Source organism: Mycolicibacterium pallens (genome assembly GCF_019456675.1).
GTDB classification, from domain to species: domain Bacteria; phylum Actinomycetota; class Actinomycetes; order Mycobacteriales; family Mycobacteriaceae; genus Mycobacterium; species Mycobacterium crocinum.
This window is the reverse complement of the sequence record NZ_CP080333.1, coordinates 857,396-972,219: the sequence shown is the minus strand read 5'-3', so window position 1 is coordinate 972,219 and position 114,824 is coordinate 857,396. Positions and strand designations below refer to the sequence as shown.

Annotated in this window: 106 protein-coding genes, 1 tRNA gene and 1 pseudogene (2 of these 108 running past the window's edge); 52 read left to right on the top strand and 56 right to left on the bottom strand. The window is 64.5% G+C overall.

What is annotated here, in order from left to right; translation table 11 throughout:
* The 3 genes from K0O64_RS30135 to K0O64_RS04595 all read right to left on the bottom strand — a co-directional run.
* Positions 1–2,550 carry the 5' portion of an IniB N-terminal domain-containing protein gene (locus K0O64_RS30135; protein WP_220046140.1) on the bottom strand. Its footprint begins 159 nt before the window's first position, so 2,550 of the gene's 2,709 nt are visible here — the first part of the coding sequence; its start codon is at positions 2,548–2,550; its stop codon lies off the left edge, out of view.
* Between the two features lie 414 nt (positions 2,551–2,964).
* Positions 2,965–3,273: a protein UsfY gene (gene usfY / locus K0O64_RS04600; RefSeq protein ID WP_096310066.1), complete on the bottom strand. Its 309-nt coding sequence runs from the start codon at positions 3,271–3,273 to the stop codon at positions 2,965–2,967.
* 173 nt (positions 3,274–3,446) lie between these two features.
* A complete protein-coding gene (locus tag K0O64_RS04595) occupies positions 3,447–3,824 on the bottom strand; it encodes a hypothetical protein (RefSeq protein WP_220046139.1) in 378 nt (125 codons plus the stop codon).
* Between the two features lie 360 nt (positions 3,825–4,184).
* On the opposite strand from K0O64_RS04595, the gene K0O64_RS04590 reads away from it, so the two are divergent.
* Positions 4,185–4,847 carry a hypothetical protein gene (locus tag K0O64_RS04590; protein WP_220046138.1) on the top strand — a complete coding sequence of 221 codons (663 nt, stop codon included), beginning with the start codon at positions 4,185–4,187 and terminating at the stop codon, positions 4,845–4,847.
* On the top strand, positions 4,840–5,541 hold the full coding sequence (locus K0O64_RS04585; protein WP_220046137.1) for a hypothetical protein: 702 nt from the start codon (positions 4,840–4,842) through the stop codon (positions 5,539–5,541). The genes K0O64_RS04590 and K0O64_RS04585 overlap by 8 nt, the downstream gene beginning before the upstream one ends.
* Positions 5,542–5,545: 4 nt before the next feature.
* Here K0O64_RS04585 and K0O64_RS04580 read toward each other — a convergent pair whose 3' ends face one another.
* Positions 5,546–6,814 carry a L,D-transpeptidase gene (locus K0O64_RS04580; protein WP_220046136.1) on the bottom strand — a complete coding sequence of 423 codons (1,269 nt, stop codon included), beginning with the start codon at positions 6,812–6,814 and terminating at the stop codon, positions 5,546–5,548.
* 237 nt (positions 6,815–7,051) lie between these two features.
* On the opposite strand from K0O64_RS04580, the gene K0O64_RS04575 reads away from it, so the two are divergent.
* Positions 7,052–7,936 (top strand): alpha/beta hydrolase family protein, encoded by an 885-nt coding sequence (locus K0O64_RS04575; RefSeq protein WP_220046135.1) that lies wholly within the window; start codon positions 7,052–7,054, stop codon positions 7,934–7,936.
* Here K0O64_RS04575 and K0O64_RS04570 read toward each other — a convergent pair.
* The gene (locus K0O64_RS04570) at positions 7,876–9,132 is read right to left on the bottom strand and encodes a L,D-transpeptidase (protein ID WP_096310054.1); all 1,257 of its coding nucleotides are present in this window, start codon (positions 9,130–9,132) and stop codon (positions 7,876–7,878) included. The two genes, K0O64_RS04575 and K0O64_RS04570, sit on opposite strands and share 61 nt — an antisense overlap.
* A gap of 148 nt (positions 9,133–9,280) precedes the next feature.
* Here K0O64_RS04570 and K0O64_RS04565 point away from each other — a divergent pair, with 148 nt between their 5' ends.
* Positions 9,281–10,129 carry an NYN domain-containing protein gene (locus tag K0O64_RS04565; protein WP_220046134.1) on the top strand — a complete coding sequence of 283 codons (849 nt, stop codon included), beginning with the start codon at positions 9,281–9,283 and terminating at the stop codon, positions 10,127–10,129.
* Here K0O64_RS04565 and K0O64_RS04560 read toward each other — a convergent pair.
* Both K0O64_RS04560 and K0O64_RS04555 read right to left on the bottom strand, forming a co-directional pair.
* A complete protein-coding gene (locus tag K0O64_RS04560; RefSeq protein WP_220046133.1) occupies positions 10,126–10,833 on the bottom strand; it encodes a hypothetical protein in 708 nt (235 codons plus the stop codon). The two genes, K0O64_RS04565 and K0O64_RS04560, sit on opposite strands and share 4 nt — an antisense overlap.
* Positions 10,830–11,378 (bottom strand): class I SAM-dependent methyltransferase, encoded by a 549-nt coding sequence (locus K0O64_RS04555; RefSeq protein WP_220046132.1) that lies wholly within the window; start codon positions 11,376–11,378, stop codon positions 10,830–10,832. The genes K0O64_RS04560 and K0O64_RS04555 overlap by 4 nt, the downstream gene beginning before the upstream one ends.
* Positions 11,379–11,480: 102 nt before the next feature.
* Here K0O64_RS04555 and K0O64_RS04550 point away from each other — a divergent pair, with 102 nt between their 5' ends.
* Together K0O64_RS04550 and K0O64_RS04545 are read left to right on the top strand one after the other, a co-directional pair.
* A complete protein-coding gene (locus tag K0O64_RS04550) occupies positions 11,481–12,416 on the top strand; it encodes a cyclopropane mycolic acid synthase family methyltransferase (RefSeq protein ID WP_425574746.1) in 936 nt (311 codons plus the stop codon).
* A gap of 60 nt (positions 12,417–12,476) precedes the next feature.
* Positions 12,477–13,361: a cyclopropane mycolic acid synthase family methyltransferase gene (locus K0O64_RS04545; protein WP_071947577.1), complete on the top strand. Its 885-nt coding sequence runs from the start codon at positions 12,477–12,479 to the stop codon at positions 13,359–13,361.
* Here K0O64_RS04545 and K0O64_RS04540 read toward each other — a convergent pair whose 3' ends face one another.
* Positions 13,362–14,612, bottom strand: a complete 1,251-nt coding sequence (locus K0O64_RS04540) for a KasA/KasB family beta-ketoacyl-ACP synthase (RefSeq protein WP_220046131.1) — start codon at positions 14,610–14,612, stop codon at positions 13,362–13,364.
* Positions 14,613–14,876: 264 nt separating this feature from the next.
* Here K0O64_RS04540 and K0O64_RS04535 point away from each other — a divergent pair, with 264 nt between their 5' ends.
* Positions 14,877–16,259 carry a DEAD/DEAH box helicase gene (locus K0O64_RS04535; protein ID WP_220046130.1) on the top strand — a complete coding sequence of 461 codons (1,383 nt, stop codon included), beginning with the start codon at positions 14,877–14,879 and terminating at the stop codon, positions 16,257–16,259.
* A gap of 76 nt (positions 16,260–16,335) precedes the next feature.
* Positions 16,336–16,539, top strand: coding sequence for a cold-shock protein (locus K0O64_RS04530; RefSeq protein ID WP_071947580.1), 204 nt, complete (start codon positions 16,336–16,338; stop codon positions 16,537–16,539).
* Positions 16,540–16,602: 63 nt separating this feature from the next.
* Here the strand turns inward: K0O64_RS04530 and K0O64_RS04525 are convergent, their stop codons facing one another.
* Complete coding sequence (locus tag K0O64_RS04525; RefSeq protein ID WP_220046129.1) at positions 16,603–17,205, bottom strand: TetR/AcrR family transcriptional regulator; 603 nt, start codon at positions 17,203–17,205, stop codon at positions 16,603–16,605.
* A 155-nt stretch (positions 17,206–17,360) separates the two neighbouring features.
* Between K0O64_RS04525 and K0O64_RS04520 the strand changes: the two genes are divergently transcribed.
* The 3 genes from K0O64_RS04520 to K0O64_RS04510 all read left to right on the top strand — a co-directional run bounded on the left by K0O64_RS04520 (position 17,361) and on the right by K0O64_RS04510 (position 19,994).
* The gene (locus tag K0O64_RS04520; RefSeq protein ID WP_220046128.1) at positions 17,361–17,540 is read left to right on the top strand and encodes a hypothetical protein; all 180 of its coding nucleotides are present in this window, start codon (positions 17,361–17,363) and stop codon (positions 17,538–17,540) included.
* A 127-nt stretch (positions 17,541–17,667) separates the two neighbouring features.
* A complete protein-coding gene (locus K0O64_RS04515; RefSeq protein ID WP_220046127.1) occupies positions 17,668–18,525 on the top strand; it encodes a type IV toxin-antitoxin system AbiEi family antitoxin in 858 nt (285 codons plus the stop codon).
* 164 nt (positions 18,526–18,689) lie between these two features.
* On the top strand, positions 18,690–19,994 hold the full coding sequence (locus tag K0O64_RS04510) for an MFS transporter (RefSeq protein ID WP_225933720.1): 1,305 nt from the start codon (positions 18,690–18,692) through the stop codon (positions 19,992–19,994).
* Here K0O64_RS04510 and K0O64_RS04505 read toward each other — a convergent pair.
* The 3 genes from K0O64_RS04505 to K0O64_RS04495 are packed head-to-tail and all read right to left on the bottom strand — an operon-like array spanning position 19,991 to position 22,225.
* Positions 19,991–21,190, bottom strand: coding sequence for an NADH-ubiquinone oxidoreductase-F iron-sulfur binding region domain-containing protein (locus tag K0O64_RS04505; RefSeq protein WP_225933626.1), 1,200 nt, complete (start codon positions 21,188–21,190; stop codon positions 19,991–19,993). The two genes, K0O64_RS04510 and K0O64_RS04505, sit on opposite strands and share 4 nt — an antisense overlap.
* Positions 21,183–21,725: a ferric reductase-like transmembrane domain-containing protein gene (locus K0O64_RS04500; RefSeq protein ID WP_071947585.1), complete on the bottom strand. Its 543-nt coding sequence runs from the start codon at positions 21,723–21,725 to the stop codon at positions 21,183–21,185. Before K0O64_RS04500 ends, K0O64_RS04505 begins: the two co-directional genes overlap by 8 nt.
* A complete protein-coding gene (locus K0O64_RS04495) occupies positions 21,722–22,225 on the bottom strand; it encodes a superantigen-like protein SSL4 (protein WP_071947586.1) in 504 nt (167 codons plus the stop codon). The genes K0O64_RS04500 and K0O64_RS04495 overlap by 4 nt, the downstream gene beginning before the upstream one ends.
* Positions 22,226–22,359: 134 nt before the next feature.
* On the opposite strand from K0O64_RS04495, the gene K0O64_RS04490 reads away from it, so the two are divergent.
* A complete protein-coding gene (locus K0O64_RS04490) occupies positions 22,360–22,803 on the top strand; it encodes a DUF5709 domain-containing protein (protein WP_071947587.1) in 444 nt (147 codons plus the stop codon).
* Here K0O64_RS04490 and K0O64_RS04485 read toward each other — a convergent pair.
* A complete protein-coding gene (locus K0O64_RS04485) occupies positions 22,800–24,809 on the bottom strand; it encodes a cadherin-like domain-containing protein (RefSeq protein WP_225933625.1) in 2,010 nt (669 codons plus the stop codon). The genes K0O64_RS04490 and K0O64_RS04485 overlap by 4 nt on opposite strands.
* On the opposite strand from K0O64_RS04485, the gene K0O64_RS04480 reads away from it, so the two are divergent.
* Both K0O64_RS04480 and K0O64_RS04475 read left to right on the top strand, forming a co-directional pair.
* Entirely contained in the window at positions 24,802–25,152 is a 351-nt protein-coding gene (locus K0O64_RS04480; protein ID WP_220046124.1) for a hypothetical protein, read from the top strand. The two genes, K0O64_RS04485 and K0O64_RS04480, sit on opposite strands and share 8 nt — an antisense overlap.
* Positions 25,153–25,364: 212 nt before the next feature.
* Positions 25,365–26,564, top strand: a complete 1,200-nt coding sequence (locus K0O64_RS04475) for an ROK family transcriptional regulator (protein WP_225933624.1) — start codon at positions 25,365–25,367, stop codon at positions 26,562–26,564.
* Between the two features lie 29 nt (positions 26,565–26,593).
* On the opposite strand, the gene K0O64_RS04470 is transcribed toward K0O64_RS04475, so the two are convergent.
* Positions 26,594–28,438: an Ig-like domain-containing protein gene (locus K0O64_RS04470; RefSeq protein WP_220046123.1), complete on the bottom strand. Its 1,845-nt coding sequence runs from the start codon at positions 28,436–28,438 to the stop codon at positions 26,594–26,596.
* A 19-nt stretch (positions 28,439–28,457) separates the two neighbouring features.
* Between K0O64_RS04470 and K0O64_RS04465 the strand changes: the two genes are divergently transcribed.
* A complete protein-coding gene (locus K0O64_RS04465; protein WP_220046122.1) occupies positions 28,458–29,015 on the top strand; it encodes a hypothetical protein in 558 nt (185 codons plus the stop codon).
* Between the two features lie 348 nt (positions 29,016–29,363).
* On the opposite strand, the gene stpK7 is transcribed toward K0O64_RS04465, so the two are convergent.
* Positions 29,364–31,163, bottom strand: coding sequence for a serine/threonine protein kinase StpK7 (gene stpK7, locus K0O64_RS04460; RefSeq protein ID WP_220046121.1), 1,800 nt, complete (start codon positions 31,161–31,163; stop codon positions 29,364–29,366).
* A gap of 207 nt (positions 31,164–31,370) precedes the next feature.
* On the opposite strand from stpK7, the gene K0O64_RS04455 reads away from it, so the two are divergent.
* From K0O64_RS04455 to K0O64_RS04405, 11 genes are all read left to right on the top strand, one after another.
* On the top strand, positions 31,371–32,843 hold the full coding sequence (locus tag K0O64_RS04455) for a hypothetical protein (protein WP_225933623.1): 1,473 nt from the start codon (positions 31,371–31,373) through the stop codon (positions 32,841–32,843).
* A gap of 414 nt (positions 32,844–33,257) precedes the next feature.
* Entirely contained in the window at positions 33,258–34,124 is an 867-nt protein-coding gene (locus K0O64_RS04450; RefSeq protein WP_225933622.1) for an MlaE family ABC transporter permease, read from the top strand.
* Positions 34,121–34,975 carry an ABC transporter permease gene (locus K0O64_RS04445; protein WP_425574745.1) on the top strand — a complete coding sequence of 285 codons (855 nt, stop codon included), beginning with the start codon at positions 34,121–34,123 and terminating at the stop codon, positions 34,973–34,975. Before K0O64_RS04450 ends, K0O64_RS04445 begins: the two co-directional genes overlap by 4 nt.
* Positions 34,976–36,352, top strand: coding sequence for an MlaD family protein (locus K0O64_RS04440; protein WP_220046119.1), 1,377 nt, complete (start codon positions 34,976–34,978; stop codon positions 36,350–36,352).
* A complete protein-coding gene (locus tag K0O64_RS04435; RefSeq protein ID WP_220046118.1) occupies positions 36,349–37,404 on the top strand; it encodes an MCE family protein in 1,056 nt (351 codons plus the stop codon). The genes K0O64_RS04440 and K0O64_RS04435 overlap by 4 nt, the downstream gene beginning before the upstream one ends.
* Positions 37,397–38,416 (top strand): MCE family protein, encoded by a 1,020-nt coding sequence (locus tag K0O64_RS04430; protein ID WP_220046117.1) that lies wholly within the window; start codon positions 37,397–37,399, stop codon positions 38,414–38,416. The genes K0O64_RS04435 and K0O64_RS04430 overlap by 8 nt, the downstream gene beginning before the upstream one ends.
* Complete coding sequence (locus K0O64_RS04425) at positions 38,413–39,528, top strand: MCE family protein (protein WP_220046116.1); 1,116 nt, start codon at positions 38,413–38,415, stop codon at positions 39,526–39,528. The genes K0O64_RS04430 and K0O64_RS04425 overlap by 4 nt, the downstream gene beginning before the upstream one ends.
* Complete coding sequence (locus tag K0O64_RS04420; RefSeq protein WP_220046115.1) at positions 39,525–40,718, top strand: MlaD family protein; 1,194 nt, start codon at positions 39,525–39,527, stop codon at positions 40,716–40,718. The genes K0O64_RS04425 and K0O64_RS04420 overlap by 4 nt, the downstream gene beginning before the upstream one ends.
* Positions 40,715–41,965, top strand: a complete 1,251-nt coding sequence (locus K0O64_RS04415; RefSeq protein ID WP_220046114.1) for an MlaD family protein — start codon at positions 40,715–40,717, stop codon at positions 41,963–41,965. Before K0O64_RS04420 ends, K0O64_RS04415 begins: the two co-directional genes overlap by 4 nt.
* 4 nt (positions 41,966–41,969) lie before the next feature.
* Positions 41,970–42,551, top strand: a complete 582-nt coding sequence (locus K0O64_RS04410) for an Rv1363c family protein (protein WP_220046474.1) — start codon at positions 41,970–41,972, stop codon at positions 42,549–42,551.
* A 5-nt stretch (positions 42,552–42,556) separates the two neighbouring features.
* Positions 42,557–43,342 carry a mannan-binding lectin gene (locus K0O64_RS04405; protein ID WP_220046113.1) on the top strand — a complete coding sequence of 262 codons (786 nt, stop codon included), beginning with the start codon at positions 42,557–42,559 and terminating at the stop codon, positions 43,340–43,342.
* A gap of 5 nt (positions 43,343–43,347) precedes the next feature.
* Here the strand turns inward: K0O64_RS04405 and K0O64_RS04400 are convergent, their stop codons facing one another.
* Positions 43,348–44,226, bottom strand: coding sequence for an oxygenase MpaB family protein (locus K0O64_RS04400; RefSeq protein WP_220046112.1), 879 nt, complete (start codon positions 44,224–44,226; stop codon positions 43,348–43,350).
* Positions 44,227–44,352: 126 nt separating this feature from the next.
* Here K0O64_RS04400 and K0O64_RS04395 point away from each other — a divergent pair, with 126 nt between their 5' ends.
* Positions 44,353–45,579, top strand: coding sequence for a TetR/AcrR family transcriptional regulator (locus K0O64_RS04395; protein WP_220046111.1), 1,227 nt, complete (start codon positions 44,353–44,355; stop codon positions 45,577–45,579).
* 75 nt (positions 45,580–45,654) lie between these two features.
* Here the strand turns inward: K0O64_RS04395 and K0O64_RS04390 are convergent, their stop codons facing one another.
* Together K0O64_RS04390 and K0O64_RS04385 are read right to left on the bottom strand one after the other, a co-directional pair.
* The gene (locus K0O64_RS04390; protein WP_225933620.1) at positions 45,655–45,861 is read right to left on the bottom strand and encodes a hypothetical protein; all 207 of its coding nucleotides are present in this window, start codon (positions 45,859–45,861) and stop codon (positions 45,655–45,657) included.
* Between the two features lie 9 nt (positions 45,862–45,870).
* Positions 45,871–46,692: a glycoside hydrolase family 16 protein gene (locus K0O64_RS04385; RefSeq protein WP_225933619.1), complete on the bottom strand. Its 822-nt coding sequence runs from the start codon at positions 46,690–46,692 to the stop codon at positions 45,871–45,873.
* A 100-nt stretch (positions 46,693–46,792) separates the two neighbouring features.
* Between K0O64_RS04385 and K0O64_RS04380 the strand changes: the two genes are divergently transcribed.
* A complete protein-coding gene (locus K0O64_RS04380) occupies positions 46,793–47,275 on the top strand; it encodes a hypothetical protein (RefSeq protein WP_164520017.1) in 483 nt (160 codons plus the stop codon).
* Between the two features lie 10 nt (positions 47,276–47,285).
* Here the strand turns inward: K0O64_RS04380 and K0O64_RS04375 are convergent, their stop codons facing one another.
* The 7 genes from K0O64_RS04375 to K0O64_RS04345 all read right to left on the bottom strand — a co-directional run bounded on the left by K0O64_RS04375 (position 47,286) and on the right by K0O64_RS04345 (position 51,910).
* On the bottom strand, positions 47,286–48,944 hold the full coding sequence (locus K0O64_RS04375) for an SWIM zinc finger family protein (RefSeq protein ID WP_125477387.1): 1,659 nt from the start codon (positions 48,942–48,944) through the stop codon (positions 47,286–47,288).
* 41 nt (positions 48,945–48,985) lie between these two features.
* Positions 48,986–49,384 (bottom strand): type II toxin-antitoxin system VapC family toxin, encoded by a 399-nt coding sequence (locus K0O64_RS04370; protein ID WP_096309973.1) that lies wholly within the window; start codon positions 49,382–49,384, stop codon positions 48,986–48,988.
* On the bottom strand, positions 49,381–49,644 hold the full coding sequence (locus K0O64_RS04365; protein ID WP_096309971.1) for a type II toxin-antitoxin system VapB family antitoxin: 264 nt from the start codon (positions 49,642–49,644) through the stop codon (positions 49,381–49,383). Before K0O64_RS04365 ends, K0O64_RS04370 begins: the two co-directional genes overlap by 4 nt.
* Before the next feature lie 62 nt (positions 49,645–49,706).
* Positions 49,707–50,618, bottom strand: coding sequence for a hypothetical protein (locus K0O64_RS04360; protein WP_220046109.1), 912 nt, complete (start codon positions 50,616–50,618; stop codon positions 49,707–49,709).
* A gap of 56 nt (positions 50,619–50,674) precedes the next feature.
* Positions 50,675–51,253, bottom strand: a complete 579-nt coding sequence (locus tag K0O64_RS04355; RefSeq protein ID WP_220046108.1) for a hypothetical protein — start codon at positions 51,251–51,253, stop codon at positions 50,675–50,677.
* Between the two features lie 79 nt (positions 51,254–51,332).
* Complete coding sequence (locus tag K0O64_RS04350) at positions 51,333–51,716, bottom strand: type II toxin-antitoxin system death-on-curing family toxin (RefSeq protein ID WP_071947609.1); 384 nt, start codon at positions 51,714–51,716, stop codon at positions 51,333–51,335.
* The gene (locus tag K0O64_RS04345) at positions 51,713–51,910 is read right to left on the bottom strand and encodes an antitoxin Phd (RefSeq protein WP_096312685.1); all 198 of its coding nucleotides are present in this window, start codon (positions 51,908–51,910) and stop codon (positions 51,713–51,715) included. Before K0O64_RS04345 ends, K0O64_RS04350 begins: the two co-directional genes overlap by 4 nt.
* A 132-nt stretch (positions 51,911–52,042) precedes the next feature.
* Here K0O64_RS04345 and K0O64_RS04340 point away from each other — a divergent pair, with 132 nt between their 5' ends.
* Together K0O64_RS04340 and K0O64_RS04335 are read left to right on the top strand one after the other, a co-directional pair.
* A complete protein-coding gene (locus tag K0O64_RS04340; protein WP_220046107.1) occupies positions 52,043–52,291 on the top strand; it encodes a type II toxin-antitoxin system Phd/YefM family antitoxin in 249 nt (82 codons plus the stop codon).
* Positions 52,292–52,687, top strand: coding sequence for a type II toxin-antitoxin system VapC family toxin (locus K0O64_RS04335; RefSeq protein ID WP_220046106.1), 396 nt, complete (start codon positions 52,292–52,294; stop codon positions 52,685–52,687).
* Between the two features lie 85 nt (positions 52,688–52,772).
* On the opposite strand, the gene K0O64_RS04330 is transcribed toward K0O64_RS04335, so the two are convergent.
* The 3 genes from K0O64_RS04330 to K0O64_RS04320 all read right to left on the bottom strand — a co-directional run bounded on the left by K0O64_RS04330 (position 52,773) and on the right by K0O64_RS04320 (position 55,236).
* A complete protein-coding gene (locus K0O64_RS04330; protein ID WP_220046105.1) occupies positions 52,773–53,198 on the bottom strand; it encodes a cupin domain-containing protein in 426 nt (141 codons plus the stop codon).
* Between the two features lie 64 nt (positions 53,199–53,262).
* A complete protein-coding gene (locus tag K0O64_RS04325; RefSeq protein WP_220046104.1) occupies positions 53,263–54,513 on the bottom strand; it encodes a cytochrome P450 in 1,251 nt (416 codons plus the stop codon).
* A gap of 78 nt (positions 54,514–54,591) precedes the next feature.
* Positions 54,592–55,236 carry an NUDIX hydrolase gene (locus K0O64_RS04320; protein WP_220046103.1) on the bottom strand — a complete coding sequence of 215 codons (645 nt, stop codon included), beginning with the start codon at positions 55,234–55,236 and terminating at the stop codon, positions 54,592–54,594.
* A 91-nt stretch (positions 55,237–55,327) separates the two neighbouring features.
* On the opposite strand from K0O64_RS04320, the gene K0O64_RS04315 reads away from it, so the two are divergent.
* Genes K0O64_RS04315 through K0O64_RS04305 form a run of 3 tightly spaced genes read left to right on the top strand, consistent with a single transcriptional unit; the run spans position 55,328 to position 58,124 of the window.
* Positions 55,328–56,362, top strand: coding sequence for a hypothetical protein (locus K0O64_RS04315; RefSeq protein ID WP_225933618.1), 1,035 nt, complete (start codon positions 55,328–55,330; stop codon positions 56,360–56,362).
* Positions 56,359–57,009: a nicotinamide riboside transporter PnuC gene (gene pnuC, locus K0O64_RS04310; protein WP_220046102.1), complete on the top strand. Its 651-nt coding sequence runs from the start codon at positions 56,359–56,361 to the stop codon at positions 57,007–57,009. The genes K0O64_RS04315 and pnuC overlap by 4 nt, the downstream gene beginning before the upstream one ends.
* Entirely contained in the window at positions 57,006–58,124 is a 1,119-nt protein-coding gene (locus K0O64_RS04305; protein ID WP_220046101.1) for an AAA family ATPase, read from the top strand. The genes pnuC and K0O64_RS04305 overlap by 4 nt, the downstream gene beginning before the upstream one ends.
* Here the strand turns inward: K0O64_RS04305 and K0O64_RS30265 are convergent.
* The 12 genes and pseudogenes from K0O64_RS30265 to K0O64_RS04245 all read right to left on the bottom strand — a co-directional run.
* Positions 58,117–58,188 (bottom strand): annotated as a pseudogene (locus K0O64_RS30265) (DUF2510 domain-containing protein); the annotation flags it as partial. The gene K0O64_RS04305 and the pseudogene K0O64_RS30265 sit on opposite strands and share 8 nt — an antisense overlap.
* A 391-nt stretch (positions 58,189–58,579) precedes the next feature.
* Positions 58,580–58,906 carry a Swt1 family HEPN domain-containing protein gene (locus tag K0O64_RS04295; RefSeq protein WP_220046100.1) on the bottom strand — a complete coding sequence of 109 codons (327 nt, stop codon included), beginning with the start codon at positions 58,904–58,906 and terminating at the stop codon, positions 58,580–58,582.
* A gap of 339 nt (positions 58,907–59,245) precedes the next feature.
* Positions 59,246–59,620: a hypothetical protein gene (locus K0O64_RS04290; protein ID WP_220046099.1), complete on the bottom strand. Its 375-nt coding sequence runs from the start codon at positions 59,618–59,620 to the stop codon at positions 59,246–59,248.
* The gene (locus K0O64_RS04285) at positions 59,617–62,070 is read right to left on the bottom strand and encodes an AAA family ATPase (protein WP_220046098.1); all 2,454 of its coding nucleotides are present in this window, start codon (positions 62,068–62,070) and stop codon (positions 59,617–59,619) included. Before K0O64_RS04285 ends, K0O64_RS04290 begins: the two co-directional genes overlap by 4 nt.
* Positions 62,067–63,125: a C-terminal helicase domain-containing protein gene (locus tag K0O64_RS29810; protein ID WP_225933718.1), complete on the bottom strand. Its 1,059-nt coding sequence runs from the start codon at positions 63,123–63,125 to the stop codon at positions 62,067–62,069. Before K0O64_RS29810 ends, K0O64_RS04285 begins: the two co-directional genes overlap by 4 nt.
* Before the next feature lie 2,070 nt (positions 63,126–65,195).
* Entirely contained in the window at positions 65,196–67,034 is a 1,839-nt protein-coding gene (locus K0O64_RS04275) for a phospholipase D family protein (RefSeq protein ID WP_220046097.1), read from the bottom strand.
* The gene (locus tag K0O64_RS04270; RefSeq protein ID WP_220046096.1) at positions 67,027–68,265 is read right to left on the bottom strand and encodes a DUF6361 family protein; all 1,239 of its coding nucleotides are present in this window, start codon (positions 68,263–68,265) and stop codon (positions 67,027–67,029) included. The genes K0O64_RS04275 and K0O64_RS04270 overlap by 8 nt, the downstream gene beginning before the upstream one ends.
* A gap of 37 nt (positions 68,266–68,302) precedes the next feature.
* Complete coding sequence (locus K0O64_RS04265) at positions 68,303–69,406, bottom strand: EcsC family protein (protein ID WP_220046095.1); 1,104 nt, start codon at positions 69,404–69,406, stop codon at positions 68,303–68,305.
* Between the two features lie 258 nt (positions 69,407–69,664).
* Positions 69,665–71,728 carry an AIPR family protein gene (locus K0O64_RS04260; RefSeq protein ID WP_220046094.1) on the bottom strand — a complete coding sequence of 688 codons (2,064 nt, stop codon included), beginning with the start codon at positions 71,726–71,728 and terminating at the stop codon, positions 69,665–69,667.
* An 18-nt stretch (positions 71,729–71,746) separates the two neighbouring features.
* Positions 71,747–72,721 carry a PD-(D/E)XK motif protein gene (locus K0O64_RS04255; protein ID WP_220046093.1) on the bottom strand — a complete coding sequence of 325 codons (975 nt, stop codon included), beginning with the start codon at positions 72,719–72,721 and terminating at the stop codon, positions 71,747–71,749.
* Positions 72,714–75,467, bottom strand: a complete 2,754-nt coding sequence (locus K0O64_RS04250; RefSeq protein ID WP_220046092.1) for a Z1 domain-containing protein — start codon at positions 75,465–75,467, stop codon at positions 72,714–72,716. Before K0O64_RS04250 ends, K0O64_RS04255 begins: the two co-directional genes overlap by 8 nt.
* Complete coding sequence (locus K0O64_RS04245; RefSeq protein ID WP_220046091.1) at positions 75,457–76,920, bottom strand: ATP-binding protein; 1,464 nt, start codon at positions 76,918–76,920, stop codon at positions 75,457–75,459. The genes K0O64_RS04250 and K0O64_RS04245 overlap by 11 nt, the downstream gene beginning before the upstream one ends.
* Before the next feature lie 467 nt (positions 76,921–77,387).
* On the opposite strand from K0O64_RS04245, the gene K0O64_RS04240 reads away from it, so the two are divergent.
* Positions 77,388–78,677 (top strand): ATP-binding protein, encoded by a 1,290-nt coding sequence (locus tag K0O64_RS04240; RefSeq protein WP_220046090.1) that lies wholly within the window; start codon positions 77,388–77,390, stop codon positions 78,675–78,677.
* Here K0O64_RS04240 and K0O64_RS04235 read toward each other — a convergent pair.
* Positions 78,674–80,620, bottom strand: coding sequence for a DNA cytosine methyltransferase (locus K0O64_RS04235; RefSeq protein WP_220046089.1), 1,947 nt, complete (start codon positions 80,618–80,620; stop codon positions 78,674–78,676). The genes K0O64_RS04240 and K0O64_RS04235 overlap by 4 nt on opposite strands.
* A gap of 133 nt (positions 80,621–80,753) precedes the next feature.
* Here K0O64_RS04235 and K0O64_RS04230 point away from each other — a divergent pair, with 133 nt between their 5' ends.
* Positions 80,754–81,137, top strand: a complete 384-nt coding sequence (locus K0O64_RS04230) for a very short patch repair endonuclease (RefSeq protein WP_220046088.1) — start codon at positions 80,754–80,756, stop codon at positions 81,135–81,137.
* A gap of 15 nt (positions 81,138–81,152) precedes the next feature.
* Here the strand turns inward: K0O64_RS04230 and K0O64_RS04225 are convergent, their stop codons facing one another.
* Positions 81,153–81,572: a hypothetical protein gene (locus tag K0O64_RS04225; protein ID WP_125477385.1), complete on the bottom strand. Its 420-nt coding sequence runs from the start codon at positions 81,570–81,572 to the stop codon at positions 81,153–81,155.
* Positions 81,573–81,729: 157 nt separating this feature from the next.
* On the opposite strand from K0O64_RS04225, the gene K0O64_RS30215 reads away from it, so the two are divergent.
* The 6 genes from K0O64_RS30215 (at position 81,730) to K0O64_RS04195 (ending at position 87,385) form a co-directional block, all read left to right on the top strand.
* Positions 81,730–83,352: a helix-turn-helix transcriptional regulator gene (locus K0O64_RS30215; protein ID WP_275085015.1), complete on the top strand. Its 1,623-nt coding sequence runs from the start codon at positions 81,730–81,732 to the stop codon at positions 83,350–83,352.
* A gap of 66 nt (positions 83,353–83,418) precedes the next feature.
* On the top strand, positions 83,419–83,730 hold the full coding sequence (locus K0O64_RS04215; RefSeq protein ID WP_225933617.1) for a hypothetical protein: 312 nt from the start codon (positions 83,419–83,421) through the stop codon (positions 83,728–83,730).
* Between the two features lie 3 nt (positions 83,731–83,733).
* The gene (locus tag K0O64_RS04210) at positions 83,734–85,170 is read left to right on the top strand and encodes an MFS transporter (protein ID WP_220046087.1); all 1,437 of its coding nucleotides are present in this window, start codon (positions 83,734–83,736) and stop codon (positions 85,168–85,170) included.
* A complete protein-coding gene (locus K0O64_RS04205) occupies positions 85,167–86,612 on the top strand; it encodes an APC family permease (protein ID WP_220046086.1) in 1,446 nt (481 codons plus the stop codon). Before K0O64_RS04210 ends, K0O64_RS04205 begins: the two co-directional genes overlap by 4 nt.
* 78 nt (positions 86,613–86,690) lie before the next feature.
* A complete protein-coding gene (locus tag K0O64_RS04200) occupies positions 86,691–86,999 on the top strand; it encodes a hypothetical protein (RefSeq protein ID WP_220046085.1) in 309 nt (102 codons plus the stop codon).
* Positions 87,000–87,031: 32 nt separating this feature from the next.
* The gene (locus K0O64_RS04195) at positions 87,032–87,385 is read left to right on the top strand and encodes a heme-binding protein (RefSeq protein ID WP_071947625.1); all 354 of its coding nucleotides are present in this window, start codon (positions 87,032–87,034) and stop codon (positions 87,383–87,385) included.
* A gap of 14 nt (positions 87,386–87,399) precedes the next feature.
* Here the strand turns inward: K0O64_RS04195 and K0O64_RS04190 are convergent, their stop codons facing one another.
* Positions 87,400–88,839, bottom strand: coding sequence for a beta strand repeat-containing protein (locus tag K0O64_RS04190; RefSeq protein ID WP_071947626.1), 1,440 nt, complete (start codon positions 88,837–88,839; stop codon positions 87,400–87,402).
* Positions 88,840–88,905: 66 nt separating this feature from the next.
* A complete protein-coding gene (locus K0O64_RS04185) occupies positions 88,906–91,101 on the bottom strand; it encodes a hypothetical protein (protein WP_220046084.1) in 2,196 nt (731 codons plus the stop codon).
* A gap of 148 nt (positions 91,102–91,249) precedes the next feature.
* Here K0O64_RS04185 and K0O64_RS04180 point away from each other — a divergent pair, with 148 nt between their 5' ends.
* Complete coding sequence (locus K0O64_RS04180; RefSeq protein WP_071947628.1) at positions 91,250–92,242, top strand: GGDEF domain-containing protein; 993 nt, start codon at positions 91,250–91,252, stop codon at positions 92,240–92,242.
* Positions 92,243–92,283: 41 nt separating this feature from the next.
* On the opposite strand, the gene K0O64_RS04175 is transcribed toward K0O64_RS04180, so the two are convergent.
* Together K0O64_RS04175 and K0O64_RS04170 are read right to left on the bottom strand one after the other, a co-directional pair.
* Positions 92,284–93,396: a hypothetical protein gene (locus tag K0O64_RS04175; RefSeq protein WP_220046083.1), complete on the bottom strand. Its 1,113-nt coding sequence runs from the start codon at positions 93,394–93,396 to the stop codon at positions 92,284–92,286.
* A 3-nt stretch (positions 93,397–93,399) separates the two neighbouring features.
* A complete protein-coding gene (locus K0O64_RS04170) occupies positions 93,400–94,053 on the bottom strand; it encodes a hypothetical protein (protein WP_220046082.1) in 654 nt (217 codons plus the stop codon).
* Between the two features lie 469 nt (positions 94,054–94,522).
* On the opposite strand from K0O64_RS04170, the gene K0O64_RS04165 reads away from it, so the two are divergent.
* The gene (locus K0O64_RS04165) at positions 94,523–94,984 is read left to right on the top strand and encodes a hypothetical protein (RefSeq protein ID WP_125477383.1); all 462 of its coding nucleotides are present in this window, start codon (positions 94,523–94,525) and stop codon (positions 94,982–94,984) included.
* Between the two features lie 63 nt (positions 94,985–95,047).
* Here the strand turns inward: K0O64_RS04165 and K0O64_RS04160 are convergent, their stop codons facing one another.
* Positions 95,048–97,156, bottom strand: coding sequence for a catalase (locus K0O64_RS04160; protein WP_071950094.1), 2,109 nt, complete (start codon positions 97,154–97,156; stop codon positions 95,048–95,050).
* A gap of 265 nt (positions 97,157–97,421) precedes the next feature.
* Between K0O64_RS04160 and K0O64_RS04155 the strand changes: the two genes are divergently transcribed.
* Positions 97,422–98,516: a DUF2855 family protein gene (locus K0O64_RS04155; protein WP_225933616.1), complete on the top strand. Its 1,095-nt coding sequence runs from the start codon at positions 97,422–97,424 to the stop codon at positions 98,514–98,516.
* A gap of 5 nt (positions 98,517–98,521) precedes the next feature.
* Here the strand turns inward: K0O64_RS04155 and K0O64_RS04150 are convergent, their stop codons facing one another.
* The 3 genes from K0O64_RS04150 to K0O64_RS04140 all read right to left on the bottom strand — a co-directional run bounded on the left by K0O64_RS04150 (position 98,522) and on the right by K0O64_RS04140 (position 100,420).
* Positions 98,522–99,598 carry a GGDEF domain-containing protein gene (locus K0O64_RS04150; RefSeq protein WP_220046081.1) on the bottom strand — a complete coding sequence of 359 codons (1,077 nt, stop codon included), beginning with the start codon at positions 99,596–99,598 and terminating at the stop codon, positions 98,522–98,524.
* Between the two features lie 115 nt (positions 99,599–99,713).
* Positions 99,714–100,211, bottom strand: a complete 498-nt coding sequence (locus tag K0O64_RS04145; RefSeq protein WP_220046080.1) for a hypothetical protein — start codon at positions 100,209–100,211, stop codon at positions 99,714–99,716.
* 123 nt (positions 100,212–100,334) lie between these two features.
* Positions 100,335–100,420 (bottom strand) — tRNA-Tyr (locus K0O64_RS04140).
* A 100-nt stretch (positions 100,421–100,520) separates the two neighbouring features.
* On the opposite strand from K0O64_RS04140, the gene K0O64_RS04135 reads away from it, so the two are divergent.
* The 3 genes from K0O64_RS04135 (at position 100,521) to K0O64_RS04125 (ending at position 103,689) form a co-directional block, all read left to right on the top strand.
* Entirely contained in the window at positions 100,521–101,012 is a 492-nt protein-coding gene (locus tag K0O64_RS04135) for a YajQ family cyclic di-GMP-binding protein (RefSeq protein ID WP_071947634.1), read from the top strand.
* Positions 101,013–101,090: 78 nt separating this feature from the next.
* Positions 101,091–102,605 (top strand): flavin-containing monooxygenase, encoded by a 1,515-nt coding sequence (locus tag K0O64_RS04130; RefSeq protein ID WP_220046079.1) that lies wholly within the window; start codon positions 101,091–101,093, stop codon positions 102,603–102,605.
* 58 nt (positions 102,606–102,663) lie between these two features.
* Entirely contained in the window at positions 102,664–103,689 is a 1,026-nt protein-coding gene (locus K0O64_RS04125) for an NAD(P)H-dependent glycerol-3-phosphate dehydrogenase (RefSeq protein WP_220046078.1), read from the top strand.
* Here the strand turns inward: K0O64_RS04125 and K0O64_RS04120 are convergent.
* Positions 103,686–104,237, bottom strand: a complete 552-nt coding sequence (locus tag K0O64_RS04120; RefSeq protein WP_083542961.1) for a hypothetical protein — start codon at positions 104,235–104,237, stop codon at positions 103,686–103,688. The two genes, K0O64_RS04125 and K0O64_RS04120, sit on opposite strands and share 4 nt — an antisense overlap.
* A 165-nt stretch (positions 104,238–104,402) precedes the next feature.
* Here K0O64_RS04120 and K0O64_RS04115 point away from each other — a divergent pair, with 165 nt between their 5' ends.
* Together K0O64_RS04115 and K0O64_RS04110 are read left to right on the top strand one after the other, a co-directional pair.
* Positions 104,403–105,389: a hypothetical protein gene (locus tag K0O64_RS04115; RefSeq protein ID WP_220046077.1), complete on the top strand. Its 987-nt coding sequence runs from the start codon at positions 104,403–104,405 to the stop codon at positions 105,387–105,389.
* 107 nt (positions 105,390–105,496) lie between these two features.
* Positions 105,497–106,405 carry a mechanosensitive ion channel family protein gene (locus tag K0O64_RS04110; protein WP_220046076.1) on the top strand — a complete coding sequence of 303 codons (909 nt, stop codon included), beginning with the start codon at positions 105,497–105,499 and terminating at the stop codon, positions 106,403–106,405.
* Between the two features lie 14 nt (positions 106,406–106,419).
* Here the strand turns inward: K0O64_RS04110 and htpX are convergent, their stop codons facing one another.
* The gene (gene htpX / locus K0O64_RS04105; RefSeq protein WP_220046075.1) at positions 106,420–107,286 is read right to left on the bottom strand and encodes a zinc metalloprotease HtpX; all 867 of its coding nucleotides are present in this window, start codon (positions 107,284–107,286) and stop codon (positions 106,420–106,422) included.
* Positions 107,287–107,363: 77 nt separating this feature from the next.
* Complete coding sequence (gene grcC1, locus K0O64_RS04100) at positions 107,364–108,371, bottom strand: nonaprenyl/(2E,6E)-farnesyl/geranylgeranyl diphosphat synthase (protein ID WP_174714104.1); 1,008 nt, start codon at positions 108,369–108,371, stop codon at positions 107,364–107,366.
* A 20-nt stretch (positions 108,372–108,391) separates the two neighbouring features.
* Here grcC1 and menJ point away from each other — a divergent pair, with 20 nt between their 5' ends.
* Positions 108,392–109,612 (top strand): menaquinone reductase MenJ, encoded by a 1,221-nt coding sequence (gene menJ, locus K0O64_RS04095; RefSeq protein ID WP_220046074.1) that lies wholly within the window; start codon positions 108,392–108,394, stop codon positions 109,610–109,612.
* Between the two features lie 129 nt (positions 109,613–109,741).
* Positions 109,742–111,307, top strand: a complete 1,566-nt coding sequence (locus tag K0O64_RS04090; protein WP_096309932.1) for a phytoene desaturase family protein — start codon at positions 109,742–109,744, stop codon at positions 111,305–111,307.
* Between the two features lie 45 nt (positions 111,308–111,352).
* On the opposite strand, the gene K0O64_RS04085 is transcribed toward K0O64_RS04090, so the two are convergent.
* Both K0O64_RS04085 and K0O64_RS04080 read right to left on the bottom strand, forming a co-directional pair.
* Positions 111,353–111,970, bottom strand: a complete 618-nt coding sequence (locus tag K0O64_RS04085) for a haloacid dehalogenase type II (RefSeq protein ID WP_220046073.1) — start codon at positions 111,968–111,970, stop codon at positions 111,353–111,355.
* Positions 111,971–111,976: 6 nt separating this feature from the next.
* Positions 111,977–112,666, bottom strand: coding sequence for a demethylmenaquinone methyltransferase (locus tag K0O64_RS04080; protein ID WP_164520012.1), 690 nt, complete (start codon positions 112,664–112,666; stop codon positions 111,977–111,979).
* A 93-nt stretch (positions 112,667–112,759) separates the two neighbouring features.
* Between K0O64_RS04080 and K0O64_RS04075 the strand changes: the two genes are divergently transcribed.
* Positions 112,760–113,584 (top strand): SDR family oxidoreductase, encoded by an 825-nt coding sequence (locus K0O64_RS04075; protein ID WP_071947645.1) that lies wholly within the window; start codon positions 112,760–112,762, stop codon positions 113,582–113,584.
* Between the two features lie 310 nt (positions 113,585–113,894).
* Here K0O64_RS04075 and K0O64_RS04070 read toward each other — a convergent pair whose 3' ends face one another.
* Positions 113,895–114,824, bottom strand: partial view of a glycosyltransferase family 4 protein gene (locus K0O64_RS04070; RefSeq protein ID WP_071947646.1) — the 3' portion only. The gene runs 201 nt beyond the window's last position; the window shows 930 of its 1,131 coding nt (coding positions 202–1,131); its start codon lies off the right edge, out of view; its stop codon occupies positions 113,895–113,897.

Sequence of the window (114,824 nt, the reverse complement as noted above, 5' to 3'; positions counted from 1 at the left end):
CGGAGTCGCCGCGGCGTGGCTCGACGCGTCGAAGGCCGAGTGCTGGTCGACGGTCGCCGAGCTGTGGCTGTTGTCCACCGCGCTCGAGCCGCCGGCATGGGCACCGCCCTGCGACGTGGTGATCACCGAGCCGCCATTGGAGCCGGCCGCGACCTGCCCACCACCCGTGGCCGAGCCACCGGTGTGGATGACGCTGCTGCCCTGCGACGGGGTGGTCGCAGCCGAGCCCTGAGTCGTCGTCGACGCGGAGCCGCTGGCACCGGTGTTGACGGAGCCGTGGCCGCCGAGCGCCGCGGTGTCGTGGCCCAGGATGCTGCCCTGTCCGCCAAAGGCGTTCTGGAACGAGGTGTTTCCGCCCGCCGAGACATGATCGGCCGCTGCGGACCCGCTCGTCGAACCGCCGGCCTGAACCGAGTTGTGCAGATTCAGGTTTGCGGCCTCGTGGTTGAGGAAGCTCGCGCTGCCGCCACCGGAGGCATTGGCGCCGCCGGTGATGCTGGAGCCACCGCTGATCCCAGTCTGGCCACTCGCGTGGGCCGCAGAGGTTTCCGACGCCGCGACATGAGTCTGCCCGCCGAAGGCGCCACCGAGGTTGGACTGGCCGCTGACCACGCCACCCAGGTTGGTCTGGCCACCGAAGCCGGCGGCGACGTTGGTCTGCCCGCCCAGAGCCGCACCATCGTTGTGCAGGAAGCTCGCCGCCGCGGTGTTGCTGGCCGCCACTTGCGTGCCGGCAGTCACGCCGCCCAGCGGGCTGGTGAATGCGGCTGCGGTCGTGCTGCTCGCGGCAGTGTTGCCGGCTGCGGTCAAACCGCCGCCACCCAGGCCGATCGATCCGCCACCAGCCGCAGCGGTCTGGCTGCCGGCGCTGATGCCGCCAAGCGGGCTGCTGAAGCCGACATTGGACGTGTTGTTGAAGCTGGCGTTCTCCTGCGCGCTGAGGCCGGAGCCGACATTGGCCGAACCGCTTGCGCTGCCACCGGCACTCGTGCTGGTGCTGCCGCTGAGCGTGGTTCGACGGTCGGCATCGACCTCATTGCCGGTCGCGATGACGCCGGCGCGATCGTTGATCTGCGCACCACCGGCGAGCTGGCTGCTGCCACCGGCGGCGAAGTTGCTGCCAGCCTGCGCGCCGCCACCGAACTGGCCACCGACCTGACCACCAAAACCGCTCTGCGCGTTGATGTTAGCGCCGCCACCGAGGCCAGCCGCGGCACCTGCGCCAGCGGCTGCGGCGCCGCCGAGTTCAGCGCCACCCTGGACGCCACCCCCGAGTTCGGCGCCAGCGTTGAAACCGGTGTTCACCCCAAACCCGCTCTGGCCACCAAGCTCAACGCCACTCTCGAACTGCGTGCTGCCACCGGCACCAAACTCGGTACCAAAGCCCGTGCCCAAACCGCCACCGAGATTGCCACCCAACTCAGCACCACTCTGGAAACCACCACCAAGCTCAGCGCCACCGTTGAAACCGGTGTTCACCCCAAACCCGCTCTGACCACCAAGCTCAACACCACTCTCGAACTGAGTGCTGCCACCGGCACCAAACTCGGTACCAAAGCCCGTGCCCAAACCGCCACCGACATTGCCACCCAACTCAGCACCACTCTGGAAACCACCACCAAGCTCAGCGCCACCGTTGAAACCGGTGTTCACCCCAAACCCGCTCTGGCCACCAAGCTCAGCGCCGCTCTCGAAGCCGCCGCCCAACTCGGCACCGGTGTGGAAACCGCCACCGAGTTCCGCGCCACTCTCGAATCCACCGTTGGCACCGAATCCGGTACCGAAGCCCGTGCCCAGACCAACCCCAGTCTGGCCACCGAGCTCCGCACCGCCGCCAACTTCCAGACCGGAGTTGAAGCCGGCCCCGATTTCAGTACCAAAGCCGGAGTGGAATCCACCGCCGAGCTCGGCGCCGCCACCGGCACCGAAGCCGGTGCCAAAGCCGCTGCCCAGACCAACCCCAGTCTGGCCACCGATGGCAGAGCCACCGCCAACCTCAGCACCCAGTCCGGCGTTGAAGCCCGCCTCGACCTCGACGCTCATACCGGCCTGGAAGCCGGCACCGATTCCGGCGCCCAGCCCTCCGCCGGTATTGAATCCGCCGCCGAGGCCGGTACCGAGTCCGGCACCAAGGCCGAGTCCGGTCTCCACGCCACCGCCGAGCGCTGCGCCGAGTCCGGCGCCGAGGCTTTCGCCCAGTCCCAGGCCGATGCCGTCACCGACCGCGGCGGCCAGGTTCGACCCACCATCCACGCCGAGATTGAGCGCCTGGTCGGCGACCACGCCGGCGGCCGCACCCGGGGCGGAAAGGAGTCCTTCCACCGGCGCGAAGCCGAACTGGTTCGACACAGCCTGCGCAAGGCCCGACACCGGGTCCGCACCGACGAGGTCGAGCCCCGGGATTGCGGAGGCAGCGACCGACTGAATCTGCTCAGGACTGACATTGGCCAGACCTGCGTTCGCCAGCGCCGCATTCGGGTCGGCGACGAACGTCTGCGCAGCAGACTCGTTGTTGAACAGGTCAAGGATGAATTGGAGCAGGGAGTCCATTGGACGTTCCTTCCTAGTCTCTCGGAAAGCTCGATCGCCGGCCCCGTCCGGTGATTACTAGCCACGGTATGGAGATGACGCGCACCCCGAAATGGGGCGCGGTCCCCTACCCGATACGGGTAGTACCGGGATATCCCAGCAATCCCCGTTAGGGGATTAGGGGATCGCTAGGGTGTCCACGCTGGCTTCGCAGAACACTGTCAGTCGGATCGGTATAGATACTGTTCACAGCCCCATTCATGGGCAAGTGCAGTGTGTGAACTGATTCACAACCGTTACCGATTTATTGACGTCCAGGCAATTATCAGCAAACGGCAAAGAGGTAAATCCCCACGTAAAGCGCCGTCTTGGATAGACGCGACAACTGTCTACGCCCGGGCACCCTCGGGGTGCCGGGAACCTCAGACGGCCCGTCTACACCGCGTGGTGATGCGGGTGGCTGGGGTGGTCATCCAGCCAACGCCGCTCTACCCGCACGACCCGGTGATGCTCGGCCATGATCAGCAGCGCGCCGACAATCAGCAGTCCGGCCGCGACCGAGCCAAGCATCAGCAGCAGCTCGTGATGGTTGTAGGCCAGCGCCGCGATAACGCCCACCAGTCCCACGACACCTAGGGCGATCAGGAACAGGCCGGGAAGCCACAGCGTGTCGATGAACGATTCGCCGGCGTGCGGTTGTGTTGTTCGGGAGTGATCCACCGGATCGCGAAATGCGCCCTTCATCGCGTCTCCTTTCCTACAGAGACGCTTCCAACGCTACGCCTGTGTGACCCACGGCACACCTGAGCTCACGCTGATAAATACCTGATATTGACCTTAACGTCAGCTAGTCTGATCGCTCGACGGATCGCCGGGGGGTATCGCGTGACTCGAACACTTCGCCTCTACAGGTCCACTCATCGCCTCGCCGCCATTGCCACCGCCGGCATCGTTGCGGCCAGCGCGCTGTCAGCGCCGATCGCAGCAGACGTTGCAGTGCCGCGGCATCCTCCGGCGATCCAGGTGCACTCGTTTGCTGTCGACCTCACCGCTGTGGCACACACCACGGGAGTCAGCGCTTCGTCCCACCGCAGTGCCGCCGCGGTTCCGCAACTGAACTTTGCGCCCCCCACTCCGCAGCAGGTGGTGGCGACCATCGGGGTGGTCGCTGTCGCAGCGGCTTGGTACGCAACGTTCCCGGTCACATTGCCGCTGAGCGTCGGTGTCGGAGTGTTGTTGAACGTCTTGGTCAAGGGCGTCAGCATGCAGCCGATCACCATCGACCCGGTCTTCATCGTCGGAGCGAGTCTGGCGAGCTTTGTACTAGCTCCCTATTTCTTGGCGTCTCCACTGATTGCGCTAACTGCGCAATCGAAGACGACTTCCGCTTCGGCACAGGCGAATTCAACTCCTGTGGTTCAACCTTCCAGCACATCACCGTCTTCCCGTCGAGATCATGGCCGGTCCGGTAGCGGCGGCTCGCGACGGAACGCGAATTCCGATCGGGTGCCATCGGCGCATCGGGCAGCCAAGGACACGGCCACGTCCCTGAACAAGCACGCTAAATCCGCCAGGCCAGCCAGCGGTACGAGCAGGAGAACTCATCCATGAGGATCACTCCTATAGCCGCCGCAGCAATCGTCGCCGCGGGCCTCGTGACCGCGCCGGATACGACCGACGTCGCGATCTCCCGGCATACTCCAACTATTCAGATTCATTCCCTCGCAGTCGATCTCACCTCGACGGTCCTATCCACCGTCTCCGAGAACGCGACTGCCGACCACACCGCCTCGGCGGCTCCACAGGCCAGCCTTTCAGTCTCGCAGGAGCTCAAGAGTGCGGTCACCTACGCGACGGTCACGGCCGCCCTCATTGCCTTGACGCCCGTTTGGTACGCGACTTTCCCGGTCACGATCCCCGTCAGCCTCGCGGTCGCCGGCTACGTTGTCGCGGCGTTAAGCATCCTCAGTGGCGGCCTCAAGCAGTCGTATATCCCGCTCGCGCTCGGGCTGGGCCTGGGAGGGTGGGCCGTCGGCCCGCTGTATCTCGTCGACCAGGCCGCGAAAACGACGGGCCGGTACATCAAATCTCTTGTCGACCCTGCCCCCACCCAAACGACTGCGTCGTCAAGCGCTTCGCAGACCCTGCGCGAAGCTCGCCAAACCAAGAGAGGCCAGGCCGGCTCGCGACGGAACGCGAACTCCAACCGGACACCATCGGCGCATCGGGCAGCCAAGGACACTACCCCGCCCACCAACGGGAAGCGCACGGGAACCGCAGGAACCGGCCGGAGCGTCAGCAAGGGTGGCCATGAATGAATCAACCCGACAGGGTGGCAACACATCTCGCGTCGCTGCGGTGGCCGTTGCGGCGACCATCGCTCTAGGTCTGCTTTCCGCACCCGTCCCTGCCGACACGGCCGTCACCCGTCAGGCACTGGCGATCCACACACAGACAATCGCCGTCGACCTCACCGCCGTGGCCGCGCAGATCAGCCCTGTCACCGCAGCAGCCGCCACTCCCAAAGCCAACGCGGCCGGCCTAGATCTCAACAGTGTGGCAAGAGTCGCCGCTCTGATCGCACTAACGCCCGTTTGGTACGCGGCCTTCCCGGTCACCCTGACCGCCACTGTTGGCGTCCTGTATTTTGCGATGGTTGCGATCTCCTGCATCAGCGCATGCGGTGTGGGGCTTGATCCCGCGAACGCTCTCAAGCTCGGCATCGAGACCTGGGCGCTCGGCCCTGTCAACCTGATCCAGTCAGAGCTGAAAGGCATTGTCCCGCACTCAAGCTCCGCGACAGCGACACCAAGTGCAGCACGAACCGCAAGTCTGCCGACACCACCGCAAACGGCGCGTCATGCGCGCGGAGCCAAACCGGGCCTCGCCGATTCCCTACCAAAGGCCAAGTCGGGCCGCACGCCATCAGCAGAGGCGAAGGCCAAGCGCCCACCAACATCCAGTGACAAGAAGCGCACGGCCGGCTCGGGCCGCGACACCGACAAGCACTGAGCCCCTACGGCTTCGGTGTCAGCGCGCTGCCCTTCAACCACTCGCCCCACGGCAGCGACCAGTCGCCGTTCTGCCAGATCTCCAGCTTGGGACCGCCGGTGTTCTTGACCTCCACCACATCACCGGGCTGGGAGAAATCGAAGAACCACGACGCATTCGACCCGTTGAGGTTCAGGCAGCCGTGCGAGACGTTGGTGTTGCCCTGCGCCCACGTCGTGTCGTTGAGCTGGTGCAGATAGATGCCGTCGGTACTGATTCGGGTGGCGTAGGGAATCTTGACCTTGTAGCCCATCGACGAGGCCACCGGCAGACCATAGGTCGACGAGTCCATCGTCACCGACTCGGCCTTGTCGATCACCGTGTACACCCCGGGTGGGGTCCAGAACGAAAACGTCCGTCCCGCAATGGTTTGGTAGCCGCCCTGCCCCATCGATGTGGGCATCGCCCGAACCAGTTTGCCGTTGTCGAAGACGCTGACGGTCTTGGTGGTGTCGTCGGCGATGGAGACGTGCGCGTCGCCAATGGTGAAGGTGGCCTTCTCGTTTTCCTCGCCGTACATCCCGTCGCCGACGCGCACGCCGAAGATGTTGGCGGCCACCGACACCGTCGTACCCGGCGCGTAATACTTGGCTGGGCGCCAATGCGCGGTCCTGTCGGCCACCCAGTACCACGATCCCTGCACCGGTGGATTGGTCGTCACCACCAGGTTGCGTTCGGCGGCTGCCTTGTCAGCGATGTCTTCGTCGAAGCGCGCGGCAATGATGGTGCCGATGCCGTAGCGCGTCTCCTCATGAATCGGCAGGCCGCCCGGCGTCTCCAGATACACATGGGTGAGGTAATCGGGCGAGGCGGTCGAGAACTTCGTCGTGCGCGCCAGCGGCACACCGCTGGCACCCTGGCTGTCCACCTTCATCGTGTACGTGCGCCCGTACTTGAGCGGCTGCGCCGGCTGCCACGACGCCCGGTCCGGCGACAGCGTGCCCGTCAGGGTGTTGCCGTAGTCGTCGACCAGCGAGACGTTGGTCAGGCTGCCGCCGACCACTTGAGCAGTGACCCGGCTCAGCGGGCTGAGGTCGGTCGAGCCGTTGGCCGGGGTGATGCCGAGCAGCGGCGGCTTCGGTGGCGCGGGCGGCAACTGCACCTGGGCGGTCGCGGTGGCGGTCTTGCACACGCCTCGGCAGCCCGGCAGCCCGGCGACGTCACTCACCAGAACACCGAGGAGCAGCACGGCCACCACGAGGCCAGCCGTGCGTGCACGACGGGAAAAGACCACCGAAAATCACTCCAGAGCAGGTCGACGATGAGTTGCGGCGTCACCTTTGACGCCTGAGATCATAGACGTCCCGGGGCCCCTGATGTCACCTGACGAGGCTCGCCTCTTCCTCCACCTGCAGCAAACATCCATTCATGAGCGAAATCTAACTTTTGATCCCTCGGCGGGGCTAGCGTAGCGGGGAAGATCGGGCAGTTCTCCGATCCGACACTGCACGCTGCGACGGGGGTCGACGAGTTGAGCAAGCGCACGCGCCGCGTCGGCGAAAGCCTGATCGCCGCGACCGCGGTGGTGGCCATCGGCGTGTCGGCCACGGTGCCCGATACCCCGGCTTCGACCCGCTCCGCGACCTCGACGATCAAGCTCGCGGCGGTCGTGACACCCGGCACCGCCACCAACCCGGACGCGACGGGCATCGACAAGTTCTACGGCGTCGATTGGAACGCCGCCTACGGACCGACCGTCGTCGCGACATTCCACCTGCTGCGCGACCAGATCCAGGTCGACGCCATCGACGAGGCACTCAAGACCAATCCCGAGCCGAACGTCGTGCTGACATCCGGGCGCGGCGCAGGCAACGCCAGCGCGCTCATCAGCTCCTACGTCCGCGACGACGATCCGACGCTGTATCGCACTGATTGGATGCTGGACAACAACATCGACCGCCCCAATGGCGGGTACGCCACCCGGCTGCCGTTCTTCGCCATGGTGGGCGTGAACCCGTGCCCCACCCCGACGACCACCGGGGCCGACATCATCGACGTCGGCTACGCGTACGCCTGGAATTCCGATGTCCCCCTCTACACCACCAACGTGCTGGCGCTGCTGAACTCGATCACCGAGTACGCCTACCGCTACCGCAAGCAAGACTCCGTCGTCCTGCCCCACGCCCTGCTCAATCCCGACGGCTCAGTGAATTGCCGAACGACTACCCGCTGCCATCCAGCAGGGCATCGCCGCGGCCAGAGCCGACATCTCACATCGCCCCAAGGCCGCTCTTGCCGCCGTGAAGCATGCACCCGTCAAGACGACCGGCGGCACGGGGCACTCCAGGCGGTAACTCAGTGCAGCGCACTGCCTTTGAGCCACTCGCTCCACGGCAGCGTCCAATCGCCGTTCTGAGTCAGCTGCAGGGGCGGGCCGCCGGTGTTCTTGACTTCGACGACGTCCCCGGGCACCGAAAAGTCGTAGAACCAGGCGGCGTTCTCGCCGCTGAGGTTCAGGCAGCCGTGGGAGACGTTGGTGTTGCCCTGCGCCCACACCGTCGCATTCAGTTGGTGTAGGTAGATCCCGTCCGGGCTGATCCGGGTGGCGTACGGAATGGTCTCGCGGTATCCCAACCGCGAGTTGATGGGCAGACCGTAGGTGGACGAGTCCATGATCACCGGGTTGGCCTTGTCCATCACGGTGTAGACGCCCGGTGGCGTCCAGAACGTCAGCGTCTGCCCGCCGATCGTCTCGCTGCCACCCCTGCCCATCGAGGTCGGCATGGTGCGCACCAACTTGCCGTTGTCGAACACGCTGACCTGCTTGGTGGTGTCGTCGGCGACCGAGACGTGCGCATCCCCGATGGTGAACGTCGCGGAGGAATCCTGCTCGCCATACAGACCGTCACCGAGCGGCACCCCATAGACGTTCGCCCGCACGGTCACCGAAGTGCCTGGGGCATAATACTTTTCGGGACGCCAATGCGCAGTCTGGTCGTCCATCCAGTACCACGATCCCTGCACCGGCGGGTTCGTGGTGACCGAGAGGTGCCGCTCGGCGGCGGCCCGGTCGCTGATGGGCTCGCCGAAGTGCGCGACGACGACGGTGCCGATCCCCATCCGGGCACCGTCGAGCAGCTGCCAGCCCGGCGTCGTGAAGGTCACCTGGGTCTGATCGCTGGGCACCAGTGTCTGGAAGGTCGACGACATCGTCGACGGCACCCCGCCGGGGCCGCGGGCGTCGACGGTGAGCGTGTAGGAACGCCCGTAGCCCAACGGCACGGTCGGCTTCCAGGTTTTGAAGTCCGGGGTGACGATGCCCGGGATGGGCTTGTCGGCGTCATTGACCATCGTGACGCGGGTCAGCACGCCGGTCTTGGCCACCACGCTGATACCGCCGAGCGGGTCGACGTCGGTCGCGCCGTCGGCCGGTGTGAGGGCGACGGCAGCCGGATCTTTCGACGGCGCCGGCTGCGGGGTGAGCGCCGCCGCCTCGGTCCGGCAGTGCTCGGGGCAGCGCGGCGCGGAGGAGACGACGACTCCGCCGAGCACGGCAAGCACCGCCAGAACCACCCCGAGGCACGCTCCCCGGGCACGACGACTCAAGGTCAACTTGTTTACTCCATGCGAATTCACGAGGTTGGCCACTGTTGGCGGGATACCCAAATCTGCCGGGCCCCTGAAGCATAGACGCAGTGGGAGGGCGTCGCGTTCGGGCAAAGACACGTGCCGCGTCACAACATGGACAAGACTTGAGCACATGACCGAACCCGGTGCTGCACGCGTTGCGGTGTACCTCGACTTCGACAACATCGTGATCTCCCGCTACGACCAGGTCAACGGCCGCAACTCTTTTCAACGCGATAAGGCGAAAGGTCTGGAGGCGCCCAAGCTGACCCGCGCGCGCGTTGATGTGGGCGCGATCTTGGATTTCGCGTCGTCGTTCGGGACGGTGGTATTGACGCGCGCGTATGCCGACTGGTCTGCCGACGTCAACGCCGAATATCAGCAGCAGCTCGTCGGCCGCGCCGTGGATCTGGTGCAGCTATTCCCGGCCGCGGCCTATGGCAAGAACGCCGCCGACATCCGGCTGGCGGTGGATGCCGTCGAGGACATGTTCCGCCTGCCCGACCTCACCCATGTGGTGATTGTGGCCGGCGACTCCGACTACATCCCGCTCGCGCAGCGCTGCAAGCGGTTGGGCCGCTACGTCGTCGGCATCGGCGTGGCCGGTTCGTCGAGCCGCGCGCTCGCGGCGGCCTGCGACGACTTCGTCATCTACGACTCGCTGCCCGGCGTCCCGGTGTTCGAGCCGGCCGCGAGCGAGGAACCCCCGAAGCGGACCAAGCGCACAAAAGCCGACAAGGAGCCGCCCGACCCGCAGACAGTGGCCACCGCGCTGCTGCAGCGCGCGCTGCAGATCGGTCTGGGCAAGGACGACGCCGACTGGCTGCACAACTCGGCGGTCAAGGCACAGATGAAGCGGATGGACCCGTCGTTCTCGGAGAAGTCGTTGGGGTTCAAGTCGTTCAGCGACTTCCTGCGGTCGCGCACCGATGTCGTCGAACTCGACGAGAGCTCCACGACCCGGATGGTCAAGCTTCGCTAAGCGGTCACGTCGATCCACACCGCGCGGGCAGCGGCCAACAATTCGCCGCCGGCGGTGTACAGCGCGGAGTTCGCGCCGATCTTGCGTCCGTCCCGCCAGTCCGACGCCGCGACCACCACGCATACCTCGCCCACCCGCGGGCACCGGTCGATGCGGGTGGTCATCCGGCCCAGCACCGCGACACCTCCCGGGATGCGGTTGAGCACCGCCCACCCGCCGGGGCAGTCCAGCGCCGCCCAGACGATCTCGGGCCGCACGACGCCGTCGTCGTCGCCCAGCGATTCGTCCGGGATCCATCGGTCGGCCAACACCGACTGCCCGGGTATGCGCCTCACGAAAATCCGCAGCCCGTCACCGGATTCGCGGTCCGGACCGCAGGTGAAGCAGCTGCGGAACGGATGGCTCTCGTCCTGAACCGCGATCGGTGCCTCGGCCGGGATGTCCAGCACCGGCGGCACCGCATCAACCGGGTCGGCGGCGGGTTTGGCCACAGCGACGACGTCCCCGCCGGCGGGACGCACCTCGTAGACCGGACCGCGTTCCTCGACCAGCAGGGCGGCGTCCAGCGGCGGCGGCGACACCAGCGTCACCTCGACAACATCGGCGGGCACCTGCGCGGCGATCACGCCGCAGGCGTAGCCACCGTTGGCGCTTCCGGGCGGACCGTTAAATCGTCCGGCCAACAGCAGTGACGGTTCGGTCATGACCGTTCTCCCTTCGACGCCACCAGCCACGCTTGGCCGTCACTCTCCCCCGCGCCCAGTATCTGCAGAGCGGCGAAGGCGTTCTCGAGTTCCCCGGCGCCGGCACGAAACGGGCCCGGCTCGGCACCGACGTCGCTGAGCACGCTGATCGCCAACACACCGCCGGCTGCCAACCTGTCGATGATCGCCGGATACAGGCTGGGATCCCGGAACCGATGGCACAGGATCAGGCTGGCCGGCGGGCCCGGCGGCAGGCCGTCGTCAAGGTCGACGACTGAGAACCGGCACCGGTCGGTGACTCCGTGGCGCGCCGCCAAGTCCTGCGCCTGCTCGACGGCGACCGTCGACACGTCGACGCCCAACACGGAGAGGCCGCGCTCGGCCAGCCACACCGACGCCGCCCCGAACCCGCACGCTACGTCCAGCGCCTCACCCGAGGTCGGCAGCTCATCCGCGTACGGCGCGAACACCTCGGGCAGCCGCGGCGGCCCCGCGAACCGGCCCGCGTATTTGCCGTCCCAACGGACTCGGTCAGCCTCGGACACACCGCTCACCGTAACGGCCGGAAATCCCTCGTAGGCCGATGTTTGGGATCAGGCTTAGCGGGTAGACCGCGTCGGATCGATACCCCACGCCCTGAGGACGGAATGCCTGTGACGAACCCATCCAGTACCTCGTCTCCCCAGTCACAGTGGCTGTCGAAGTCGGCTTCACAGACTCGCGGGTCGGACAAGAAAGAAGTCCAGTTCCACTACGACATCTCGAACGACTTCTTCAAGCTGTGGCAGGACCCCACTCAAACCTACAGCTGCGCCTACTTCGAGCGCGACGACATGACGCTCGAAGAAGCACAGATGGCCAAAGTCGACCTCGCACTGGGCAAGCTCGGTCTGCAGCCCGGCATGACGCTGCTGGACATCGGCTGCGGCTGGGGCTCGACGATTCAGCGCGCGGTGGAGAAGTACGACGTCAACGTCATCGGCCTGACGCTCTCGGAAAACCAGAAGCAGCACATCGAACAGAACCGATTCCCCAGCATCGACACCGACCGCAGCATGGAGGTCCGGCTGCAGCCGTGGGAGGAGTTCGACGGAAAGGTCGACCGGATCGTGTCGATCGGCGCCTTCGAGCATTTCGGCTTCAACAAGTACGACGACTACTTCAAGAAGACCTTCAGCTGGTTGCCCGACGACGGCGTGATGTTGCTACACACGATCATCATTCCGGAGGACGAGGAGATCAAAGCCAAGGGTCTTCCGCTGACGATGTCGCGGGTGCGCTTCATCAAATTCATCATGGATGAGATCTATCCCGGCGGCCGACTGCCGCTGGCCTCGATGGTTCGCAAGCATGCGGTGGACGTCGGCTACAACGTCACCCGCGAGCAGCACCTGCAGCCGCACTACGCGCGCACGCTGGACACCTGGGCGTCGAACTTGGAAGCCAAGAAGGAGGAGGCGATCGCGATCACCTCCGAAGAGATCTACGAGCGCTTCGACAAATACCTGACTGGATGCGCCGACCTCTTCCGTAACGGCTACACCGACGTATGCCAGTTCACGTGTGAAAAGGCAATCAGTTAGCCTCTTTCATAGTCGGCGTCATCATGACGTAAGAACTCAAGAAGAGGGGGTCTGCCGACGATGACGGAAAGTGGTTCGGGTTCAACGCAGCTCCGTCCAGCCTATGAGGATGTCCAGGCGCACTACGATCTCTCGAACGAATTCTTCGCGCTGTTCCAGGATCCGTCGCGCACCTACAGCTGCGCCTACTTCGAGCGCGAGGACATGACGCTCGAAGAGGCGCAACTCGCGAAAATTGATCTGGCGCTGGACAAGTTGGACTTGCAGCCCGGGATGACCCTGCTCGACGTCGGTTGCGGCTGGGGCTCCGTGATGAAGCGAGCAGCGCAAAGATTCGACGTGAACACACTCGGCTTGACGTTGAGCCGTAATCAACGCGCACTGGGGCAAGAGGTGCTCGACGCGGTCGAAACCAAGCGGTCTCGGCAAATTCAGCTGCGCGGCTGGGAAGAGTTCGACGAACCGGTCGATCGGATCGTGAGTATCGAAGCGTTCGAAGCGTTTCCGAAGGATCGTTACGCCGCGTTCTTCGACACCTGCCACCGCGTGATGCCCGATGACGGACGCATGGTGTTGCAGACGATCATGGGCCATCCGTTGAAGCGCTGGCCGGAGCTCGGCATCCCGATCGTGATGTCCGACCTGAAGTTCATGCGGTTCATCGCCAAGGAGATCTTCCCGGGCGGGGCGGTGCCGTGCGACGAGGACGTCGTCGAGTTCTCCGAAAAGGCCGGGTTTTCAGTCGCTGATCTTCAGTACCTCACGCCGCATTACGTGCGCACCCTCGACATCTGGTCGGAACGGTTGGAGGCCGCGCGCGATCAGGCGATCGAGGTCACCTCAGTCGAGGTCTACGACCGGTACATGCGGTATCTCGTCGGCTGCTCGGACTTCTTCAGCCGCGGGGTGTCCGAGGTCGGCCAGTTCACCTTGGTGAAGCGCTGATCAAGCGCTGCCGAACGCCAGCACCACGTTGTAGCCGCCAAGGCCCATCGAGTTGCTGACCGCATACCGGTAGTCACCCCGGCGCGGCCGATCGACCACCACATCGAGGTCGATGTCGGGATCGAGATCCTTCACATTGCGGGTGGCGGGTACGACGCCGTCGCGCAGCGCCTGCACCGTGAGCACCGCCTCGACCGCACCCGCGGCGCCCAGGGAGTGCCCGAGCGCGGCCTTCGGTGCGTACACCGCCGGATTGTGACCGCCGAAGGCATGCCGGATCGCGCGAGCCTCCGCGAGATCGCCGGACTTGGTTCCCGTCGCGTGCGCGTTGACGTGATCGATGTCGGACGGCCGCAGCCCGGCCAGGTCGATCGCATGGGCGATCGCGGCGCCGGCGATCTCACCGGACGGATCCGGTTCGACGTCGTCGTAGGCGTCGGAATTCGTCGAGGCACCCATGAGGCGGGCCAGGATCGGCGCGCCCCGGGCCTTGGCGTGCTCCTCGGTCTCGATGAGCAACATCGCGCCACCCTCACCGAGCACCATCCCGTCCCGGTGCCGGTCGAAGGGGCGGCACGCTCCCGCCGGGTCGTCGTTGTTCGTGGACAGCAGGCCCAGCTCGTGGAAAGCCCCGACGGGCACCGCCTCGACCCAGGTCTCGACGGCACCGCAGATCGCGATGTCGGCCTCACCCAGAACAATGTGCCGCCAGGCCTGCGCAATGGCGCCCGCACCGGAGGCGTCGGCCATGATCGGGGCGATGACACCCGCCTTGGCCTGGCGTTCCAGTCCGACCGTCGCGGCCGGGGCATTCGGCATGTACATCTGCACTGCCAATGGCGACATGGCCTTCAATCCGCGGGCCTGCCAGTCGACCGCGCCCTCTGCGATCTCCTCGGTGTTGGCCAGCGCCGTGCCGATCGAGACCAGCAAGCGATTCGTGTCGACCTCGGGTGAACCGGCGGCCGACCACAGCCGCCGACCCAGCACCAGGGCCATCTTTCCGAGATAGGACAGGCGACGAAGCTCCACGCGGTTGAGGTGTTCGTCGAAACTCTCCCGCAGCGCCCCACCGATGCGCACCGGCGACTCGTATTCGTGAACGAACCACTTGTCGAGTTCACGAATACCGCTGGCGCCCTCCAGAAGTTGCTGCCAAGTCTCCTCGGCGTCGGATGCGAGCGCATTCGTCGACGCCACCGCCGTGACCACCACATCGGGCAGTCCTTCGCCGGTCCGCAACTTCGTCATACCCGCTGACCCCCTCGGTCGCGTCTATTGACGCGAGGGGTACCCGCCACCGCCGGAAGTTATGCCTCGGTATTGCTGATATGCTTGTGACAACGTTGGCTGCTCGTCAGAACCGCCAACACGTCGTGGAACACCTTCACTTCACCGGCACTTCCCGCCCCGCGGGAGCCGAGTTCAGCTGATCAGTGCGCCAAGCACACAGTCTCGCGGCGATCGATTTTGCCCACCGGCAATCTCGCCACATCTCCACGCCCGAAAGGCTTCATGAAAACCGAATCAACGTTCGCCGATCTCGGCGTGCGCCCCTCATTGGTGCGCGCACTGTCCGACAACGGCATCACCCATCCCTTCCCGATCCAGATCTCGACCCTGCCGGACACCCTGGCCGGTCGCGACGTGCTGGGCCGAGGGAAGACCGGCAGCGGCAAGACGCTGGCGTTCTCCATTCCCCTGGTCAGCCGGCTGGCCGACACCACCCGCCGGGCCTCCCGGCCCTCGGGTCTGGTGCTGGCGCCGACGCGTGAGCTGGCCACCCAGATCACCGCGACGCTGCAGCCGCTGGCTGACGCGGCCGGCCTGAAGGTCACCACCATCTTCGGTGGCGTGCCGCAGAACAAGCAGGTCAAGGCGCTGCAGGCCGGCGTCGACATCGTGGTCGCCTGCCCGGGCCGCCTCGAGGACCTGATGCGCCAGCGCCTGATCACCCTCGACGCCGTCGAGATCACCGTGATCGATGAGGCGGACCACATGGCCGACCTGGGCTTCCTGCCCGGCGTCACGCGGATCCTGGCGGCCACCCCGGCCGGCGGTCAGCGGCTGCTGTTCTCGGCGACGCTGGACAACGGCGTGGACAAGCTGGTCAGCCGGTTCCTGCGCGACGAGGTGTCGCACGCTGTCGACTCCGACCAGTCGCCGGTGGACGCGATGACCCATCACGTGTTCCACGTGGCTGGCGCCGACGCCAAGAAGGACCTGGTGCACGCGTTGGCCTCCGGCACCGGGCGTCGAATTTTGTTCATGCGCACCAAGCATCACGCGCGCAAGCTGGCCAAGCAGCTCACCCAGGCCGGTATCCCGTCAGTTGACTTGCACGGCAACCTTTCTCAGCCGGCTCGCGACCGCAACCTGGCGGCGTTCACCGCTGGGACGGCCCGGGTGCTGGTGGCCACCGACATCGCCGCGCGCGGTGTGCACGTCGACGACGTCGAACTAGTCGTGCACATCGATCCGCCGGCCGAGCACAAGGCATACCTGCATCGCTCCGGTCGTACCGCGCGAGCGGGGCGGACCGGTGACGTGGTGACTGTGGTGCTGCCCGAGCAGCGTCGCGACACCCAGGCTTTGCTGCGCAAGGCCGGCATCAAGGCTACGCCGCAACAGGTTTCGGCCGATTCCGAATCCGTGCAGGCACTCGTCGGCGAGGTCGCTCCGTATCAGGCTCCGGCGCCCGTCGTGGCGCCCGCGCCGCCGCGCCGCTCCCCCGCGCAGGGTCGCGGCCGCGGTGGGCAGTCCCGCGGTGGGCAGTCCGGCGGCCAGTCGCGCGGTGGACAATCGCGCGGTGGGCAGCCTCGCGGTGACCAGCACGGTGGTGGCCAGCCCGGCCGGCGCCGCTCCCGTCGGCCGCGTCCGGCGGTTGGCGCCCAATAGATTTCGTTCCGGCGGGCCCGCCGGAGCGAGCAAGGGATGCCGTAGGCATCCAACTGAATGAGAGAAGAATAAATAGATGGCACAGGGAACTGTGAAATGGTTCAACGGCGAAAAGGGCTTTGGCTTCATCGCCCCTGACAGTGGCGAGCAGGATCTGTTCGTGCACTACTCGGAAATCCAGGGCAGCGGCTACAAGTCGCTCGAGGAGAACCAGCGAGTCCAGTTCGAAGTTGGACAGGGACCCAAGGGCCCCCAGGCCACGCGGGTTTCCGCGGTCTGACTCGGACCTCAAACCTCCAGCAAGGGCTGGTACGGCAATGCCGTACCAGCCCTTCGCTTTTGGTTAGTCGTGCGGTTCGATGACTTCCTTGATCATGCCGCAGACCGTCGCGAGGGTGTGCTCGTCGCGCGTGGACAGGGTCAGCACGAACGAACCCTGGATCAGGGCGAGCACGACGTCGGCGAGATCCTCGGCGGTGCGGTCCAGTCGGACGTCGCCGCGCTCCTGGCCGGCCTCGAATAGCGCTGAGAGCCGCGTCTTCCACCCGTCGATCTGTCCCGCCAACTGCGGACGGAAGACGTCGGAGGTGGCTGCGACCTCGGTGGAGAACTTTCCGATGAGGCACGACGTCTGGAAACCGGACTTCACGAATATCTGCGACATGTCCCGGTAGTAGCCGATCACCTGCTCGGCGGTGGACAGGTCGGTTCTGGCGATCCATTTCGCGACCAGTTCACCCTGGAACCCGACGTACCGCTTGAGCACGGCCTGGCCGAACGCATCCTTGGACCCGAAGTGGTGATAGAACGAGCCCTTCGGCACGCCCGCCTCCGCGAGGACGGCGTCGATCGTGGTGCCGTGGAACCCGTTTTCGTAGAACAACTTCGCGCCAGCGCGAAACAGTCGCTCCTTGTGCGAGAGCGCCGCTTCTTGCTGCGTCGTCATTCAAACCGCCTTCGAACCATGGATGAACTGGGCTTTTCCCACTATAGATTGCTTTCGTCCACCGTTAGACGATGTGGCCTAGACTACATCGTCTAGACCTACCAGTCTAGACGATCTAGTCTAGCGCGAAGGGGTCGATTGAATGGAGGACCGTGATGGTCGCAATCGGAGCCGGCGGACTGTCGCCGGGACGCTTCCTCAGCCGGATCGCCACATGGCTGCGGGCTACTGAAACCATCGAGCCCGAACCACGGGGCAAGAAACCGCACTACCCGCCGCAGCGCGCCAGCTTCGTCGAGCAGGCCACGATGTCACGGGAGATGTACCGGCTCTAGGGTTTTCGATTCGCCGAGACTGCAGTTGTTCGCACCTCTACTCGCGGTATGCGTACAACTTCTGCAGTGTGGGCGCTATCCACAGCCGTGAATAGCGGGTCACGCCAACCTGGCCCACCCTGTCCACGTGGCGCAGCTGATCATGGCGGACGAAGCCCTCGCTGCGGGGACGGTGACACGGCGCGAGCTGGTCAGACGTTTCGTCAAGGTCCACCGCAATGTGTACACGCCGCGCGGAACTGAACTGACCGCCATGGATCGAGCCATTGCCGCGTGGATGTGGTCGGGTCGGACCGCCACTCTCGCCGGCATATCGGCGGCGGCTTTGTTTGGAGTTCGTTGGTTGCCCGACGACAGTCCGGCCGAGCTCGTGCGAACACAGCCTCGATCCCCGTCCGGCATCGTCGTGCATTCGGGTGCCGTCGATGACGACGACGTGTGCCAGGTGCGAGGGATCAACTGCACCACGCCTGCGCGGACCGCGTACGACCTCGGCCGCTACAACCCGTTCACTGTTGGGGTGATTCGCGTCGACTCCGTGCTGGCAGCCACCGGCGTCGCAGTGGATGAGATCGCGGAGATTGCGCGGCGCAACCCGGGCGCCCGAAACATTCGGCGATTACGTCGTGTCCTAGCGGTCGCAGACGGCGGCGCGGAATCGCCACAAGAGACCAGGCTCAGGTTATTGCTTGTGCGAGCGGGCTTTCCGCGGCCCGTCACACAGATCCCAATTCGCAATGCATATGGTCGGGTTGTCAGGCGAATCGATCTGGGCTGGCCGCAGTGGAAGGTCGGTATCGAGTATGACGGCGCACAACATTGGACCGACCCAGCGCAGCACGCCGGCGACATCGACCGACTTGAGTTCTTCGCCGACCTCGGCTGGCGGATGGTTCGCGTCAGCGCGAATCACCTCAAGTTCAATCACGAAGGCATTATTCGTCGCGCGTGGACGGCGCTGACCGACGCAGGCTTCGCCTGCTGACAGTCGCCGAGACTGCAGTTGTTCGCACCTCTACTCGCGATATGCGTACAACAAGTGCAGTGTGGGCGGGGCGCTGTGTCCACCAATCGGTGGACAAAAGATCACCTGCCCAGCGGATACCTGTGGCCGGCGCCACAACAGACGATTGCGGCATGGAATCACGCATCCGCAAGGTGGCACTGGGCAGCTACGTCGGCTCGGCGATCGAGTACTACGACTTCTTGATCTACGGCACCGCCGCCGCGCTGGTGTTTCCCCATGTGTTCTTCCCGAACCTGAGCCCGCTGATGGCGACGATCGCCTCGCTGGGCACGTTCGCGGCGGCTTTCCTGTCCCGCCCGATCGGCGCCGCGGTCTTCGGCCACTTCGGCGATTCGATCGGCCGCAAGAACACCTTGGTGTTCACCTTGGTCATCATGGGCGCCTGCAGTATCGGTGTTGGCTTGATCCCGAGCACCGCCGTCATCGGGGCGGCTGCACCGCTGCTGCTGATCACCATGCGGCTGCTGCAGGGCTTCGCCGTCGGCGGGGAGTGGGCCGGTGCGGCACTGATGAGCGCCGAGCATGCTCCGCAGGCCAAGCGCGGTTTCTACTGCATGTTCACACAATTGGGCCTGGGTACCGCGCTGGTGCTGGGCAACCTGGTGTTCCTGGGAGTGCATCGCGCGTTCGGGGACGCGGAAACGGCGTTCCTGCAATGGGGTTGGCGCATCCCGTTCCTCCTCAGTGCCGTGCTGCTGGCGGTGGCGCTCTACATCCGGCTGCATGTCGAGGAAAGTGACGTGTTCACCGAGTCTGCTGCCGACCACCCGGTCGGTGTTCCGATCGCCGAGGCGGTGCGGAAGCAGGGGCGTGAGCTCGTCCTCGCTGCCGGCGCGGTCACCGGCTTGTTCATGCTGGCCTTCCAGGTCGGCACCTACTTCCCCAGCTATGCGGCGACCCACCTGCACTACGACGAGGACCTGATCTTGTTGGTCGGCGTAGCCGGCGGACTGTGCACGCTGGTGTTCGTCGCCGCGTCGGCGATCCTCAGCGACACATACGGCCGCCGCCGCATCCTCGGCACCGGTGCCGCGCTGGCGCTGCCGTGGACGCTGGTGCTGTTCCCGCTCATCCAGTCCGGTAGTCCGGTCCGCTACGCGATCGCGATCGTCGGCACCTACGCGATCATCGGAATCATGATGGGCCCCTTGGCCGCATTCATTCCCGAGATCTTCGCGGTCCGCTACCGCTACAGCGGCACCGGCCTGTCCTTCAATGTCGGCGGCATCCTCGGCGGTGCGCTGCCGCCGGTGCTCTCCCCCATGCTGCTGTCGTCGTACGGCAGCTGGTCGATCACCGCGATGATGGCCGGCTTCACCGTGGTCAGCCTGGTCAGCGTGCTGCTGCTCAATGAGACGGCGGGGCGCGGCCTGGGTGCTCGGGAAGCGAATGCTCAACTCCCGGAACGGGAAACCGTCGCGGCTTAGCGAGTCCCGGAGGCCATCGCGTCGGCCGCGATGCACCGCCCGAAACGATGCTGCTCGATGTCGGCGGCGAAGGCGCTCAGCGCGCTGCGGACCATCCGCGCGGTTCCGTCCGGGTGCCGGCACGCCCCGCGGCCGTCCACAAGGCGGACGATGCGCCGAATCTCCTTGACCAGATAGTCACTGGCGCGCCCGTAGGCCAATTCCTCGGTCAGTTCGGACAACCGCGGCAAGCCGTTACGGCAGGGACCGCACTGGCGTGCGCTCTCGTCGGCGAGGTATTGGGTGATCTCGGCGGTGCGAACCAATCCGCACTCGGTCACTCCCAGTCCGTGCACGATCCCGGCACCGGGCGATGCGCCCAATGCCGTCAAGCCCGTCCGCGAGAGATGTGTGCCCGCGAAAGTGTCAGCGGGCAGCCAACTTCCGTGATAGCCGCCGACGAGGACGGCCGACAGCTCCCGGGTGTCGATCAGGTCGGCGATCGGTACGCCGGTCGGCACCTCGACAACACCCTCGTCGTCCAGCGCACCAGAGAGCGTGACGAGCATGGTGCCCGGGTCGGCGGGATCGCCGATCGACCGAAACCAGTCGGCCCCGCGGCGTGCGATCAAAGCGATGTGCGCCAACGTCTCGACGTTGTTGACGAGGGTGGGCCGCTTACCCACACCCGACACGGCAACGGGGACGGTGCGATCGCGCGGCAGCGCCGGGCCGCCCTCGATGTGGCGAATCGCCGCCGATTCCTCGCCCGCGACGAACGTGTCGGGAGCCTCCACGACCGTCACCTCGATACCGACGGGGTCGATTCCCGCCGCCCGCCGTTCGGCGAGGGCCTTGCGCACCGATGCCACAGCGTCGACGTGGACGTACAGATAGAGGGTGCGGGCGCCGATCGCGGCAGCGGCAATGTGCATGCCATCGAGCACCAGGTGCGGTGCGCGGGTCAACAGCAGAGCGTCCTTGCGGCTCAACGGTTCTCCCTCGGCGCCGTTCGCGACCACCACCGGATTCGGCCCGGTGACCGCGGCGAGCTTGCGGGCGGTCGGGAACCCGGCGCCACCTCGTCCCGACAGTCCGGCATCGTTCAGACTCGAAACCAGCTGTGCACCAGCAATTTTCGGCACGGCGCCGAAGTGGTCGACATGTTCAGTCAGGCTCTGCCCGGGAGCCGACAGCAGCCGAGGTGTACTAGGCATCGGCATACTCGCTGAAGTTGGCGCGCAGCCGCCAGATCAACGACGCTGCCACAATCGCGGCGCAGCATCCGGCGATGGCCAGGAACCACACGCGGTCGGAGTCGGTGCCGTTGCCCAGGGCGTGCGCCATCGCGACGGGCCACATCAGGTAGGTCGCCCAATGCACGAACCGGAATACCCGCGGGCCGATGCGTTGACGGAGCAACCCAGTGACCACCACGACGGCAAGAACATCGACGGCGACGGTGCCCAGCCCCTGCCACAACGGCCGATAGGCGCCGAGGAAGGGGACGACGAAATCGATGACGCGCAGTTTGGCGTAAGGATCGAGGAACAGCAGTCCAATGTGCAGTGCCACAAGCAGAGTGGCGGACAGGGCGGCGAACCGATGGACGTCAGAGACGGCGAACCTCGGCAGCGCCAGCAGCGGCCGGCCCGATCGGGCGGCGATACCGAGCGCCACTGAGACCGTCATGAATGCGAGCGCGACGATGCCGTTGCCGCGCCCCAACGCCCACAACGCTTCGTTGGTCATGACCCACGCGAAACCGTGACGTGCGGGGAGAAGCTGTTGCCGCCCGATGTGCCGCCACCCCCGGCGGGGACATGGCTCTGCCGGATCGGGAACGCCGGCTGCGACTTCGTGGCCGGCGCCGGCGCGGGCGCGGGTGCCTGCGCGGTCGGCTTCGGCGTGTACGCGGGCTTCTGGGTGTAGGTCGGCTCCGGCGTGTACGTCTCAGCGGGAGCCTGCGTGACGGTCGGTTCGGGGCTCGACGGCGCGGGTGCCTCCGGGGCGGGAAAAATCGGTGCCGGAGCGAGGTCCACGACGGGCGGCGCCGGGGGCAGGTTCACTGTCGGGTCGGTTGCCGCGGGGTCGATTGCTGCCGGTTCAACCTGGGGAAGCTCGACAGCGGCGGGCTTGACGGTGTCGCCGTAGGCCAACGCCGATGCGCCCGCCACTCCGGCGATACCGATCCCGGCCAGCGCCCACGAGGTCACGGCGGCCCGGCGGAATCCGGAACGAGGTGAGTCCATGCGTCGATGGTGGCGATCGATTCTTTATGACCTCAAAGAACTGCCTATGCACCTGCTACGCGAGTGACGCCTGTCCGACGGCTGGTGACGAAAGTCCCCGTGGCCTGGGTCCAGGGTCGTGACATTCTGGAGCTGTGAGCACTTGGGACGACACCACTGACACCGGCGAATACAGCGTCGAGGACGACAACCAGCTTCAACCCGAGGACACGTTGGTCGATCGCGGCGTCGACGACATCCTCGACGAGGGCATCTCGCCGCCCGAGCGACCAGTCGCCCGGACCAACCTCGACCATCCCGGCAAGGAGACGCTCGACGAGTTGCTGGCCGAGGAGGAGCCGGATCCGATCTCCCGGATCGGCAATGTGCTCGACGAACTCAATGGTGTGCAGCCCGATGAGCCGGAGTATCCGGAGGACGACGAGGTCGGCCGGCGGCGATCCGGCCGGCTGGTGGCACCGGACGAGGGCTTCGGCGAGGACGACGAATCCGAGCTCATCGCCGAAGACGTCGGTATCGACGGCGGGGCGGCCTCCGCGGAGGAGGCCGCCATGCACGTCATCGAGGATGAGGACTAAGCGCTCAACTGGTCGTTGATGACCTTGGTCGGGTCGAGCAGCACCTGAGTGTTGCCGTCGAGCGTGGACGAGATTGTGCCCGTGATCGACCGGGTCAGCTTGTTGATGGTGGCGTTGGCCGTCAGAGAGCCGGTGTGATCACCGGTGACGACGATGTTGGCCTTGTACACGATCGAGGACTGGCTGGCTCCCGCGCTCGTCGACTCGGTGCCGTTGAGGATCATGCCTTCCTTATTGACGTAGTTGGTGTACGTCACCGTGCGAATGGTGTTGCCGGCGATCGTGGTATCGGGCGCCTCGGAGACGTACGCGGTGCCGCCGTACTGACTGGTGTACGCCCCGACCGGCGGCAGCGGCGCAGGTCCGGCCTTGTACGTCGCCAAGGCCGGGGCCCAATCCGCATTCGGTGTGACCAGGTCACCCTGGACGGTTCCGACGCTGGTTGTGTACTTCAGGTTGGTGACGACCAGTCTGGTGTCCGTCGCGTCGTTGATGTTGCGCTCCCAGAACGCGACTGAGGTCCCGTCGGCGTTCCAGCTGGGCATGCTGCGCGCGGTGTAGCCGTCACCGGTGACGAACAGCGGGATGCCGTTCTCGCCCTTGAGGTCGTCTTCCACGGCGACCAGCCACTCCTGGTTGGACACGTTGATGCCGGTGCCATTGGGATAGTCGGCGGTCTTGAGGCCGCCGGCGTACGCCGTGTACACCGCGCCCTGGATATCGGCAGGCAGCAATGCGGGGCGATCGATCCGCGTCATCGGGGTCAGCGCGTCCAGCCCTCGGGTGCTGCAGATCGCGATCCACTGCTGGTTCGGCGACATGTCGACGTCCTCGTCGTAGTCGAGGTTGCCCGTCAGGCGGGTGACGTTCCCGGTGGCGAGGTCGACGACGACGTCGTCGACGTTGCCGGACTCATAGCGGCCGGCGAGGATGATCACGCCCTTGCCGTCGGGGGTCCACTGCTTGCCTTCACCGACCGGGTAGACCACCCGGGCATCCTCGATGTGGTACTCCGCCGCTCCAGTGGTCGCATTGCTGGACAGGACCAGCTTGCCCACGATGGGGACGGCGGTGATGAGATTGCCTGTGCCAAGCTGAATTTGGCTGAACATCACATACTTGCCGTCGGGCGAGATGCGCATCTCTCGCTGCTTGTCGACCGCGGTCGATCCCGATGGCGGCGTGATGATCGGGATCAGCGCAGCAGGCGTGGTGTCGGTGGCGGGCTGGTAGACGTCCCAGTGCCCGGGCGCCTCGACCAGGAACCGTCCCGAGCCGTCGCTGGTGTAGGTGCTCTTGCCCAAGTTGCCCTCAGTCGGCGTCACACCGCACGTGACGCATGTGACGGTCGACCCGTCGGTGTCGTCGGCGCTCATCGAGTAGATCTCGGTCCGTCCGCCGGCAACCGGTGTGGCCGAGAACATCAGCGTCTTGCCGTCCGGCGCGAACCGCGGAATTGTCGGGTTGGTGATAGTGGCCGGCAGGTTCAGGATCACCCGCGTGGCTTGCGGACTGAGCACCGTCAGGCTGCTGCTGGCCGAAGCGGTGCGGGAGCTGAACGGCATCAGCACGTTGAATTTGCCGTCGGTGACCGAGATCGTGAACGAATCAGTTTGCGCCGCATTGTAATTGATGTCGTTCGGGGTGTAGGTGAAGTTCCCGGTCGCCTGGTCGATGGTCAGCGTGCCGTACTTGGGCCCCTGGGTGACGGTGTACTTCAGCGCGTCACCCTCGATGTCGGTGGCGCCGATGTTGCCGGTGACGGTCTGGCCGGTCTGCACCGTGGTGGTCGGGGTGCCGATCGTGGGCGCTTGATTGAACAGGTCGCGTCGTACCGAACCCAAGGCGGTCCAGATGATCGGCACGATGGGCCCGCTGTTGGTGGGCGCCGGCTTGAGGAACGGGTTGAGCAGTGACGTGACGGCGCTGTTGAGGAATCCCAGCGGGTTCGGCGCGAGGACCGGTGCGCTGACCGCGGCCGGTACCGACGACACTGCGGTGCGCAAGCTGCCGGCCTTGGGGCTCGGTGCGGGAGACGCGGCGGTTGAGCTCGCCGACGGCGTGGTCGAGCTCACCGATGCAGCGGTCGAGGTGACCGATGGCGTGCCGGTCGGTGTCGCCGACTTGGCAGCCACACTCGCAGTCGACGACGACGCCGCCGAATCGCTCGACTTCGTCGTGGCGGAGGGCTTCGGGGTGCGGGTGGCCTTAGCCTTGGCGGTACCGGTGGCACGCGGCCCGGCGTGTGCCACCGACGAGGATCCACCGGAGGTCGACCCAGCAGCGGAGGAAGCGGACGAGGATGAATCCGAGGAGCTACCGGTCGAGTCGGCCGCCGCGATCCCGTGACCAGCCGCGACCGCTCCAGCCAGCCATGCGACCGCAATGCCGCCGTATGCGCCGACCTTGGCGGCATCCTGGAGGGACATTGTCAGCGGTTTGGCAGGCCGATGGTCAGCAGTCATTGGAGGGCTCCCCGGTTTAATTGATGTGACGTACTTAATACGATTTAGTTGATGTGACGAATTTAATAACATTCGTCACGCCCCGTCAAGGAGGGTGTGCTGAAACCGTCGGAGTCGACGAAGCAGAGCAGGCAGGTTGCGCGCCTCCTGCAGCGCCAACGCGTCGTTCATCTGCTGCGCACGTCTGGTCCGCTGGCCAGGGCCGACCTGGCCGACCGGCTCGGTCTGCCGCGCCCGTCGATCACCACGCTCGTCGCCGATCTCATCGACGACGGCACGCTCGTCGAGTTGGAGTCGCGCATCGAGGGCGTCAACTCTCGCGGCCGGCCGCGCATCCTGCTCGACTGCAACCCGGAGGCACGTCGGGTGCTGGGCATTCGAATCGACGGCATCCGTGCGCGGGTCATCCTCGCCGACGCCACCGGGAACATCTCAGATGAAGGCGAGACCCCGACCGGCGACCGAGATCCTGCGGCAGTCATCCGCTCGATCACGCGGATCGCCAAGAAACTGATGAGCGGCTCCACCGGCAAGCCGGCCTCGGTCGTCGGCGTCTGCATCCCCGGACTTGTCGACGACACCACCGGACTGGTCATCGCGTCTCACGAGGTCGGCTGGACGAATGTCGAACTGGGCAAGGTGCTTTCGCGCGACCTCGGCATCCCGGTGGCCGTTCAAGACACCACCAAGGCGATCACGTTGGCCGAGACGATCGCGGGTGCAGCCCGCGAGGCGCGTTCGGCGGTGGTCATCGATCACGGTGGCCGGCTGGGTGTCGGACTGATCATCGACGGACGGCCCTACGCCGGCTCGACCGGCGTAGCGGGCGCCATCGGGCACGTGCCCGTGTATGGCAGCACGGCGTCGTGCCGCTGCGGGCGGACCGGCTGCATGGAAGCCGACATGTCGATGTATGCCATGCAGGCGGCCGCCCCGCAGACGATCGGCAAGACCTACGACGAGGTCGATATCGACGCCCTGCGTCGCGAGAACGCGGGAAACGAACAGTCGCAGAACATCATTCGAGACGTCATCGACCGCGTCGCGCACACCGCCACGATGATCGAAGCCCTGCTCGATCCGGAACTGGTCATCGTCGGGGGGCTGATCACCGATTTCGACGAACTCGCCGACGCATTGGTTGCCCGCATCGACGAACTCCGCTCGCCGGAGCGGCAGGGCCGCACGACCACCGTTCGGTCCACCATCGGCCGGGACGCCCCGATCGCGGTAATCGTTGCGCTGCAACAGCTTGACCCCGACATTGCCGGGATGCTGCACACCGCCAACGCGTAGCGACTGTGCAGCTTTCCGTCTCGCTGTCGTCAGACCGCGCTGTTGGCCGAAGGCTGAACGGCCCCCTTGAGGACGAACAGATAGATCGTGTCGGGCGCGAGATCGGTCCGGAAGTTGAGAGTGCCCCCTTCCGGTGTCACGGTGTGCACGTCCACCTGCTTCAGTTCGGCCTTGGTCAGATCGGTGTTGGTGGGGTCGTAGTAGAAGTTGCTGGTGTTCTGGTCGACTCGGTACACAGTCACGGTCACCGGCCCGTCACCGAGACCGTTCGGCAGATTCGCCAGCTTCATCGTCGTGTCGTATGCCGCGGTGCCGCAGCCAGACGTCGATCCAACTCCGCTGCACCCCTGGTAGTTCCACACCATCAGAGACGCTTCCGGCAAAACGGCATCCTTGGCGGCTACCGCATACACGCCAGAGCCATTGACAAGTTGGTCCGACGTCGCCGCTACCTTGATGTCCTCCATCTTCGACTGCATCAGCATGACGTTTCCATACGGCGTCAGCGCGTTGGAGGGCAGCGGATCGTACGGTTGCCAAAGAATCTGCTGGGTTTGGAGATTCGCATAGGGGCCAACCGAGTTCTGGGTCACGAACTCATCCTTGAGCCCCTGGCGGCGCGCGACCCAGTTGAAGGCGTAGGTGTCGTGCTGCTGAGCTAGCCAGTACTGCAACGACGGCATGCCGGCGGCTTGCCGGATGTAGTCGGTGCTGTTACACGCATCGCACAGAGGCCCCGGATAGATCCCGGTCTCGGTGATGTAGGTGGGCAAGCTGGTGTCGAGGCCGCGCGCCGCCAACATGGCGTCCAATTGATTCCGGTAGTCCTTGACCAGACTCGGATCAGCTTTGTAGAACTGCCGACTGCCGTTCGGAAGGATGTTGAGGTAGGCGTGGTAAGAGATGAAGTCCAACCGCTTATTTGGGTCGGGGTCGCTCTGATACGAGTCGAGGAACGAGTTGAGCAACGGTTGGTTGAAGTAGTACAGCGCGGGTCCGCCGACCTTCAGCGGCACGTAGTTCGGATCGCCGGCACCGAGGGTTGTGTTGACATCATTGACCGCCTGGTAGAGCGCCTTGTAGCCCTGATAGATCTCAGCCGCCGTGAGGGTCGAACCCGGCGCGTCGGGTTCATTCCAGCCTTCGATGAGCTGCATCTTCGGGTGTGATTGCTTGACTGCGAGAAGGATTCGCTCCATTCCGGCCTTCGCCGCGTCAGTGTCCTCACCGCGCCACGCGTCAAGACGCAGGTTGCCCAGCAGTGAGTCCGACACGTTCTCGAGATCAGTGAGGTATGCGTCCATCGACGGTGACAACGTGCATGCCCCAGTTGAGCCCGTGCAGGTCGCTTCTGTTTGGTTCGGGCTGTTCAACCAGGCACGGTAGAGAGTGCCGTGCAATCCCTGCGCGTTGAGGAAGTCGACGTCGGCGTCCCGTTGACTGGCAAACGTCGTACTGACATGGAAGTTGTTGTAGCGCTCCGTATGCAGTAGCGCCCCCTGACTGTCGCCGAAGTCCACCGTGACGGTCCCGGCTGTGGCTGAGCTCAGCAGGCTGACTGTCACGGTTCCTTGATCCGCGTGGGGCCGCCCGAACAAGGTCAGCAGGTTGGCCTTTTGGTCAGTGACTGAAACGGTGAACGAGTCTGGTTGTGCAGCATTGAAGTTGACACCGTTTGGCGTGTACTCGAACGCCCCGGTTGCAGCGTTGACAGTGAGGGTACCGTTGCGCGGACCCCGGATCACCGTGTATCTCACCGAGTCACCCTCGGGATCGCTGGCGCTGAAGTTGCCCGCGAGAGTCTGGCCGGTCTGCACTGAGGCGCTCGGATCGTGGGCGAGCGTCGGTGCCTGATTGAACAGATCGCGGCGCACTGCACCGAGGACCGACCAGATGATCGGCACGATGGGTCCGGGCGTCTTGGGCGGAGGTTTGAGGAACGGGTCGAGCAGCCCGACGAAGAAGCTGTTCAGCGCCTCGAGTGGGCGGAACACAATCACGTTGGCCGGCAGTGCGGCAGCTGCCGCAGGCTGCACCGTTGTGGCGCTGGCCTGCAAGCTATTACCGAAGCTGCCGATCGCTGCGACAGGCGTCGCAGCCGTGGTGCGCGGTGCGATGCGGATAGTCGCGATAGTGGCCTTCGGGACGGAGACCGCGGTCGACGGCTTCGTCGCCGCGGAACGCACCGAATCAGACGTGGGGGTGGAACTGGTCGCGGATCCAGCGGTGCCGCTGTTCTGCAAGCCGTCGCTGGTCACCTCACCCGCGCGGTGGCGGTTCGACGGTGCACTGGACGACTCCGGGGCGCGGAGACGGTTTCTGGCCTTGAGTGATCCGGTGGCACGCGGCCCCGTATGCGCCGAGGCAGCGCCGGTGGCGGCGTTCGAGCCGTCGGACGAGGAGGCAGACGAATCCGTGGAGCCGGTCGAATCGGCCGCGGCGACACCGTGACCCATGGCGACGGCACCCGTCAGCCAAGCCGCTACCGCGATCCCCCCGTATGCGCTGGCCTTCGCAGCGCTCTTGGCGGCTTGACGCCGCGCTCTGCGATTGGGCGTGAGCGTGGGAACCGGAGTCTCTTGGCAAAGGGGACGAACAATCGTCATGAGTCGCTCCCGACTTAGTGTGACGCAGATACGGCGATTTAATTTGTGTGACCAATTTAATAGCAGTGACGGGCGGGCGCGTCAAGGATTCGGCGATCGGCGGTGGCGGAACCGTGAGCGTCGGTCTCACCGTCGCCAAAGAACCTGCGAGTCGCTATCGACATCGGCAGGAAAACACCGTCAACGAAAATGCTTAGCGCACAGCGCCATTGATCGACGGCTTGTCGATCATCCCCTTCTCGACGCCCCAGATCGTGGCGATGGTCCGGTATTCGCCGGTCTGCATCAGGTGCTGCAGCGCCTGGCGCAACGGCTCGGCGAGACCGGAATCCTTCGCGACCGGCCACCCGTAGGGCGCCGAATCGAAGACCGCGCCGGCGGCTTCGAGCTGCCCGCCGCTGGTCTTGATCGCGAACCCGGTGACGGGAGAATCTGCCGACATGGCATCGACTTCGCCGGCCATCAGCGCGGTATTGAGGTCGTCCTGGCGGGTGTAGATGACCTTCTTGATGGCCGGCTTGCCGGCGGCCACACAGTCCTTGCTCTTGGCCGGCAGCTCGTCGGATTCCTGTAGCGACGGATAGGCCACCCCGACTTTGAGACCGCAGGCGTTGTCGGGGTCGATCGCCGCGCCGGGCCGCTGCGCCCACAGGGTGCCGGCGCGGAAGTAGGTGACGAAATCGGCCGCAGCCTCACGTTCCTTGGTATCGGTGAACGACGACATACCAAGATTGAAGTCGCCGGCCCGCACCGACGGGATGATGGCCTCGAACGCGGTCTGGCGATACTCCGGCGTCAGACCCAACGTGCGCGCCACGGCGTTCATCAGATCGACGTCGAAACCGACCACCTTGCCGTCGGCATCGATGAATTCGTTTGGCGCATAGGGAATGTTGACACCGACGATCAGTCTCCCGGTGTCCCGGATCTTGGCTGGCACGGTGGCCGCGATCTCGGGTACGGCACCATCGGCCTGCGGCAGCGGCTGCGAACTGGACGCCGTCCCGGCCAAACTCGTTGCGCTGCTGGACCGGTTCTCGGCTGATCGCCACTGCCAGGCACCGACCCCGGCGGCGGCCACCAACAGCGCGGCTGCGCCGATGGCGGTGAACGCGCGACGCCGATGCGGCTTCGGCGCGGCCATCGCGTGGCGTCCGGAACTGCCGGTCCTGCGGACCCGCGCGCTCAACGCCTGGCGCGCGGCGGCAGCCAACTGGCCGGCGCTGTCATAGCGTTGGGCCGGTTTCTTGGCCATGCCTTTGGCGATGACGTCGTCGAACGCCGCCAGCCTGGAATCCTTCTCGGACGGGCGCGGCGCCGGCGTCGTCATGTGCCCGGCGATCTGCTGCTCCAAGCTGTCGTCCGGGTAGGGCCGATCCCCGGTGAGGCACTCGTAGAGAACACAGGTCAGCGCGTAGACGTCGGATCGGTGATCGGCCTGGCCGCCGCTGAACCGCTCGGGCGCCATGTACGCCAGCGTTCCCAGGGTGCTGCCCGCGGTCGTCAGTCCGGCTTCGCCCGCGGTCCGGGCCAGGCCGAAGTCGATGAGGTAGGCGAAGTCGCGGCCGGTGATCAGGATGTTGGACGGTTTGACGTCGCGGTGGATCAGGCCGGCGGCGTGTGCGGCGTCCAAAGCGCCCGCGACCTGCTCGACCACGTTGACCGCGAGGGCAGGGTCCAGTGGCCTGCCGGTGTCGGACAGGATGGCGCCGAGCGTGCGGCCCTCGATCAGCCGCATATCCAAATACAGCCGCCCGTCGATCTCGCCATAACTGTGGATCGGGACGACGTGCGGTTCATTGAGGGCAGCGGCGGCTTGAGCTTCGCGCCTGAAACGTTGCTGGAAGGTTTCATCCTCGGCCAGCCGGTGCGGAAGCACCTTGAGGGCGACGACCCGGTCGGTCTTGGTGTCGAAAGCGCGGTAGACCTCGCCCATGCCGCCGCGACCTATCAGCTCTTGCAGCTGATAGTGCCCGAATGGTGTCGCCTCCACCATCTACTCCTCGGCAGCTCCCCCGACCGTCGATTGAAGCTACATCACCTTTGCCAGCGACGCCGAAGGTCGGTACCGATCCGGCATCCCGGCCAAAATCGGGACTGACATCGCGCGTTGTCATACGCTCAGCGGCAGGGTATCGACTCCGAGACCAGATCAGGGGGATGCATGACGGCACGTGTGCCAGATCGGGCGAACCGTCGTATGCACACAGGGCACCGGTGTGGCCTGGCCGTCGCCGCCCTCGGTCTCGGCGTTGGCTTGGGGGTCGCCAGCGGGCAAGCGGTGGCGTGGGCGGATACCGGTCACGCCAATTCGTCGTCCGCATCGTCGAGTCACTCGACCGCCAGCGGGCCACGAAAGTCGGACGGCAATAAAGCCGCCAAGCGTGACGCAACTGCGACCGCCGCCGGCGCGTCATCGCGTGGCGCAGGTTTGGCGACGAGTAAGCGACTCGCCGCTGATCGCAATTCGACTGCGCCGCAACCTCTCCCGACAGCATCGTCCACCACGTCGGCGCCGGTCGCTCCCCAGCCTCCGGGGCAGCTGTCCCCCATCGCCCAGCTCATCGGGTTGCCCGGGCACATCGTGAACACGGTGCTGCAGACACTGGACATGACCGCCGCCACGACCGGCCCGCAGAGCCCGCTCAACTTCGCGCCGATCGACGAACTCCTCTTCACGGCGTTTCGCAGAATCGAACATGCGGCGGGACTCGACGCGACGCCGACCAGTCAGCCGGTGCCGCCCACCATGACTTACACCGGCCCCACAACAGCGCTGACGCCGACAGTGGCGCAATTCCTCAACGCCGCAGCGGCCGAATACGTGCTGGGCGGTGTCCCGGGCGGTCTGCGTCAGTTCACGGTCAACGGCGTGCCCATGACGTCGACCAATGTTCTCTCCGGTGAGGCCGCCCAGGTCTGGGTGACACCGCAGAACCAGATCATCATCGCCTACCAAGGCACCACCGGCGGAACGAACCTATTGTTCAACCCGCTGATCGCCATCTCCCAGATCGTCACCGACCTCCAGATCCTCTTCACTGGGACGACGCCGCGAGCCTTCACCGACGCGCTCAGATTCGAACAGCGGGTGCAGGATGCGGCCGCGCTTCAGGGCTACAGCACCTCGGACATCTTCGTCACCGGCCACTCGCTCGGGGGCTGGGAAGCCGAATACGTCTCGCAGCAGACCGGATTGGGCGGCATCGGGTTCGAGAGTCCCGGCATCAACACCATCGTCACCGGCAACGGCGCCAACTCCGGGTTCGTCAACATCGAGACCTACGGCGATCCCGCGGCGTACTTTTCCAGCGACCTACCCGGTCTACAACCGTTCATGCCCCGCTACGTTCCGGCCGGCGGAAGTAAGCCCCATTACGGCCCGATCGTGATGATCGGCGATCCGAATGCGGTTGCGCCGCTGTTCAATTCCTCGGCGCTCTACGGATACGGCCCCATCGGGGACGCGATCTTCATGATCGACACCCTGGGCAATTTCTTCGAACACCATCTGCCCGGGATGCAGGCGTACAACCTCGACGTCGCCCCGGATCCGACCGTCGTGCCATGGTTGGGATTGCCCATGGGGCCCGTCGAGACGGGGTACGGCGCATTGACGATCTCCCAATTGCTGCAGGCCGCGTCACAGGCGGGGACGCTCATCGCGCCATAACGCGGCAGGATGTGAATAACCAATCCCGTGATGCGGTCACGTAACCGGATCTGGACCCTGCCGCACGATCGAATGCCACCGGTGCATTCCGCGTAGCACGGCCATCGAAGGTAACTGCGCTTACGGTAACGCGTTTCGTCGGTCATGTGCGGGACGTGCCTATGAGCGATGCGCGCTTGACGTCGCCAAACATACTGATCACTTGAGCAGTATGTAAATGAATATTCTTTGACATCTTGACGTCGCAAGTCGATGAGTCCTACGGTGCACAAGACCCCAAAGAATCCATCGACTGATGGCGTCGGCATCAAGTAGCGAACGGATGTGAATTTCCCATCTTCTGCGTCTACCAAATGCGCTCGTGCGCAGATTGTTTGACATCCGGGGCGCCGGCGACCCAAGGATTGTCAGCCAATGTCTGAGCTGGATCTGCCGGTAAGCCGTCAGTCCAGCGGCGGCGGGGTGGAGGTCATCGAAAACTGGACCGTTGGCTATGTGAAGCGGCACCCGCTCGCGTCGCTCAGGACGGTCGGCGAGCAGTTCGTCCTCGGTGTGAGGACTCTGCAGTACTTGTTCCTCGACCTCGTCACCGGCCGGTTCCCGCTGCAGGAGTTCGTCCGCCAAGGCGCGTTCATGGCCGGGACGGCCGTGGTGCCGACAGTGCTGGTGGCCCTGCCGGTCGGTGTGACGCTGTCGATCCAGTTCGCGCTGCTCGCGGGGCAGGTCGGCGCCACCTCGCTGGCGGGCGCGGCCAGCGGTCTGGCCGTGATCCGGCAGGCCGCATCCCTGGTCGCGGCGATTCTTATGGCGGCCGCTGTCGGCTCGGCCATCACCGCCGACCTCGGCTCCCGGACGATGCGGGAAGAGATCGACGCCATGGAGGTCATGGGTGTCTCGGTGATCCGTCGCCTCGTCGTGCCGCGGTTCGCCGCCGCGATCATGATCGGCGTCGCGCTGACCGGGGTGGTGTGCTTCGTCGGGTTCCTTGCGAGCTATCTGTTCAACGTCTACTTCCAGAACGGGGCACCCGGCAGCTTCGTGGCCACCTTCGCCTCGTTCACCACACCGGGTGACATGGTGCTCGCGTTACTCAAGGCCGTGGTGTTTGGCGCGATCGTCGCGATCGTGTCGAGTCAGAAGGGCCTGTCCACCAAGGGCGGTCCGACCGGGGTGGCCAACTCGGTGAATGCCGCTGTGGTCGAGTCGATTCTGATCCTGATGATCGTCAACGTCGTTATCAGCCAGCTGTACAACATGCTGTTCCCCAGGGTGGGCCTGTGACTGCGTCCACCTACAGCCCCTTCCGGATTCCGTGGACCCGGTTCTCCCGGACGCTCACGTCGTCGATCGTCCGGATGGGCCACATGCTGGTCTTCTTCGTCCGTGCGGTCGCGGCGGTGCCGATTGTGCTGCGCCACTATCGAACCGAGTTCGCCCGGCTGCTGTCCGACATCGCCTGGGGCAACGGGTCGTTGGTGGTCGGCGGCGGTACCGCGGGCGTCGCACTGGTCCTGGGTGTGACGGTCGGCGCGATCGTTGGCATCGAGGGCTACAACTTCCTGAACCTGCTGGGTCTGGGCCCGGCAACCGGGATCATCTCGTCACTGGTGAACACCCGCGAGCTCGCCCCGATCGCGGCATCGCTGGCGTTCGCGACCCAAGGCGGCTGCCGCTTCACCGCACAACTGGGGTCGATGCGGATCGCCGAGGAGATCGACGCGCTCGACTCGCTGGCGATCCGGCCCATCCCCTACCTGGTGACCACGCGGCTGATGGCGTCGGTGGTCGCCGTGATCCCGCTCTACGTCCTGTGTTTGGCGGTGAGCTACCTGACCACCCAGATCGTGGTCGAGGTGATCAGCGGCGGATCCAACGGGGCGTACCTGCACTACTTCACGCTGATGCTGTCCGGCACCGACGTGCTGTACTCACTGCTGAAGGCGGTCGTGTTCGTCTGGATCGCCTCGACGATCCAGTGCTACTACGGCTTCTACGCCAGCGGCGGACCCGAAGGTGTCGGCATCGCCGCCGGGCACGCGATGCGCGCGGCCATCACGGTCACGATCGTCGTCAACATGCTGCTGACCATGGCGCTGTGGAGCGTCGACGCCGGAGCGAGGTTCGGCGGCTAGATGGCGAATTCCTTTGACCTGGACGGCCGCGGCCCCACCGAGCGGCAGCTGCTGTTCTGCGGACTGGCCGTGGTGCTGGTCGCCGCCCTGGTCACCACGCTGTTGCTACTCAAGTCGAACGGCAAGCTCAACAACTACATCCGGGTGGTCGCCGACCTGCTGAACGTCGGCGACGGGCTGCCACAGAAGTCGGACGTGAAGTATCACGGTGTCTTGGTCGGTGCGGTCGACACCGTGATCCCGGCCGCCAACGGCCATCCCAACTACGTCCACATCGACCTGAAACCCGAATACGCCGGCTCCATCCCGGCGTCGGTGACCGCGCGGGTGGTGCCGTCCAACGTGTTCGCGGTGTCGTCGGTGCAATTAGTTGCCGACGGACCCGGTCCGGCGATCCGCGCCGGCGAGCACATCCCCGAGGACACCCAGCTGCCGACGGTGCTGTTCCAAACCACGATCAGCAAGCTGCGCGACGTGCTGGCCGCCACCGGCCGCGGCCGCGAGGACCGCAGCGTCGGCATCTTGGCCGCGGTCAACGCCGCCACCGAGAACCGGCGCGGCAAGCTGCTCACCGGGGGCGCCCAACTGAATCGGCTTCTAGACCAGTTGAACTCGATCGTCAGCACCGACGACGGCCCCTCCACGGTCTCGGCGTTGATCGACGCCACCCACGGGTTGTCGACAACCGCGCCCGATCTGGTCGATGCCCTGCATCAGGCGGTGCAGCCCATGCAGGTACTGGCCGAAAAGCGCGCTGCGCTCACCACGTTGGTGACCGGAGGCCAGCACACGCTGGGCACCACACACACCGCGATCGACAATCACATCGACCAGCTCACCGGCATCACCCATGACCTGACTCCGGTGCTGGGCAGCCTCGCGATGAACGCGGGCAAGTTCGTGCCGGCGTTCACGAAGATGAATGAGTTGTCCCGCAAGTTCTTCGACGAGGTGTGGATGCCGGAATTGGACACCGGCAATATGCGGGTCAACCTGTCGCTGACGCCGAGCTACGACTACACCCGCGCCGACTGCCCCCGCTACGGCCAACTGCTCGGGCCGAGTTGCTACACCGCACCGAAGATCGTGGTGCGGCCCGACCTTCCCGAGATGCTGCTGCCGCAGAACTATCAACCGCCGAAGGATCTGGCGCCGACACCGGGCACGGTTGTCGGTCCGGACGGCAACCTGGTGGCGGTCGGTCCGCCGCTGATCAACCCGACCCCGAACCTGGCCGACCCGAATCCGCCGACGCCGTGGTGGGCTCCGCCCTTCCCGCGGGTGCCGGGCACCGCCGATCCGGACGACGCTCCGCCACCGCCGGCTGGTGCCGCGCCTGTGCCACCGCTGCCCGCCGAAGCCGGGGGGACTCCATGAGGTTTCGTGCCCCGTTGATCGGGTTGTCGCTGTTCATGGTCGTGGCGGTGACGTTGACCTGGCTGGTGTACGTGACGCTGCGCCGCGACGTGGCCGGTCCCACCACTCCGTACGCCGCGATGTTCACCGACGTGTATGGGCTGCGGGAGGGCGACGACGTCCGGATGGCGGGCGTACGCGTCGGCCGCGTCGAAAAAATCGAACTGGCAGGCAAATTGGCCAAGGTGTCGTTCGTCGTGCAGAACGACCAGCACCTGTTCGGCAACACCGTGGCCTCGGTGACCTACCAGAACATCGTCGGCCAGCGGTACCTCGGGTTGTCGCTCGGCAAGATCGGCAGCCCAGGCCCGCTCGCGCCGCACGCAACGATCCCGCTCGAGCGCACCGACCCGTCCTTCGATGTCGGCACGCTGCTCAACGGCTACGAACCGCTGTTCAGCGTGCTGAACCCGCGCGACGCCGACAACCTCACCAAGGGTGTAATCCAGTCCCTGCAGGGTGACAACTCGTCGATCGTCAACCTGGTCAGTCAAACCTCCACGCTGACAGACACCTTCGCCGGCCGTGATCAGACCCTCGGCGATGTGATCACCCAACTGAACACGGTGATGGCGAACCTCGCGACGCAGAACCAGAACCTCGATCAGGTGATCTCGCAGACCAGCAAGGTGGTGTCGGACTTCAACGCGCGGCGCCCCGAGCTGGTCGCCTCGACCGGCACGATGGCGCGGGTGATCCGTCAGCTGTCGACGATCTCCGACACCGTCAACCCACAGTTGAACGAGATGATAACTCGCCAGCCAGGTTTCACCGGGCATCTCGTCGACATCGAGCCGCAGCTGGCGTTCACCGGCGACAACCTGCCGCTGATGCTCAAGGGCCTGGCGCGGATCACCAACGAGGGCGCGTTCGGCAATGCCTACGCGTGCGACCTGAACGCCACCGGATTCTTCCCCGGCCTCAACGACATCACGCCGATCATCGTCAACGCGGCGACACCGGGAAGCAAAGCGATGTACACCCCACGATGCAGGAACATGGCCAATGGCTAGGCGGCGGTTGGAGAGCTACAACACGACCTGGCTCGGCCTGATCGCCGTCGCCGTGGTCAGCGTCATCGTCGGCGCCATGCTGATTGCCAACGCCGCCAACGTCAATCACCGCCACTACACCGCGCTGTTCCTCCAGGCGGCCGCGTTGCAGACCGGGAACCCGATCACCATCGGCGGTATCCAGGTCGGCAAGGTCACCAGCATGAGGCTCGCCGGCGACCACGTCGAAGCCGGGCTCGAAGTGCAGGACGACGTCGCGCTCGGTAAGGACTCGAAGGCCGTCATCAAGGTCGCCACCATCCTGGGCTCGCGCTACCTGGCGCTGGAACCCAAAGAGGGCGGGTCGCTGCCCAACAACACCTTCGACCTTGCGCATACCGAAGTTCCGTACGATCTGCAGGCCGCGCTGGCCGACGTGACGACCACCTACGAGCAGGTCGACACGGACGCGTTCGCGAAGTCCCTGGGGATCCTGGGCCAGCAGATGCAGGGCCTGCCCGAGGTGGTGCCGCAGGCGATGCGCAACATCCAGACCCTGTCGACGGTGATCGCCGACCGGCGAGACCAGTTGGGCGCCTTGCTGAAGAGCACCGATCTGATCAGTTCGACGCTGGAGCGGCAGCACGCCAACATCGCCGCGATGATCAACCAGGGGCAGGAGTTGATCAGCCGGTTCGTGGCGCGCAGCGCCACCTTCCACGCGATGATGGCCGCACTCACCAATCTGGTGAACACGATGAGCACCACCGTGGTGGCCAACCGCAGCGAGCTGGACCAGACCATCAAGAATCTGCGCCAGCTCTCCGACCTGCTGGCCCAACACGACGACCTGTTGCGCAGCACCCTGCAGGCCGGCCCGGTCGCGCTGCGCGGCTTCGCGAATGCGAGCGGCACCGGCAACGCCTTCGACTTCAACGCCCCGAACGGGCTGGCCGTCGACTCGTGGATGTGCGCAATCAGCGGCCGGGCCAAGCAGTTCGGGATGATCCAATACTTCAAGGACTGCAAGTGAGTGCGCGGGCCAGGCTGCTGGCGGTTGTGACGGTGGTCGTCGTGGCCGCCGCGTCGGCGATCACCGTGGCATTGGTGTACTTCAAGTCGGCAGGAGACCACATCACGCTGACCGCCCAATTCGACAGCGCTGCCGGGCTTTACGTCGACAACACGGTGGCGGTCCTGGGGATGCCGGTCGGCAAGGTCACCGCGATCACGCCGAAGAGCGGGTACGTCGAGGTGCAGTTCACCGTCGACCGTGACGTCAAGATTCCGGCCGACGCGCAGGCGGTGACGATCTCGACGTCGATCCTCACCGACCGCCAGATCGAGCTCACCCCGCCGTACCGCGGCGGGCCGATACTCAGGGACCGCGACACCATCGGGCTGCCGCGGACCAAGACGCCCGTGGAGTTCGCCCGCGTGCTCGGCGTGCTGGACAAGATCTCGGTCTCGCTCAAGGGCGACGGCAAGGGTAACGGGCCGGTGGCCGACGTCGTGAACTCCGGTGCGGCGATCGCCGACGGCAACGGGCAAAAGATCAAGGACGCGTTGGGTGAACTATCGAATGCGTTGCGGCTCAGCGCCGACGGCGGCGCCCAGACTCGCGATCAGCTGACCACGATCGTGCGTAACCTGAGCTCGCTGCTGCAGGCGGCTGCCGACAACGACGCGACGCTGCGCGACTTCGGCGCGACCGTGCGCCAGCTGAGCCAGATCGTCAACGACGAGGACTTCGGTAGCGGCACCACCGGCAAAACGATGAACACGCTGCTGACGCAGGTCGGCGATTTCCTGGAGAAGAACCGGGACAATATCAAAGCTGTTGTCAATAACGGCAACACGACCGCCAACACCCTCGTCGAACGGCAGCGGGACCTCAAGGAGTTCATCGACGTCGCGCCGCTGACCCTGGACAACCTGTACAACGTGGTCGACCGGAACAACGGCGTGGCCAGGGCTCGGGTGCTCACCGATCGGGTGTTGTTCGACAACCAGGCCACCAAGGAGCTGTGCAACCTGATGGGCCTGCGCCAGTTGGGTTGCAGCACGGGCACGTTACAGGACTTCGGACCCGACTTCGGGCTGAGCTACGTGCTCGACGGTATGGCTGCGATGGGGCAGAAATGAAACGGGGCGTCGCGGTTCTGGTGGTGGCGTTGGGCGCCACGGCGTGCTCGTCCAACGGGTTGTCGAGCCTGCCGTTGCCGGCACCGACGGTGGGCAGCGGCGGGTATCGGTTGACCGCGGTCTTCTCGAACGCGTTGAACCTGCCCGCGGAGGCCAAGGTGAAACTCGCGGGTGCCGACGTCGGCCAGATGGAGTCGATGGTGGCGCGCAACTACACCGCGGTCACCACGATCCGGATCATGGACGGGGTGCGGCTGCCGAAAGGCAGCACCGCCGAACTGCGTTCGGCCACACCGCTGGGCGATGTGTTCATCGCTTTGAAGCCACCGCCTGGTGCCTCCCCCGCCACTCCGCTGCTGAAGGACGGCGACACCATCGGCCTGGACAACACCACGGCCGCGGCCACGGTGGAGTCGGTGCTCAGTTCAGCGGCGGTGATGGTCAACGGCGGTGCGGTGCGCAACTTCACCAACATCATCAACGGTCTCGGCAAGGCGACCGGTGATCAGGGGCAGGCGTTCGGCGACATCATCGCCAAGACCAACGGCACGCTGTCGAAACTGACGGCGCGTTCCGGCCAGATCTCAGATGCGTTGACCCAGACATCGCAGCTGGCCAAGGAACTCGACGCCAAGAATCAGCAACTCACGGAGGTGGTGGCCGCGGCTGGGCCGGCCACCGACGCGCTGGCCGCGAACGCCGACGCCGTCGCCGACGTCGTGCAGCAGGTCGGTGACACCGGCACACAGCTGGAGAAGTTCCCCTCCATCGCGGGCACCGACACCAGCGGGCGCAGCGTGATCGGCGACGCCAACACGATCGCCCGGGCGTGGAATGATTTGGTGCTCGCTCCGGACGCCAATCTGGCGGCTCTGAACCGGCTGATGCCGCCGTTCATCAAATCAACGCCGAGTAACGCGATTTCGGTGCGAGCCAGCATCGACCGGCTGGTGCTGGGGTCGATCCCCGATGCCGGATTCGGCGGCGACGTCGGCTTCCATGGCCCCAAGCGCTACGACTGGGCGCAGATGGCCGGCACGTTCAAGTACACGCTGTGGCGACTGCAGCAGCGCGTCGTCGGCTCCGGTCCCGGCGTTCCGCAGGTTCCCGTCTTGCCGAGCCCCGATAAACCGGGTGAGCTGATCGTCGCGCCGCCGTTGCCCGGACCGTTGCCGGGACCGCCGCCATGATCGACAGGACAGCGGGCCACGTCGTGAGGGTGGTCGGATTCGGGTATCGACACCGATTGTGGCTGTCGACAGCGGGTTTGGTGATGACGCTGGTGATCGCGACCGCATACGTGTTGGTCGGTGCGCTGCGGGTCACACCGTTCGACTCGGCGTACCGGGTCACGATTCAGCTGCCGGAATCCGGTGGGCTGCTGCCGAACCAGGACGTCACGCTGCGCGGGGTGCCGATCGGGCGGGTGCAGTCGCTGGCAGTGACACCCGACGGTGTCGCCGCGGTGGCCACCGTGCGTTCGGATGTGAAGATCCCGACGGCGAGCCCGGTGCGGGTATCGGGGCTCTCCCCCGCCGGCGAGCAGTACATCGAATTCGTCCCGGACTCCGACACCGGCCCATACCTGCACGACGGCAGTGTGATCGCACAGAGTAATACCTCGGTGCCGGTCAGCCTGGCTGACGTCCTGGCCCACGCCGACGGAATGCTGAAGCAGGTCGATCCGGCCAAGCTGGAGCTGGTCAAGAAAGAACTGAGCCTGACCAACCAGGGTCCGCAGAAGCTGGCCAACATCATCGACGGCGGCACGTTCCTGCTGTCGACGCTGGATTCCGTTCTGCCTGAGACCACCAGCGTTCTGAAGACCAGCCGGATCGTGCTGACGACGGCCGCCGACAAGAACCCGGGCATCATGGTGGCGACCGGCAACCTCAGCCGCACCTTCGTCGGGGTGAACAAGATGGTCGACGGCTATCGCCGGTTCGTCGACCAGACGCCGCAAACCCTTTCGGCCACCGACAATTTGTTCACCGACAACTCCGACACCATGGTGGGGCTGCTGACCAGCATGGCCACCGCAGGGCAACTGCTGTATGTGCGGGTGCCTGCGCTCAACGCGCTGTTCCCGGACTACCGCGGGTCGCTGCTCGATGCGCTGGGCAGCATCATGCACGACCACGGCCTGTGGGTGACCGCGGACGTCTACCCGCGCTACACATGCGACTACGGCACCCCGCGCCGCCCACCGTCGTCGGCGGACTATCCGGAGCCGTACCTGTACACCTACTGCCGCGACGACGATCCCGCGGTGCTGATCCGCGGGGCCAAGAACGCGCCGCGGCCGACCGGCGACGACACCGCCGGTCCTCCGCCGGGTGCCGACCTCGGTCAGACCACCGACCCGACACCCAAGGGGCGCTACACCATTCCGACCCCGTACGGCGGCCCGGTGCTGCCGATCGAACCGCCGAGCTAAGGAGATTGCGGTGACTGCTACGACTGACATCGAACCCGATACCGACGCCGAAGTGGAGGCCGTTGAGGAGACGGTTGATGAGGTTGCCGAGGAGCCTGCCACGCGGCGGCGGTGGCCCCTGGTCCGTCGAGTGTTGCTGGGCGCGTTGATGGTTGCGCTTCTCGGCGGCTCGGGCTTCTTGGGCTGGCAGGCGTGGCAGCAGCATCAGGTCGAGGTGGCGTCACGCGAGGGCCAGGCGGCGGCGGTGCGCTACGCGCAGGTGCTGACGAGCATCGACTCCAACAATGTGGACCAGAACTTCGCCGACGTACTCAACGGTGCGACGGGCGAATTCAAGGACATGTATTCACAATCCAGTGCGCAGCTGCGTCAGCTGCTGTTGGACAACAAGGCGACCGCGCGCGGCGTCGTGATCGACTCGGCGGTGAAGTCGGCGACGCCCGACAAGGTGGTCGTGCTGATGTTCGTCGACCAGACGGTGGCCAACAAGGCCGCGCCGGACCCGCGCATCGACCGTAGCCGCGTCAAGATGACCATGGAGAAGGTCGACGGATCGTGGCGGGCCAGCAAAGTCGAATTGCCCTGAATAGCATGCGCATTCGTGTGGTTGCTGGGCTACTGGTCGTGGCGTCGCTAGCCGCGGCGACGGTGCCACTGGCCGGGGCGTCGGCGCCGGACCTGTGCGCGGGTCTCGGCGCCGACTGGGACGGCGCGTACTGCCACACCTCGGTGCTCTCGGAACGCAAGGCCGTGCGCGATATCAAGGTGGCGGTGCCCGGCGATCTCGTCGACAACCCGGTGACCGGCCCGACCATCCGGGATTACCTGACCACGTTGGTGAACAACTGGCGCAACGTCGGTGTGCACATGGTGGCCGACAGCTTCGGCGAGGAGAACTTCCAGATCCTGCAGCGCGGTGACGTGCTGAGCGTGGTGTTCCACGAGGACTATCACGCCGATGGACCCAAGTTCAACAACGCTTTTCGCACATTCACGTGGAACATGGGCCGCGGGGTGCGGTTGCAGCTGGCCGATCTACTCAAGCCCGGAGTGGACCTCGGCGCGATTGCGTCGCTGGGCCAGCCGTTCATCGTGGACGCGCTCGACGCAGCGCCACCACCGCATCAACCGGGCAGCTATCCGTTCCAGGCGGATCGGTGGGGACCGGACAAGGTGTACTCGGGCGGGTACAAGGCGTGGGCGCTGTCGGGTGACGAGCTGATCCTGTACATGCCGGATTACCCCGTGGCCCATGACACGCCGCTCGACTACACGCCCGGCATCATGCAGTGGTTCATGGATGGCGGCACCGTGCAGGCGCACATTCCGCTGTCGGCGCTGGCCTCGGTGCTGCGTCCGCAGTTCGGCGGAACGTGACCGCGCTAGACCAGCCGCTTGCCGTGCCGGGCGCGCCAGCGCAGGTCGGCCAGCAAGACGTGCGGTCCGGGCTGCCGGATGAACGACGGCAGGAAGCGGTTCACCAGAGCGACGAACCGGAAAAGCAGTTCAAACCGGCGTTGCTTGCCGCGGCTCCAGGTCAGCCCGAGCTCCGCACGGAACACCGGCGCCAGGAAGCCCGCGGTGAGGAACTTCAACAGGCCGCGAAAGGGCAAGCGCAGCAACGGGTTGATCATCTTGAGGTCGAGCAGATCAAGCAGGTAGGCGCGGACGGTGTCGTCGATGTGGACGCGTCGGCAGGCGGCGTTCCAGTAGTCGTCGAAGTCGGCGCGGGTGGGCGGCCACTGGTCTTCGCTGACCTGCAGGGTGGTGCCCAGCGGCCAGGCGGAACGGTAGAAACCCTCGGCCTGGTCGGGGGTCATCTCGCCGCGCAGCAGTTGGTAGGTGTCTTCCAGCCCGACGAACAGGCAGGCGGCTACCCACATCTGCAGGTCGCGGTCAAAGGCGTTGTAGCGCACCGGGCTATCGCTGGCGGACTTGACGTGGCGGTGCGCGGAGTTGACGGCCTCGCGGTACAGGAGCTTGTCCTCGTCGGTGCCGATGACGGCGACGGCGATGTACGTGAATGTGGTGCGGGCCCGCTTCCACGGGTGGATGAGCAGGTTTCCGGAGTCGACCTTGGATTCGACGACGCCGTAGCCGACGCCGGGCAGCGACAGCTGCATGACGACGTTGGCGGCGCCGGCGGCGAACGACCAGAAGTCCAGGGCATCGGCAGCGGTGACCGGTTCGTCGCCCCAGCGGGCAGTTCGTTTGTTAATCACGATGCGAGTGGATTCGGCGGTCAGCGACGATGACTGCATGCGAACATCTCCCCTTGTCTAGCTGTATGAAGCCTCTCACACAGGCGAGACGGGCGGCAAGAATAAGTGAATGCTGGTTCTCGCTGACGGAAAGACTTTCAGTGATGCAGCCGAGGAGCGACTAGCGTGGAGTCTGTGTCAGAGGGCGAACCCGCCGTTCGGCGGCGGCCGAAGGATCGCAAGGCGCAGATCGCGCGTGCGTCGGCCGACGCGTTCGGGTCGCAGGGCTATCACGCCGTCAGCATGGAGGACATCGCCGCGCGGGTCGGCATCACGCCCGCTGCGCTGTACCGCCATTCGCCCAGTAAGTACGACTTGTTCCGCGACGCCGTGCTGGGGCTCGGGCAGCTGCTCGTCGACGCCACGGCGTTCGCCGACGACCGCGACGATGACGATCCGGCGGCGACGCTGCGGATGCTGACCGCAGCGCTGGCTGACGCGACGATCGCGAACCGGACTGCGGGAGGGTTGTACCGCTGGGAGGCACGGTATCTGCGCAGCGAGGACCGGGTTCTGCTGGCCGAGCAGCTGCGGGTGGTGAACCACCGGTTGCAGCGTCCTCTGCTGCAGCTGCGGCCGAAGCTGACGTCGTCGCAGCGGTGGACGCTGTCGTCGGCAGCACTTTCGGTGATCGGCAGCATCACCGACCACTCGAATCAGCTTGCCGCAGGCGAGATTCGCTTGGTGCTGATATCGATGGCGGCCGATGTGCTGGCCGCTGAGTTGCCTGCTTCGCGGCGTCGTACGGCGCCTCGGCCGGAACCGATCAACGTCGGACCCGAGGCCGGGATGTACGAGCATGTGCTGTACGAGTCGGTCCGGTTGTTCTACGAAAACGGGTACCGCAACACGAGCATGGAGGACATCGCGTCGGCGGTGGGGATCCAGGCGTCGGGGCTGTACCGGTCATTCCCGGGCAAGGCCGACATCCTGGCGCTGGCGTATCGGCGGGCCGCCGACCGGCATTCGAGTGATACCGCGGATGCGTTGTCGCGCAACTCCGATCCGGAGGAGGCGCTCGACGATGTGGTCGACGAGTATCTCGGCCGGGTGATGGAGTGGCCGGACCTGCCGTACGTGTATTACACGGAGCGACACAATGTTCCGGAAGCCGACCTGCGGGTGCTGGAGACCATCGAGTCGTCGACGATGGACGCGTGGGCGCGACTGGTGACGGCGGCGCGGCCGGAGATGAAGATCGGTGCGGCGCGGTATGCGGTCGGTGCGGCGTTCGCACTGACGGTGGACTTCCGGCGGCTGTTCGCACGCGACTCTGGGCCTGAGTCGGTGGCGACGATCCGACGACTGATGGAGGTCACGCTGCTGGGCCGGCCGGTGAAGCGCCGGCGTTAGCGTTTACGCGCCGACCGTGCAGCTTGTCGTCGATTTTTCGACGATCTTCGACCACAGCCTGCACGCTCGGCGACGCTATTGCCTGGGCTCGTCCTCGTCCCAATACGCCCACTCCGGCAGCGGTGTCGGCGGCATGACACCGCGGACCGAGCCGGGCCCGAGATTCGGATCAGGCTGAGTGCGTTGGCCTCTCGCGCGCCGTAAGCCCCGCCGATAGGCGAACACGAGAATCGTGACGCCGACCACGAGGAACGCGACCAGCGCTACCTTCGCGATCAGCACCCACATGGGCTACCAGACCCGGATGTAATCGATCAGCATGTTGGCCGGATAGCTACCGCCGGTCGGGTCACCGCCGCCGGAGCCGGCAACCGCGAGGTCGAAGACCGGCATCATCGCGTAACCGGGATCGTTGAACTGCCAGTCCGGAAGTGAACGCGCGGGGACGTTGAAGTAGGGCGCGGCGCCGTCGACGTAGTCCTTATAGAACCGCATACCCGCGTCATCCCATGTGACGCGCCAGGTGTGCCAGGCACTGTCGGCGGAGATCGTCTGGCTGACGTGTTCACCGCCGTTGAGCTTGGCGTGCACGGCGGTGCCGGGAGCCCACTTGCCGTTGCCGTACCACTCCATGACGTCGACCTCGCCGCCGTTGACGGGGCTCTCGTTGGAGAGGTAGAAGGCGGGCCAGCACCCGGGCGTCAGGCAGTCCATCTTCATGCGGGCTTCCCAGGTATGGCCGATGCCGCCGTTCCACTTCCCGAAGATCTTGCCGCTGTAGTAGGTGGGTCCGTCCTTGGCGGCGTGGAAGACGAGGTTGGATTTGCCGTCGAGGTAGACGTTGCGGCGGTCGTCGCGGTATTGGCCGACGTTCTCGGGCAGCTCCCAGAACGTGGGGTCCTGCATCGTCTCGCGGGCCAGGGCGGTGGTCCACTTCGAGGGGTCGGGAGCCGAACCGGCGGGGCCGTCGAACTCGTCGCGAAAAATATAGTTCTGCGGGGCGGGGGCAGATGGCGGTGCGGGCCGCGACGGGGCGGCGGTGGCCTGCGGGATTCTCGTGGCGGCTGCCAGCAGGCCGAAGCCCGCGGTCATGAGCATCTGGCGACGATCCATGGACCCATGAAAGCCGCTTCTTTCGGCGGGGCGCAAGCTGGCAGTCGGCTGTATGGCCAATGACCTCCTGTTATGCGGTTTGGAGTCGTACCGTGATCGCGTGGCAGATCAGTCAGCGGCGATCACTCCGGCGCCTCCGCCGGATGCGATCATGCGGGCCGTCAACCCGCTCATGCGGTATCTGTTGCGCACCCCGTTGGCCGGCGGGCTGCGTAAGCAATTCATGGTGCTGAGCTTCAAAGGGCGCAAGACGGGCCGCGAGTTCGTGCTGCCGGTCTCGGCGCATCGGATCGATGGTGATTTGTACGCGTTGGTCGGATCGGCGTGGAAGGTGAATTTTCGCGGTGGGGCTTCCGTTTCGGTGTTGGTTGACGGTGTTGAGCGGTCGATGCGGGGCGAGCTGATCGAGGATCGGGAGCGGACGGTTGATCTGTTTCATCGGTGTGCCGTCTCGTATGGGGTGAAGCGGGCGCAGCGGATGATGGGGCTGCAGTTCCGGGATGACCGGATTCCTTCAGCAGAAGAGTTCCGCGAGGCGATCGAGGTGAACAAGCTGGCGGCGATCCGGTTCACACCGGCTTAGGCAGCCACCGTCAAAGTCGCTTCGCGTCAAGGGCTTTCATAAGCGACGGTCGCCTACCGTACTCCTGGCGAATCTGGGCGATGAACGACGCGAAATCGGCGCTGCGACCGCCGCGTTCATACAACTTTGCCATCGTCGCCAGCGTCGCGGCAATATCGGGATAGAGCTTGCTATTGGGGTACCGGAGGTCACTCTCGAGCTGCGGGCGGTAGAGGTCTGCGGCTTCCACCGGCCGAGCATTGGCGCCGCGCTCGGCGAGTTCCTTCCAGGCCCAGCCGGGGCCAAAACGCTCGGCCGCCTGCCACGCGCTATCGACGTCGCCCTCACTCAAACACAGCTGAACCAAGACCGCGCCGAGGGCGAAGCGGTCAGATGCGGCCAGTTGCCGCGCGTGGTCGAAAGCCCACGAGCGTTCGGTATCGGCCCGGTCGATGCGGGCCGCGAAATCGAGTAGGACACGGTAGGTGGACACCGACGGGCGTCGAACGAAGTCTGCGCGAAGGACACCGAGCGCATCATCGATCCGACCAAGTTCCTGATACGTCGCGGCGACATCATCGGGGCTCAGCCAGTATTCGTTGCCGCCGTTGTGGCTGCTGATTCTTCCTTCGGCCACTGCGCGGTCGATCCATGCCACCGCCTCCTCGGGACGACCCGCTGCCCGCAATCGGTCGATGATCGCCCCATATTGCGCGTGTTCCTCCCGCTGGGAAAGCAACTCCACGGCCCGGTCGACGTCGCCGTCGTGGTCAGCGAGCTCGAGCAGCATTGCGTCGACTTCGAATCGTTGCCAGTGATTACGGTCTGCCAGCTTTCGATCCAGTGCCGCGACCGCCCGACGGTACGTTGCGAGTGCTTGTTCGTCGAAGGAATCTACGAAGTCTGCCAACTCTACGTGCGGCCACCCAGGGGAATCAGCCCGAAATTTCACCAGCCACTTAGCCAATTCGACCGGGTCGGGTTGACCCAATAGACAGGCCTGCGCGTAGAGGCCGGCAGCGCGTTGGCATTGATCACCGATCGAACCCGAGGAGTCGTCAACGTTCCCGACGATCTTGCGTAACCGGGTCAGCGCGTACAGGAGCGCAGGACGCACGAGTTCGGCAGATCCACTATTGAGGTGGATTTCAAGTTCGTCGAGCAGGTGACTGGCCGCCTCCGCGACCTCGAAGGAACGCCGATAGTCGACAAAGCCTCTGAAGGCCAGGGCATTTCGGGCGTGGTCTCCCAACTCGGCTTTGGCCTGCGAGTCGTCGCCGGACACAGCCGTCGCGCGAACCTCCAGCATGCGGCGAACGCCATCATCGCGCTGCGCAAGCGTCATGACGAGCTCACGCAACTCACCGACGTCCATCGCTTGCACCGCCGCTTCGACCGTGCTGCTTGCTGTTTCGTCGACAGGGATCCTTCCCGTGTCGATCGCAGCGAGTCCCGTTGCGACCAGATGCTTGCAGAAGTTGCCGTCGGCATGGTGGGGGCAAGTACACGATCCGATGAGGGACGGGCCTGACCAATCGAGCTCTACCGTGTAGACCTTCTTGGCCTGGATCGACGCATAAGCCTTGGAGGCGGTCGTACGGAGCCCTCGGACATAGCGAACGTAATCCTCACCCCGGCCATAGACCACCTCACCCGCCGCCTTGAGCAGCGTGGTTTCGGAGAGCGGCACACCATCATGGTGCCCGATCACGAGACCACACGCAGGCGCCTTCAGCCGAGAGCGGCCGGAGTGATATCCGTATGGGTGAAGTCGTCGCCGACGAACAGCAATGGTTCACCGGTGACCGCGGCAAGGGCGTAGGAGTAGCAGTCACCAAGATTCAGGCCCGCGCGATGGCCGCTGCCACGTCCGAACTCACGGTAGGCGCGTGTGACACTCGCAGCCTGCTCGGCATCGAAAGACACTCTCACGATGCCTAATTGGTCGATGAGGCGCTCCACGCGTCGTAAGTCTTCGGGTTTCAGTCGCCTCATGAGGACCGCCGCCACCTCGACCAGCGTGGCCGCGGAGATCTTCGGCTCGGCTGCGCCCACCAGCGCGTCGACTAACCGATCACGCCCCGACTCGTTGAGCGCTATGGCCACGATCGCCGACGTATCGACGATCACGCAGGCAACCCGTTCTCGTCATACAAGTCGGTCTCGTCTTTACGAATGGACTTGCGCTGCTGCGCGGTGATCGACCGATCCAGTTCGGCGAGCAAGTCGTTGACCTTCTGGCGTCGAGTATCCCCACCCTCATCGGCGGTGAGCTGGGCAAGCTTGGCACGCACCGCTTCTTCGACGGCGCTCGTCTGACTGAGTCCCGTACGCCGCGCGAGCTCCCGGACCAGCGCAACCGTCTGCGGGTTCTTGATGTTCAGACTCATGGTAGAAGTCTACCCGCGTGTGGTAGATTTCTGCACTATGCGGCGGTCCGGTTCACACCGGCTTACGGCTCTACGCTCGCCGGCTCGGTGTGCTGCGCCGCCTGATGACCGGCGGCACCGAAGACGGCGACGGCGACCGCGCCAGCCACGGCACCGATGAATCCGAGGGCCACGACCCACGCGAGCCCGGGACGGGCGCTGTCACCGAGGAAAACAACGCCGATGATTCCAGGAACCACAGTCTCGCCGACAACGAGAGCTGCGGTGGCCCCGTTTACCGAACCCAATTGCAGTGCAACGGTATGCAGATAGAAGCCGCCGATGCCGGCGATGGCGACGGTCCATGCCGCGGGGTCGGCCAGCACGACCGAGGGCTGCAGCGGTTCGAGACCGTCGAGCACCCGAACACCGATCGCGAGCATGCCGAACAGCACGCCTGCGATCAGTCCGGCCATGATCGCGCTGCGCGACCCGAGGACACGGGTGAGTGCGATCCCGGCGAGCAGGATTAGCACCGATACCCCCAGCACGATCCAGTGGACGAGCCGGTCCGGGTTCACGTCACCACGCTCCCCCGATCCGAGACCGAGCACGAAGAGCGACGCGATGACCGCGGCGATGGCGATCCAATCACGGGAGCGCAGGCCGATGCCGAGGACCGCGATACCGAGCAGTGCGGTGACGACCAGGTTGGCGCTGATGATCGTCTGGGACAAGAACAGTGGAATCAGCCGCGCCGAGACCGCACTGCCCACGAAACCCACGACGTCCAGGACCATGCCGACGATGAACGCTGCGGTGATCGTGGCATGCAGGGTCGAGCGCAAAGTCGGCCCGCCGGTGGCGGTGACGTGCCCAGTCGCGCCGCGGTCGCGGGCCGCGGCTGCTGATCGGTGTGCCCCGTAGGCCTGCAGCACCGAGGAGACGCCGTAGCCGATACACGCCAGCAGCGCCGCCAGGACACCGATCACCATCGCCCGAGGCTAGCTGCCCAGTCCGAGGGTCTGCTGAGAGCGGTCGCTGGCGGGCGTCAGGCCCCCGCACAGACTCCGGAGTCGCGGATGGTGTTGCCGTAGACGTTGGCCGTCGCGATGTGGGCATTGAGCTGACCCGACGGCAGCTGATGCTTCATGTTGTCGCTGATCTGGGTGAGCTGATACCAGAGGTGGAACACCGAATCCCCGTTGTAGACAGGCGAATACTCGCTCTGGTCGGGGTAGTTCACGATGAAAAGGGTGTGGGCGCGGGGGTCAAGGAAGGCCGCGGACTGGTCGAGGTTGGCTTCGATGGTGTTGGCGGCTTGTTGGATAGCGGGGGCTTGCCAGTTGTCGTGCTGGCTGTCGAGGAAGTGTTGGAAGCCGAAGACCTGACTCATGAGCGGGTCGTATTGGGCGTTGAACCATTGGCAGGAGTCGCGCATGGCGGTGACTTGCTCGGGGGTGACCCGGTTCCGCCAGAGGTTGTAGGGATAGACGGCGGTGTTGGGCTGCCAGTCGGAGACGTGCGGGACGAACTGCGGGAGTGACGGTGTTGGGTTGTCGGCGTTGGCGATTGGTGCGGTGAGTGCTGTCGTGATGAGTGCCGCCGCGAGTGTGAACCCCTTGTGCATGACTGATTTTCCCGTGTGACAACTGACGTTGTCTAGGGGTTGGCGCGACCTAACGTGAGTTATGCACTCGAATCGGCAGTCATCCGATTGCGAATCCTTGCAGCTTCTCTGCCAGTTCCGGCAGTTCCAGATCACCTTGGACGGCAACAGCATTCATGAAGTCCTCAGCGTCGTCGACATCGAAATCGGGGTTCAACTCGACTCCGTTGATGTACAGGAACGTCCACGCGGCTGCCCATGCGGTGCGCTTGTTGCCGTCGACCAGTGCGTGGTTGCGAGCCAAAGACTGCAGCAGCGCCGCCGCCTTGGTGACGAGGTCAGGATAGGCGTCAACACCGAAGACGGTAGCCTGCGGGCGCGCCACCGCCGCATCGAGCAGGCCGTAGTCGGCCACTCTCAGCTCGACCCCCACCGCCGCAGCACCGGCGACCAGGACATCGTCACGGTCCAGGTATTCGGTCACGCCAGCCGGCGGTTGAGCTCTGCGCTGCGCTCGGCGACGATCCGCGCACCCTCCCGCACGCGACGCTTGTGATCGCTCGCGGCATCAAGGGCGGCGCGGTGGACGAATGCGCGCAACGACTGCTCGCCCGCCGCCGCCGCGGTGCGCAACTGCTCCATCTCCGCGTCACTGAAGTTGATGTTCAAGGCCGGCATCCAGCCAAAGTACCAGATTCGGTACTTGTCTCGGTACCAATCGATCTGTCGCCTGTCGACCCGAACCGTGCCAGTCGGTAGCCCTCCGCTGCCCCGCGTAGCGATGTGTAGCATATCTCGCTACACTTCCCTATGGCCAAAACGATCCCGCAGCGTGAACTGCGCAACGAAAACGCGAAGCTCATAAATGCGGTCGCCGCGGGTGAGACGTTCGTCGTCACCCGTCATGGGGAGCCGGTCGCCGAACTTCGCCCTATTCAGTCCGCCCGCAAGACATTCATCACCCGTGACGACTTGGCACGCGTCGCCGGCGCAGGGGTGCGGATCGACCCTGACCAGTTCCGTCGGGATCTCGACGCCACGATCGATCAGAGCCTGTAGATGGCTGCCGGGCTGTTGGACACATCGGTGGTGATCGACTGGCACGATCCGGCAGTCGCCGACAAACTACCGGACGAGATGGCAATTTCCGCCATCACTGTCGCCGAGTTGGCTGCTGGTCCCCTCCTGGCGAGTACGGCGGTAGAGGCCGCCAAACGCCAGTCGCGGTTGCAGGAGGTTGAATCGCTGATTGAGCCAATCCCTTTCGACGACAGAGCAGCGCGCAGCTACGGTCTTATCGTTGCGGCCGCCATCAGTGAAGGCGGCAAGCCTCGCAGCCGGTTCGCGGATCTGTTGATTGCGGCTACCGCACATGCCCATGGCCTGGACTTCTACAGCCGCAATGCGGACGATTTCGCGGGCCTTACAGATCTGGTCTGCGTGGTGGCGCTGTAATTACGGTGATTGGCCTGCACCCCAGACTCATTCACTGAACTGTGATGGGTTGGCGTTGCCCAGGGTTGGGCCGACCTCACCTGCGTTATCCCGGCGGCGGGGTGCCGATGAGGACGGCGGCCATGCGATAGCCGTCGGGGCCGGCTTTCCAGGCGTGGTCGACGCCAGTCATGAGGACCATGTCACCGGCTTCGATGCGGTGCGCGCCGTCGTCGAGGATGAGGTCGACGGATCCGCTGAGCACGATCTCGAGGTCGAGGGTGTCAGTGTGATGCTTGGGGGTCTCAGTGTCGGCGCCTTGCTCGACGACCATCCAGCGGACGTGGCCGGGCTCGAGGTACTGGTCGATCAGGTCGGCGTTGCCCTGGGGTCTCGCGGGCGGCGGGCTCTGCGTCGTGTTGTACGGAATGGCGATGCCGAAACCGGGTGCGACGGAGTTGATTTCGACCTCGTCGCTGCTGACGACGCAGGACTTGCCATCGGCGTCGACTCCGGTGATGAACAGTCGCATGGGCCGCCTTCCACTTGTGGTGGTGTCAGCGTAGCGGGCCACACCGGAGGCGACGCCGATTGCGTCAGCGCAGCGAGTACCGGATCGGCAGATGCTTGAGGCCGCCGACGAAGATCGTCGAGATGAACTCCGGCTCACCGGCCAGTTCGATGGACTCCAGTCGCGGCAGCAGCTCGGTGAAGAAGCTGTTGATCTCCATGCGGGCCAAGGCGGCACCGAGGCAGAAGTGGACGCCGTAGCCGAAGGACAGGTGCTTGTTCGGGTCGCGCCCGACATCGAATGTGGCTGGCTGGTCGAAGATTTCCTCGTCCCGGTTGGCCGAGACGTAGGACAACAGCACCGACTCGCCCTCGCGGATCGGGACGCCGCGCACTTCGGTGTCGGCGGTGGCGGTGCGCATGAACTCCTTGACCGGGGCGGTCCAGCGGATGATCTCCTCGACTGCGGTACCCATCAGGTCCGGCTGCGCCTTCAGCCGGGCGAGCTGGTCCTGGTGCTCGATCAGAGCCAGCAGACCACCCGAGATCGCGGCGCTGGTGGTGTCGTGGCCGGCGCTGGCGACAATCACGTAATAGGACAGGCAGTCAATATCGTTGAGGGGCTCACCGTCGAGCGTGGCGTTGGCGATCGCCGAGGCGAGGTCCTCGGTCGGATGGGCGCGGCGCTCGGCGGTGAGCGCGGTGAAGTACTGAAAGAAGTCGAGGATGACCGCGTGCAGTTCCTCCGGGTCCTTGCCGCGGCTGAGCTCGTCGTCGTCACCGCCGAACAACTCCTGAGTGAGCTTGAGCATGCGGCCGAAGTCGGATTCCGGCAGACCGAGCAGCGACAGGATGACATACAGCGGGAAGTTGACCGCGACCTCTTGGACGAAGTCGCACTCGGGGCCCTTCTCGACCATCTTGTCGACGTAGATCTTGGCCAGTTCGTCGACGCGGGTCTTCAGTGCGCGCATGGCCTTGGGCCGGAACCAGTCGGCGCCGATCTTGCGGATGTCGCGATGCAGCGGGTCATCCATGTGGATCAGCGTGCGCAGGCCACCGCCGGCGGCGAGGTTGGCCGCCGACAGGTCGTCGGTGGCGGCGGTCTGCAACATCGGCCGGGGGGCGTTGATCCAGAGCTCGTTGTCTCGTTCGATCGCCATCACGTCGGCGTGCTTGGTGACCGCCCAGAACGGGCGGTAGTCGGGCACCTCGACGTAGGAGACGGGAGCGTGTTCCCGCAGGTGAGCCAGGGCAGCGTGCAGGCGAGGCTCGTCCGCGTAGGCCCGCGGCTCAGCCAGAACCTTGGCGGCGTCATCGACGATTGAACTGGTCATGCATCCTCGCTCACACACGGATTTGACGGGTGTCAATAAGCGAGCTTATGTGGTGTGCGTCGCATGCGGTAATCGGGGTCATCGCTTCCGACGGAAGAGCTCCGCCGGGCGGCCTCGCGTTCCGGTGTTCTGCTCCAGAGTGCCGGTGCCGACGAGGCGCGGCTCCATCGTGCGGCGGAACTTGTCGCGCTGAAGCTTCTTGCCCGCGACGGCCTCGTGCACCTGGCGTAGATCGCGCAAGGTGAATCTGTGGCCGAGCAGACGCTCCGGGTCGGGATCGGTCTCGTAGCGCGCCCGGATGTCGGTCTTCGCCAGGCGGATGATCTCCGGGTGGTCCCACGCCAGCTCGCCCGGGCGGTCCACGGGCGCCAGGCGGGTGTGTTGTGCGGACCCTGAGCCCAGGTCGGCGAGTTGATCGGGTCGCACGACGGCGACATGGGCGACGGAGAGCACCCAGTCCCGGTCGTCGCGGTCCGGATCATCGAACACGTGCAACTGCCGGGGGCGCATGCCGTGCACACCAAGCTTGTCCCGAAGAGAGCGCTCGACCGCCTCAGCCAACGTCTCGCCTTTGCGCAGGAAGGCGCCGGGCAGCGCCCACGTGCCAGTGTCGTCGCGAGCCATCTCCACGACGAGCAGGCCCTGATCGGGGTTCCAGGTCAACAACGCGGTATCCACGGCGACGGTCGGCCGCGGATAGTTGTGCACCGGGTGGTCACCCATGACGGAGAACCTAGCATTAAGCGCGGATCTTGCGCTAAATCCGATTTAGTGCAATTGTTGCGCTAAATAATCGATCGGCTTGGGGGACATGATGGGTGACTGGTTTGAACGTCTGACCGGGTTTGTCGAGGACGGCTACGAACCCACCCAGCGCCGACTGAGCGTCGAGGGTGACGAGCTGGTGTCCAGTGTGAACGGCAAACGGTACGGCGTCGGTTCACTGACCGTGCCCACACTGGCCTCCCTGCGGGAACAGGTGAGCGTGTCTCGGGGACAACGCACTTCGGTTAATGCGTTGGTCGGCGATGCGCGGTCGTTGCACACCGATCCGCGCTTCGCGGGCGCGTTGTTTCAAGTGGCGTCACAGTTCAATCTGCTGGAGATGATTTCCGAGAACGTGACGCCCGAGCACGGTGTGACGCGCTACGCCTCGGACCCCACCCAGGGGCCGGCGTGCGCAATGGCCGCCGGCGCGGCGACGATCTTCCGAAACTACTTCGTCCCGTTCGACGACGGTGTGGGCCAGACCGCGCGTCGCCAGGTGGACGCGTTGGCGGGTGTCGGTGCGGCGTTGTCGGAGCTCACCGGCCTGCCGGTCGGCGAGCTGTGGGAGATGCGGAACGGTTACGCGCTCTGCAGTCGTGAGGGCTTGACTGCGATCAACAACGCCTTGGTGGATGCGTCTGCGCACGTGTGGGACTCGCTTCGTGGCCGGCTGGCGATCGGTCTTCACCGCAACGTCGAAGTCACCGATCTCGAGGGTCCGGGGCGACGACTGGTATCACAAGCGTTCTGTTCGGCGCTGCCGCTTGGATATTCACGGCTGCCGCGCCGCCAATGGGAGTTGTTCGCGCGGTTGGTGCTCGAGGCCACGTATGAGGCGACGCTGCTGGCGGCGGCCGAGCAGGCGTCTGACGGCGGGTCGAACATCGTGTTGTTGACGCGCGTCGGCGGCGGGGTGTTCGGTAACGACGGCAGCTGGATCGACCGCGCGATCGAGCGGGCGCTGGGTGTCGCAAAGAATGCCGGCCTTGAGGTGTACATCGTGGGCCACCGTGGGGTTGAGCCCGGCGTTGTCGGCATCATCGATCGGTGGAACGCGCGGTCCCGGAAGATGGAGCGATGATCGACTGGCTGGCCGGCGCAGTGGCGCCGTTGAACGCAGTGGTGTTCACGGTGTGGGGTGATCCCGTGAGCTGGGCGGAGCTGCTCGGCTTCCTCACCGGCGGGGCCTGTGTTGCGCTGACGGTCCGGCGAAGCGTGGCGAATTTCCCTGTTGGCATTGCGAACTCGGCGTTCTTCTTGGTGCTGTTCGCCTCCGCGCAGCTGTGGGCGGATTCGGGGCTGCAGGTCGTGTACATCGCTTTGGGTTTTATCGGGTGGTGGCAATGGCTCTACGGCAACACCAATCGCACTCCCCTGCCGGTGCGTGCGGCGAGCCGGCAGCACTTGGTGTGGTGTGTAGTGGCTCTCTGTGCCGGGACTGCTCTTCTGTATCCGCTCCTGTTGTGGGCGCACGATTCCGCGCCTTTCCTGGACGCATTGACCACGAGTCTGTCGTTGGTGGCGCAGTGGTTGCTCAACGGCAAGTGGCTCGAGTCGTGGTACTTCTGGATCGCGGCCGACTGCATCTACGTGCCGCTGTATTTCAGTCGGGGGCTCAATCTGACGGCGGTCGTATACATGCTGTTTCTGGGCTTGTGTGTCGCCGGCTGGCGAGCGTGGCGTCGGGAGCTTGCTGTCGAGAATGAAAAAGTGGGAATCGCAGCGTGACTCGCTTCGCTCACGGCCTGCTGATTGGCAAGTTCTACCCACCGCACCTCGGGCATCATGCGGCGATCCGTTCTGCCGCCGCGCAATGTGATCGGTTTACGGTGCTGGTGATGGCTGGTGCGTCGGAGACGATCCCACTTGCCGATCGCCTGGCGTGGCTGCGAGCTGAGCATGCGGGTGAGCCGGGCGTGCGGGTCATCGGCATCCGATGTGACGCTCCGCTGGATGTCAACGATCAGCGGGTGTGGGCGGCGCAGGTTGTGCTGATGGAGGCCGCATTGCGTCAGGCGGGTGAGCCAGTGCGGGTCGATGCGGTGTTCTCGGGTGAGGAGTACGGGGCGGAGCTGGCGCGGTGGTTCGGTGCTGCGAGCGTGCGGTTTGAGCGCGACGAGGTGAGTGGCACGGCAGTGCGCCGCGATCTCGCCGGGCGGTGGATGGATCTTGCGCCGGCTACCCGGGCAGGATTGACCACGCGCGTGGTGCTGGTCGGCGCTGAATCCACTGGGACTACAACACTTTCACGGCTCTTGAGTGAGCACTATGCCGCTCGTGGGGGATCATGGGCGTTGACGCACTGCGTCGAGGAGTACGGGAGGGAGTACACGCGGCTGAAGTGGGACGGCTCGTCAGGGTCGGAGCTCGTCGATCTGGTGTGGACGGTCGATGACTTCGATGCGATCGGCCGGGAGCAGACTCGGCGGGAGGAGGCGGCTGCGGCGGTTGGCTCGCCCGTCTTGATCTGTGACACAGACGCTTTCGCGACTTCCATCTGGGAGAGACGCTACTTGGGATCGGCTGCTCGAGTTGGTCAGCCGTGGGCTGGCGTAGCGCCCAGGGCGGTGTACCTCGTTACGGATCACGAGGGAGTCGAATGGCATGACGACGGGATGCGGGAAGGTGATCTACGGATTCGAGAAGCGATGACAGGGTGGTGCATCGATGCACTGACGGTAGCCGGGCACTCGTGGGTTTTGTTGACTGGCAGTCTGTCTGAACGGCTGGATATCGCGATTCGCACGATCGATCCGCTGCTTGAGCTTCGAGCGCGGTTTGGTGCCCCTTTGCATGGGCCGGGCTTTGGAGGGACGACGGAAATGAACCCAAGGGTTATCTGACCTTGGGAGCAGCATGCTCAGTCCACTGCGTTCCATCCCAGTAACGGAACATCTGAGGGTTCCCCGGGTCGTCCTACCAGGCAGCCGGGGGCAACGGCGGTGCCGCCGGCGGCCGCGCAACTGCACTTTGACGTGGCGCACTCTCACCTTTGTCTTGAGACAAGTTGTCAAGCCGTGCCGGCTGCTGCACCGAACAGTCCATTTCACCAGAGAGTACGTAGAGCAGGGGATCATCCTCAACCGGTACTAACGCGGGAAGCGTGACAGGATCACCATCGAGGACGAGGGCGTCCGCTTCATTCGCCTTCACTCCATCGATCCGCACCTCCGCTGCAACCGCCGATCCCTTGATGTCGCCCCAGCAGGCCGTCACCAACCCTCGTGACTCGAGGTGCCGAGTCATAGGCAGAAAGCGTTGACTCATCTGCGGTGTCAGCTGGCCGATCCGCTCACCATCAATACGAACCTCCACCACCGATTTCGCGGACGCGGAATGAGAACCTGTTGCGGACCTCGCGCAGCTCCTTGGCGTAGATCTCGGCCTGCCTGGGCATGGGCTTAATGAAGGGATAGCCGAGTTCACTAAGTCGCTCGGTCATCGCGCGCAGCATGAGAGCAAGGTCGCGGCTCTGGTATTCGCCGCCTCGGCGACCGTTGGCGCTGTCCTTTGCTCGCAGCAGTTCTGCCCAGTCGGTTTCGGGTGGTAGGCGCGGTTGAGCACGTGACTGACAAACGGCGATAGGCCACCGGCCAGTGTGGTGAGCGTTTGCCCACGAGTGCATGACGATCGACGGCGTTCACTGCGCTTCGCCTTTTACCTTCGAGACGCCCCACAGCGACCGCGACGCTGCGAACGAATGCCCTTGCGGCATAGCCGGTCGCAAGGGCTTGATTATGTAACCACGGACCCGGATGTCGACAGGCATCCTTGGCAACGCCATTTTGCGAACGTCCGGACTGGACATCACGCGAGCGTCAGTCATCGAAGTCTCCATTCATCTGGCTCGGCGCCCGCCGCAAGCGAGCCGCACAGATTCGCACAGGGCACCGACAAACGCCGGAGGACTACCGAACCGGGAAGCGACACCCTACTGGCAGAGCCGTGAGCAGTAGTGTTCGCTTCATTCCGCTGGCTCAGATTGCTGTCCAAGGCAGTGGCGCCTTACGGCTAGACACTGCGCGCGCACCTCGCTAACGGTCGGCGACAGCTGATAAGCGTGTTGGTGGCAGTGGCCGGTCAGCTGATGCCAGGCGGCAATGAGCACAGGTCCGGCCCGCGTCGTGTCCAATGACTTGAGAACGGCGAGTTTCGCTTTCGTCGTCCCCTCGATGGCGGAGACTTCGCAAAGCGCCGCGCAGCGCGCATCGATCAGATCCTCGACTGCCTGTCTCGCGAGGAACGCCGCGAGTCGGGCAGCGTTACCGGCCGCGGTCGAGTCGGGGGCGTTGAGCAATACTTCGGCCCGGCCGAGCAGTGCCTGCGCGTCGCCGGTCACCGGTTCTCCGCGATATCCCGAACCGTCTCCCGCAAGTCGTGCAACGTCTTGCGGTCTAGTGCCGCTCCACTGTGAGCCCCGGATGCGCAGATCGCCATCGTGGGAAACCGGTGCGCCCGATAGCTCTTCCAACCCGACACATCTCCCGTCGCGCTGCCCGTGACCGCCAACGCCACCCGCTGCTGAGTGGTCTTCGCCTCTTCCCACGCCGCATCGGATTCGTGGTACACCGCACCCGCCCGTGCCCTGTCGGTGAAGAACCGTTGGTGCGCAGCCGCTTCGACCGCCATTCGGAACAGGCCCGGTGCAGCTTTCCGTTTGATCATGTCGTCGAGGTCGTCGTCGAGAATCACGGCGGTGGCGTCGGCGATGTACCTGTGCGCGGGAGAGTCGTTCTGCTTCACCACGACCACCGATCCCTCTTCACGGGTGACGTCGAGCAGCTGCGCGGGGATTGAGCGGGCACGGATCGCTGCGGGCAGGCGATCATCGTGGGAGAAGACGATGACCTGTCGCGTCTTGCTCAGTTCGACGAGCACGTCGAGGAATCCGTCGATCTTGGCGGGGTCCATCGCTTGGATCGGATCATCGAGCACCAGGAATCGGAACGGACTGTCCGGTGTTGTGGCGCGCGGGATGAACAACGCCAACGCCAGCGCGTGCAGCTCACCCTGACTCATGACCGACAGCGCGCCCGCCGGCACTCCGTCGACGCTGCCTTCTACCACTGCCTTGCGGCGATTGGCGGAACCTTCGAGGGAGATGCCGCCGAGGTCCACGTTGCTCTCGTGGCGCATGCGGCCCCAGATCTCGCGCGCCTGGTCGACAACAGGAGCGAGTCGGCGCTCGCGCAGCATTTCAGCGTTGGCGCGCAACCACTTCAATGCAGCTTGTACCTCAGCGAGCTTGTCGTCGCCTGTCCGCGCCGCCGCCTCGAGGTCCACCCAGGCGGCGATCGCACGCGCCGTCGGTGCCCAGGCATCCTCCAGGTCTGCTGCCAGCGTCGCGGCTTCGGCACGCAGCGCGGCGGCGGCGTCGGCGAGCGCCGCGGCGGATGACTCCACATGGGACAGCAGACCGGATACGCTCCCGGGCGCGGACCGGGCCTGCGCAACCGCATCATTGAATGCCGATAGGGACTCCAGCTCGACGCCGTCGACCGCGGGCACCGTCGCCACGGCTGTGAAGAAGCCGTCGGCCGCCGCCCGCGCACGGGCCAGCCGCTGCGTCAGCTTCTGGTGATCGGCAGTTTTCGCGTCTGCTTCCTTCAGCCTTTGTTCCGCGGAGCTTTTCCACGTCCCGTCGAGAGACCCCACCTCGCAGACCGGGCACGGGCCGCCGCCGATCTCGCGGTGCAGGTCCAGCGCTTCCCGCAGCAGCGTCGCCCGCGCAGTCATCGCTTTCGCTAGGGAATCGGCACCGTCGGCGTGCGCGTCAATCGCCGAACGCAACTCGGCCGCAACCTCAGTGGCTTTGGCCGGGTCGGCCACGTCGAGATCGGCGATGGCCCGCAGCCGCGCGATGGCTGCTGCCTGGTCGGTCGCCGTGCCCAGGGTCGTCGCCGTAACCGCAGCGAGGTCGTACGGCTTGCGGGCTATCAACTTCTTTACCTCGGCGGCACGAGGATCTTCGGATGCCTCCAGTGTTCGCATGAGCTGAGTTCGATTGTCGTTGGCGGCCTTCCGCGGAACTCCGAGCCGCTTCTCGGCTTCTTTGAGCCGACTGTCGGCGTCCGCGATCTGGTCGAGGCCGAGGAGTCGGTTCAACGCGTCGTAGAGGTTCGACGGCCCGTCTTCGAGCAACCCGCCGAGCTCGTCATAGGACATCAGCGGTCGATGCGTCACAAGGGCCTGATTCCACCCCAGCGCGTCGACCGACTCACGTTTTTGGCCGCGGATCTGCGACCACCGTTTACACGCACTCAGCTCGGCTCCGACCGCCCAGTCGGCGCCGACGGTTGCACTGGAGCCGCTACGGTCGTCGTCCGGTTCCATCGCGAACTCGACCTCAATCGCGGCCGGCTCAACTGAGTGCAGGTTTCGCCACGAGTCACGCCAGTGCTTCGCCCGGTTCGCAAACCGGTAGCTTTCACCGGTCAGCGCATATTCCAGCGCCTCGGCGAAGCTGGACTTGCCGCAGCCGTTGCGACCACTGATCACCGTGATCCCGTGGTAGGGATTGAGTTCCAGTGTGGCGCGTGGGCCGATCCCGCGGAATCCCGACACCGTGATCGAGCGGAGGAACGCCCGTAACGGGGCCGATTCGGCGGGCGACTGTGTGTCGGGACGCGTCGGGGACGGTGCGTCACCGCCCAGCTGATCCGCCAGCTCCTCGTCGCCTTGCAATGCCGCGGCGACGAGGTAGACGGTTTTGTCGGCGACCGTGTCGTCCGTGTCGAGGAGTTCCCAGACCTCCGCCTCGACTGAGCCGCCGGTACTCTCCGGTGTCACGTTCTCTCCTCTCCCTTCGCTCTGTGCGGGGGCCGCAAGTCCAGCTGCGTCACACCACCCTCTGTGACGCCTCGTTGGTGCAGGAGTTCCAACATGTCCTCCTGTCGCGGCTGACCGAGCATCAATCGATACAGCGTGAGCGAGTCACGCAGGCGGGTGTACTGCGCTTCGTCGCGGCTGAGCGGGAAGTGCACCAGCAGTCGCTCGACTTGCGCCGCTCCGGGATAGATCCACCACGGTGAGAATTCGCCGAGTTCGGGATGGTCCACCGCCGCGTCAAAAGCACTGAGCCACGGGTTTTTACCTGACTTCGCAACAGCCAGGGCGTGACGCCCGTGAGCCGAGGCCACGTTCTTGCGCACGGCGTGGCCGCCGAACCGATTGACCCGGCCCTCGCGCTGCTCGAAGTCGACCGGATTGAACGGCAGATTCCAATGCACAACGGAATGGCTCCACCAATGGAAGTCGATGCCTTCCTGCCCGACGCTGGTCGATGCGAGGACGAATGGCCAAAACGGGCTGTTGAAGGCATTGCGCACCTCGGAGCTCGCACGCTTTCCGCGTCTCGGACGGCGCCGCCATACCGCAAGGCGAACCGCACAGTGATCGGGATCTTCTCGAACGCCGCACCGGCCGCCCGGGCACTGTAGTGCGACGTCCGTAGCGTGAGCGCCTCCACCGCGCGGTCGGTGAGCTGAGACAGCACCGACGCGTCGACGGTGGAACCGGCGAACTCGAGCTTGAGTTGGAAGCAGTACTCGTCGAGGACCGCTTGGAGATTGCCGTCGGCGCAGTACTGCAGCACGGACTTCCAGTACGGCTGGCCTTTGCCGTAGAGCTGATCCAACAGGAACATGACGTCCATGCGGTTGAACAGGGTCCGAATCGCGTTCGCCAGGCGTGCAGCGTTCTGCCACAGCGCGGTTCGCATATCCTGGTCGGCGCTGTCGCAGATCCGGGCCAGGGCTCGATAGGCGATGTTCCCCGGGCTGTGCATTGCCAGCCGTGCGAGGTCTTGATCCCAGTGCGCCGCGCCGGGCAGCTCCAAAGCGCATCGGGCGTGACGCCGCAACGCAAGACCGGCTTCCACGTCGGCACCCTCGGGTGTGACCACATTGCCGGCCAGCCAGTACGCGGCGACATCTGAGCGTCGCGGAGCGCCCGACGGCCAGCTGCCCGGCCAACCGAAGAACGCTTCCCAGGTGGGTCGAGAACCGTCGACATCTGACTGGTGGGCACGTCGGCGAATCTCCTCGTCGACTCGGGCCTCGGCAGCGCGCACATCAAGGGGCGCACCATCATCCACCAGCAGGAGCGGATCGCCGAGTTCTGCCAGCGCAGGATGTGGCCAGAACAAGGCAAAGGCCGACATGCTCGCCGGTCGGTCGTCGCGGATCACGAAGTCAAGGCGAGAAGACACCGCTCTGCGGGCATCGGCAGTGTTCTCGGTGAGCCCGGATTCTGCGACCATCCTGCGTTCAGCCTCATAGCTCAGGAGGCTTGCGATCGACGTGGGGACGCCCGACCATGCCGAGAAGATGAGCTGCTTGGTCACCGAACCGTCCGAATACCCGGCATAAACACCACCCGGGGCGAGGTAGGCCATCGACGGTGGGATCCACAGCAGTCTCCACCAGCCCGCATCGAGCGTGTTGGCCGCAAAGGCACGCAGGCGCGCATTCGCGAAGTCGATGACGCCGTAGGTTCGCAGGAGGTCGGGGTCAAGCGAGCGCAACTTACGGATCGCCCGCTGCAATTCAACGGTGGCCGTGGCCTTCTCGACCTCGGCGCGGGCTTTCTCACCGGGGCGGTAGCCTTCCATGAAGCTCGCGAAGTACGGGATGGATTTCCAGTAGTCCAGGCTTACCGGAGCTTCGATGAGGCGCGCGAAAGCCTGCAGTGCCGCATAGCTTCGCAGGTCTTCGGGAGCCGGTACGTCGCTGATGATGTGCCGCACCGCGAGGTCGCGGCCTTCCTGCAGACGTGGCCGCTCGGAGCGAGTCATATACGGCACCAGTGCATCTCGCAGATCCGAGGCTTCGTCCTGTCCGTGTGATCCCGAGACGACGGCCTCCCGGTAACGCTGGAAACCGGTGCGGATGCGGGACAGCGCTGCGTCGTCGCGGTCGGCCAGGAATTCGAGGGTGGTCATGAAATCTCGGTAGTGGTCGTCGTCGCTGTCACCCTCGACCGTGGTGTACGGCTTGTAGGGCGTGGCCGACAGCAATAACACCTTGGCATCCGGATAGTTGAACAGATGGTGCGCCAATTCGCTTGCGTCGCTGCCGCTGTGCGGGTCGATCAGATGCCGGAAGCGCTGAAATTCATCGAGTATCACCAGATCTGGCTCCAACGACTCGACGCTGGCGGCGGCGAGTGCATGGCGCATTTCGGCGGTGATGCCTTTGACTTCGCCCTTGAGCTCGTCGGGCACCGTGTCGCGGCCCCGGAGCTGGTCGCGGACCTCCTCGAACCGAGCAGTCAAGCCTTTGGTGTCGATGGCATCGCGGAAGGCGCGGACGATCACTTCGTCGGGGCCTTGGTCGAGAATGGTCCTCATCCGGGTGATTCCGGCTTCGAATGTCGACAGCTTGCGCACATAGCCCTGGAAGAACAGGGCCGACGCCTGCTCATGCTCGGGGTCGCCGGTAGCGCCCATCCCGTTGAGGATGATGTGCAGCAGCTGGCGTTCCTCTTGTGATCCGGTCTGCCATCCCATTTCGAACGAAGTGCCGGGTGTGAACGAAACCAGGTTGACCTTTTTACCCGGGCCGTGCGATTCGACAGACAGTCGGCGGCTTTCCAGGGCGAGCAACGTCAGACGGCTGGTGATGCCGACGTGCGGGTCGCCGGTCACGTTGAGTCGGCGTAGATTCTGTTTGGCCAGATCGGTGCTCGAGCAGATGTAGACCACGTCGATGCGGTCGATGTGCTCGGCGTGCTGGAGTTCGGCTATCGCCGACGCGATGACACCACGAGCGATGATGCTCTTTCCCAGGCCTGTCTCATCCGCCACCAGAAACCGCCCGCTCGATGCCGGTGCCCGGTAGAGCCGGTCAACGACGCGTTCGACGGCATCACGCTGAAACCCCTTGAGCCCCTGCAGGAGCCGGTCGAGCTGAGTGTCATCCATGGTGGCCGCCGTCCCTCGCGTATGCCTCCCACACGGCATCCCACAGTTCGTCGAAGCCCTCGGGAAGCACCGGTGGGCTCCCCGACGGGCGCCGCGCTTCCGCCGCGCGTACATGCTCGACGACGCGCCGCACGTCGTCGAGGCCCCCATGCTCCACCCCGACCGCTTTGACGAGTGTCTCGAAGAGGCCGCTGCCGTCTTCTCCCCACGCGGCTGCTCCCGCACCAACCGCCTCGAAGCTGAAGGTGCCTTCACCCCCATCGAGGGCGAGCAGAAGCGCCAGGAGCTTCATGAACGCGGCGCGGTCTGCGAGTTGCCGCGCGATGACGGCGTCTTGGCGGCCCGCAACGTCACCGTCAAGCGTCGCAGCGACCACAGTCGAAGCGGTGACACCTCGCGGGTCGGTGATCCGGATGACGAGGAAGGGAGTGATGTCAGTCAGGGCAAGACCATCGAAAAGCACTGGGGTGCCGGGTAGTTCACTGGTATTGGCCAGTCGGGTGATCAGGTTGACACGGGCCGTGAGGTCACCGGCGCCCGGTGCCGGGCCCTCGGCGGACAGCACCAAGCCGTACTTCTGGTCGGCTTGTTGGGGGTCATCGAGCACATCGTGCTGCGGCGCCACTTCGCCGTGGTAGCGCCGTGCAGCGATCTCCCGCAGTGCCTGCTCGAGCCGGTAGTCGGCTTCCTCATCGGCGGAGGGGGCGACGTCGCCGATGGGTTCGTAGGGGATGGTCAACGTGCGAAGTCCAGAGGTATCGCCCAGCAGGGCGTCGACTCCGAGTTTGGCCTGGGGCCCTTCGAATTCGACGAGAAGTTCGATGTTGCCCCCGAAGCCCGCCTCGGTGGCGTTGGCCGATCCGATGAATAGGTGCGAACCGCTGCGCCGGTCCAGCACATAGGCTTTCGCATGCAAGCCGATGAGCGCTCCGGCACCCTGTGGTGCGGTTGGAGCCGGTGATTCGGCAGCCTCGTCCGCTTCGTCGTCGTTTGCGGCATCGTCGAGGATCAGCGCGTTCAGTCCGCGCAGCGTGCTGGTGCTCAACCGGTCCAACTGCTCGCGGCGTGAGAGCACCGTGAGTGCGGTTGACCGCGGTGGAACCACGCGCCGAAGGCCCTCGTCGCTCAGAAAGGGCGAGATGACGCCGTGCCGGATGCCGTCGAACACCTCGTGCAATGGCGGCGTTGGGATTTCGGGGATGCCGAACGGATGAAATCGGAGGTGCCGCACCTCGGCGGGACGCTCCCATTCGACACGGCTGACGGCGTCGGCGAGCGCGTCGATGCGAGCCGAGCGGCTCGGGGGCATCGGCGCCACCGACATGCCCGGCAGGGCTCGCAAAAATGCAGCCAGCGGCGCGCTTTGGATAGTGGGTTCCGCGGCCGCGCTGCCGTCGAGGCGCACCACCAGATCCCAGCTGCGGTCGTTGGTGAGATTTCGGCTGGCGCAGAGCATTCGGTAGCTCCGGGCATTTCCATCCGCGTACTCGAGCACCCAGACCTTCGGATGGAAGAGCAGACCGTCACGCGGCGGACGCACGGGATGGACCATGGGTTCGAGCAAGGCGAAAAGGTCGGACGTGACGCGTGGCTCGAATACCTGTCCCGCTTGGGCGAAGACGTCGATCTTGTCGGCGGCGCGGCGTACCGCGTCGAGGATCGCGATGGGATCCTGGCTGTCGCGCGCACGGTGCGCCGCGAAGGCCAACGGCACGGACAACGCGGTGGTCAGATCTAGGGTGAACGTGGTGGCAACCGCGTGGGAAAGCTGGAAACCGCTGGGGGGACGCAACTGTTCGGTAAGCGCGGCGCGACCGTCGGGCTCAAGCATCGGCGCGGTCCAGCCCGTCGTGGATGTCGTGAAGGACCGGCAGAAGCTGGGGCCACCGGTAGACGAGGGGCCGGCTTCCCGATGCGCCCAGCCACGCTTGCAGGAGGCGCTTGTTAGTCAGCCTCGCCTGCCCGCGTTTGTGTTCGGTTTCGCGCCGCCTGATGAATTCTCGGGCGTCGTGGTCGTCTCCGATGTGGTGGAGATCGGCGGCGCCTAGCAGCTCAATCCATCGGTCGATGAACCGCCGAGTGCGATGACTGATGTTCGGATTCTGCAAATGCACGCGGGCCCAGAATGTCTCGCGATCCCAGCCGGCCAGGTCATCAGCCAGGGTAGGGGTAGCCGCCCATTCCTCGAGCTGTGCGCGGTAGTCGTCCACCGGATTCGGCACGCGGTTAAAGTTTGCGCCTTCATAGGCTTCTGCCAACAGCAGGTTGTAGACGAGCGCGGCGCTGTTCATCAGGATGGAGAAGCTGCGCGCGTCACGCATGATGCTTGCGCGTTCGCCATCGGCGGCCATGAGTACTGCGTCGTGCCACGGAACCGAACTCGCTTTGTCTGGCCGGTTGTTGAGGGCGTACTCGAGCATCGTGTCCGGGGAGTTCGCCAGCATTCGGTCGCGCAGCCATGCCGCTTCGCTCTGGCGCATGGCGAATCCGTCTGGAGCTTCGGCTGGGAAGGCTTTCGGCACCGCAGGCAGCGTGGAATGGAAAGCACCGGCATGCCAGGCCGCCGTCTCGTCGAGGTACTGTGCCTCCGGGGCTGATGGGCGGCGCGCATGTGCACGGTCAACTTCGGCGACGATGGCGTCGTCGCGGGTGATCGTCGCCTCGTTGACGATGCGGTGGGTCCGCATGCCGCCCCAGTACAGCGCGGACGGCAAGTTCTTCAGCGCCGCACCGATATTCGCGCCGATGACGCCGTCCTTCTCGCCGGCATCGACAAGCGCGCGGATCAGCCGCCTCTCATGCTGGTCGGCGAGCGCGGCTGCCTTGTCCACGTCGCTACGGGCTTCGGCGGCAGCGCGGAAACACCACGGGATGAAGAGGAAATAGCGCGCGCGGGTGAACAGCGTCGAGGTTCCCGGCCACAACATGTCGCTGAGCGCATCGCGGACTTGACCGATGCCCAACTCGTCTCGGCTCTCGCGCTCGCTGAACAGGTTGACGATTTCGCGCATCCGCCGCTGGTCTTCGGTGGATGCGTCGAGCCATGCGATGAGCGACGTCACTGGCGCCCTCGCGCCCCGCTGCTGTTGGCGCAGTTCATCACTGACCCCTCCGTATACCTCCGCCACTGACATCAGAAGGTTGTTGCTGACCCGAGGATGAACAGTCGTTGGTGTTGTTGGTCGCGAGCTCGGACTCGACTATCGCGTCGATCAGCGGCGCCTCGGTCGATTCGTTGTCCACGATTTCGGGAGCCCATTGCGACGCATCGAGTCCATATTTCTCGGTCAGAAAGCGAAGCCGGTACGCCGCTTGCGCGCGGTTGAACGTGTTCTGCGCAAGACGCGCGTTGAGACCGCCGTTGATCACTGCGCCGGCGACGGGCACTGCCTGGGCAAGCTTTTTCTTCGTCAAGTTGAAGCCCAGCGACGTGACGACCGTCTGGATCACGTTCACCAATTGGTGCTGCTGCAACTGTTTCCACGTCGCTCGACGCATCATATCTTGGGTCAGTCGGGAGAGCGCAGCCAATGACGCCGCCTTTTCTGCGGCGCTCCCGGCTGACGAGTAACTCAGCACGCCGGCGGCGAACATCTGTTCTTCTGGCTCGCGTACGTCATAGCCGTAGTGAGCCGCGACGAGCGCCACGATCCTGCCCATGCCGACCATGACTGCGGTCACGTCGACGGCAATCGCTCCTGCAGCGACACCGAGGGTGGTTCCGCCCGAGACCGTTGACGACACCGTCGCTCCGGTAACGGCCAATGAGGTGGCGGCGCCCTGGCCCGCGGCCAGCGCGATGTATTTCTCTTTACGCCTCGGGACCGACCTGTCGCAGACACGTAGATCCAGCTCGCGAATGCTGTCGTAGGACGACACGTCGGCCCCCTCCGACGCGAAAGTCTCGAATATCGCACCGGCACTCACCGAGTTGAGGCCGCGCTCGACGAACGCCGTGTGCAGGCCAATCATCGCCTTCTGAAGGGAATCATCGACTGCGTCAAAAGCCTTCTCCGCCACGGGCACCTTGTCGACGATGCTGTTCTTTGCCTTGAGGGCGACGCCCTTGGCTTGGCCCTTCGCAGTGCTCGCCAGCCGGCCGAACTTTCCTTGCTCCGTGGACCTGTTCGCAATGTCATCGAGCAGCGTTTCCCATGCTTTACGCTCGTAGTCCGACATGCTCGGGTGATGGCCAGCAACCATGTGGTGAGGTTACCCAGTGGCGCCGACAACGACGCCGAGTTCTGGCAGTCCCTTGTGAGATGTCGGGCAGTCGCTGCGTGGGTGGCGAGCGACCATTGTGAGCGTGAGGGCCGATGAGGAGGCCGTTCATGCGGCAGCCGTCAGCACCGGTTTCGAGGGGCCGCATAGTCGTCTCGGATGCGGTCGACGCTTCCGTTCACTACGGCCTCTAGGTCGAGAGTGTATGTCACTCGACGTTAATATTGGCGAACAGACGGCTTAGCCATCAAAAGTGAACCCGGCGTCACCCAACCGCCGCATAATATCGGCGATAAGAAGGCACTGCCGCTCGGTCGGAACTTTACTTTTCGCCATTAGCCTTACTAAGTCGGCATCTTTCGGACTCAACACCCTCCGTGTCAACCCAAATTCCTCGGCCGCTAACCATTTCGCAGCGGGGATTTGCACCAACCGCATTTGGAGTTCGATACTGTCATCGACCTTCCGCACCGAACGCGCCTCCTTAACAGCTACAGCACGCTTTTCGGGGTCGACAAGAGTGCCGAGAAACTCACCCGAGAGGTTCACTTGGACCTTCTCAACCGATTCCCAACACTCTTTCCTTTTCGCCCATTCCGTCACGTTTTGAACAGGCCGGTTACCATCTGTCAACAGGCTGAGAACGACTCGGCCAATCTGGAGTGCCACATCTTGCATAGCGTTGGGGGTCGACTGAGCGTTCCAGACCGACATCAAATCGATATGACGTCCGCCGCCTTGACGCTCAGCTTCGTGCACGAGTTTGGCGATCGTGTAGGTAACGATGTTTGCGAGGTATCCCTTATCGTACCAGTCGGCCCGAGCCACGAGAGTCCTAATATCGTTATATATAATGGCTTTAGCTACAACCTCTTTGTAATATAACTCATTGAACCCTGCTGGCGATTTCTCCCATTTTGAACCAACAGCCTCCGCGAACGCCACAAAGTTTTTCTGTGCCCCAGCGCTCACGATATGGGGCTTCCGCTCGTACGAAATCTCATACTTGGCCAAGTCGGTCTTGGTCATGACTTGCTTGCGCGGATACATCGCGTCAAATTTCTTTTGATCTGCCGCAGACAATTTAGATCGCTCGTTCGCATATTGCCCGCGTGTACGTTCGTAGAACCATTTCGTCTGATAATTAACCCCGGACTTCGCTGGGACGAGCGTTCGACGCGAAAGATCCTCCATCCGCACATGGAAGGGGCTGTTCGAAAAGAAGTCAACCTCACTCACTCTATTCTGACTGTTCGCGTATCGAGAAATGTCAGGCACCATCTGGGCTGCGAGTTCAGGATCCACTACCACCAATTTCATCTGCACATGAACGGGGTCTAAGTCTGCTTGTTTGTCGTCGCGCCTGATGAAGAAGAGGGAGGCAGTAGTCTGACCCCCGTTAACTATTTGCAAATCACGAATTACTTGAATCGAGCACTTTCCACCGAGATCCTCCGCAGCCTTCACACCGGTCGCAGTTGCGGTTATGCCGTTGTTGTAGGCCAAGAACCGACCAGGCTCTTTTTGTACCGTCGCACGTATACCTTTATTCACTTTTCCCCGAGCGCTGAGATATGAACGCACATTGCTCTCGAGAAGGCGACTACCGTATCGCGCATAGAGATCAGCGATAAGCGATCCCGGCACCGCTGCAAGGTATGTCGAAAAATCTTCGCCTTGGGTTATCTTCAGCGCGGGCAGGCCGCCGTCGATCCACTCGCACAGATCAATGTCCAACTCCTCGCGGCCCTGCTTGGACTCGTAGACTTGGTGCAGACGGGCTATATCCCAGATATGGTGTTCTACCGCTATCCCGTCGAGGTCATAGCCTTCGATCGTTTTGGACCGATCGCTGAGCTTTGCATCGGTAATAAGATAGAGCCGATACCGGCTCACACTCCGACCCCTCTCGCGAAGAGACTTTGCGAGCATATAAGCGGGCGAACTCTCCTCTCGATCCCGTATAAAGTCGCCGCTGAGCGAATCCTTCAGGAAGCTTTCGAGTTGGGTTAGAGCTTTCTTAATATCGGTCATACGCAAAGTTGAAAGGCTCGCAGACCCCGTGAATACCAATACCGCTAGGGCCACTGACCCGTCGGGATCATCAAGGTCGTAACCGTCGACGAGTAATTTGCGCTTGCTCTGCCCAACGCCTTCAAAATGCATGGTCGTCAAGTTTTCGATTTCGCCGGCGTCTGCGAGTTCTTCTGCCACCTCGGACAAGAACGCAACTGAGGTGTAGTCGTCATCGGTTTCGGCACGAACTGAGACTCTGTTCCTGAGCTCTTGGTAGTAGTCGTCCACGTTCATCTAGGTTCACTCTCACTGCTGGGTCGGTCCACCACTCTGCCAAGAAGAAGATCGATAGTCTCTTATGCCGTAAAGCGCAATATCGTAGTGCACGTTGTCTATAGTCGCATCGAGGGCCGACCGCCGGATCGACGGGAATGAGCCGTCCACCCTATAGACGGAACATTCATCAACTCGAAACCAGTAGTCGTCGTAGTACGAGTCGTCGACATCGACACCGAGTGATCTTATTCTCGCACGCAATTCGTCAACGCCACCGATATTATCCGTCAGCATCGCCTCAATCTGACGCACCAGAACCGGCAGTGATGCGGCAGTCGGCTCCGATGATTCGACCTCAGTGATCGTCACAACGGCGAGCTCAAGAGAGCCGAAGGATATATCTAACTGTTCCGCGGAGGAAATCCGTACATGTGTGGAATCAGCATGAATTGTCTTGACCTCGTATGATTCTCTCGACGGAAGGTTGAAGTCTTGCGGACTTCCAAATGGGCCGCTCCACGCGCGTACCACCAGTGATGGTGGGACCCAACTAGCAATGCGGTAGAAGCCGAACCACAGTTCACCGAACAACCCCCTAATTGCAGACAACGAGAGACGCTGGCCCGCACCGTACTTGAACAGCTCTTTCCACTGCTCGACCGCGCGGGCGAGCAGCTGGAGGGCATGGGACTCGTTTCGCCCCAGCCTCGAACTGTCCACCAAGTCGTCGCCCAAGCGCATGAATGCATCGACAAATCGTCGGTCCCTCAAGGTCAGTGAAAGTGTCCATCGGCCATCGATTTTCCGAACCCCACGGTCGACAACTACTGCGTCAGAGAGTGTCACCAAACCCGGCTTAGCTTCAGAGACGACGAAAAAGAGTGGACGACCGCCCTGGTCGCTTCCATAGAAGAGTCTCAGCGGATGCGTGTCGTCGACTTCGATCTGGCGGCCGGGTTCATCTTTCACCAGCCGAAGCCAAGACTCGATGAATTCGTTAGTCATCAACGTCCTCTTCGCTGACCAGATCGTCGAAGTCCGGGAACCAAGTACGCAACGCGACAGAGTTGATCACATACTGGACGTCCCCAGTATTGTCGCCCCGCAACGAATCACCGGGGAAGGCAAGCTTGAGAGCGACTACCAACACACCGGCATCTTGGATTGCCTTGGCTGCGTGCTCAGCTGGTGTCTTCGCGACTTGAATCGCCGCTGGTTCTCCAGCCGGCCGCAACGCATAAATGAGCAGTGCGGGTCGATCAAGTTTCGGGTAGTACTCGGTCTCTGGGACCGCCTTGCCGGGCTGCTTCTGAACAAACTCGGAACGCACCTGAGAAACGACATCGCTGTCCATCACGTTTGTCAGGTCGTCCGCGCCGGCGAGGCGAGCACTCTTGCCCCCCAGCCGTAGCTCATCTGCTTGGCCTTGAATAAAACTTCGCTGCGGTGGCCTGAATGTGACATCACCCATCGACAGCGGCGTTGATGCTGGGCCACCGTTCACTAGAACGACATCCCACTGACGAAATCCGTCGATACCGTTCGTCCGCACAAATTTGCTAATGGCAGCTTGGGAGAACAACTCATCAGTGCTGTGCGCCTTAAATGCGTCGAGGAAGTCTGCAATCAGCGCCTTAGGAACACCTTGCCACCATCGGTATCCTCGAGGCGTATCGCCATGTCTGTACTCACGATTGTCGATGACTTCCAAGAACTCTTCGAACGCCTGGAAGTTGGCCCTCAAGGTCTCCGCGTCAGCGGGTAGTTTGACAGTCTCAATCCGCTTTCCGATCAAAGAAATTATCGCCGTGCGGGTTTCGGCAGCCTTCATCTTGTTCTTCGCCGTGACAAGTAGCGCACCTGGGTGCTTGCGTACAGCTAGGCCGAAGTCAGACGGCGTCAGCTTCTGATCGAACATGGCACGCAGATCGCGCCTCAGCTCTGCCACCGAATCGGCCACGAACCGGTAGTCCGCAGCGACCGACGGATCAATCCACAGCCGACAGAGGTCGTGGTACCCATCTCTGTATCCGAACCAGCGAGCCATCTGAAGCAGCGTGTCGGACGCCTGAGTGCGGCGCCAAAAGTAACTCGTACTCAACCCGTCCAGGGTTAGTCCTCGGCTTAGGACGTCGCCACCAACTGCGATCAAGCGCCGAGGGCGATCCCAAATAACCTCTTCTTCAGCAAGCTGACGGTCCTTGTCGGAGTTGAAGAGCTGGACGCGAATATCAGAGACGGCAGAAGTCAGCGCGGAAAGTACCGTTGGCCAAGGGAACTCGCAGTCGGGATAGACCGACTGATAGACTCCCTCGAGCATGGTGAGTTCCTCATTCAATTCACCGCGTGCATGAAGAACAGAGTAGAGCTCGATCGCGGTCTTAATCCTCGCTACCTCGGCCTCAACCAAGTCGAAGACTTGGCGCTGAACCCGCTTGAACCGACTAACATTTATCAGCATCGAGCGAGCTTCGTTCTGTCCTCGCAGGTCGCGGACTGCGTTTGCGATGAAGAACGCACGGACGGCATCTACCAGACTCGGCGGGATTCCGTCTACCGGATGACCTGACTTGTGTTTAAGGGGTATCCACTCTTCAACGTCATCCAATTCGATGACGTTGGCTGTGTTTTCGCCCCCCGTCGATCCAAACGTTGCCTCCGCGCCGACGTAGTTGGTAGGCGATTCCAGCGCGTAGATGAAATCTCGCGGAAAGAGGTCATCTGTATTGTCGCAATCGATAAAGATATTCGCGAAAGGCGTTGCAGTGAAGGCGATGTACGAACTTCGCAGGAATTGGGCGAGTATGCCGCGGATTGCATCGTTAATCGCAGTTGGATTATCTTCCTCCTTGGTATTGACAGACGCATAATCAGACTCGTCGTCGAGCAGCAGAAGTGGTACATCCAGTTGACCAGCGGTCTTCGGCTGCTCGTCGAGCCACTGAGACAGAGCCAACAGCACGCTCTTGTTTTTCTTGACTACAAAAACGTAGGGCGCCGAAGCTTTTGAATCGATTGTTATGCTCGTGGCCTCACGACTGGATTTGGTGAAATCACGTGCCGCTGTTGTCATTCCTTGCGGGTTAGCGATCTGCTTATTGATCCCACCTACGCCGATAAGACGCTGGGTTGTCGTGGTACCCGCTCGATTGGCGTTACGTGACGTATCGCGACCGATGAAGCCTTCGTCTACGCGCCGCTGAGTCTGCTGGCGCAGGTATTCAGTATGACCTGCGAGCACGATGATGAGGCGGTAGCCGGCGTCCGCGGCCTTATTGAAGAGTGCCAAGTACGAGGCTGTCTTTCCGGATTGAACGTCACCCAAAACCAGACCACGCCGAGCCCAACCTCCTTCGATATTCGGGTTGCCCGCGAAATCCAAGATTTGGTCGGTTAATTCATCGAGCTTCTCCACCACGCGGGGTGGCCACTTGGCATTGATCAGGTATTGCTTGTAGGTAAGCCACCGCGACCATACGATGTCTCTGCGCCTGTCCGCGAGCCAAGGCTTGTAGTCCTCGGCATAAACGGCCACGCCGCGTTCAACATCGATGCTCAGTCGAGCAATCAAGCGGCGGGTCAGCTCTTCGCAGTCCGCGTCAGACGCCAGCGAAGCGGTGATCGCCCGGTACTTTTCTACCGTCGACCGGAGTGCTTCCTCCGAGTGATTTGCATTGCCAAGCAAGGAGGTAACGATTGCTTCGAGTTCTTGCAGCTGCCGCTTGACCTCGTCCGCGTTGTCAGACGTCATCTTTTGTCGCTTCCGTAAGTATGCCGATCGGATTACTGGCCCCGCTGAATGGCTCCACGTATTGCAGTTTCGAAGCGAAGTCTTCGGGGCTGCTCCCTTCCTCGCGTTGCACGGCCCACAGGCGCCGGGCTAGCGAAAGCAATTCCTGATAATCGGCACCGTCATTGATTGGAACCTGGTCTGCGCCGAGTCTGTTGTAGGCGTCATGAATGGGGAAGGTGACTTCGATCAGCTGTAGCGCCCGACTGATGTCGACCGCCGCCGGCCCATCGACCTCATCCCCGATCGCTTTAATAAGAGGATGCTCACGATTGATCGAGTATCGAAAGCCTTCTCGCTCTTCGATGAGTGTCCAAACACGCGTCAGTGGATCGCCCGAAGCTGCACGGCCCCGATACGTGTGCGCCTTGCGGCTCGGCTCGATGATGCGGTTGACAATCCTCCGCAACTCGCGCTTGATCGCGGGTGGTGGGACGGCGGCGGACTTTTTGATATCCAAAGCCCATAGGTGATCAAGGGTGTTGGGCACGTCCACCAACACTCGCGCCAGACGACCCACATCCTGTTTCGGGAGAATGCTGAACCAAGTTCCCCAAATAACAAGCCGCATCTGGCGGTATATGTAGAAGCCTTGGCTTTCCCGAAGCGTCGTTGTGATACCGGCTCGCCGCCGATCCGTCTCAGTCAATTTTGTGATGAATGGCAACGTGAACGGGTGCGCAGTGACTACCTGTCCGTCGACGTAGAACGATTCTGCCGGCCCGACTTGGGTCGCTCGACGATCCTTCAGAAAGGGATCGATCTTTTCTGGACGTTTCCCGTTGATTTCGATAGAAAACGGACGGCCGTGTTCGCCATCCAGATAGCGGTGAAACACCAAGGCCAAGTGGTTACGGGTTTCGATCAACGCCTCGTCTAGAGACGCCTGATCCATACCGCGAGCATCTGCGAGATAGTCCAGGTCACGCCAGAGCACCATGGTCCCTTTCTCTTTTGAGAGAAAGGGGGACACGCGAGGCAACTCCTCAATCTCGGCATTTGACAACTCGATCAGAGCCCACCGGCCTACGGCCGCCAGGTGGTCCAGACTCCAGGTATAGCCACAGACGTTTCCACCTTTTCGCGACACAACGGTCAACGTGCGGCATTGGGAAAGCGACGCTGTCTTCAAACCCAAACCGAAGCGACCTAGATCAGTCGCGCCCCGAGGCGCTTTTGCGCCCCGGCCCGCGAGACGCATTGCGCATCTAACTTCCTCCGCGGTCATACCGTCACCGTCATCAATGATTGCCAAATGATCGGCCACAGCGCTGTTAAAAAAGATCTCGACCTTCGCTGCGTTCGCGGAGATTGAGTTATCGACGATGTCGGCTATGGCAGTTTGAAGGGTATAGCCGACCGCACGCATCGATTCCATTAGCTGAGGTTCAGGTGGTACTTCGATGTCACGCACGGTGACTCCACGATTTGCTCGGGTCGAGCTCGGCCTTAAAACAGGGAGCCGTCATGTCCGACAGCAAACCCTTTCCGCGGCCTCCCCTGTCGTGGTTCCTCAGTCCACCCGCTACCCGGACGATGTCGAGTTCTGGCCGGGAAATCACCCCCAATTTCACAGCTCGCAGTGTACGTACTTGAGCCTGCTTTCCAGAGGTAAACCACGGCCTTCACGGCCGGCTCTCATCGTGGTCTAACGTGGCTCGCGGTCCGTCCACTCCCGCGACGGAGCGCCTCGGTTGTGCGAGACATCCCCTGTATCGAGAGGACTCGAAACGGAAGTTCGTTCGCACGTGACATCTTCTGGCGACAGAACGTAGGGAACTTGGACCTCGGGGCTTGCGGGCCGCGAGTCGGCCGCAATTTGTCAGACCGTGCTGCTTAACTTATCCCTAAGTACAGAACTGTTCCCGGAGCGTTGGTTCAATGAAACTTTCCAGTGCGGCCCCCTCAGCAGCTAGGCTTACCTCCTCGCTGCGCGACATCGGCTACGACTTCGTCAGTGCCGTCGCGGATCTCATCGACAACAGCATCTCAGCTGGGGCGAGCGACGTCGCGGTCGAGATCGAGTTCGCCGGGCCTGACTCCAAGGTCTTCATCGCAGATAACGGCTCCGGTCTGAACGCGCGCGGAATGACCGAAGCGCTCCGATTCGGCAGCCGACGCGGGTACGGATCCGGTGACCTAGGACGATACGGGCTTGGTCTCAAGACAGCGTCCCTGTCCCAAGCGCGGCGCGTCACGGTTGTCTCACGACCGGCCGACCGAAAACGCGCAATCTGGCGAGCGCTCGACTTGGATCTCATCGCAGAATTCGACGACTGGGTCCTTGCCGAGTATCCCCATGATCAAGCCGTCGCGCGTAGCGAAGAAATGCTCGGGGCCGGCACCGGCACAGTCGTCGTGTGGCAAAACCTTGACCGCGTGTTACCAGCTTCTGGAGCCGAAGGAGGGTGGGCCAAGCGGCGTTTCGAGGTCTTGGTCGACAAGACCAAACGGCATTTGGCGATGGTGTTTCACCGTTTCCTCACCGGTGAGAACAAGGCGCCGCGGATAACTATCCGCGTGAATGGCGACAAGGTGCAGGCGTGGGACCCCTTCGTTCGGCATGAACCGGGGACCCAGCAGTTGGCCACTCAACGATTTGAACTCGAAAGCGCCGCCGGCGTCGGAGCGGTGCAACTGCGTCGGTACATCCTCCCTGGCAAGAGGACATTTAGTTCTGTCGACGCGTTCGAAAGCGCGGCGGGCCCGCTCAACTGGAACCGTCAGCAGGGGCTATATGTCTATCGCGAAAATCGGCTGGTGCAATGGGGTAGTTGGGCCGGCACCCGAGGTATCGACGAACACACCAAACTTGCGCGGGCGAGCCTCGATTTTACGAGTACGCTCGACGAAGTCTTCAACATCAACGTTGCGAAGATGCGCGTATCCGTTCCCGCACAGCTCAAGCAGATGCTCGACCGACCCGTCAGCGAGCTTTGCATCCTGGCTGACCGGGTCTACCGGCGCCAAAATGCCGACACCGTCGACGCGGACCCAGACGATGATGTGGTTGAGCGCGAGGATAAGGCCCCAATGAGTGGGCCACTGTCCGAAGTTGGATTGGCGCTGAAGTCGGCCGCCATCCAATCAGGGGACTACGAGGGTTTTAAAAAAATCATGGGCATAATCCGGGACCAGCACCCTGAACTCGCGCGCGGCCTCGGCTTCTAAACAAGCGCGGACGCACACCATCGCCGCAACGGACAGCCGCTGCAGCGCGGGCGGTCCACGACGCAGATCTCATTAGCGAGCGCAATTAAGCCCAGGTGGGCGGGTCGGGAGTGTTCGCTGAAGCCGATCATGCTCGCGACCGCGATACGCCCATCAGTCTGGACGTTTCGCTTGTCGGCGTCGTTACCCTGGAACCTGCTCGCCACGCGCAGAACACCTTTGGTGATGAGGACGGGTTCCTCACTTTCTCCGTCTCCGACGGTCACAGGCAACGCAAGCTCGACAAGATCAGCCAGCGCAGGCGAGATGGCAGGCAGTGCACCACGTTCGATTGTCGGTTGCCACAGGGCATCGGGCGCTGCCGCCATCTGTTCAACGAGCTGACGAACCGCCGAGACCCGTTGCCCACGCCCAACTCCCGACATCAACTCGCCGAGTAGATCGAGCGCGGCGGCATCCGGCAGAAGGCCCGGCTGCAATTCATGCGTACCGGTGTCGATTACCCGCCACACCGCGTTCACGACTGTGGGCGTAGCGCGGTCCAACAGCATCTCGCCGAGCACGAATTTCCAGCGATTAGTCGTGGTCAACCACGGCATCGAAGGAATAAGGTGCTGCTTCCGGAACCAGCGAGCCAGCTCCATCGAAGTCTTCCGAGTCGAGAGCCTGGTCTTAGTCGCTTCGCGCAGCGCGGCTTGGACGGCCTCACCGATAACTTGGCCGACTAGCGGAGGTACCGCGTTGCCGATCTGTTTGAACGCCACGGACGGTGGCCCTGCAAATCGGAAGTCATCGGGGAAGGTTTGGATCCGCGCCGCCTCCCTCACCGTGAGGGTGCGCGCTTGTCGCGGGTGGATATACCAGTAGCCGTCCTTTGCAATGTGCGCGGTGATGGTCCGTGACAGGTCGTTCTCATCTAGCTTTTTGTACTTGTCGTCGAAGATGTCCTTCCGATAGCGCTGAAATTCCGGTGCGAGATCGGTGTATTTCGTCTTATGCGTCATCGACTCGAAGGCAGCCCGGTCATCCTCGCGAACCGGCCTGGTGATGTGGTCGAACAACTTCTCGGTATCTTCCGCGGACACTCTCCGCCGCATCCACGTCTGGTACTCGGTACGCGGGCCGGCGTAGTCCGCCCATCCGAACGCTCCACCATCCGGCCGCCATCCCCCCTCAACTTCGGGCATGTCACCGATTGCATTCCACAACGTCACACGCTTCTCGGATTCCTGCGGCCAGCTGAACGCTAACCCGTCGCGCAGAGCCACGAACAATAGGCGCTGCCTCATTTGAGGTGCGCCGTAGCGCCAACTCTCTATGACCCGTGCCGATACCGAATACCCAAGCTGTTCAAGCTCTTCGGTCATGCTGCGCAAGATGAACATCTCTCGGTCCAGCGCCATATCGGGAACGTTCTCCATCATCACAGCCCGCGGTCGAGCCAGCTGCACTACCTCCAAGAACGACCGCCACAAATCGCGACGTTCGTCGTGTGGATCGGCTGCGCCGGTCATCACCCGATGACGGATCATTGAGCGACCCGCTCGCGAGAATGGCTGACATGGGGGACCACCGGCTAGCAGGTCAACCTTGTTGCGTTTCAGTATCTTCGCGACTCGCTGGATCGTCTCCGGATCCGCCATATCCTCTTCCACGGACATACCCGCGAAGTGGTGGCGATGAGTCTCGACGGCAAACCGATAATGATCGACTCCGAGTACGACTCTGAAGCCGGCGTCTTCCAGCCCGAGGCTCATGCCCCCAGCCCCGCTGAACAAGTCGGCTGCGAGCGGCACGCCGTGGGACCGAAGGTCGTTGCACAGCGCAACAAGTTCCTTCTCAGAAGCAGTGTGGCCCGGATGGTCGGGCAGTTCCACGAACGGGCCTCGAACCTGCTTCACCGCGTAGTTTGGTGTCGAAATTTCCGTCACCTGCTCACTCATGCGGCCAGACTAAAGTAGTGGTGTGACGCTCGGTCGAGGCTCGCCGTCTAATCGGCCAAGCCAACGGGTCGGGCCTGACACACCCTCCGCGCCGGTCCCGTTGCATCCGCCAACCGACATTGTTCGACGACAAATGCGTGCCCAGAAAACGACTGGGACCAAGATCGAGCTCCGAGTGCGGCGGGCACTGCACGCCCGAGGCTATCGCTACAGGGTCAACCGCAGGCTATTGCCCGATCATGCCTTCCGTGGTGACATCGTATGGTCAGGCCGCCGAGTGGTGGTTTTCCTCGACGGCTGCTTTTGGCATGGATGCCCCGTCCACGGCACCGAACCCAAGTCGAATCGGGCTTGGTGGAAAGCAAAACTCGAGGGTAATCAAGAGCGAGATCGGCGCGTCGACGATCTCCTGCGGCAGCGAGGGTGGACGGTTCTGAGATTCTGGGAGCACGACGATCCCGCCGCAATAGTCGAGGCAATTGTCCAATGCTTACAAACCGGCGAAACTGAACAGTGAGGGGACGCCAAACCCCTAAGCAGCCACCAACGTAATCGGAACCACCGACTGCCCGGGCCGGGTCATCACGCAATTACCCTGCTGGATCTCAGTCACCTGACCCGACAGCGTCTGGGTGTTCCACGTGAAGACCATCGCACCCTTGGTCTTGGACCGGTCCGGACACACCGGCACCTGGCCCACGACGCGCATCATCCAGGTGTGAGCGCCTTGGTAGACGGCCTGCCCCGTAATCAGCGGCGAGGTCACGTTGGCCAGGCAGCCTGTCTCGATCACATTGCACAGGTTCGAGATGGTCCAGGTATCGATGATCTCGTTCGGACCCTTCACGGTGTAGCTGCCGCTCATCAGATCGTCGGCCGCAGACGCAATAGGTGCACTAGCCAACGCAAGGCAGCCCACGACGGCGCCTACAACGACACGGCCTGCGCGCATGAACAACTCCTCACCCAACCTCGACAGCTGTCAACAGTATGCCGACAACCTGCGAACCCGCAGCGCGAGAGTCGTCGCAAACCAATCGTTCACCGACAACCCGCGCTGTTCAGCCAGTACATCGCCACTACCCGCGTTACCGTTAACGCCGATCACCATGGCGAATTCCAGCGAACTCGAGGCCGCACGCACCGCCTACTTAGCAGGCGACTGGCGCACCGCCTACGACCACTTCACCCGCGCCCAAGAATCCGACGAAATCACCACCGACGACCTGTCCAGCTACGGCCTCGCCGCTTGGCGCCTCGGCTACGGCCGGCACTCCATGCAGCTCTCTGAGCAGGCGTTTAACCGCCTCAACGCCGCCAACGACACCCACGGCGCCGCCATGAAAGCCGTCGAGGTTGCCCTGCAATGGTTCAACGGCGGCGACCTCACCATCACCCGCGTCTGGATCAACCGCGCCCGCCGCCTGCACGACAAGCAGCCCGACGACCGCATCCTGGCCTATCTGCTCTACGTCGACTCCCTCGTCGCCATCGACGAGGCCCGCAACGACGTCGCCAAAGACCTCGCCGAGCAGCTCCAAGAAGTCACGGACAGACTGAACGACCCTGGCTTCAACGCGCTGTGCTCCACCGCCAGTGGCGTCACCATGCTGCCGTTCGCCCGCACCAGCGAAGCCTTCGCCCAACTCGACGAGGCGATGATGCCGGTGCTGGCCGACCAGGTTCCCGTCGACTGGGCCGGCGACATCTACTGCGCCGTCATCCACGAATGCCATCGCCTCGCCGACCTCAACCGCATGAAGACCTGGTTCGAAGCCATGGAGGTCTGGCGCAAAGGCCCCAAAGTCACCGCCTCCTGGTACGGCACCACCTGCGAGGTCCACAAGATGGACCTACACAGCGCCACCAAAACCCTGACTGAGGTGGAGCAGCGCCTCGTCGACGCCATCGCCGCCATGGGTGACTTCCCCGGCACAGCGGGCAAGGGCTACTGCGAACTCGGCGAGATCCGCCGCCGCAAAGGCGACGCCGACGGCGCCCGCCAAGCCTTCAAACAAGCCCGGGAACACAACAAGGACCCGCAACCCGGCGAGGCCCTCTTAAGGTGCCAGCTCGGTGAGGCCGACGCCGCCGCCACCGACCTGCGCATGCGGATGGACGCTGAGCAGGACGAGATCAACCGGCTCCGGCTGCTGCCCGCCGCCGTCGAAATCGCCTTGGCCCGAGGCAAAGTCGACGAAGCCGACCGCTACTGCACCGAACTCGAAGCCGGTGCCGAAAAGTTCGACTCCCCCGGCTTCCGCGCCTGGGGGCGCCATGCCCGCGGCGCCGTCCTGGTTAAGCAAGGCCACCACACCGAAGCGCTCCCCGTTCTGCAAGACGCCTTGCGCCGCTACCGCGCGACCCAGTGCCGCTACGAAATGGCCCAGGTATACGAGTGGCTGTCACTGGCACACACGGGCAGTGGCAATGCTGAAGCAGCAGAAGCTGATACCGCCAATGCCCAAGCCATCTACCAACAGCTCGGCGCTGCCCCGAGCCAGGCCAGCACCCCAGCACCCGGCGGCCTGACCAAGCGAGAGCTCGAGGTGCTGGCCGGCATCGCCGCCGGCGCCTCCAACCGTGACCTCGGCAAGCAGCTCTTCATCAGCGAGAAAACCGTCGGCCGACACCTGGCCAACATCTACGTCAAACTCGGCGTCTCCTCGCGCACCGCAGCCGCCGCCTGGGCCCACGAAAACAAGGTCCGACCTACATCATTTGCACCATAGCCACGCTGCACAAACGCACTGTTCGACCGATGATGTGAGGTGCCCGCGCGCCATAGCGTCATGAGCATGATCAACGCCACCGCCGCCAAGCTCGCGCTCGCCACCCTCGCCGCCCCGGTCCTGGCCGCCCTCGCGGTCGGGCTGGCCGGCCACGCCGCCGCCGAAACCCCCCAGACCGACGGTGGCACCGTCTCGGCCAGCGACACGCTGACCCAGCTGCAGGACCAAGGGATGCGGGTGGTCGTCAACAAGACCGGCAACGCCCCGATGGAGAACTGCTCGGTGATCTCGGTGCACCAGGACCGCCACGAGCATCACGGCGGCCAGAACCGCGACGCATTCGAAACCGCCTACGTCGACGTGTTCTGCCACGAGTAAGACATGACCCACCGCTGGCTCGCACTGGGTGTGCTCAGCCTGGGCGTGCTGCTCATCGGAGTGGACGGCACGGCCCTGGCCGTCGCCGCGCCGACGTTCGGTCGTGATCTCGGGATGACGGCCACCCAGATCCTCTGGATCGGCGACATCTACTCGTTCGTACTCGCCGGGCTGCTCGTCAACATGGGCAGCCTCGGTGACCGTATCGGACACAAGAAGCTATTGCTCTGCAGCGCCACCGGTTTCGCCGTCGCGTCGTTGGCAGCGGCCTACGCACCGACGGCGGGAATGTTGATCGCTGCCCGCGCGCTGCTGGGCGTCGCGGGTGCGAGCCTGGCGCCATCGACCCTGGCGCTGATCCGTGGCGTCTTCGACAACCCACGCGAACGCTCTGTCGCCGTGGGCATTTGGGCATCGGTGTTCTCGGCTGGCACCGCCTTGGGACCGGTGATCGGCGGGCTATGCCTGGAGCACTTCTGGTGGGGTGCGGTGTTCCTGATCAACGTTCCCGTGGTCATCGTGCTCGTGATCGGCGGCTGGCTCCTGCTGCCCGAACTGCGCAATCCGACGCCGGGCCCGTGGGATCCGATCGGCGTCGGTCTCTCACTGGTCGCCATCCTCGGCGTCGTCTACGCCACCAAACAAGCTGCGGCCCAAGGCCTGCACGCCGACGTCGTGGTCGCCGGTGTCACCGGCGCGACGGCGCTGATTCTCTTCGTGCGACGACAACTCAAGAGCCCTTACCCCTTGATCGACGTCCGCCTGTTCGCCAACCGCGCATTCTCCGGCGTCATCGCCGCCAACCTGCTGTCAATCCTCGGCCTGTCCGGGGTGCTGTTCTTCCTGTCGCAGTTCTTCCAAGTGGTCAACGGCTACAGCCCGTTGCAGGCCGGGCTCGCCGAATTGCCCGCCGCACTGGCCGCGACGGTGTTCGGGGTGCTGGCCGGAGTCGCGGTGCGGCACTGGTCGCCGCGCGCCGTCCTCGCGACCGCGCTCGCGCTGATCGGTGCGGCGCTGGCCTCGCTGACATTCATCAGTCCGACGACTCCGTATCTGCCGCTGGGCATCGCCCTGTTCGTGATCGGCGCCGGCCTCGGGTTGGCCTTCACCGTGGCCAACGACCTCATCATCACCAGCGTCCCGCCCGAGCGTGCCGGTGCCGCAGCGGGTATCTCCGAGACCGCCTACGAGCTGGGCACAGCACTGGGCATCGCGCTGCTCGGCAGCGTCATCGCCACCGTGTCCCGCGAACAGGGGCACGCCCTGCTGACGGCGAGCAAGGACGGGTTCGCCGACGGGTTGGCCGCAGCCGCCGGTATTGGTTCGGGTCTGCTGCTCGCGTCGGCCTTCGCGGTGTGGATACTGCTCAAGCCGCCGCCCGAATGCCATCTTCTCCCTTATCGTTGCCATGACTTCGAGGAAGGCCCGGTGCCGCAATGACCGTTGACTCCACCGACGAGGAACTCCGGCATTCGGGTTATCAGCCCGAGCTGAAGCGAACGCTCGGCGGGTTCCAGGTGTTCGCGATCTCGTTCGCGTTCATCTCCGTGCTCGTCGCCATCTTCGCCACCTACGGTGCCGTCCTCAATTACTCAGGGCCGGTGGGCATCTGGTTGTGGATCGTTGCCGCAATCGGACAGACGCTCGTTGCTCTGGTGGTGGCGCAGTTCGCCGCCCGCATCGCGCTCACCGGCTCGTCCTATCAGTGGGCGTCGCGGCTGGCCAATCCGAAAGTGGGCTGGTTCTTCGGCTGGCTGACGTTCTGGTTCCTCGCCATTGGGGTGGTCGCGATGAATAGCGCCCTGGCCAGCCAGGCGCTCATGCCACTGCTCGGGATGGCGCCCGACGAAGGTGCCGCCCGGTTGATCACGTTGGCGTTGATGCTCGCAGAGGCAGTACTCGTCATCGCGTCCACCACATTGCTCGGCAAGGTCACCTCCACCACGGTGGGGCTCGAGCTGGTGATCTTGGCTGTGCTGATCCTCGGCCTCGGTGCGGTCATGGTGTTCTCGGGTTCCGGCACTCCCGACAACCTTGTCTCGCAGGGTGTCTCGGCGGGCGCCCCGAATTACTTCGCGATCGGCGGGGGCCTGACGGCCGGGATGATCATGGGGCTGACGACGCTCGTCGGCTTCGACTCCGCGGCGAATCTCGCTGAGGAGGCCAAGGATCCGTTTCGCACCGTGCCGCGTGCAATCGTCTCCTCGGTGGTCGCGTCGGCGACCATCGGTCTGCTGTTCGTCATCGTCCTCACCGTGGCGATCAAGGACATTCCGGCGGTGACCAACAGCGGATCACCGGTAGCCGCCATCATTCGAGCTCAGCTCGGCCCGGTCGTCGAACGAGTTCTGTTGACGGGCATCACATTTGCGATGTTCGGCGCGGGCATGGTGATGATCGCCGCGTGCTCGCGGCAGGCGTTCGCCATGGCCCGCGACGCGCGCTTTCCCGCCCACACACTGATGCGCAAGGTCAGCCCTCGGACCAATACACCGGTGCCCGCTACGATCCTGATTCTGGTGATCGGGGTGGTCTTGATGGTCGTCCTACCCGGTGATGCCCTGCTGCAGTTGATCGTCGCGTCGACGATTGTGCCCGCCCTCCTCTATGGCGGGATCGTCGTGCTCTATCTCTGCGTGCGCAAGCGCCTCAACACCAAAGAAGGCGGGTTCAGCCTCGGCCGGTTCGAGGTGCCGGTGGCCTATACCGCGCTGGTGTGGGTGGCCTTCTCGATCTTCGTCCTCGTATCACCCAGTGACGCAAGGGTTCCCGGCCTCGTCGTGCTCGGCCTGCTCGCCGTCGGTGGACTGTACTTCGTCACGCTGTTGGTCACCAACCGCGAGGCGCTGGAGACCGAACCCGGTGACCCGGGCGCGTTCTGATTCTTTGCTCTTGCGCTTTTGCACGACGCGGCGTAGTACTATCCCCAGAGCGAAACTGTGGGGAATAGGGGTGGCGCTATGCGAAAAGCTTCTTGCTACTTGGCGTTCGGATTGATCACCACACTCGTCCCGAGCAGCCTTCTGCAGGCAACCCCCGCCGTGGCTGACTGCGCCGGCAACGGCGCGGCGACGGTCTGCGCACAGGGCGATGTGCGCGGCGGCGGGCCGACCCCACCGGTCGCCGGGCCGGCGTACCCCGGCTACTGCGCTGATCCGTGGTACTGCGACGACGCGTGGGGCATCGACATCGACCTCAATCCCCGCCCGCCGGTACGTCCGCCGTCACCGCCCATCCGACCGGGTCGGCCCGGCATCGGCCCCCGCTAACCCGTCCAACCCTCATCGTTAGGAGCAGTCGAATGTCGTTTCGAAGCCTGATCGGCGCCGGACTGATCGCCAGCGCCGCACTCGTCGGCACCGCAGCAACCGCCGCCGCCGACGAACCGAACTGTACAGCTGGCGACCTCACCCAGGTTCTGTCCGGCGTCAACGCGGGCATGTCGGTCTACCTGTTCACCCACCCCGACGTGAACGCGTTCTTCACCAGCCTCAAGGGCAAGTCGCGCGACGAGATGCGCACCGCTGTCGCCAATTACCTGCAGGCTAACCCTGAGGTTCGCGACCAGATCAAGGCCGTGCGGCAGCCCGCCGCCGACTTCCGTGCCCGCTGCGACGCACCGATGCCTGACGATATGGGCGGCCCGATGGGCTGAGCCGGTCGGTAGCTTTACCTCCGGCCGCTTCCGCCGGTCCCTGACTTGGCGGTCTTCTTGCCGCTGTCACCCTTCGCCGCGGGCGCCTTGCTGCTCGTGCCTGCGGTCGCCTGCGCGCCACCGATGCGGAAGTTGTTGATCGCGATGCCCGGACCCTGTTTGGTCACGGTTGCACCGTTGTTGAAAATGGTGCCGGCAAACGCCAACGGCCCCGGCCCCGCGGTCACGGTGTTGGTGCCGCCCGCAAAGTTGAACCCCGCGGTGAAGTTCCCGCCAGTGCCGCCCGACGACACCTGGTTGTTGCTGCCCAACGAATTGAAGGTCAGGTTGTAGTTGCTGCCAGCGCCACCAGCGGACAGCGTGTTGTTGCTGCCGACGAGATTCACCACCGAGTTGTTGTATCCGGTCGTCGACGAGAGCGTATTGCCGTTGCCACCGAGGAAGTTGCTGGCCGAGCTGTAGATGCCTCCGGCAACGGTCACGGCATTGTTGGTGCCGAACCAGTTCTGCGCGGTGCTTCCATAGGCGCCACCCGCCACTGTCACGGTATTGCCGCCGCCGAACAGGTTTCGGACCGCGTTCGCGTAGCCGCCAGTGATCGTGACGGTGTTGCCATTGCCGAGAATGTTGCGGGCCCAGTTCGCGTAGCCACCGGTCGTCTCCACGGTGTTGTTGCTGCCGAAGAGGTTGCTCGCGGTGTTCACCAGGCTGCCCACGGTCGTGACGGTGTTGGTGTCGCCGAGCAGATTGGTCGCCCAGTTCCAGATACCGCCCTGTGCACTCACCGTGTTCTTGCTGCCGAAGAGGTTGGTGGCCAGGTTGATAATGGAACTGTTTGCGGCGTCGCCGGATTCGATGATGTTGTCGCGGCCGCCCACGTTGGTCGCGATGTTGAAGAAGCCATGCGAGGTGACGTTCATGCTGTTGGCGGCCGTCGCCCCGCCGAAGAGGTTGGTGGCGATGTTTCCGCCGCCCCCGGCGCCACCGGCGGTGACGGTGCTGCCGTTCGCCGCCGAGTTGAGCGGGGTGATGTTCGTTGCGATGTTGAACCCGAGGTTGCCGAACATCCCCGAGCCTTTGGTGATCGCCGCACCATTCGGCCCGAGCTGCGTTGCGATGCCGAACAAGCCGTCGGCGGTCGCGACCGATCCGTCACCGGCCGCGGTGGCGAAGGTGAACGCATCACCGGTCGTGGCGGCAGAGTTGGTCCCGAGCGCGAAGGCTCCGCCGAACAATCCGCTGGCGTGCGCGGTCGCGCCGCTGCCGACGGCGATCGCGATGCTCAGCGGCGTGCTGCTGCAGTCGGCACTGTTGCCGAGACCGAAGAACGACGCACAGCTGGCGTTGGCTGACGGTGCCGAGCCCAGCGCGGCTGCCGCCAGCACACCGGTGGCGGCAGCACCGGCGACCAGAACGCCGGAGATGGCCGACCGAGACTTTGCAGTGGTGATCATGAATCCGCTCCCCTCTTCGCAATGCCCTTGTCTAGCACTTTGCTGGAGGATCAGTATGGCGGCCCGTCACACCACCGACACGGGAATGAGCAGATACGAGCTGCCACTGGGCACGCTGTTGGCCGCCGTCAGGCCACCGGTGAGACCGAAGAGATTCGCCGCGCCGAAGCCCAACACCAAGAAGACCGCTGTGCCGATTCCGGCCAGCTGGCCCACGGCGTAGGCGATCGGGTTGTCGCCGAGGAGCGCCCCGAAGGCCTGCCCCAGCGATTGCCCGAGCGCAATCTGCAGCGCCGGGCTGGTCACGACCTTGGAGATCACGGTCTGCACCACGTCGGCCGGCGGCGTTCCGTTGAGCAGGTCACCGGCGAGGTCACCGATCAGGTTTTGCGCGGCCGGGTTCGCCACGAATGCGTCCACCGCCGCTTTCGCCACCTGGCTCACGACCGGATCCAGGACGGTGTTGCTCAGCGGCGTCTGATCGATCAACTGCGCGAGGACACCCTGCGCGACGGTGCTAATCACGTCCCGCACCGCGGGAGCCTTCAGCACCGACTGCAAGGCGTCCGGCACGATCGCGTTGAAGGCCGCGACCAATGCGGGATTCGATGCCAGCGACTGCACCGCCCCCTGCAGCACGTCGCCCGGCGAGACGCCGGCGAACAGAGCCGCGACGATCTGCTCCGTGGCGGCCGACAACGCCTCGGCCACGCCGTCCTGAGCGAGGAAGCCGGTGATCACCGAACCGGCTGTTGCACCGAGTTGAGCCGCGGACTTCGGATCGGACAGCGCTTCGACCAGCGTGGGACCGTATTGGGGGCCGAACAACTCGCCGACGACCGTGCGGAATCCTTCGTCAGCCGCCAGGCTGATGACCAGTTGCTTGGCGGTCGACGCAAGCGCTGCAACCACATCGACATTGGTGGCCAGCGCCGACACCACGCTGCCCGCCGTGGGCCCGAGCGCCGACAGGAACGCCGAATTACCCTGCAGCCCTTGCCAAGCGACATCGAGCGCATCGATCCAGTTGTCCCCCGCCAGAAGGGCGGTACCGAACTGCGTGATGTAGTCGGCCAGTGCGGCGGGCACGCCCGGCGCAGACAAGAGGTTCGTGACTGCCCCGCCGGCGACCACGGCCAGCGCCTGCACCGCCTTGGTATTGGTCAGCAAGCCCTGCACGGCCGCACCCAGCGCGTTGCCGACCGCGGTCGCGGTGGCACTGTCACCGAGCGCCGACGTCACCCAACCGTCGACGACGCTACCGAGCCACATCGGGATGACCCCACCGCTCGTCAGGTCGACGACCGCACCGGACACCCCGGACGCGAGCGCGACCCGCACCGCCGAGTTGCTCAGGAAGGTTGCGATCTCATCGTTGGAGGTGGTGATGACCGACTTGAGGTAATTCGCAAGTGGCGCAATGTCACCCCCACCTACCGCCGTCAGAATCGCGGTGGCCTGCGCGCTGTCCGGTTTGACCCCGGCGGCGATCACGTCGAGCGCGGCCTGCACCCCGGCGTTACCGAGCACGTTGCCTGCGAAGTTGACCGCGGCGTTGCCGACGACGGTGCCGACCGGCGCGGGCACGCCGAGGTAGGTGTTCAGTGCGGTCGAAATCTTCCCCGAAACGAATTGGCGGATAGCCACATTCGTGACCAACCGCTGCACCTCGGCGCTGACGGCACCGTTGGTCAACAAGTCCTGGATGCCATCGGCGACGATCGGCGCCAACTCATCGGCGATCGGGCTCCACCCGGGCAGGTGGGTGTCGATGAAGGTGCGCACCGCGGTGCCCAGCGCCGTCCCTGCGGTAGCCCCCGCGGCCGACGGGGCAGTTGCGGTTGCGCTGCCGCTGGGCACCGAAGCGGCTGCGGCAGAAGCGGTTCCATTGGTGATGACCGACCGTGCTGACCCCGCAGTGCCGTCGCGGCGGGTGACGGCCAGCACCGCGAACGACAGCGACTCGGTCACCGGCGCCAGCGGATCGTTGCCTCCGCCGAGTCGGTCGAGCGGCTTACGGCTCGCCACGGCGACGGATGCGGCCGGCTTGGCCGGCGCCGACGTCGGTGCCTTCTGGGCGCGGGGCTTGCCGGCGTTGCGCGGGGCATGCTTGCCTGCCGACGATGTCGCCTTCCCCGAGTCCGCGGAGCCGGTGTCGGCACCGGCAACTGCCGGCAATGCGACGATCAAACCGCCCACCCCGAGAGCCACGGCCAACGCCCCGACTCGACCGACATAGCGACCCTGCTGTCCCAGGCTCATAGCACCCATCCCCGAATTTGTCGTGCACGCTAGTTTGCTAGGGGTATAGCACACGGCGCGGGTAACGCGGACGTGTACGCGTAAACGCACTTATGCGAATTGTTGATTGCCCCTGCTCAGCGCATTGAATTCATCTAGTATTCGGCCCGTGGGGGGCGACCTGTCCGTGGCGACTTTGCAGACGATCATCAAAGTCCAGCAAGCCATCAACGACGCCGGTGATACCGCGGATGCGGTGATGAAGATTGTCGCGGAACAGGCCTGCGAAGCGACCGGCGCGCCAGGCGCGGTGGTCGAGCTCGCCGAGTTCGGTGAAATGGTCTACACCACTACCGCCGGCTCCCTTGCCGGGACCGAAGGTCTGCGACTGGCCATGTCGGGCAGCATGTCTGGCGAATGCGTCCGGACCGGCAAGATCCTCATCTCCACCGACACCGAGACCGATCCCCGCGTCGATCTCGAGGCCTGCCGCCGGGTGCACGCCCGGTCCATGATCGTCGTGCCCCTGGTCGACGGAAACCGGACCCAGGGCGTCCTCAAGGTCATCTGCGGCGAGCCCAACGCTTTCAGCGACGACGACGTCCTCCTGCTCGAACAGCTCGCCCAGTTCATCGCCAAGGCGTTGGCGCGCGCCAACGTGATGGACGCGAAAGCCCATGCCGCCTCCGTCGACGCCCTCACGGGTCTGGCCAACCGGGCGGCGTTTCTAGCGAGCTTGGAGTCCATGATTTCCGGTGCCGCCAACAGTGGCAATCCGGTTGCTGTGGTCCTCTACATCGACCTCGACGGGTTCAAGCCGATCAACGATGTCCATGGCCACCCGGTCGGTGACGAAGTGCTGCAGATCATCGGCAAGCGCATCGCCGAAAACAGTCGCGAAGGTGACCTCGGTGCGCGGATCGGCGGCGACGAGTTCGCCGTCCTACTCGAATCCTCAACCCAACCCGACCCGTTCAGCCTCCGCGATCGGCTGGTCGGCATCTTGCAGGGGGAGATGACCACCAGCGTCGGGCCCCTCACGGTCGGGGCGAGTTGTGGAACAGCCGTCGTCGGCGGTGCCGACCTGGCCGAGGCCGTGATGGCCCGCGCCGACGCCGCGATGTATGCCGACAAGCGGACCAGATCCGGGCCTCGACGCTAAGCTGCCGCCAGCTTCAGTGATCGGGGGGTGCGGTATCACGGTCAGGGCTGGAGGACGGTCACGACAACCAGCGCACCAGTCGTCAATATGAGGATGCCTGTGAAGGTGGCAAGGACCCACATTGCGACGGCCAGCCTTCGTGCTGCATGACCAACAGCCGCGCTTGTCTGGGCGATCGCGTCAAGGTCGACCGAGAGGGGGATCCTTATGAAGCGGTCACGAGACGCTTTCAGCACCTTTTGGCCTGGCGGGTCGGTGTAGCCCTGATAGAGCAGTTCCCTCAGACTCTTCCAGAACACTCTCTCTTCGCTCAGTGAATCCGGCCGCACATAACCCAACTGCACCAACAAGGTTGAGCGGAAGACGTCGAAATCGGAACGCAGCAGATCGCCATATAACCTCGTCGGCCATCGCGCACTGACGAGCGCCACGATCATGACGACGATCGCCCCGACCGCGGCGACCAGGAACACCCCGAAGCCACCTGGCAGGGCCGTTACAAGACCGATCCATGCCACTACGGTCAAGAGTGCGAACGATGCGGCCAACAACGAAATGTTCTGTAGTAGCGCCAGCGCCGCGCGAGCCGACGAGACGTCGGACCTGGCGGTCTCAGGAAGCACTGCGATGAGTCTGGGCCACCAGAAGGCAGCATCCATACCGTATCGAACGGCGGGATATGTTTCTGCGGCGCGCAGGATGTTGCCCAAGTACGTCGACCTGAGGTCACCCGGTAGACCGGTCATGGGAAAGCAGCGTTGAAGCTGTTCTGAGTACGCTGCCCGTTCTCGATCGGCCAACTCTTTACTTGTCGTCTTCTTCACGAGTACTTCACGCACCGCTGAATAGTGGCGAAGTCTCCTCGCCGTCAGTAACGGAATCTTCCAGTGCCCGGCATAAAGGCGAAAGATCACTCCCTCAAGTGAAGACACCATCAAGGCGCACAACACGATCCACGGAACAACACCCGCCGCGACGAATGTTTTGGCGACCAGAGCGAGTCCTTCGAACCCGTGTTGGATCCGCGCATAGCCGACGACTGTGCCAGCGAGCGCAGCCAAACCAAACCAGAAAACGGCTACTGGCACTCCCGTGACCAAGACCGTCCTGCGGTCAAAGATTTCGGCGGCCTTACCGAAGATTTCCCCGACCATTTGTCAACCGGGCAGTACAAAATCATGGGGCTGAAAGCCCCGCGGGTTCGCGCACTCTCTCGAATGAGCGAACACAAATGACCAGATCCATCCACACACATTTGATGCGTTGTCTTCGCTGTATTGGCATTCTGCAGTAAAGGGCGTGACCGGAACAGGATCGAGTGTGACGCCGTCACCCGGCCCAATCAGGCTCGAGGCCGCTACCTCAGCCCAAAGTCCCGTAGCGCTTTCACCGATGACGATTCCAGACGGGGTGATTTTGCTAACGTCGGTGCCTAACAAGATATATTGGCTCTGCCCCGCCCAGACTCCGATCGGCTCATCCTGTTCGACTGCGATCACTAAGCTGGCGACCTCAACCGCCTCCGCGGCGATTGGGCGTCCCAAGTTGCCGAGTTCCAGGTCGGCCGGCACAATCGCAAAATCGGTTCTGCGGGCAAGGTAGTCGATTGATTCATCCTGCGGGGCTTCGGCCGCGGTCGCCGGCCTGATGACCCCCAGAATCTCCCCCTCGGAACCTCGAAGTACGACCCAATCGGCGCCTGACCGCGAGATCTCCTCAGCAGTGGTGCCCGTCGGGACACTTTCGATGTTCGCTGTGGTCAGCTGCCCGACCGCGACCACAGGATGCAGAAGGTCGTCCTCTTCATCCATCGTTCGCCCTTTCGTAGCGATTCTCCTCGTGGAATCCGCATTAACCGGCCCGGCGCTATCAAAATCATCAAGGCGAAAACGGTATTACCGCGCTACAAAATAGACTTATTTGAAGCCCCACAAGCTGAAGTTGGCAACTTTCAGTGACTTCACAGCTAGCTATTGCGGCGATCGTATGGGTGATCACGTCATTGCCCAACCAACCCATCACAACGGCCGTCACCGCGACTACCTAGACGCCGCTGATACGGCCCTTTATGCAAAGCATCAAAGGTTGACCGCGCGACCGTTTCACCAAATCAGGGCGCCGACGGAAGCTGCCGCTGGCTTCACTGATCGGGGGACAGCATGAAAAGACTCGTCGTCACGCACATCCAAGTTGGGTTCGGAACCGACCGGCAGTCTGTCGCCCGCGACGAAATCCACATTGGCCGCCGAAGTCGCCCGCGTTGACACTGACATGGCCGAGGTGACCGCAGGCGTGGATCGCATCCACAACGATCCGGCGATGCCGCCCGAAGCCGTGCAAGCCGCCGACGCCGAAGTCGACGTACTGGTTCGCGAACAACAGATCATCCACGAGATCGCGATCGAGGAAGGTTTCGAACCGACTCCGGAAACAGTGCCGGCCCCGAGCATCCCCGCGCCACCGGCCGCCCCGCCCACCGTCACCCGGGCAGCGGTGACCGGTGATCTGTATGCGGCGCTGACGCTGCTGGACAACCGGAATGCCGTCACGCCCCTCGACCCCAACGATCGAGCAGCGCGGCGGGCTCAACTCGCCCCGCTTGTGGATGCGTTGCGGGCAGCCGAGCAGGGCGGCGACCCGCAGGCGATCGAAAGGGCCAAGGCCGCAATCGAACCCGCCAACACCGTGAGCGAACTGACAATTCTCGAGCAGACGACAGCCAAACTCCAGGCCGACCTCTAGAAGGCCCTGCAGGACTACACGATTCCGCCGGTGTTCATCGACCCTCAGAACCGCTGAGCGCCGTCAGCGCGCCGGCGCGACCTCCGACGCCATCACATCGACCGCCCGATCCCAGACCCGATGCAGGCCGACAGCTTTCGCTAGCGAATCGGTGAAAGACCTGTTCACACCATCGGCGACGAGCACGCCCGGAGCGTCGAGTTCGATGCCCGCCGCCACCAGCGCTTGCGTCCCATCGCCCCACGCCGCCAACGCTTTACAGTGGCGGAACGCCTCCTGCAGTAGGACCACCAGCTTGATGTCTTGCGTCGGTTTGGTCCCCGCCGCGACCACCACCGCGTCGAATTCGATCGACCGCGCCGTCAGCAACGTCCGCTCGACGATGACACTGCGCCGTCCCGATTTGAGCACGCCGCCGATCGGCGCGGTGACCAGAGGGGTCGCACCGAGTTTCAGGATCGCCTCAACCAATTTGTTGACGCCGGCCAGGTCCGAGTCGGCTCCCGCGATGATGCCGATCTTGCGGCCATCGATCGGGCCCGGCGTCTCAACCACCTGAGACAACACAGGTGATTCGAACACGTCTTTGGGTGGGTTGCCCTTCGGCGCGGGCAGGCCGAGCCCGATCGCCACCTGCTTGCACAGATCGGCGTCGACGTTGGCGAGGACCTCGAGTTGGCGCTCCTTGATCGCTTGCTCGTAGCACTTGCCGAGTTCGAAGGTGAACGCCTCGATGATGTGGGCCTGCTCGACGTAGGTCAGGCTTCGGTAGAACATCGCCGCTTGGGTGAAGTGATCGTCGAACGAGGACGGCTGAGCGCGGACCGTCGGACCGTCGACAGCCCGCGGTGTCGGCACATATCCACCCTCGCTTTCGTCGGCGACCAATGGCTCGCCGTCGTCGATGCTGTTGGGCAGATACGGCGCAAGACCCGTGTGAATTGCGCTCTGGTGCATACCGTCTCGCAACATGTCGTTGACCGGGCAGTGCGGGCGATTGATCGGCAGCTGGGTGAAGTTGGGGCCGCCAAGCCGCGTCAATTGCGTGTCCAGATACGAGAAGAGGCGCGCCTGCATCAGCGGGTCGTTGGTCGGTTCGATACCGGGCACGAAGTTTCCGGTATGAAAGGCGACCTGCTCGGTCTCGGCGAAGTAATTCGTGGGATTGCGGTTCAACGTGAGCTTGCCGATGAGCTGCACCGGTACCAACTCTTCCGGGACGAACTTGGTGGGATCGAGGAGGTCGATGCCCTCGAAGGTGTCGGAGCCGTCGTCGGGCATGACTTGGATGCCGAGTTCGTACTCCAGGAACGCGCCTGCCTCGATCCCGTCGGCCATGTCGCGACGGTGGAAGTCGGGGTCGCACCCCGCCGCGATCTGTGCCTCCTCCCACACCAGCGAGTGCACACCAGCTACCGGCTTCCAATGGAACTTGACCAGGCTGGTCTTGCCGCGCTTGTTGACCAGGCGAAAAGTATGTACGCCAAAGCCTTCCATGGTGCGATACGACCGGGGTATGCCGCGATCACTCATGTTCCAGAACACGTGATGAGTGGCCTCAGTGTGCTGGGATACGAAATCCCAAAACGTGTCGTGCGCCGATTGAGCCTGCGGAATTTCGCGGTCCGGGTGCGGCTTGCCGGCGTGGACGATGTCGGGGAACTTGATGCCGTCCTGGATGAAGAACACCGGCATGTTGTTGCCGACCAAGTCGAAATTGCCCTCGTCGGTGTAGAACTTGACCGCGAAACCCCGGGTGTCGCGGACCGTGTCGGCGGACCCGCGTGAACCGAGCACGGTGGAGAACCGGCAGAACGCTTGAGTCTTCTTGCCCTTCCGGCTCAGGAAGCCGGCCTTGGTGACCGATGCGGCGGTACCGTACGACTCGAAGATCCCGTGAGCCGCCGCCCCACGCGCGTGGACGACGCGCTCCGGGATGCGCTCATGGTCGAAGTGGGTGATCTTCTCGCGAAGATGGAAGTCCTCGAGGAGCGACGGACCCCGAGCACCCGCCTTGAGCGAGTGGTCGGTATCCGGCAACCGTACCCCCTGTGCGGTGGTCAGATACCTCCCGGACTGGGCCCGCGGATCGATGTCTGCTTCACCGTTGGCGTTCCCGGTCGGGCTGATGCGCTTGGGTGCGGACTGATCCGGTTTACGGCGAGGTGGCATGAACACTCCTGGGTTTGGAACTCTGCGAGTGCCACGGAGTACCCGCAACTGTGGAGTCTAAGCACTTTCTCTTGACCGATTCCAGCAGCGCTGTCCCCTACCGGAACCGAAACCTTCGGCATACCGTCGGGATCCTTCGCGACAGCTCTGGTATTCGCGGCGATTACGCCCAAAGAATGTGCTACCGGCCAGGCGAGGTCCGGGTGCTTGCGTTCATCGTCATTCCTGAAACACATTGCAACGCGGCATGGTTCGATGGGAATTCATGACCGAAAGTTTCGTGGTACAACGCAACGACCTGCGCACCACCCACTGGGACGAGTCGCCTGCACCGAGCCTCGACGAGGGTCAGGTGCGCCTGCGTATCGACGCCTTCGCTCTGACGTCGAACAACATCACCTATGCGGCGCTCGGCGACGTCATGAACTACTGGCAGTTCTATCCGACCGGTGATCCGGATACGGGCCGTGTTCCGGTATGGGGCTTCGCCTCCGTCGTCGAATCACGCTGTCCCGGAATCGAAGTCGACGAGCGCTTCTACGGCTACTGGCCGATCGCCGACGAGGCGGTCCTGCAGGTCACCGACGTGCATCCCGGCGGCTTCGCCGACGGATCCGAACACCGGCGCGCGCTGCAGGCGGTGTACAACCAGTACGTGCGGTGCAGCGCCGATCCGGGGTATCGGGCCGACCGCGAGGCGCAGCAGGCGCTGCTGCGGCCGTTGTTCGCCACGTCGTTTCTCATCGACGACTTCCTCGCGGACAACGAGTTCTTCGGCGCCAAGACGGTGATCCTGTCCAGCGCGTCGAGCAAGACCGCGTACGGCACGGCGTTCTGCCTCGCGCAGCGCCGCGGCACCCCTGGGGAGGTGACGGTCGTCGGGCTCACGTCGCCGACGAACGCCGAATTCACCCGCTCGCTGGGCTGTTACGACGATGTCCTCCGCTACGACGACGCGGCCACCCTTGCCGAGGTCGCGTCGGTCTACATCGACATGAGCGGTGACACGGCGGTGCGTCTAGCAGTCCATTCCAGGCTCGGCGATCTGCTGGCCTACAGCTGCGCGGTGGGCGCGACGCATTGGGACGCCCTCGGTGGCGGAGGTGACCTGCCCGGCCCGCCGCCACAGTTGTTCTTCGCGCCGGAACAGGCGCGCAAGCGTGCGGCCGAGTGGGGACCGGACGGGCTTCAGGAGCGGATGGCCTCGGCGTGGACGGCGTTCATGGCGCGCATCGACAACGCGGAGCAGCCCTGGATGACGGTGGTGACGCGACACGGTCGTGACGCCGTCGAGCAGTGCTACCGCGCGCTGTTGGATGGCACCGTGCCCGCCAACGAGGGTCACATCCTGTCGGTGTGAGCCGACTAGGCCGAGCCGTTGGAGTCGACGAGTTCTGCTGAGAAGTAAGCAGTTTTGCCGCGACCCAGCCTCTTCGCCTGATACATCGCAAGGTCGGCGTCACGCAGGATGGCAGCCGCGTCCCGCGTGTCGCGCTCGGCGATGGGAGCGATGCCAATGCTTGCCGTGATGCGCAGAGTGGTGTCACCGATGCGCATCGGCTCCGCCAATGCGGCATGCATCCGCTCGCTGAGTCGGTCCAGCACGTCGCGCGGCGACGAACCGAACAGCATCGCGACGAATTCGTCGCCGCCGAGGCGGGCGACCACATCCTCGGTGCGTACCGACTGCTGAAGTCGTTGTGCGGCAACCTGAAGCATGGTGTCCCCGGCCTCATGACCCAACGAATCGTTGATGACCTTCAGATCGTCGACGTCGAGGAACAACACCGCGGACAGCGCATCACGTCCATCTCGTGTGAGGGCGTCGGCGATACGGGCCAGGACGTAGGCCCGATTGGGCAGACGCGTCAGCTCGTCGTGGGTGGCCTGGTAGGCCAGGCGCTCGCTCGCCGTGCGCTCGGACGAGACTTCGGCAATCTGGCGCGCGTGGACATAGTTCGCGAGAAATGCTGCACAGCAGAGATATGTGTAGAGCGCGACAAGGAACCAGGCCGCCGGCCACCCGATCCGCTGATGGATCGACGTATCGGCCAGCAATGTCCCCGTGAACGCAATCACGCTCAGCGCCAACACTATTGCCGCACGCCGCCACGGCAGTTCGACGATCACCATCAGCGGAAGAAGCCCAACCAGCAGCAGCGGCACGTAGCCACCCGAGGTCAGCAGATGGAAGCCGGTCAGCGCCACGATGTCGGTCGCGGCGGTGGCGATCCGCCATCGCGGCCCGCTGATCAGCTTGCCGGCCGGGGACACCGCGAGGATGGCCGCGCCCACTGCCGCCAGCGCGTACACCCCGATCCAGATGCACTGCTCGAGCCAGTCGCCGGGTGACGTGCCGACGATCATCGCGCCGACCATGATCAGCACGACTCCGAGTCGCAGCACCGCCTGACGGGCTCGCGCCAGGGCTACCAGGTCCATCGCGGTTCAGCTACGACAGCCGGGCGGACAACACCGACATCTATTACGCACTCGTCAATAATCCCACAGATCTAGCGAAGAATTGAGCAGCGCGTCGTTCCGCACGAATCCTGATTCAGGGATGGTCAGAAATCCGGCAGTTCCCGAAGAACGTTCCCGGGTCGCAGTAGAGACCCATCGGAGGGGCCGGCCTCGGCGGAGGATTCTCACCGTCCCAGATCATGTTGGAGACGTTGCCCATACCGCTCCAGAGGAAGTAATAGGTATGGCACGTGTTCCAGTCCCAGTTCAACGGGTCGGTGATGTGATTGCCCGTCATCGGCACGGGCTGCTCCCCCGGGCACCAGTGATGCGGTGGGCCCCACCCGCCATCGTCCGCGGGTATCGGAATCCGAGGCTGCGCCTGGGCGGAACCCGCACCCGGACTGAAAACACTCAGCGCGACGACACCGGCCGCAAGAGCGGTCGTCGCCAGCCCGGCGGCGAGACGTCCTCGGCGCACAGCACTGTCGCTGCGGTCAGCTTCGGGTAGGTCGTAGGGACCGTTGACAAGCCCGGATCGCGTCACGGTGGGCTCCTCATGGTTGCGGTCGGCCCTCGGTGAACCGGACATGCGGCAAGTGAACGCCGCCCGTCCCGCTACCGATCCCAACTCACACCGCATACGCCGTCGTGGTGCAACGCGGCCCCAGAATGAAATCAAGCCCGTCGAAACGGGCTTGAGTAGGGCCATCACTGGTGGCAGGTACAGGATTCGAACCTGTGTAGGCTTCCGCCGACGGATTTACAGTCCGCTCCCATTGGCCGCTCGGGCAACCTGCCTGGGTGCGCCGCGCCGGAGATCCGGTTTGGTGCGAGTAGCAGGGTACAACGAGGATGTACCCCAAACACAAACCGGCCGATCACACCGAGGAGGGGTCCAATGGCGGATTCATCGTTCGACATCGTGAGCAAGGTCGACCGCCAGGAGGTCGACAACGCGCTGAACCAGGCAGCCAAGGAGCTGAGCACCCGGTTCGATTTCCGCGGCACCGACACCACGATCGCCTGGAAGGGTGACGAGGTCATCGAACTCGTCAGCTCTACCGAGGAGCGGGTCAAGGCCGCCGTCGACGTCTTCAAGGAAAAGCTGATCCGCCGCGACATCTCGATGAAGGCCTTCGACGCCGGCGAACCGCAGGCCAGCGGCAAGACCTACAAGGTCAGCGGCACGCTCAAGCAGGGCATCGACCAGGAGCACGCCAAGAAGATCAACAAGCTCATCCGCGACGAGGGCCCCAAGGGCGTGAAGTCGCAGGTCCAGGGCGACGAGATCCGGGTCAGCTCGAAGAAGCGTGACGACCTGCAGGCCGTCATCGCGCTCTTGAAGGGCGCCGACCTCGACGTGGCCCTGCAGTTCGTTAACTATCGGTAGACCTAAGCCCCTCGCCCCGACCAACCGGTCAGTGGTAAATGTGGTGAGCGTCACCACACATGCGAAGCGAGGACCGCGATGACCGCCACTCCGGAAACCGAACCCGTACCGGCCGAGGCCGATGGCGGGTCCTACGACGTCGTGATCATCGGCGCCGGGTTCTCTGGAATCGGCGCGGCCTACCGCATCGCCGAGCGCAACCCCGGCGTACGTTACGTCGTGCTCGAACGACGCGACCGCATCGGCGGCACCTGGGACTTGTTCCGGTACCCCGGCGTGCGCTCGGACTCCAGCATCTTCTCGCTGTCCTGGCCGTGGGAGCCGTGGGTCCGCAAGGAAGGTGTCGCCGACGGCGACCACATCCGCGAATACATGGACGACACCGCCCACAAGCGCGGCATCTTCCCCAACATCCACTTCAACACCCATGTGTTGTCGGCCGACTGGGATTCGACGACCGACACCTGGACTGTGCACACCGACGAGAACGGCACCCGCAAGACCTACCGCGGCCGCTTCGTGTTCTTCGGGTCGGGCTACTACAACTACGACGAGGGCTACACCCCCGACTTCCCGGGCCTCGAGAACTTCAAGGGCACCGTCGTGCATCCGCAGTTCTGGCCCGAAGATCTCGACTACACCGGCAAGAAGATGATCGTCGTCGGCAGCGGCGCCACCGCGATTTCGCTGATTCCCGCGTTGGCCCAGAAGGCGGCCAAGGTGACCATGCTGCAGCGCTCACCGACTTACCTGCTGGCCGGATCCCGGGTCAACCCGATCATCGAAGCGGTTCGAAAAGTGATGCCCCGCAGGATTTCTCACGCATTCGCCCGCTACTTCGCGGTCGCGTTCGAAAGCGTCGTGTGGTTCCTCGCCCGCACCGTCCCCGGCGTGGCCCGCAAGATCATCCGGGCGCAAAACGCCAGCCGGCTGCCTGCGGGCTATCCGGTCGACGTGCACTTCAAGCCGCGCTACAACGTGTGGGATCAGCGGTTGTGCCTGGTGGCCGACGGCGACTTGTTCGAGGCGATCTCCGATGGCCGAGCGGTGGTGGTCACCGACCACATCGACCGCTTCGACGACACCGGGGTGATGCTGAAATCAGGGCAGCATCTGGAAGCCGACATCATCGTCACCGCGACCGGCCTGCAGCTGCAGGCTCTCGGAGGTGTGCGAATCACCTTGGACGGCAACGAGATCAAGCCTCAGGAACGGTTCTCCTACAAGGCGCACATGCTCGAGGACGTGCCGAACCTGATCTGGTGCATCGGCTACACCAACGCCTCGTGGACGCTGCGCGCCGACATGACCGCACGGGCAGCAGCCAAGCTGATCGAATACATGAACTCGCACGGCTACACCCACGCCTTCCCGCACCTGGGTGGCGAGCCCATCGCGGAGAAGCCGGCGTGGGACATCCAGGCCGGGTACGTGCTGCGCAACCTGCACGCCCTGCCCAAGTCGGGTCTCAAGCGGCCGTGGGTGGTGCGGCAGAACTATCTCGCCGACGCGTTCGACCACCACTTCATCGACAAGATCGACGAGGACATGACGTTCGGCCGGGTGGCCTCGCCGGTGCGCGCGGCCGGCTAGCTAACCGATTGCCCCAACTCCCCATGAACAATCGGGTATTCGCAATACGCTGACCCCCATGACTTCTGAACGCCGCGAACCCAACGTCGTCGTCCTCGGTGGCGGATCCTGGGGCACCACCGTCGCCTCCATCTGCGCCCGCCGGGGACCGACGCTGCAGTGGGTGCGTTCAGAGGACACCGCCAAGGACATCAACGAGAACCACCGCAACTCCCGCTACCTGGGCGACGAGGTCGAGCTCTCGGAAACCCTGCGCGCCACCACCGATTTCAGCGAGGCGGCCAACTGCGCCGACGTCGTCGTCATGGGTGTGCCGTCACACGGCTTCCGCGGTGTACTCACCCAACTCAGCAAGGAACTGCGCCCCTGGGTGCCCGTCGTCAGTCTGGTGAAGGGCCTCGAGCAGGGCACCAACATGCGGATGAGCCAGATCGTCGACGAGGTCCTGCCCGGCCATCCGGCCGGCATACTCGCCGGACCCAATATCGCGCGCGAGGTCGCCGACGGCTACGCGGCCGCGGCCGTGCTGGCGATGCCCGATCAGCACCTGGCCGCCAACCTCGCGAAGATGTTCCGCACCAAGCGCTTCCGCGTCTACACCACCGACGACGTCGTCGGCGTCGAGATGGCCGGTGCGTTGAAGAACGTCTACGCGATCGCCGTCGGCATGGGCTACTCGCTCGGCATCGGCGAGAACACCCGAGCGCTGGTGATGGCCCGCGCGGTGCGGGAGATGTCCCGAATGGGCGAGGCGATCGGCGGCCATCGCGACACGTTCGCCGGTTTGGCGGGTATGGGCGATCTCATCGTCACCTGCACCTCCCAGCGCAGCCGCAACCGCCACGTCGGCGAACAACTCGGCGCAGGCAAGACCATCAAAGAGATCATCGATTCGATGAATCAGGTCGCCGAGGGCGTCAAGGCCGCCAGCGTGATCATGGAGTTCGCCGAGAAGTACGGCCTGAACATGCCGATCGCCCGCGAGGTCGACGCCGTCGTCAACCACGGCGCGAACGTCGAGCAGGCCTACCGCGGCCTCATGGCCGAGAAGCCCGGCCACGAGGTGCTCGACTCACACTTCTAGCCCGGGAACGACGGGAACAGCGGGTTCGAGTTCTTAGGCCGGTCCAGCATCGGGCTCGGCCCGGAGGTGAACGTCGCCGCCGGACCGACGACGAAGCCGACCTGGTCGTGGCTGTTAACGCAGGCCACCACGCCGCCGCCGTCGACACCGCAGCTGATGTCGCGGAAGCTCAGCCGCGAATTCGGCGGCAACGGCTTGACGTCACCGGCCGAGGCGTAGAGCGAAGCGCCGCTGCTGGAGAATCCGGGCTCACCGGAGGGACCGCCGCTGACCAGATTGGCGCCATTCGGCGCACCGGGCAGCGCGCCACTGCAGCCGTAGCTGGCGTTCTGCCGATCCAGCACGCAGACCACCCCGGGCGGTCCGGCGAAGGCGTACCAGTTGCCACCCATCGCCGTGTAGTCCACCGGGCTCACCGGTTTGTAGGCGTTGACGTTCGGAAGGACCGGGGCGGGTGCCGGCTCGGGATCGGCGAAGGCCGTTCCCGGCACACCGATCGCCGCCGCGCCCGCGACGCTCATCAGGCCGATCAGGATTCTGCTCAGCATCACCACACCCTACGTAAGCGCCACTCGCGGCGCAGTCTGCGCGTACACCTGGTCTTCGACCCCGCGGCCGCTATTTGTTACCGCCGGGTCCCTACGTTTCCGTCAATTCTCGGCCTAGACTCGACCTATTCCGGCTGATCTGGAGGCCGTTCGGGTGGTGGGGAGATGAGAAGCACGCTGCGCGGGGGCGCGGCGGCGTTGAGCCTCGCCGTCGCCACCATGGTGGTGGCGTCCACCCAGCCGCAGGCCCTGAGCACCCCCGACTTCGACCTGGCGGCGCTGATCATCCACGGCACTCCGGAGAATCCGACCGGTGACGCGCTCTTCGACCTCTTCGACGGCGAGTTCAAGCACAGCGCCGACGGCGGCATCCTGTACGCGAACTACCTCGGCGGGCCCGTCGGCCTGTACGGCGCCATGCAGGCCGCCGACACCGACACCGAGGTGCTCGCCGACGACAGCCTGATGCTCGAACTCGCGGCCCCGGTGGACCCGTCCGGCAACGTCTTCCACATCAACTACGAGTTCGATGCGCGCGCCCAGACGCAGGTGGTCAACGTCTTCACCGACGCCAACTCCATGGCCAATCACGACTCGAAGCCGTCGGTCGACTCCTCCGGCGGCGTGGACTGCACCGGCACCACGTCGTGCCACACCGATCCGCGCACCCAGATCACCACGCTGACCTACCCGGACGGGGTCGTCGCGATCATCCAGCGGATCAACAACATCACGCTCGTCGCCTACAAGACCCTCGGCTCCGCAGTACGCGGCCAACCCGCACCCGCTCCCGACGCGACGCCCGCGCCACTGGCAGTACAGCCCGGTCCGGCGGCATCGGCACCGGCCGATCCGGCTCCCCCACCCGATCCGACCCCGGCGCCCGAGCCGCCCGCCACCCCGGCGGCGCCCGCGGCCGACACCGGACCGCGCCTGAACGTCGTGCGGCCCGCCCCGGACTTCACGCCCGGACGGTCCGACGGCTCGGCGTCGACATCCGGCGCCGGGACGAGCCTGTCCGACAAGGCCGACAAGCTGGTCAACGATGTCCTGACCCGGGTGTCCGACACCGTGAAGGGGCTGTTGGACCACACCGCGGCGGGTTCAGGAACCGGCAGGCCGCGCCCGGCGCCCACCGCCGCACAGCCGTGATCCACGCCACCAAGGTGTAGAACCCAGCGGTTCGGGAAACGCAACAACAGTCCCGTGCTTCACGCACATCAAACGAGCGCCATGACAAGGCAATTCGCGTAAGGACTATGAACTCACTAACAACGACGTACCTCGCTGCCAACCAATTTCACGACTTCTGGAACGGAAACCTGGGCGAGTGGCTCCGCACAAAGGGCCTACACATCGTGCTGGTGATCATCGCCGCGTTGATCGGCACCCGAATCATCAACTGGGTCGCGGGCAAGATCGCGCGTCGCCTCAACACCGGCCACGAGCTGGTGCGCTCGGAAAGCGCCAAGCACCGCGCCGCCGTCGCGTCGGTGATCTCCTCGGTGGCGATCGCCATCCTCTACACCGTGGTCGCCGTCGACGTCTTCGACCAACTCGGACTGCCGATCGGCTCGCTCGTCGCACCGGCCGCCGTACTGGGTGCCGCCCTCGGTTTCGGTGCCCAGCGGATCGTGCAGGACCTGCTCAGCGGGTTCTTCATCATCACCGAGAAGCAATACGGTTTCGGTGATCTGGTTGCGCTGACGGTCAGCGGATCGTCTGCCGAAGCTCAGGGCACCGTCGAAGACGTCACCCTGCGCGTGACGAAGCTGCGCACCAGCGACGGCGAGGTGTTCACCATCCCGAACGGGCAGATCGTCAAAGCGTTGAACCTGTCCAAGGATTGGGCGCGGGCCGTGGTCGACATTCCGGTGCCCACCACAGCGGACCTGAACAAGGTCAACGATGTGCTGCACGATGTGGCGACTGCCGCCACCTCCGACAAGCGCCTGGATCAGTTGCTGCTCGACGAGCCCGCCCTGATGGGTGTCGAGAGCATCAAGGTCGACACCGTGAACCTGCGCATGGTGGCCCGCACCCTGCCGGGTAAGCAGTTCGAGGTGGGTCGCCAGCTGCGGGCGATGGTGCTGCGCTCGCTGCGCCAGGAAGGCATCGTCAGCCCGACCACCAAGTCGAACGTCGCCGCGGTGGCCACGTCCAGCTAGGCCGCAGCTCGGCCTTAGCGCCCGGCCATCTTCTCGAGCCGGGCGATCCGGTCCGGGATCGGCGGATGGGTGGAGAACAGCTTGCCGATCTTCTCGCCGGCGCGGAACGGGCTGGCGATCATCAGGTGTGCCTGGTCGGCCAGCTGAGGCTCAGGAGGCAGCGGCGCGTTCTCCACCCCGCCGCTGATCTTCCGCAACGCCGACGCCAGCGCCAACGGGTCACCCGAGAGTTCGGCCCCCGATTCGTCGGCCTGATACTCGCGCGATCGAGACACGGCCATGCGGATCAAGGTGGCAGCGATGGGGCCCAGCAGCGAAACCAGCAGTAGCGCAAACGGATTCGGGCCGCCATCGCGGTTGCTGCCGCCGAACATGCCGGCGAACATCGCGACGTTGGCCAGCGCGGTGATCACCGACGCCAGCGCACCGGCGACACACGAGATAAGAATGTCGCGGTTGTAGACGTGGGACAGTTCGTGGCCGAGCACCGCGCGCAGCTCACGCTCGCTGAGCAGGTTCAGGATCCCGGTGGTGACGCACACCGCCGCATTGCGCGGGTTGCGTCCGGTGGCGAACGCGTTGGGGTTGGCCGTGTCGCTGATGTAGAGCCGCGGCATGGGCTGGTGCGCCGTGGTGGCCAGCTCGCGCACGATCGAGTAGATCTGCGGGGCCTGAACCTCGGTGATGGGCTGGGCGTGCATGGCGCGCAGCGCCAGCTTGTCGGAGTTGAAATAGACATAGACGTTCATGCCGATGGCGAACACCAACGCCAGGAACATCACGTTGCGACCGAACAGCGAACCGATGAAGACGATCAGCGCTGACATCCCGACGAGCAGCGCGAACGTCTTGAACGTGTTGGCGGTCGGATGCCAGGTCATTCAATTCCTCCTACGAGCAAACACTCTCTCCCGGAGGTTAACGCCTCGGACCGACCGTCGAGTTCCGCGAATCGCCGTCAGCCGTGCCGGTTGATCGTGTAGTCCATCAGTGACGCCAATGCCCGCCGGCCCGGTCCGTCGGGCAAACCGGCCAGCTCCTCGCCGGCTTCTTCGGCGTAGCGCTGCACGGTGGCCTTGGCTTTCGCGATGCCGTCTCCCGAACGCAGCAACCCCAGGGCTTCGGCGAGTTTGTCGTCGTCCTCGATCGGGCCTGCCACCAGCTCGCGCAGCCGGTCGGCGTCGGGGCCGGTCGCCTGCAGCGCGTACAGCACGGGCAGCGTGTGCACGCCTTCACGCAGGTCGGTGCCCGGATTCTTGCCCGACTCGTCGGGATCGCTGTCGATGTCGATGATGTCGTCGGAGATCTGGAACGCCGTGCCGACGATGCCGCCGAGCCGGCTCAGCCGCTCGATCTGGTCCTCGGTGGCCCCGGCGAAGGTGGCCCCGAATCGACCGGACGCCGCGATCAGGCAGGCGGTCTTCTCGTAGATCACCTTCAGGTAGTGATCGACCGGATCCACGCCGTTGGTGTTGCCCTTGGTCTCGCGCATCTGGCCGGTCACCAGCTGGGCGAACGTCTCGGCGATGATCCGCACCGCGTCCGGGCCCAACCGGCTCACCAGCCGCGAGGCCGTCGCGAACAGGTAGTCACCGGCGAGGATCGCGATGTTGTTGCCCCAGCGGGCGTTGGCGCTGGGCGCCCCGCGGCGCATCTGCGCCTCGTCCATGACGTCGTCGTGATACAGCGTGGCCAGGTGAACCAGCTCGATGACCGCGCCGGCCACCGTGACCTGCCAGGCGTCGGGATCAGGGCCGATCTGCGCGGACAACACTGTGAACAGTGGCCGGAATCGCTTGCCACCGGCCTCGAAGAGGTGGACGACGGCTTCGGTCATCAGCTCGTCACCGCCACGCAGCTCGGTGCTCATGAGCTCTTCGACACGACCAACCCCATCGCGGACGCTCTTGGCGAACGCCGGGTCACCAAAGTCCACCCCTGCTACCACCGTGGCCGGAGTACTCACCCTGCCAACATACTGGGGGCATGGAGTTGCGGTCAGATGTGGTCATCGTCGGGGCCGGCCCGGCCGGCTCGGCGGCGGCCGCCTGGGCCGCCCGCCGCGGCCACGAGGTGCTCGTCATCGACGCCGCCGAGTTCCCCCGCGACAAGCCCTGCGGCGACGGGCTGACCCCGCGCGCCGTGCTCGAACTGCAGCGGCTGGGGCTCGGCGACTGGCTCGACGGCCACATCCGCCATCACGGACTGCGGCTGTCCGGGTTCGGCGCCGACGTCGAGGTGCCCTGGCCGGGACCGTCGTTTCCTGGTTCTGGGTCCGCGGTCCCCCGCACCGAACTGGACGACCGAATCCGCAAGGTCGCCGAGGACGCCGGCGCCTCCATGTTGCTCGGCGTGAAAGCCGTTGATGTGGACCGGGATTCGCGCGGACATGTGGACGCGGTGGTGCTGGCCGACGGGTCGAGGGTGTCGTGCCGCTGGGTGATCGTCGCCGACGGCGCACGGTCGCCGTTCGGCCGGGTGCTCGGCAGGCAGTGGCATCAGGAGACGGTGTACGGGGTGGCGGTGCGCGGGTATCTCGCGTCGCCACGGGCCGGTGAACCGTGGATCTCCTCGGATCTGGAATTGCGCTCGGTCGACGGGCAGGTGCTGCCCGGCTACGGGTGGATCTTCCCGCTGGGCAACGGCGAGGTGAACATCGGCGTCGGCGCGCTGGCCACCGCGAAGCGGCCCGCCGACGTGGCGTTGCGGCCGCTGATCAAGCACTACACCGACCTCAAGCGCTCCGACTGGGGATTCGAGGGCCCGCCGCGGGCGGTGTCCTCGGCATTGCTGCCGATGGGCGGGGCCGTCTCCGGAGTGGCCGGGCCGAACTGGGTGCTGATCGGGGACGCCGCGGCGTGCGTGAACCCGTTGAACGGCGAGGGGATCGACTACGGCCTGGAGACGGGACGGCTGGCGGCCGAGATGCTGGGTTCTGGGGATTTGTCCTTGGCCTGGCCCGCTGTGTTGCAGGCGCACTACGGGCGCGGATTCTCGGTGGCCCGGCGGTTGGGGCTGCTGCTGACACTGCCGCGCTTCCTGCCGCTGACCGGGCCGGTCGCGATGCGCTCGTCCCGGTTGATGGGCATCGCGGTGCGCGTGATGGGCAACCTGGTCACCGACGAGGACGCCGACCTGGTGGCGCGCGCGTGGCGCGTCGCGGGGATGGGATCGCGAATCCTGGACCGCCGCAAGCCTTTCAGCTGATCGCCTCGCGCGTTGAGTGAGCGCTGACGCAGCGGTTGGCGCCGTTTCTTGGTACGCCAACGCTCACTCAACGGCATCGTAATGACAAATTTGACAAAACTTGGTCGAATCGGCGCTAAGCTGCCGCGCATGACTGACTACGACGCGATCATCGTCGGCGCCGGGCACAACGGCCTGACCGCAGCCACAGTGCTCCAGCGGGCCGGCCTTCGCACGCTCTGCCTCGAGGCCAACACCTACAGCGGCGGCATGGCGGCCACCGTCGAGTTGATCGACGGGTTCAAGTACGAGATCGCCGGCTCCGTGCGCTTCCCCACCGCGCAGAAGATCAATAGTGAGCTGGGGCTGGACACCCTGCCGACCATCGAGTCGGAGATCATGTCGGTCAACCTCGGGGAAAACGGCGAGGAAGCGATGATCTTCCACAGCGACCCGATGGCGATGATGACCCATCTCAGCGAGAAGCACGGTATGGAAGCCGTGATGGCCATGGCCAACCTCTATGCGTGGAGCACGGGCCCGGGCAAGGCGCTCGGCCGCTTCGACGCGTTGGCGCTGCCGAAGACCATCGACGAGATGTACGCCTGCGCCGCAGACGAAAGCGAGCGGCGCGCCATCCACGAGATGCTGTTCGGCTCGGCGATGGACGTCGTCGACCGGTTCCTGCCCGACAAGGAGAAGCATGCCGTGATCCGCGGCATGCTGGCCTTCCTGGCGGTGAACTCCACCTACCGCGGGCCGTACACGCCTGGCAGCGCAACATGTTTGGCGTTCGCGATGGCCATGCCGCCGGAAGGTGGGCAGATGACCACCAAACTCAAGGGCGGCATCGGCGTGCTGGCCGATCATCTGCGCGATCTGTTCGTAGAGGCCGCCGGTGAGATCCGCTACCGCACGAAGGTCGAACAGATCCTGGTGGAGGACGGCAAGGTCACCGGGGTGCGCCTCAAGGACGGCGAGATCATCTCCGCGCCAGTCGTGGTGTCCAACCTCGCACCCGAGACCACTCTGCTGGATCTTGTTGGCGTCGACCATCTTCCGTCATCACTGGTGACCCGCCTGGGTGGTCGAGACCACCGGGCGTCGTTCATGCAGATCCACTTCGCCCTCGACGGTGCACCCGAATATGCCGCGCCCTACGACTTCCTCAACGAGCCCGGCATGCAGATGTCGGTGGGCATGTTCGGCTCACCGGAAGAGCAACAGCGCCAATGGGAGAAGGCCCGTGGCGGCGAGGTTCCGGACAACCCGGCGCTGTCGATTCAGATGCCGACGGTCGGCGATCCCGAGATGGCCCCTCCCGGCAAGCATGCGGCCAGTGTGTACGCCTACGGCTTCCCCATCGAGGCGCCCCGCGAGCAGCATGGTCATCTGAAAACTGTGATGGCGGAACGGGTTGTCGACAAGATCACCCGCTACGCGCCGAACTTCAAGGACATCCTGATCCGCGATATCACGTTCGCGCCGTATCACATGAACACCATGTTCGCCGCGCCCAACGGCGACTTCTGCCACGGCCTGCTGCAGCCTGAGCTGATGGGTGTGAACCGGCCGGGGCCCAAGGGATTCATCGATGAGCCGATTCCGATCGAGGGCCTGTACCTCGGCGGTGCGGGTTGCCACGGCGGGCCGGGCATCACGTTTGTCCCGGGCTACAACGCCGGATATCAGGTGCTGGCCGACGCCGGCCGCTGAACTTCGGCGCGATTTCCGGTGCTGAGCCCCGGTAATCGCGCCCAACTACAGCAGGGCGTCAGCGACCTGGCGCAAGTCATCCCCGATGATGTCGGGCTGCGCGCCGATCGGAATGAGCTCCTGGCCTGGTCGCCGCACGAACGCAGCGCGGCAGCCGGCGGCCAACGCTCCGGCGATATCCCACCCGTGGGCGGCCACCAGCCGCACCTCGCTCAACGGCACGCCGAGCGTTGCGCCGACATGCTGGTAGGCCTCCGCGCGCGGCTTGAGCGCACGAACCGTGTCCGCCGAGAGAATCGCGTCGAAACGCGAAGCCACACCATTGAATTCGAGCTGCTCGGTAACCACTGACAGCGGCGAATTGGTCAGCGCGACAAGGGTGTAACCGCCGAGTCGATCCAGCGCGGGCACGACGTCCGGGTGCAGGGGCAGCTGACGCATCGCCTCGGCCAACCGCTCGGCGCCATCCAGACCCAGCATCCTCAGCGCGGCCCGCTGGGCCATCGGGAAGTCCACGTAATCACCGGTGAGCCCACCGACAAAGGCAATCTGCAGCATCTGGCTGAACCAGCGCTTACGGGTTTCGGCACCGCCCAGGATCCCGTCGAGCGGGCTGAGGTCGAGCAGCGTCTCGTTGACGTCGAAGGCCAGCACGGTCACCATGCGGGACTACCCGGGTTTGACCGCCGCATGCAGAGCGACGATCCCGCCGGTCAAGTTGCGCCACCGCACATCTGACCAGCCGGCGTCGCGGATCTGCTGCGCCAATGTGGCCTGATCCGGCCAGGCCCGAATGGACTCGGCCAGATACACATACGCCTCGGGATTGCTCGACACCGCGCGGGCCACCCGCGGCAGCGCCTGCATCAGGTACTCCTTGTACACGGTCGAGAAGACCGGCACCACCGGGGTGGAGAACTCGCACACCACCAGGCGGCCGCCGGGACGGGTCACGCGCGCCATTTCTCGCAGGCCCGCCGGGTGGTCGACGACATTGCGCAAGCCGAAGCTGATCGTCACCGCGTCGAAGACCGCGTCGTCGAACGGCAGCTTGGTCGCGTCGGCGGCGACCTTCGGCACCGGCCGCCCGGCACCTGCCTGCAGCATGCCGACCGAGAAGTCCGCGGCCACGCACCACGCGCCGGACTTCGCCAGCTCGACCGTCGACACCGCGGTGCCGGCCGCCAGGTCCAGCACCCGGTCGCCCGGCCCGATGCCCAGCGCCGAACGGGTCGCCCGCCGCCAGGAGCGGTCCTGCCCCAGCGAGAGCACCGTGTTGGTGATGTCGTAGCGACGCGCGACGGCGTCGAACATCGACGCCACATCGCGAGGGTCCTTGTCCAGCGTCGCGCGGCTCACGGTGCCGACGCTACCTGTGAAGTTCGTGAAGGCGGGAATGGGGAACCCGGTCGGGCGTTGGTAACGCGTGAACGGACGAGAAAAGAGGGATACATGAGCGACAAGGTTTGGTTCATCACCGGTACGTCACGTGGCTTCGGCCGGGAGTGGGCGATCGCCGCCCTGGACCGCGGCGACAAGGTCGCCGCCACCGCACGTAACACCGACACCCTGTCCGACCTGGTCGAGAAGTACGGCGACGCCATCCTGCCGATCCAGCTCGACGTCACCGACCGCGAAGCGGACTTCGCCGCCGTCAAGCAGGCGCACGACCACTTCGGCCGGCTCGACATCGTGGTGAACAACGCCGGCTACGGCCACTTCGGGTTCATCGAGGAGCTCAGCGAGAAGGACGCGCGCGACCAGCTCGAGACCAACGTCTTCGGCGCGCTGTGGATCACCCAGGCCGCGCTGCCGTATCTGCGGGCGCAGGGCAGCGGCCACATCATCCAGGTGTCCTCGATCGGCGGCATCACCGCGTTCCCGCTCGTGGGGATCTACCACGCCTCGAAGTGGGCGCTGGAAGGCTTCTCGCAGGCGCTTGCCCAGGAGGTCGCGCCTTTCGGCATTCACGTCACGCTGATCGAGCCGGGCGGCTTCGACACCGACTGGTCCGGGCCGTCGTCGAAGCGTTCGACCGAGCTGCCCGACTACGCCGACTTGCACCGCCAGGTCGACGAGGCCCGCGCGCAGCGCTGGTCCGCGCCGGGCAATCCCAAGGCGTCGGCGTCGGCCATCCTGAAAGTCGTGGACGCGGAGACTCCCCCGCTGCGGGTGTTCTTCGGAGAATCGCCGCTGCAGACCGCCAAGGCCGACTACGAAAGCCGCATTGCCAATTGGGAGAAGTGGCAGCCGGTCGCCGTCGAGGCCCAGGGCTGATTACATCGCGTGTGCGTCGACTCTCGGTAATTGACGCGCACGACTCGCCATCCGTTCGCTGAGGTGAATGAGTCGATCCTCGTGCCCAGCGGGCATGGTATAAGCCAACTTACGGAGTTCGACTGCAAATTCACTGAGATCTTGGCGGTATGACACGTCGTTCATTCGGACGCCCCCCGGTCTTGGAGAGGTGGAATTGGTATTTGCATCGTTGCGTTCCCCCGGCTTGCGTTTCAGTGTGCGCCAGCTCACAGGCTATGAAAAGGTTTCTCAGGAACAATTAAGGAAAGTCGTTGGGCTGCCGCAGGACTCACGCGGCGCGAATTCGGCGCGCGTCGCGCTGCACTGCTTCGTAGTGGCCGAGTAGCTCGTCGCAGATCGCCGGCCATGTGCGGCCGAGCACGCTGCGACGAGCGGCAAGCGAATAGCGGGCCCGCTCGTCGAGTAGGTGATCGACCGATTGACCAAGGCGCGCTTCGAATTCCGCGACCGTCAATAACAAGCCGGTGCGGTACGGCGCCACCAGATCACGCGGACCACCCGCGTTCGGAGCGATGACCGGCACACCGGAAGCCATCGCTTCTTGCACGGCCTGGCAGAACGTCTCGTGCTCGCCGGGATGGACGAAGACGTCCATGCTCGCGTACGCCGTGGCGAGTTGCTCGCCGTACAACGCACCGGTGAACACCGCACGCGGCATCATGGCTCGCAGCTTGTCTCGGTCGACACCGTCACCGACGATCACCAACTGCAGATCGTCACGCGCAGCCAGCACCGCGAGTCGCTCCACATGCTTCTCCGGCGCGAGGCGTCCGACGAAGCCGACGATTTGCTTGCCCGCCGGCGACCAGTGGGCTCGCAACTCATGACTGCGCGCCGACGGCGCGAAGCCGGTGACGTCGACTCCTCGGGCCCAGTGGTGAACGCGTGGGATGCCGTGCGCAGCAAGGTCTTCCATCGCGGCGGTGGATGGCGCCAGCGTGCGGTCGGCCTTCGCGTGAAGGTGTCGCGTCCAGGCCCAGGCCGCACGGGATGCGGCGCCGATGCCGTAGCTTTCGGCGAATCCCGCGACGTCGGTCTGGAACACCGCCACCGTCGGCACCCCCAGATACCGCGCGGCGTGCAGGCCGCCGTACCCGAGAAGCGCGGGCGAGGCCAGGTGCACCACATGCGGATCGAAGCCGCGCAACACTCCCACCATGCGTGGGCGCGGCACGCCGAGTGGCAATGACGTCACCTT

Coding starts and splice junctions, on each gene's coding strand:
- usfY (WP_096310066.1), bottom strand. CDS start 3,273: ATGAAGGGCGCATTTCGCGATCCGGTGGATCACTCCCGAACAACACAA.
- K0O64_RS04595 (WP_220046139.1), bottom strand. CDS start 3,824: ATGAAGACCGGGTCGATGGTGATCGGCTGCATGCTGACGCCCTTGACC.
- K0O64_RS04585 (WP_220046137.1), top strand. CDS start 4,840: ATGAATGAATCAACCCGACAGGGTGGCAACACATCTCGCGTCGCTGCG.
- K0O64_RS04565 (WP_220046134.1), top strand. CDS start 9,281: ATGACCGAACCCGGTGCTGCACGCGTTGCGGTGTACCTCGACTTCGAC.
- K0O64_RS04560 (WP_220046133.1), bottom strand. CDS start 10,833: ATGACCGAACCGTCACTGCTGTTGGCCGGACGATTTAACGGTCCGCCC.
- K0O64_RS04550 (WP_425574746.1), top strand. CDS start 11,481: ATGCCTGTGACGAACCCATCCAGTACCTCGTCTCCCCAGTCACAGTGG.
- K0O64_RS04545 (WP_071947577.1), top strand. CDS start 12,477: ATGACGGAAAGTGGTTCGGGTTCAACGCAGCTCCGTCCAGCCTATGAG.
- K0O64_RS04540 (WP_220046131.1), bottom strand. CDS start 14,612: ATGACGAAGTTGCGGACCGGCGAAGGACTGCCCGATGTGGTGGTCACG.
- K0O64_RS04535 (WP_220046130.1), top strand. CDS start 14,877: ATGAAAACCGAATCAACGTTCGCCGATCTCGGCGTGCGCCCCTCATTG.
- K0O64_RS04530 (WP_071947580.1), top strand. CDS start 16,336: ATGGCACAGGGAACTGTGAAATGGTTCAACGGCGAAAAGGGCTTTGGC.
- K0O64_RS04525 (WP_220046129.1), bottom strand. CDS start 17,205: ATGACGACGCAGCAAGAAGCGGCGCTCTCGCACAAGGAGCGACTGTTT.
- K0O64_RS04520 (WP_220046128.1), top strand. CDS start 17,361: ATGGTCGCAATCGGAGCCGGCGGACTGTCGCCGGGACGCTTCCTCAGC.
- K0O64_RS04505 (WP_225933626.1), bottom strand. CDS start 21,190: ATGCCTAGTACACCTCGGCTGCTGTCGGCTCCCGGGCAGAGCCTGACT.
- K0O64_RS04500 (WP_071947585.1), bottom strand. CDS start 21,725: ATGACCAACGAAGCGTTGTGGGCGTTGGGGCGCGGCAACGGCATCGTC.
- K0O64_RS04495 (WP_071947586.1), bottom strand. CDS start 22,225: ATGGACTCACCTCGTTCCGGATTCCGCCGGGCCGCCGTGACCTCGTGG.
- K0O64_RS04465 (WP_220046122.1), top strand. CDS start 28,458: ATGATCGGCACGATGGGTCCGGGCGTCTTGGGCGGAGGTTTGAGGAAC.
- K0O64_RS04455 (WP_225933623.1), top strand. CDS start 31,371: ATGCACACAGGGCACCGGTGTGGCCTGGCCGTCGCCGCCCTCGGTCTC.
- K0O64_RS04450 (WP_225933622.1), top strand. CDS start 33,258: ATGTCTGAGCTGGATCTGCCGGTAAGCCGTCAGTCCAGCGGCGGCGGG.
- K0O64_RS04440 (WP_220046119.1), top strand. CDS start 34,976: ATGGCGAATTCCTTTGACCTGGACGGCCGCGGCCCCACCGAGCGGCAG.
- K0O64_RS04435 (WP_220046118.1), top strand. CDS start 36,349: ATGAGGTTTCGTGCCCCGTTGATCGGGTTGTCGCTGTTCATGGTCGTG.
- K0O64_RS04430 (WP_220046117.1), top strand. CDS start 37,397: ATGGCTAGGCGGCGGTTGGAGAGCTACAACACGACCTGGCTCGGCCTG.
- K0O64_RS04420 (WP_220046115.1), top strand. CDS start 39,525: ATGAAACGGGGCGTCGCGGTTCTGGTGGTGGCGTTGGGCGCCACGGCG.
- K0O64_RS04415 (WP_220046114.1), top strand. CDS start 40,715: ATGATCGACAGGACAGCGGGCCACGTCGTGAGGGTGGTCGGATTCGGG.
- K0O64_RS04405 (WP_220046113.1), top strand. CDS start 42,557: ATGCGCATTCGTGTGGTTGCTGGGCTACTGGTCGTGGCGTCGCTAGCC.
- K0O64_RS04400 (WP_220046112.1), bottom strand. CDS start 44,226: ATGCAGTCATCGTCGCTGACCGCCGAATCCACTCGCATCGTGATTAAC.
- K0O64_RS04385 (WP_225933619.1), bottom strand. CDS start 46,692: ATGGATCGTCGCCAGATGCTCATGACCGCGGGCTTCGGCCTGCTGGCA.
- K0O64_RS04365 (WP_096309971.1), bottom strand. CDS start 49,644: ATGAGTCTGAACATCAAGAACCCGCAGACGGTTGCGCTGGTCCGGGAG.
- K0O64_RS04360 (WP_220046109.1), bottom strand. CDS start 50,618: ATGGTGATCGGTGTCCTGGCGGCGCTGCTGGCGTGTATCGGCTACGGC.
- K0O64_RS04355 (WP_220046108.1), bottom strand. CDS start 51,253: ATGCACAAGGGGTTCACACTCGCGGCGGCACTCATCACGACAGCACTC.
- K0O64_RS04345 (WP_096312685.1), bottom strand. CDS start 51,910: ATGCCGGCCTTGAACATCAACTTCAGTGACGCGGAGATGGAGCAGTTG.
- K0O64_RS04340 (WP_220046107.1), top strand. CDS start 52,043: ATGGCCAAAACGATCCCGCAGCGTGAACTGCGCAACGAAAACGCGAAG.
- K0O64_RS04335 (WP_220046106.1), top strand. CDS start 52,292: ATGGCTGCCGGGCTGTTGGACACATCGGTGGTGATCGACTGGCACGAT.
- K0O64_RS04330 (WP_220046105.1), bottom strand. CDS start 53,198: ATGCGACTGTTCATCACCGGAGTCGACGCCGATGGCAAGTCCTGCGTC.
- K0O64_RS04325 (WP_220046104.1), bottom strand. CDS start 54,513: ATGACCAGTTCAATCGTCGATGACGCCGCCAAGGTTCTGGCTGAGCCG.
- K0O64_RS04320 (WP_220046103.1), bottom strand. CDS start 55,236: ATGGGTGACCACCCGGTGCACAACTATCCGCGGCCGACCGTCGCCGTG.
- K0O64_RS04315 (WP_225933618.1), top strand. CDS start 55,328: ATGGGTGACTGGTTTGAACGTCTGACCGGGTTTGTCGAGGACGGCTAC.
- pnuC (WP_220046102.1), top strand. CDS start 56,359: ATGATCGACTGGCTGGCCGGCGCAGTGGCGCCGTTGAACGCAGTGGTG.
- K0O64_RS04295 (WP_220046100.1), bottom strand. CDS start 58,906: ATGCACTCGTGGGCAAACGCTCACCACACTGGCCGGTGGCCTATCGCC.
- K0O64_RS29810 (WP_225933718.1), bottom strand. CDS start 63,125: ATGCGCTTTGGAGCTGCCCGGCGCGGCGCACTGGGATCAAGACCTCGC.
- K0O64_RS04275 (WP_220046097.1), bottom strand. CDS start 67,034: ATGCTTGAGCCCGACGGTCGCGCCGCGCTTACCGAACAGTTGCGTCCC.
- K0O64_RS04265 (WP_220046095.1), bottom strand. CDS start 69,406: ATGGTTGCTGGCCATCACCCGAGCATGTCGGACTACGAGCGTAAAGCA.
- K0O64_RS04255 (WP_220046093.1), bottom strand. CDS start 72,721: ATGACTAACGAATTCATCGAGTCTTGGCTTCGGCTGGTGAAAGATGAA.
- K0O64_RS04250 (WP_220046092.1), bottom strand. CDS start 75,467: ATGACGTCTGACAACGCGGACGAGGTCAAGCGGCAGCTGCAAGAACTC.
- K0O64_RS04240 (WP_220046090.1), top strand. CDS start 77,388: ATGAAACTTTCCAGTGCGGCCCCCTCAGCAGCTAGGCTTACCTCCTCG.
- K0O64_RS04235 (WP_220046089.1), bottom strand. CDS start 80,620: ATGAGTGAGCAGGTGACGGAAATTTCGACACCAAACTACGCGGTGAAG.
- K0O64_RS04230 (WP_220046088.1), top strand. CDS start 80,754: ATGCGTGCCCAGAAAACGACTGGGACCAAGATCGAGCTCCGAGTGCGG.
- K0O64_RS04225 (WP_125477385.1), bottom strand. CDS start 81,572: ATGCGCGCAGGCCGTGTCGTTGTAGGCGCCGTCGTGGGCTGCCTTGCG.
- K0O64_RS30215 (WP_275085015.1), top strand. CDS start 81,730: ATGGCGAATTCCAGCGAACTCGAGGCCGCACGCACCGCCTACTTAGCA.
- K0O64_RS04215 (WP_225933617.1), top strand. CDS start 83,419: ATGATCAACGCCACCGCCGCCAAGCTCGCGCTCGCCACCCTCGCCGCC.
- K0O64_RS04210 (WP_220046087.1), top strand. CDS start 83,734: ATGACCCACCGCTGGCTCGCACTGGGTGTGCTCAGCCTGGGCGTGCTG.
- K0O64_RS04205 (WP_220046086.1), top strand. CDS start 85,167: ATGACCGTTGACTCCACCGACGAGGAACTCCGGCATTCGGGTTATCAG.
- K0O64_RS04200 (WP_220046085.1), top strand. CDS start 86,691: ATGCGAAAAGCTTCTTGCTACTTGGCGTTCGGATTGATCACCACACTC.
- K0O64_RS04195 (WP_071947625.1), top strand. CDS start 87,032: ATGTCGTTTCGAAGCCTGATCGGCGCCGGACTGATCGCCAGCGCCGCA.
- K0O64_RS04190 (WP_071947626.1), bottom strand. CDS start 88,839: ATGATCACCACTGCAAAGTCTCGGTCGGCCATCTCCGGCGTTCTGGTC.
- K0O64_RS04185 (WP_220046084.1), bottom strand. CDS start 91,101: ATGAGCCTGGGACAGCAGGGTCGCTATGTCGGTCGAGTCGGGGCGTTG.
- K0O64_RS04175 (WP_220046083.1), bottom strand. CDS start 93,396: ATGGTCGGGGAAATCTTCGGTAAGGCCGCCGAAATCTTTGACCGCAGG.
- K0O64_RS04170 (WP_220046082.1), bottom strand. CDS start 94,053: ATGGATGAAGAGGACGACCTTCTGCATCCTGTGGTCGCGGTCGGGCAG.
- K0O64_RS04160 (WP_071950094.1), bottom strand. CDS start 97,156: ATGCCACCTCGCCGTAAACCGGATCAGTCCGCACCCAAGCGCATCAGC.
- K0O64_RS04155 (WP_225933616.1), top strand. CDS start 97,422: ATGACCGAAAGTTTCGTGGTACAACGCAACGACCTGCGCACCACCCAC.
- K0O64_RS04150 (WP_220046081.1), bottom strand. CDS start 99,598: ATGGACCTGGTAGCCCTGGCGCGAGCCCGTCAGGCGGTGCTGCGACTC.
- K0O64_RS04145 (WP_220046080.1), bottom strand. CDS start 100,211: ATGTCCGGTTCACCGAGGGCCGACCGCAACCATGAGGAGCCCACCGTG.
- K0O64_RS04135 (WP_071947634.1), top strand. CDS start 100,521: ATGGCGGATTCATCGTTCGACATCGTGAGCAAGGTCGACCGCCAGGAG.
- K0O64_RS04130 (WP_220046079.1), top strand. CDS start 101,091: ATGACCGCCACTCCGGAAACCGAACCCGTACCGGCCGAGGCCGATGGC.
- K0O64_RS04125 (WP_220046078.1), top strand. CDS start 102,664: ATGACTTCTGAACGCCGCGAACCCAACGTCGTCGTCCTCGGTGGCGGA.
- K0O64_RS04120 (WP_083542961.1), bottom strand. CDS start 104,237: ATGCTGAGCAGAATCCTGATCGGCCTGATGAGCGTCGCGGGCGCGGCG.
- K0O64_RS04115 (WP_220046077.1), top strand. CDS start 104,403: ATGAGAAGCACGCTGCGCGGGGGCGCGGCGGCGTTGAGCCTCGCCGTC.
- K0O64_RS04110 (WP_220046076.1), top strand. CDS start 105,497: ATGAACTCACTAACAACGACGTACCTCGCTGCCAACCAATTTCACGAC.
- htpX (WP_220046075.1), bottom strand. CDS start 107,286: ATGACCTGGCATCCGACCGCCAACACGTTCAAGACGTTCGCGCTGCTC.
- menJ (WP_220046074.1), top strand. CDS start 108,392: ATGGAGTTGCGGTCAGATGTGGTCATCGTCGGGGCCGGCCCGGCCGGC.
- K0O64_RS04090 (WP_096309932.1), top strand. CDS start 109,742: ATGACTGACTACGACGCGATCATCGTCGGCGCCGGGCACAACGGCCTG.
- K0O64_RS04085 (WP_220046073.1), bottom strand. CDS start 111,970: ATGGTGACCGTGCTGGCCTTCGACGTCAACGAGACGCTGCTCGACCTC.
- K0O64_RS04075 (WP_071947645.1), top strand. CDS start 112,760: ATGAGCGACAAGGTTTGGTTCATCACCGGTACGTCACGTGGCTTCGGC.